At 71.8% G+C, this 113607-nt stretch carries 106 protein-coding genes and 2 pseudogenes (1 of these 108 only partly in view); 64 read left to right on the forward strand and 44 right to left on the reverse strand.

Annotation, left to right across the window (positions count from 1 at the left end; genetic code table 11):
- Positions 1-255, reverse strand: a 255-nt coding sequence (locus A3CQ_RS62055; protein WP_211216573.1) for a hypothetical protein, incomplete at its 3' end; no start/stop codon positions are given.
- 68 nt (positions 256-323) lie between these two features.
- Between A3CQ_RS62055 and A3CQ_RS0113175 the strand changes: the two genes are divergently transcribed.
- Entirely contained in the window at positions 324-3170 is a 2847-nt protein-coding gene (locus tag A3CQ_RS0113175; RefSeq protein ID WP_026205650.1) for a GH92 family glycosyl hydrolase, read from the forward strand.
- Between the two features lie 107 nt (positions 3171-3277).
- Here the strand turns inward: A3CQ_RS0113175 and A3CQ_RS0113180 are convergent, their stop codons facing one another.
- Positions 3278-3889: a CBS domain-containing protein gene (locus A3CQ_RS0113180; protein WP_020511406.1), complete on the reverse strand. Its 612-nt coding sequence runs from the start codon at positions 3887-3889 to the stop codon at positions 3278-3280.
- A 214-nt stretch (positions 3890-4103) separates the two neighbouring features.
- On the opposite strand from A3CQ_RS0113180, the gene A3CQ_RS0113185 reads away from it, so the two are divergent.
- Both A3CQ_RS0113185 and A3CQ_RS0113190 read left to right on the forward strand, forming a co-directional pair.
- Positions 4104-4670 carry a DoxX family membrane protein gene (locus A3CQ_RS0113185; protein WP_020511407.1) on the forward strand — a complete coding sequence of 189 codons (567 nt, stop codon included), beginning with the start codon at positions 4104-4106 and terminating at the stop codon, positions 4668-4670.
- 121 nt (positions 4671-4791) lie between these two features.
- Positions 4792-5082: a 2TM domain-containing protein gene (locus A3CQ_RS0113190; RefSeq protein ID WP_026205651.1), complete on the forward strand. Its 291-nt coding sequence runs from the start codon at positions 4792-4794 to the stop codon at positions 5080-5082.
- 54 nt (positions 5083-5136) lie between these two features.
- Here A3CQ_RS0113190 and A3CQ_RS0113195 read toward each other — a convergent pair whose 3' ends face one another.
- The 5 genes from A3CQ_RS0113195 to A3CQ_RS0113215 all read right to left on the reverse strand — a co-directional run bounded on the left by A3CQ_RS0113195 (position 5137) and on the right by A3CQ_RS0113215 (position 11658).
- Positions 5137-6009 carry a universal stress protein gene (locus A3CQ_RS0113195; protein ID WP_020511409.1) on the reverse strand — a complete coding sequence of 291 codons (873 nt, stop codon included), beginning with the start codon at positions 6007-6009 and terminating at the stop codon, positions 5137-5139.
- Between the two features lie 93 nt (positions 6010-6102).
- Positions 6103-7698, reverse strand: a complete 1596-nt coding sequence (locus tag A3CQ_RS0113200) for a GMC oxidoreductase (RefSeq protein ID WP_020511410.1) — start codon at positions 7696-7698, stop codon at positions 6103-6105.
- 1 nt (position 7699) lies between these two features.
- The gene (gene kstD / locus A3CQ_RS0113205; protein ID WP_020511411.1) at positions 7700-9454 is read right to left on the reverse strand and encodes a 3-oxosteroid 1-dehydrogenase; all 1755 of its coding nucleotides are present in this window, start codon (positions 9452-9454) and stop codon (positions 7700-7702) included.
- A gap of 64 nt (positions 9455-9518) precedes the next feature.
- Positions 9519-10562, reverse strand: coding sequence for an LLM class F420-dependent oxidoreductase (locus A3CQ_RS0113210; protein ID WP_020511412.1), 1044 nt, complete (start codon positions 10560-10562; stop codon positions 9519-9521).
- A gap of 1 nt (position 10563) precedes the next feature.
- A complete protein-coding gene (locus tag A3CQ_RS0113215) occupies positions 10564-11658 on the reverse strand; it encodes a Zn-dependent alcohol dehydrogenase (protein WP_020511413.1) in 1095 nt (364 codons plus the stop codon).
- 89 nt (positions 11659-11747) lie between these two features.
- Between A3CQ_RS0113215 and A3CQ_RS0113220 the strand changes: the two genes are divergently transcribed.
- Genes A3CQ_RS0113220 through A3CQ_RS0113235 form a run of 4 tightly spaced genes read left to right on the forward strand, consistent with a single transcriptional unit; the run spans position 11748 to position 14530 of the window.
- Entirely contained in the window at positions 11748-12359 is a 612-nt protein-coding gene (locus A3CQ_RS0113220) for a TetR/AcrR family transcriptional regulator (RefSeq protein WP_020511414.1), read from the forward strand.
- Positions 12360-12394: 35 nt separating this feature from the next.
- On the forward strand, positions 12395-13150 hold the full coding sequence (locus A3CQ_RS0113225) for a glucose 1-dehydrogenase (protein WP_020511415.1): 756 nt from the start codon (positions 12395-12397) through the stop codon (positions 13148-13150).
- A gap of 7 nt (positions 13151-13157) precedes the next feature.
- On the forward strand, positions 13158-14054 hold the full coding sequence (locus tag A3CQ_RS0113230; RefSeq protein WP_020511416.1) for an SDR family NAD(P)-dependent oxidoreductase: 897 nt from the start codon (positions 13158-13160) through the stop codon (positions 14052-14054).
- Positions 14051-14530: a pyridoxamine 5'-phosphate oxidase family protein gene (locus tag A3CQ_RS0113235; protein WP_020511417.1), complete on the forward strand. Its 480-nt coding sequence runs from the start codon at positions 14051-14053 to the stop codon at positions 14528-14530. The genes A3CQ_RS0113230 and A3CQ_RS0113235 overlap by 4 nt, the downstream gene beginning before the upstream one ends.
- A gap of 273 nt (positions 14531-14803) precedes the next feature.
- Here the strand turns inward: A3CQ_RS0113235 and A3CQ_RS0113240 are convergent, their stop codons facing one another.
- Positions 14804-15538 carry an SDR family oxidoreductase gene (locus A3CQ_RS0113240; RefSeq protein ID WP_020511418.1) on the reverse strand — a complete coding sequence of 245 codons (735 nt, stop codon included), beginning with the start codon at positions 15536-15538 and terminating at the stop codon, positions 14804-14806.
- 46 nt (positions 15539-15584) lie between these two features.
- Between A3CQ_RS0113240 and A3CQ_RS0113245 the strand changes: the two genes are divergently transcribed.
- Genes A3CQ_RS0113245 through A3CQ_RS62065 form a run of 4 tightly spaced genes read left to right on the forward strand, consistent with a single transcriptional unit; the run spans position 15585 to position 18893 of the window.
- Positions 15585-16322, forward strand: a complete 738-nt coding sequence (locus A3CQ_RS0113245) for an enoyl-CoA hydratase family protein (protein ID WP_020511419.1) — start codon at positions 15585-15587, stop codon at positions 16320-16322.
- Entirely contained in the window at positions 16319-17161 is an 843-nt protein-coding gene (locus tag A3CQ_RS0113250; RefSeq protein ID WP_020511420.1) for a CoA transferase subunit A, read from the forward strand. Before A3CQ_RS0113245 ends, A3CQ_RS0113250 begins: the two co-directional genes overlap by 4 nt.
- The gene (locus A3CQ_RS62060; protein WP_020511421.1) at positions 17158-17847 is read left to right on the forward strand and encodes a CoA-transferase subunit beta; all 690 of its coding nucleotides are present in this window, start codon (positions 17158-17160) and stop codon (positions 17845-17847) included. The genes A3CQ_RS0113250 and A3CQ_RS62060 overlap by 4 nt, the downstream gene beginning before the upstream one ends.
- Entirely contained in the window at positions 17844-18893 is a 1050-nt protein-coding gene (locus tag A3CQ_RS62065; protein ID WP_020511422.1) for an NAD(P)H-dependent flavin oxidoreductase, read from the forward strand. The genes A3CQ_RS62060 and A3CQ_RS62065 overlap by 4 nt, the downstream gene beginning before the upstream one ends.
- Here A3CQ_RS62065 and A3CQ_RS0113265 read toward each other — a convergent pair.
- On the reverse strand, positions 18877-20010 hold the full coding sequence (locus tag A3CQ_RS0113265; protein WP_020511423.1) for an acetyl-CoA C-acetyltransferase: 1134 nt from the start codon (positions 20008-20010) through the stop codon (positions 18877-18879). The genes A3CQ_RS62065 and A3CQ_RS0113265 overlap by 17 nt on opposite strands.
- A gap of 67 nt (positions 20011-20077) precedes the next feature.
- Between A3CQ_RS0113265 and A3CQ_RS0113270 the strand changes: the two genes are divergently transcribed.
- From A3CQ_RS0113270 to A3CQ_RS0113290, 5 genes are all read left to right on the forward strand, one after another.
- Entirely contained in the window at positions 20078-21238 is a 1161-nt protein-coding gene (locus A3CQ_RS0113270) for an acyl-CoA dehydrogenase family protein (RefSeq protein WP_026205654.1), read from the forward strand.
- Positions 21239-21246: 8 nt separating this feature from the next.
- Positions 21247-22245: an acyl-CoA dehydrogenase family protein gene (locus tag A3CQ_RS0113275; protein ID WP_020511425.1), complete on the forward strand. Its 999-nt coding sequence runs from the start codon at positions 21247-21249 to the stop codon at positions 22243-22245.
- Positions 22242-23114, forward strand: a complete 873-nt coding sequence (locus tag A3CQ_RS0113280; RefSeq protein WP_020511426.1) for a TIGR03619 family F420-dependent LLM class oxidoreductase — start codon at positions 22242-22244, stop codon at positions 23112-23114. The genes A3CQ_RS0113275 and A3CQ_RS0113280 overlap by 4 nt, the downstream gene beginning before the upstream one ends.
- Positions 23115-23189: 75 nt before the next feature.
- Positions 23190-24095: a hypothetical protein gene (locus A3CQ_RS0113285; protein WP_020511427.1), complete on the forward strand. Its 906-nt coding sequence runs from the start codon at positions 23190-23192 to the stop codon at positions 24093-24095.
- Positions 24096-24154: 59 nt separating this feature from the next.
- On the forward strand, positions 24155-25174 hold the full coding sequence (locus tag A3CQ_RS0113290; RefSeq protein ID WP_020511428.1) for a synaptic vesicle VAT-1 family membrane protein: 1020 nt from the start codon (positions 24155-24157) through the stop codon (positions 25172-25174).
- Here A3CQ_RS0113290 and A3CQ_RS52660 read toward each other — a convergent pair.
- Positions 25158-26375 (reverse strand): ROK family transcriptional regulator, encoded by a 1218-nt coding sequence (locus A3CQ_RS52660; RefSeq protein WP_020511429.1) that lies wholly within the window; start codon positions 26373-26375, stop codon positions 25158-25160. The genes A3CQ_RS0113290 and A3CQ_RS52660 overlap by 17 nt on opposite strands.
- 147 nt (positions 26376-26522) lie before the next feature.
- Between A3CQ_RS52660 and A3CQ_RS0113300 the strand changes: the two genes are divergently transcribed.
- The 6 genes from A3CQ_RS0113300 to A3CQ_RS0113325 are packed head-to-tail and all read left to right on the forward strand — an operon-like array spanning position 26523 to position 33086.
- Positions 26523-27467 (forward strand): ROK family protein, encoded by a 945-nt coding sequence (locus A3CQ_RS0113300; protein WP_020511430.1) that lies wholly within the window; start codon positions 26523-26525, stop codon positions 27465-27467.
- On the forward strand, positions 27464-29158 hold the full coding sequence (locus A3CQ_RS0113305; protein WP_157295813.1) for an ABC transporter substrate-binding protein: 1695 nt from the start codon (positions 27464-27466) through the stop codon (positions 29156-29158). Before A3CQ_RS0113300 ends, A3CQ_RS0113305 begins: the two co-directional genes overlap by 4 nt.
- 24 nt (positions 29159-29182) lie before the next feature.
- A complete protein-coding gene (locus A3CQ_RS0113310) occupies positions 29183-30172 on the forward strand; it encodes an ABC transporter permease (RefSeq protein ID WP_020511432.1) in 990 nt (329 codons plus the stop codon).
- Between the two features lie 7 nt (positions 30173-30179).
- Positions 30180-31103, forward strand: coding sequence for an ABC transporter permease (locus tag A3CQ_RS0113315; protein WP_026205655.1), 924 nt, complete (start codon positions 30180-30182; stop codon positions 31101-31103).
- The gene (locus A3CQ_RS0113320; protein WP_020511434.1) at positions 31090-32121 is read left to right on the forward strand and encodes an ABC transporter ATP-binding protein; all 1032 of its coding nucleotides are present in this window, start codon (positions 31090-31092) and stop codon (positions 32119-32121) included. The genes A3CQ_RS0113315 and A3CQ_RS0113320 overlap by 14 nt, the downstream gene beginning before the upstream one ends.
- Entirely contained in the window at positions 32118-33086 is a 969-nt protein-coding gene (locus tag A3CQ_RS0113325; protein WP_020511435.1) for an ABC transporter ATP-binding protein, read from the forward strand. The genes A3CQ_RS0113320 and A3CQ_RS0113325 overlap by 4 nt, the downstream gene beginning before the upstream one ends.
- A 26-nt stretch (positions 33087-33112) precedes the next feature.
- Here the strand turns inward: A3CQ_RS0113325 and A3CQ_RS0113330 are convergent, their stop codons facing one another.
- Positions 33113-34201 carry a CU044_5270 family protein gene (locus tag A3CQ_RS0113330; protein WP_026205656.1) on the reverse strand — a complete coding sequence of 363 codons (1089 nt, stop codon included), beginning with the start codon at positions 34199-34201 and terminating at the stop codon, positions 33113-33115.
- Positions 34198-34734: an RNA polymerase sigma factor gene (locus tag A3CQ_RS52665; protein ID WP_020511437.1), complete on the reverse strand. Its 537-nt coding sequence runs from the start codon at positions 34732-34734 to the stop codon at positions 34198-34200. The genes A3CQ_RS0113330 and A3CQ_RS52665 overlap by 4 nt, the downstream gene beginning before the upstream one ends.
- A gap of 88 nt (positions 34735-34822) precedes the next feature.
- Between A3CQ_RS52665 and A3CQ_RS0113340 the strand changes: the two genes are divergently transcribed.
- The 3 genes from A3CQ_RS0113340 (at position 34823) to A3CQ_RS0113350 (ending at position 36029) form a co-directional block, all read left to right on the forward strand.
- Entirely contained in the window at positions 34823-35299 is a 477-nt protein-coding gene (locus tag A3CQ_RS0113340; protein ID WP_020511438.1) for a hypothetical protein, read from the forward strand.
- Between the two features lie 76 nt (positions 35300-35375).
- Positions 35376-35792, forward strand: a complete 417-nt coding sequence (locus A3CQ_RS0113345; protein WP_020511439.1) for a hypothetical protein — start codon at positions 35376-35378, stop codon at positions 35790-35792.
- Between the two features lie 12 nt (positions 35793-35804).
- On the forward strand, positions 35805-36029 hold the full coding sequence (locus tag A3CQ_RS0113350; RefSeq protein WP_020511440.1) for a helix-turn-helix transcriptional regulator: 225 nt from the start codon (positions 35805-35807) through the stop codon (positions 36027-36029).
- A 10-nt stretch (positions 36030-36039) separates the two neighbouring features.
- Here A3CQ_RS0113350 and A3CQ_RS0113355 read toward each other — a convergent pair whose 3' ends face one another.
- The 3 genes from A3CQ_RS0113355 to A3CQ_RS0113365 form a co-directional block, all read right to left on the reverse strand.
- Positions 36040-36615: a dihydrofolate reductase family protein gene (locus A3CQ_RS0113355; RefSeq protein WP_020511441.1), complete on the reverse strand. Its 576-nt coding sequence runs from the start codon at positions 36613-36615 to the stop codon at positions 36040-36042.
- A 178-nt stretch (positions 36616-36793) separates the two neighbouring features.
- Entirely contained in the window at positions 36794-38833 is a 2040-nt protein-coding gene (locus tag A3CQ_RS0113360; protein WP_020511442.1) for an MDR family MFS transporter, read from the reverse strand.
- A 63-nt stretch (positions 38834-38896) separates the two neighbouring features.
- On the reverse strand, positions 38897-39898 hold the full coding sequence (locus tag A3CQ_RS0113365) for an alcohol dehydrogenase catalytic domain-containing protein (RefSeq protein ID WP_026205658.1): 1002 nt from the start codon (positions 39896-39898) through the stop codon (positions 38897-38899).
- 88 nt (positions 39899-39986) lie between these two features.
- Here A3CQ_RS0113365 and A3CQ_RS0113370 point away from each other — a divergent pair, with 88 nt between their 5' ends.
- The 5 genes from A3CQ_RS0113370 to A3CQ_RS58965 all read left to right on the forward strand — a co-directional run bounded on the left by A3CQ_RS0113370 (position 39987) and on the right by A3CQ_RS58965 (position 45177).
- Complete coding sequence (locus A3CQ_RS0113370; protein WP_020511444.1) at positions 39987-41144, forward strand: hypothetical protein; 1158 nt, start codon at positions 39987-39989, stop codon at positions 41142-41144.
- A gap of 3 nt (positions 41145-41147) precedes the next feature.
- Positions 41148-41924 (forward strand): SDR family oxidoreductase, encoded by a 777-nt coding sequence (locus A3CQ_RS0113375; RefSeq protein ID WP_020511445.1) that lies wholly within the window; start codon positions 41148-41150, stop codon positions 41922-41924.
- 20 nt (positions 41925-41944) lie between these two features.
- Positions 41945-43072, forward strand: a complete 1128-nt coding sequence (locus tag A3CQ_RS0113380; protein ID WP_020511446.1) for a sulfotransferase family protein — start codon at positions 41945-41947, stop codon at positions 43070-43072.
- Between the two features lie 23 nt (positions 43073-43095).
- Positions 43096-43740 (forward strand): GNAT family N-acetyltransferase, encoded by a 645-nt coding sequence (locus A3CQ_RS0113385; RefSeq protein WP_026205659.1) that lies wholly within the window; start codon positions 43096-43098, stop codon positions 43738-43740.
- 498 nt (positions 43741-44238) lie between these two features.
- Entirely contained in the window at positions 44239-45177 is a 939-nt protein-coding gene (locus tag A3CQ_RS58965; protein WP_020511449.1) for a phosphotransferase family protein, read from the forward strand.
- A 113-nt stretch (positions 45178-45290) separates the two neighbouring features.
- On the opposite strand, the gene A3CQ_RS0113400 is transcribed toward A3CQ_RS58965, so the two are convergent.
- Positions 45291-46385, reverse strand: coding sequence for an NAD(P)H-dependent flavin oxidoreductase (locus A3CQ_RS0113400; protein WP_020511450.1), 1095 nt, complete (start codon positions 46383-46385; stop codon positions 45291-45293).
- Positions 46375-47988, reverse strand: a complete 1614-nt coding sequence (locus A3CQ_RS0113405) for an acyl-CoA synthetase (protein WP_020511451.1) — start codon at positions 47986-47988, stop codon at positions 46375-46377. Before A3CQ_RS0113405 ends, A3CQ_RS0113400 begins: the two co-directional genes overlap by 11 nt.
- Positions 47989-48043: 55 nt before the next feature.
- Here A3CQ_RS0113405 and A3CQ_RS0113410 point away from each other — a divergent pair, with 55 nt between their 5' ends.
- From A3CQ_RS0113410 to A3CQ_RS0113425, 4 genes are all read left to right on the forward strand, one after another.
- Positions 48044-48847, forward strand: coding sequence for a crotonase/enoyl-CoA hydratase family protein (locus A3CQ_RS0113410; RefSeq protein ID WP_040432362.1), 804 nt, complete (start codon positions 48044-48046; stop codon positions 48845-48847).
- A gap of 103 nt (positions 48848-48950) precedes the next feature.
- Positions 48951-49895, forward strand: coding sequence for a Zn-ribbon domain-containing OB-fold protein (locus tag A3CQ_RS0113415; protein WP_020511453.1), 945 nt, complete (start codon positions 48951-48953; stop codon positions 49893-49895).
- Positions 49895-50953: a thiolase family protein gene (locus A3CQ_RS0113420; RefSeq protein ID WP_020511454.1), complete on the forward strand. Its 1059-nt coding sequence runs from the start codon at positions 49895-49897 to the stop codon at positions 50951-50953. Before A3CQ_RS0113415 ends, A3CQ_RS0113420 begins: the two co-directional genes overlap by 1 nt.
- Complete coding sequence (locus tag A3CQ_RS0113425; RefSeq protein WP_084699049.1) at positions 50950-52104, forward strand: thiolase family protein; 1155 nt, start codon at positions 50950-50952, stop codon at positions 52102-52104. Before A3CQ_RS0113420 ends, A3CQ_RS0113425 begins: the two co-directional genes overlap by 4 nt.
- 1 nt (position 52105) lies before the next feature.
- Here A3CQ_RS0113425 and A3CQ_RS0113430 read toward each other — a convergent pair whose 3' ends face one another.
- Positions 52106-53335: a cytochrome P450 gene (locus tag A3CQ_RS0113430; protein WP_020511456.1), complete on the reverse strand. Its 1230-nt coding sequence runs from the start codon at positions 53333-53335 to the stop codon at positions 52106-52108.
- Between the two features lie 109 nt (positions 53336-53444).
- On the opposite strand from A3CQ_RS0113430, the gene A3CQ_RS0113435 reads away from it, so the two are divergent.
- Complete coding sequence (locus tag A3CQ_RS0113435) at positions 53445-54560, forward strand: steroid 3-ketoacyl-CoA thiolase (protein WP_020511457.1); 1116 nt, start codon at positions 53445-53447, stop codon at positions 54558-54560.
- A 74-nt stretch (positions 54561-54634) separates the two neighbouring features.
- Here A3CQ_RS0113435 and pgfA read toward each other — a convergent pair whose 3' ends face one another.
- The 3 genes from pgfA to A3CQ_RS0113450 all read right to left on the reverse strand — a co-directional run bounded on the left by pgfA (position 54635) and on the right by A3CQ_RS0113450 (position 57960).
- Positions 54635-55690 carry a cell envelope lipid trafficking protein PgfA gene (pgfA, locus tag A3CQ_RS0113440; protein WP_026205661.1) on the reverse strand — a complete coding sequence of 352 codons (1056 nt, stop codon included), beginning with the start codon at positions 55688-55690 and terminating at the stop codon, positions 54635-54637.
- A gap of 51 nt (positions 55691-55741) precedes the next feature.
- Positions 55742-56533 carry an SDR family oxidoreductase gene (locus A3CQ_RS0113445; protein WP_020511459.1) on the reverse strand — a complete coding sequence of 264 codons (792 nt, stop codon included), beginning with the start codon at positions 56531-56533 and terminating at the stop codon, positions 55742-55744.
- Positions 56534-56769: 236 nt separating this feature from the next.
- On the reverse strand, positions 56770-57960 hold the full coding sequence (locus tag A3CQ_RS0113450) for an acyl-CoA dehydrogenase family protein (RefSeq protein WP_370657610.1): 1191 nt from the start codon (positions 57958-57960) through the stop codon (positions 56770-56772).
- 90 nt (positions 57961-58050) lie between these two features.
- Here A3CQ_RS0113450 and A3CQ_RS0113455 point away from each other — a divergent pair, with 90 nt between their 5' ends.
- The 8 genes and pseudogenes from A3CQ_RS0113455 to A3CQ_RS0113495 all read left to right on the forward strand — a co-directional run bounded on the left by A3CQ_RS0113455 (position 58051) and on the right by A3CQ_RS0113495 (position 66742).
- Positions 58051-59559: a FadD3 family acyl-CoA ligase gene (locus A3CQ_RS0113455; protein WP_026205663.1), complete on the forward strand. Its 1509-nt coding sequence runs from the start codon at positions 58051-58053 to the stop codon at positions 59557-59559.
- Complete coding sequence (locus tag A3CQ_RS0113460; protein WP_020511462.1) at positions 59552-60388, forward strand: enoyl-CoA hydratase; 837 nt, start codon at positions 59552-59554, stop codon at positions 60386-60388. The genes A3CQ_RS0113455 and A3CQ_RS0113460 overlap by 8 nt, the downstream gene beginning before the upstream one ends.
- The gene (locus A3CQ_RS0113465) at positions 60385-61494 is read left to right on the forward strand and encodes an acyl-CoA dehydrogenase family protein (protein ID WP_020511463.1); all 1110 of its coding nucleotides are present in this window, start codon (positions 60385-60387) and stop codon (positions 61492-61494) included. Before A3CQ_RS0113460 ends, A3CQ_RS0113465 begins: the two co-directional genes overlap by 4 nt.
- Positions 61491-62471: an acyl-CoA dehydrogenase family protein gene (locus tag A3CQ_RS0113470; RefSeq protein ID WP_020511464.1), complete on the forward strand. Its 981-nt coding sequence runs from the start codon at positions 61491-61493 to the stop codon at positions 62469-62471. Before A3CQ_RS0113465 ends, A3CQ_RS0113470 begins: the two co-directional genes overlap by 4 nt.
- Complete coding sequence (locus A3CQ_RS0113475; protein ID WP_026205664.1) at positions 62468-63472, forward strand: acyl-CoA dehydrogenase family protein; 1005 nt, start codon at positions 62468-62470, stop codon at positions 63470-63472. Before A3CQ_RS0113470 ends, A3CQ_RS0113475 begins: the two co-directional genes overlap by 4 nt.
- A gap of 70 nt (positions 63473-63542) precedes the next feature.
- A pseudogene (locus tag A3CQ_RS62725) lies at positions 63543-64051 on the forward strand (cellulose-binding domain-containing protein); the annotation flags it as partial.
- A gap of 801 nt (positions 64052-64852) precedes the next feature.
- A complete protein-coding gene (gene rox, locus A3CQ_RS0113490) occupies positions 64853-66286 on the forward strand; it encodes a rifampin monooxygenase (protein WP_040432364.1) in 1434 nt (477 codons plus the stop codon).
- Positions 66287-66328: 42 nt separating this feature from the next.
- Positions 66329-66742 carry a VOC family protein gene (locus A3CQ_RS0113495; RefSeq protein WP_020511469.1) on the forward strand — a complete coding sequence of 138 codons (414 nt, stop codon included), beginning with the start codon at positions 66329-66331 and terminating at the stop codon, positions 66740-66742.
- Between the two features lie 15 nt (positions 66743-66757).
- On the opposite strand, the gene A3CQ_RS0113500 is transcribed toward A3CQ_RS0113495, so the two are convergent.
- The 6 genes from A3CQ_RS0113500 to hsaA are packed head-to-tail and all read right to left on the reverse strand — an operon-like array spanning position 66758 to position 71321.
- Positions 66758-67321 (reverse strand): PIN domain-containing protein, encoded by a 564-nt coding sequence (locus A3CQ_RS0113500; protein ID WP_020511470.1) that lies wholly within the window; start codon positions 67319-67321, stop codon positions 66758-66760.
- 12 nt (positions 67322-67333) lie between these two features.
- Positions 67334-67804 carry a helix-turn-helix domain-containing protein gene (locus A3CQ_RS0113505; protein ID WP_026205665.1) on the reverse strand — a complete coding sequence of 157 codons (471 nt, stop codon included), beginning with the start codon at positions 67802-67804 and terminating at the stop codon, positions 67334-67336.
- Positions 67805-67850: 46 nt separating this feature from the next.
- Positions 67851-68411, reverse strand: a complete 561-nt coding sequence (hsaB, locus tag A3CQ_RS0113510; protein ID WP_020511472.1) for a 3-hydroxy-9,10-secoandrosta-1,3,5(10)-triene-9,17-dione monooxygenase reductase subunit — start codon at positions 68409-68411, stop codon at positions 67851-67853.
- A gap of 8 nt (positions 68412-68419) precedes the next feature.
- Positions 68420-69325 carry an iron-dependent extradiol dioxygenase HsaC gene (gene hsaC / locus A3CQ_RS0113515; protein WP_020511473.1) on the reverse strand — a complete coding sequence of 302 codons (906 nt, stop codon included), beginning with the start codon at positions 69323-69325 and terminating at the stop codon, positions 68420-68422.
- Positions 69322-70140, reverse strand: a complete 819-nt coding sequence (hsaD, locus tag A3CQ_RS0113520; RefSeq protein WP_020511474.1) for a 4,5:9,10-diseco-3-hydroxy-5,9,17-trioxoandrosta-1(10),2-diene-4-oate hydrolase — start codon at positions 70138-70140, stop codon at positions 69322-69324. Before hsaD ends, hsaC begins: the two co-directional genes overlap by 4 nt.
- A gap of 8 nt (positions 70141-70148) precedes the next feature.
- Complete coding sequence (gene hsaA, locus A3CQ_RS0113525) at positions 70149-71321, reverse strand: 3-hydroxy-9,10-secoandrosta-1,3,5(10)-triene-9,17-dione monooxygenase oxygenase subunit (protein ID WP_026205668.1); 1173 nt, start codon at positions 71319-71321, stop codon at positions 70149-70151.
- A gap of 111 nt (positions 71322-71432) precedes the next feature.
- Between hsaA and A3CQ_RS0113530 the strand changes: the two genes are divergently transcribed.
- Genes A3CQ_RS0113530 through A3CQ_RS0113540 form a run of 3 tightly spaced genes read left to right on the forward strand, consistent with a single transcriptional unit; the run spans position 71433 to position 73755 of the window.
- Positions 71433-72554: a 3-ketosteroid-9-alpha-monooxygenase, oxygenase component gene (locus A3CQ_RS0113530; RefSeq protein ID WP_020511476.1), complete on the forward strand. Its 1122-nt coding sequence runs from the start codon at positions 71433-71435 to the stop codon at positions 72552-72554.
- Positions 72551-72787 (forward strand): hypothetical protein, encoded by a 237-nt coding sequence (locus tag A3CQ_RS0113535; protein ID WP_020511477.1) that lies wholly within the window; start codon positions 72551-72553, stop codon positions 72785-72787. Before A3CQ_RS0113530 ends, A3CQ_RS0113535 begins: the two co-directional genes overlap by 4 nt.
- Positions 72787-73755, forward strand: a complete 969-nt coding sequence (locus tag A3CQ_RS0113540; RefSeq protein WP_020511478.1) for a ferredoxin--NADP reductase — start codon at positions 72787-72789, stop codon at positions 73753-73755. The genes A3CQ_RS0113535 and A3CQ_RS0113540 overlap by 1 nt, the downstream gene beginning before the upstream one ends.
- On the opposite strand, the gene dmpG is transcribed toward A3CQ_RS0113540, so the two are convergent.
- The 4 genes from dmpG to A3CQ_RS0113560 are packed head-to-tail and all read right to left on the reverse strand — an operon-like array spanning position 73749 to position 77910.
- Positions 73749-74759: a 4-hydroxy-2-oxovalerate aldolase gene (dmpG, locus tag A3CQ_RS0113545; RefSeq protein ID WP_020511479.1), complete on the reverse strand. Its 1011-nt coding sequence runs from the start codon at positions 74757-74759 to the stop codon at positions 73749-73751. The two genes, A3CQ_RS0113540 and dmpG, sit on opposite strands and share 7 nt — an antisense overlap.
- Positions 74749-75603 (reverse strand): acetaldehyde dehydrogenase (acetylating), encoded by an 855-nt coding sequence (locus A3CQ_RS0113550; RefSeq protein WP_020511480.1) that lies wholly within the window; start codon positions 75601-75603, stop codon positions 74749-74751. The genes dmpG and A3CQ_RS0113550 overlap by 11 nt, the downstream gene beginning before the upstream one ends.
- Positions 75600-76388, reverse strand: coding sequence for a 2-keto-4-pentenoate hydratase (locus A3CQ_RS0113555; RefSeq protein WP_020511481.1), 789 nt, complete (start codon positions 76386-76388; stop codon positions 75600-75602). Before A3CQ_RS0113555 ends, A3CQ_RS0113550 begins: the two co-directional genes overlap by 4 nt.
- Positions 76372-77910 carry an FAD-binding protein gene (locus A3CQ_RS0113560; protein WP_020511482.1) on the reverse strand — a complete coding sequence of 513 codons (1539 nt, stop codon included), beginning with the start codon at positions 77908-77910 and terminating at the stop codon, positions 76372-76374. The genes A3CQ_RS0113555 and A3CQ_RS0113560 overlap by 17 nt, the downstream gene beginning before the upstream one ends.
- 50 nt (positions 77911-77960) lie before the next feature.
- On the opposite strand from A3CQ_RS0113560, the gene kstD (A3CQ_RS0113565) reads away from it, so the two are divergent.
- Together kstD (A3CQ_RS0113565) and chsH3 are read left to right on the forward strand one after the other, a co-directional pair.
- A complete protein-coding gene (gene kstD / locus A3CQ_RS0113565; protein ID WP_020511483.1) occupies positions 77961-79592 on the forward strand; it encodes a 3-oxosteroid 1-dehydrogenase in 1632 nt (543 codons plus the stop codon).
- Entirely contained in the window at positions 79592-80422 is an 831-nt protein-coding gene (chsH3, locus tag A3CQ_RS0113570; RefSeq protein WP_020511484.1) for an enoyl-CoA hydratase ChsH3, read from the forward strand. Before kstD (A3CQ_RS0113565) ends, chsH3 begins: the two co-directional genes overlap by 1 nt.
- Here chsH3 and A3CQ_RS0113575 read toward each other — a convergent pair.
- The 5 genes and pseudogenes from A3CQ_RS0113575 to A3CQ_RS0113590 form a co-directional block, all read right to left on the reverse strand.
- On the reverse strand, positions 80409-81536 hold the full coding sequence (locus A3CQ_RS0113575) for a lipid-transfer protein (RefSeq protein WP_020511485.1): 1128 nt from the start codon (positions 81534-81536) through the stop codon (positions 80409-80411). The genes chsH3 and A3CQ_RS0113575 overlap by 14 nt on opposite strands.
- Positions 81533-81904: a hotdog family protein gene (locus A3CQ_RS62730; protein ID WP_281171475.1), complete on the reverse strand. Its 372-nt coding sequence runs from the start codon at positions 81902-81904 to the stop codon at positions 81533-81535. Before A3CQ_RS62730 ends, A3CQ_RS0113575 begins: the two co-directional genes overlap by 4 nt.
- A 27-nt stretch (positions 81905-81931) precedes the next feature.
- Positions 81932-82762 (reverse strand): annotated as a pseudogene (locus A3CQ_RS0113580) (bifunctional MaoC family dehydratase N-terminal/OB-fold nucleic acid binding domain-containing protein); the annotation flags it as partial.
- Between the two features lie 8 nt (positions 82763-82770).
- Positions 82771-83898, reverse strand: coding sequence for an acyl-CoA dehydrogenase family protein (locus A3CQ_RS0113585; protein ID WP_026205670.1), 1128 nt, complete (start codon positions 83896-83898; stop codon positions 82771-82773).
- Positions 83879-84847: an acyl-CoA dehydrogenase family protein gene (locus tag A3CQ_RS0113590; protein WP_020511488.1), complete on the reverse strand. Its 969-nt coding sequence runs from the start codon at positions 84845-84847 to the stop codon at positions 83879-83881. The genes A3CQ_RS0113585 and A3CQ_RS0113590 overlap by 20 nt, the downstream gene beginning before the upstream one ends.
- Positions 84848-84935: 88 nt before the next feature.
- On the opposite strand from A3CQ_RS0113590, the gene kstR reads away from it, so the two are divergent.
- Positions 84936-85556 carry a cholesterol catabolism transcriptional regulator KstR gene (kstR, locus tag A3CQ_RS0113595; RefSeq protein WP_020511489.1) on the forward strand — a complete coding sequence of 207 codons (621 nt, stop codon included), beginning with the start codon at positions 84936-84938 and terminating at the stop codon, positions 85554-85556.
- On the opposite strand, the gene A3CQ_RS0113600 is transcribed toward kstR, so the two are convergent.
- The gene (locus A3CQ_RS0113600; RefSeq protein ID WP_020511490.1) at positions 85553-85984 is read right to left on the reverse strand and encodes a type II toxin-antitoxin system Rv0910 family toxin; all 432 of its coding nucleotides are present in this window, start codon (positions 85982-85984) and stop codon (positions 85553-85555) included. The genes kstR and A3CQ_RS0113600 overlap by 4 nt on opposite strands.
- Positions 85985-86079: 95 nt before the next feature.
- Between A3CQ_RS0113600 and A3CQ_RS0113605 the strand changes: the two genes are divergently transcribed.
- Together A3CQ_RS0113605 and A3CQ_RS0113610 are read left to right on the forward strand one after the other, a co-directional pair.
- Positions 86080-86724: a PaaI family thioesterase gene (locus tag A3CQ_RS0113605; protein ID WP_020511491.1), complete on the forward strand. Its 645-nt coding sequence runs from the start codon at positions 86080-86082 to the stop codon at positions 86722-86724.
- Positions 86725-86809: 85 nt separating this feature from the next.
- The gene (locus tag A3CQ_RS0113610) at positions 86810-88198 is read left to right on the forward strand and encodes an outer membrane protein assembly factor BamB family protein (protein WP_157295817.1); all 1389 of its coding nucleotides are present in this window, start codon (positions 86810-86812) and stop codon (positions 88196-88198) included.
- Positions 88199-88320: 122 nt separating this feature from the next.
- Here A3CQ_RS0113610 and A3CQ_RS0113615 read toward each other — a convergent pair whose 3' ends face one another.
- Positions 88321-89790: a sialidase family protein gene (locus A3CQ_RS0113615; RefSeq protein ID WP_051115238.1), complete on the reverse strand. Its 1470-nt coding sequence runs from the start codon at positions 89788-89790 to the stop codon at positions 88321-88323.
- A gap of 104 nt (positions 89791-89894) precedes the next feature.
- On the reverse strand, positions 89895-91775 hold the full coding sequence (locus A3CQ_RS0113620) for a sialidase/neuraminidase family protein (protein ID WP_026205671.1): 1881 nt from the start codon (positions 91773-91775) through the stop codon (positions 89895-89897).
- A 419-nt stretch (positions 91776-92194) separates the two neighbouring features.
- On the opposite strand from A3CQ_RS0113620, the gene A3CQ_RS60730 reads away from it, so the two are divergent.
- From A3CQ_RS60730 to A3CQ_RS0113645, 5 genes are all read left to right on the forward strand, one after another.
- Entirely contained in the window at positions 92195-92422 is a 228-nt protein-coding gene (locus tag A3CQ_RS60730) for a hypothetical protein (RefSeq protein ID WP_157295818.1), read from the forward strand.
- 214 nt (positions 92423-92636) lie between these two features.
- A complete protein-coding gene (locus tag A3CQ_RS0113630) occupies positions 92637-94544 on the forward strand; it encodes a hypothetical protein (protein WP_026205672.1) in 1908 nt (635 codons plus the stop codon).
- Positions 94545-94627: 83 nt separating this feature from the next.
- The gene (locus tag A3CQ_RS57320) at positions 94628-95152 is read left to right on the forward strand and encodes a carboxypeptidase-like regulatory domain-containing protein (RefSeq protein ID WP_020511497.1); all 525 of its coding nucleotides are present in this window, start codon (positions 94628-94630) and stop codon (positions 95150-95152) included.
- 144 nt (positions 95153-95296) lie between these two features.
- Positions 95297-96187: a glycosyltransferase family 2 protein gene (locus tag A3CQ_RS57325; RefSeq protein WP_020511498.1), complete on the forward strand. Its 891-nt coding sequence runs from the start codon at positions 95297-95299 to the stop codon at positions 96185-96187.
- The gene (locus A3CQ_RS0113645) at positions 96181-96894 is read left to right on the forward strand and encodes a polysaccharide deacetylase family protein (RefSeq protein WP_020511499.1); all 714 of its coding nucleotides are present in this window, start codon (positions 96181-96183) and stop codon (positions 96892-96894) included. The genes A3CQ_RS57325 and A3CQ_RS0113645 overlap by 7 nt, the downstream gene beginning before the upstream one ends.
- Here the strand turns inward: A3CQ_RS0113645 and A3CQ_RS52690 are convergent.
- Positions 96843-98273: a right-handed parallel beta-helix repeat-containing protein gene (locus A3CQ_RS52690; protein WP_084699050.1), complete on the reverse strand. Its 1431-nt coding sequence runs from the start codon at positions 98271-98273 to the stop codon at positions 96843-96845. The two genes, A3CQ_RS0113645 and A3CQ_RS52690, sit on opposite strands and share 52 nt — an antisense overlap.
- A gap of 136 nt (positions 98274-98409) precedes the next feature.
- On the opposite strand from A3CQ_RS52690, the gene A3CQ_RS0113655 reads away from it, so the two are divergent.
- The 3 genes from A3CQ_RS0113655 to A3CQ_RS0113665 are packed head-to-tail and all read left to right on the forward strand — an operon-like array spanning position 98410 to position 102615.
- Positions 98410-101178, forward strand: a complete 2769-nt coding sequence (locus tag A3CQ_RS0113655; protein WP_020511501.1) for an FtsX-like permease family protein — start codon at positions 98410-98412, stop codon at positions 101176-101178.
- Positions 101168-101995 (forward strand): ATP-binding cassette domain-containing protein, encoded by an 828-nt coding sequence (locus A3CQ_RS52695; RefSeq protein WP_020511502.1) that lies wholly within the window; start codon positions 101168-101170, stop codon positions 101993-101995. The genes A3CQ_RS0113655 and A3CQ_RS52695 overlap by 11 nt, the downstream gene beginning before the upstream one ends.
- 2 nt (positions 101996-101997) lie before the next feature.
- Complete coding sequence (locus tag A3CQ_RS0113665; protein ID WP_020511503.1) at positions 101998-102615, forward strand: ATP-binding cassette domain-containing protein; 618 nt, start codon at positions 101998-102000, stop codon at positions 102613-102615.
- Here the strand turns inward: A3CQ_RS0113665 and A3CQ_RS0113670 are convergent.
- Positions 102599-103237: a TMEM175 family protein gene (locus tag A3CQ_RS0113670; RefSeq protein ID WP_020511504.1), complete on the reverse strand. Its 639-nt coding sequence runs from the start codon at positions 103235-103237 to the stop codon at positions 102599-102601. The genes A3CQ_RS0113665 and A3CQ_RS0113670 overlap by 17 nt on opposite strands.
- Before the next feature lie 66 nt (positions 103238-103303).
- Positions 103304-103708: a nuclear transport factor 2 family protein gene (locus A3CQ_RS0113675; RefSeq protein WP_020511505.1), complete on the reverse strand. Its 405-nt coding sequence runs from the start codon at positions 103706-103708 to the stop codon at positions 103304-103306.
- 557 nt (positions 103709-104265) lie between these two features.
- Here A3CQ_RS0113675 and A3CQ_RS0113680 point away from each other — a divergent pair.
- Positions 104266-104619: a hypothetical protein gene (locus tag A3CQ_RS0113680; RefSeq protein ID WP_020511506.1), complete on the forward strand. Its 354-nt coding sequence runs from the start codon at positions 104266-104268 to the stop codon at positions 104617-104619.
- Here the strand turns inward: A3CQ_RS0113680 and A3CQ_RS0113685 are convergent.
- Positions 104594-107698 (reverse strand): AfsR/SARP family transcriptional regulator, encoded by a 3105-nt coding sequence (locus A3CQ_RS0113685; RefSeq protein ID WP_020511507.1) that lies wholly within the window; start codon positions 107696-107698, stop codon positions 104594-104596. The two genes, A3CQ_RS0113680 and A3CQ_RS0113685, sit on opposite strands and share 26 nt — an antisense overlap.
- Positions 107699-107775: 77 nt before the next feature.
- Here A3CQ_RS0113685 and A3CQ_RS52700 point away from each other — a divergent pair, with 77 nt between their 5' ends.
- The 4 genes from A3CQ_RS52700 (at position 107776) to A3CQ_RS0113705 (ending at position 112825) form a co-directional block, all read left to right on the forward strand.
- Positions 107776-108621: a DUF1266 domain-containing protein gene (locus tag A3CQ_RS52700; protein ID WP_051115239.1), complete on the forward strand. Its 846-nt coding sequence runs from the start codon at positions 107776-107778 to the stop codon at positions 108619-108621.
- Positions 108618-109499, forward strand: coding sequence for a DUF1266 domain-containing protein (locus A3CQ_RS0113695; RefSeq protein ID WP_020511508.1), 882 nt, complete (start codon positions 108618-108620; stop codon positions 109497-109499). The genes A3CQ_RS52700 and A3CQ_RS0113695 overlap by 4 nt, the downstream gene beginning before the upstream one ends.
- Positions 109500-109575: 76 nt before the next feature.
- On the forward strand, positions 109576-110970 hold the full coding sequence (locus A3CQ_RS52705; protein WP_020511509.1) for a GlnX family signal transduction membrane protein: 1395 nt from the start codon (positions 109576-109578) through the stop codon (positions 110968-110970).
- A gap of 310 nt (positions 110971-111280) precedes the next feature.
- Complete coding sequence (locus A3CQ_RS0113705; protein ID WP_020511510.1) at positions 111281-112825, forward strand: GGDEF domain-containing protein; 1545 nt, start codon at positions 111281-111283, stop codon at positions 112823-112825.
- On the opposite strand, the gene A3CQ_RS0113710 is transcribed toward A3CQ_RS0113705, so the two are convergent.
- On the reverse strand, positions 112815-113607 hold the 3' portion of the coding sequence (locus A3CQ_RS0113710) for a GH116 family glycosyl hydrolase (RefSeq protein WP_020511511.1). 1559 nt of this gene lie beyond the right edge of the window; the window shows 793 of its 2352 coding nt (coding positions 1560-2352); its start codon lies off the right edge, out of view — the gene reads right to left on this strand; its stop codon occupies positions 112815-112817. The two genes, A3CQ_RS0113705 and A3CQ_RS0113710, sit on opposite strands and share 11 nt — an antisense overlap.

A 113607-nucleotide genomic window follows, 5' to 3' on the forward strand; every position in this document is an offset into this window, starting at 1 on the left:
CCGCCGCCGCACCCCCGGCCGCCGCGCGCTCCGTGGCCCTGCCGCGCGCGCCCCGCATCCCCTGCCGTGCCACCCCGCACCCCGCGCCCGTGCCGCGCCACCCCGCGCCACCCGCGCCCCGCGGCCCGCGCCCCACGGCCCACGGCCCACGGCCCACGGCCCGCGGCCCGCGGCGGTGGCGGTGGCGGTGGCGGTGGCGGTGGCGGTGGCGGTGGCGGTGGCGGTGGCGGTGGCGGTGGCGGTGGAGATTGACACATTGGAGTATGTGGATTTGACTGACATCGTTGTCATTAGTGACATCGTTGTCATGGGAGGAGTCCGCCTTGCTCCGTACTCGTGTCCTCGCCGCCGTCGCTGGGATGGCCGTCACCGTCCCGTTCGGCGTCGCCGCGCAAGCCAACCCGGCCGCCGACGACCCGGCCGCATTCGTCAATCCATTCATCGGTACTACCAATCTCGGTAACACCTATCCCGGCGCTGTCCGCCCGTTCGGGATGCTGGCCTGGAGCCCGCAGACGTCGCGGGGCAGTCAGATCTCGACGCCGGCGCCGGGCGGTTACCAGTACACGGCCACCAAGATTCGCGGCCTGAGCCTGACCCACCTCAGCGGCGTCGGCTGCTCGGGCGCCAACGGCGACATCCCGATCATGCCGTACGTCGGGAATGTCATCACCTCGCCGACCGCCGACACGACCGACGCGGTTTACGCCAGCACGTTCTCGCACACCAACGAGGCCGCCGAGCCGGGCTACTACCGAGTCGGCCTGGACAGCGGGGCCGGCGCGGAGCTGACGGTAACCGACCGGACCGGCATCGGGCGCTTCAGCTTCCCGGCCGACAAGCCCGCCAGCCTCCTCTTCCGCACCTCGCTCTCGGAGACCGGCAGCGCCGACGCGACCGTCCACATCGACCCGGCGACGCAAACCATCACCGGCAGCGTCAGCGCCGGCAACTTCTGCGGCCCGCAGAGCACCGACAACTCGCACGCGTACTACACGCTGCACTTTGTCGCCACGCTCGACCAGCCGTTCGCCGCCACCGGCACCTGGAAGGACGGCACGCTCACCCCGGACAGCACCGACGCCACCGGCGGCAGCGGCTACAGCACGGCCGGTCGCCCGGTGGCCGGCAAGGGCTCCGGCGGTTACGTCACGTTCGCCCCCGGCACCACCGCGGTCACCATGCGCGTCGCCATCGCGTACACGGATCCGGAAGGCGCCGAACGCAACCTTGCGGCCGAATCGCCGGCCTCGGCCACCTTCGAGAAGATCCGGGCGAACGCCCGGGAGGCCTGGAACGCGCGACTCCGCAAGATCCACATCGACGGCGGCACGACCGACCAGCGGACGACCTTCTACACCGCGCTCTACCACTCCTCGCTGGAGCCGACGCTGACCAGCGACGCCGACGGCCGCTACTACGGCGCCGACGACAAGATCCACAAGGTCGTCCGGCCCCAGAAGGCGCAGTACGGCACCTTCTCCGGATGGGACGTCTACCGCGCCCAGGTCCAGCTCCTCGCCATGCTCGACCGGCGGCAGGCCAGTGACTTCGCGCAGTCGCTCTTCAACTACGCCACCCAGCGCAACGGCGAGTGGGATCGCTGGCTGTTGCAGCACGGGAAGACCGCGGTGATGTCCGGCGACCCGTCGGCGGCGACGATCGCGGCCATCTACGCGTTCGGGGCGCGAGACTTCGACGCCCGCGGCGCGCTGAAGTCCCTCGTGCACGCGGCGACCGTCGCGACGGAGAACGACTACAGCGACAAGGGCTGCAACGTCGAGTGCTTCGGCCAGCGCCCGTCGCTCAACGAGTACCTGAAGAACGGCTACGTGCCCGCCGACGACTGCCACTGCTGGGGCGGCGCCGCCGAGACCCTCGAGGACGCGGCCGCCGACTACGGCATCGCCCAGCTGGCTGACGCCCTCGGCGACCGAAAGACCTACAAGACGTTCCTGGCCCGCTCGCACAACTGGCGCAACGTCTACGACCCGGAGGCCAAGGCCGACCCCGGGCTCGACCACAACATCCGCGAGCACATCACCGCGGTCACCGCGAGCGGCGAGAACGCCCCGAACGAGGGCAAGGCCCAAGGCGTCGACGGCGACAAGGGGACCAAATGGCTGACCTTCGCCACCACCGGCTGGCTCGCCGTGCAGTTGGACGCGCCGCTCACCGTGACCCAGTACGCCCTGACCTCCGGCAACGACGAGCCCGAACGCGACCCGGCCGACTGGGAGCTTCAGGGCTCGGCCGACGGCAGCACCTGGACGACCATCGACACGCAGACCGGTCAGACCTTCGACAAGCGCGGCCAAACAAAGGTCTACCAGGTAAATGATTCACAGCCCTACCAGAATTACCGTCTGAACGTCACCAAGAACGGCGGCGCCGACATCGTCCAGCTGGGCGAGCTCGAGCTGGCCGACCCCGCCGTCCCCACCCCGGCCCCGATCGACAGCCCGTACGTCGGCTGGATGCGTGACCGCTACCTGGACGGCACCTGGGCCGAGGGCTTCACCCCCTCCACCGAGACCGGCTTCGTCGAGGGCAGCAGCGCCCGCTACACCTGGATGGTCTACTCCGACGTCACCACGCTCGCGCAGCGGATGGGCGGCAACCAGACCGCGATCGAGCGCCTCGACGCGTTCTTCCGCAACCCCGACGGAACGTTCGACCTCAGCGCCAAGAAGGCCACCCGGATCGACGTCACCAATGAGCCGGACATCCAAACGCCATACCTTTACAACTATTTCGGCGCCGCGTCCAAGACCCAGGAGACGGTCAAGGCCATCCTCGACACCAAGTGGAGCAGTGGCACCGGCGGCATCCCCGGCAACGACGACGCCGGCACGATGAGCGCGTGGTATGTCCTTTCCGCGCTCGGCCTCTACCCCACCGTCCCCACCCGCGCCGAGCTGGCCCTCACCACCCCGCTCTTCCCGCGGGCCGTGATCCGGCTCGCGAGCGGCCGGCAGCTGGTCATCGACGCCCCCGGCACCGAGACCGCGCACTACGTCCAAGGTCTCGAAGTCGACGGCCGGCGAACCACCAAGGCCTGGCTTTCCGCTCACGCCGTCACCTCCGGAGCACATCTGTCGTACGCCCTGACCACCACACCAAACGCAACGTGGGGCAGCGGCCCGCACGACGTGCCACCGCAGAACTGAGGGTCGCCCGGCCTCACTGATCGAGACCTCTCGCGGCCTGCCGAGGAAAGGAGGCACGGCGAGACCGCGAGGGGCGAGGCCCGGATCGCGTGGACGCCCACGACGGACTAGTCCGGATGGGTCGCGGCGATGTCGACGGCGGCCACGCCGGGGACCGTGCGGGCCAGCACGACGACGATGCCCCGCTCGGCATCGTCGTCGAAGCCGCCGGTGACATGGACGACGCCGCCCTCGACGGTGGCCGTCCAGCGATGGCCGCCCGCGTACTGGTCGAGGCGGTGTTGGAGCTCGGCGCTGAGCACGTCGTCGCCGCGGACCATGACGCGCAGCAGGTCCCGGCGGCTGACGATGCCGACGACCCCGCCGTCCTCGACGACCGGCATGCTGCGCACGTCGTGCTCGAGCATCCGCTCGGCCACCTCGGCGACGTCCGCGCCGGGGCGGGTGGTGACCGGGTCCGGGGTCATGACCTCGCCGACCGTCTCGGGCCGGTTCCCCGGGCCGGTATCGGGCAGCCGCCGCACGTGGGCGGCCGGGTCCGCCGGGACCCGATGCCACAACAGGTCGCTCTCGCTCACCATCCCGACCAGCCGGTCGGCGGTGTCGACGACCGGCAGCGCGGTCACCGCCTTCGCGGTGATCAGCTCGGCGGCGCTCTCCACCGTCGCGGTCGGCCGCACGGTGTGCACCGGACTGCTCATGATGTCCTTGGCCCGCATGACGCCACCTCCTGGCCATCCGCCTCGTCAGGTCGGCGAGGCACTCCCTCTCCTGGCTGAGCGTCCCGCCGCAACGGGCCGGGCGGCAGAGGCGAAGGTCCCGGCGTGTCGAGTAGGGACTTTGGGCCCGCCCGGGTCGGGCATTTGGGCACGGGTGCGAGCCGGGCGCGAAGAGCAGGCTGATAGGTGAAGGACATCGATCGAGGAGGACACCATGACCACCATCGGCCGGGACACCGCCGCTCACCTCGAGAAGGTCGAGGCGCCCGGCTCCATGCTCAGCACGGCCGCCGCTCGGGCGCTCGCGGTGCTGCGCATCTCCACCGGGTTCGTGTTCGTGTGGGCGTTCCTGGACAAGCTCTTCGGCTTCGGCTACGCGACGCCGTCGGCCAAGGCCTGGATCCACGGCGGCTCCCCCACCAAGGGCTTCCTCTCCAGCGTCGACGTCGGCCCCGGATGGCTGCAGACCTTCTTCCACAACATCGCCGGCGACCCCTGGGCCAACTGGCTGTTCATGCTCGGCCTGCTCGGCATCGGCCTCGCCCTGATCCTCGGCATCGGCATGCGCATCGCCGCCGGCGCCGGCATCGCGATGATGGCCCTCATGTGGCTGGCCGAGTGGCCGCTCGCAAAGGGCTCGTCCAACCCGCTGGTCGACTACCACGTCACCTACGCCATCGCCGGCGTCGTGGTCGCCCTGACCTACGCCGGACACACCTGGGGACTCGGCAGGTGGTGGGCGTCGCTGCCCTTGGTCCAGAAGAACCGCTGGCTCATCTGACGGTCAGCGTCCCCAGAGCCGCCCGGCCCCCGGCCGGGCGGCCTCTTCGTATGGGCCGTCCGACCCTGCTCGGGCCGGGAACCGAGCGGGACGCTGAGGAAAGACGGAGAGGAGGCCGGTGATGAGCACGGAGTTGAGGGAGCCGGCCGGCGTGGACGAGCTGCGCGCGGCGGCCATCGCCCGGCTGCGCAAGCGCCGCGATCTGGGTGCGCACGTCCTGGCGTACGTACTGGTGAATCTGTTCCTGAACGCGATCTGGTGGGTGACCACGCCGGATGGGTTCTACCGGCCGATCTTCCCCATGCTGGGTTGGGGAATCGGGCTGGTGTTCCACGTCTGGGACGTGTTCGTCGGATCGGCGCCGCCGGAGGACGCGATCCAGGCCGAGATGAACCGGATGCGCCGGAGCTGAACGGGAAAAGGCCGCCGCCCGCGGTTCGCGGGCGGCGGCTTCGTTGCGGGATCGTCAGTGCTTCGTGCGGACGATGTGGACCGGGCAGTCCGCGTGGTGCAGCAGTTGCAGGCCGGTGGAGCCCAGCATGGTTCCGGCGATCACGCCGTGCCCGCGGCTGCCGACGACGACCAGCTGCGCGCGGTGCGAGGCCTCGACCAGTTCCGCGGCGATGCCGTGGTGGGTGAGAACCAGCGAGACCGGCACGCTGGGGTACTTCTCCCGCCAGGGCGCCAGCTGCTCCTCCAGGTGTGTCCTCTCCTCGGCGTCCTCCTCCGGGGCGCCGGCGTCGGCGTCGGGCACCTTGGCCAGCCAGAGCGGGACCGCCGGCAGGTAGGAGCGCACCACCTCGAGCGCGACCCCGCGCCCGGCCGCCGCGTCGAACGCCGTCCGGAGGACCGCGTCCGCGATCGGCGAGTCGTCGACACCGGCGACGACCGGGCCCTCGGTGACGTCGCCCCGGCCGCGCACCACGACCACCGGACCCGGCGCGTGGGTCGCGACCCGCTGGCTCACCGAGCCGAGCAGGAGGCTCGCGAACCCGCCGCGGCCCCGGCTGCCCAGGACCGTCAGGAGGCCGGTCGCGTCCGGCTTGACCAGCCGCGCGGCCGGCTGGCCGACGAGCGTCTCGCCCTCGACCGCCAGCTTCCCGCCCGCCGCCACGCGCGCCTCGTGCACGCCGGCGGTGGTGACGCCCTCCGCCTGCTTGCGGGTCAGCTCGACGTAGCCGTTGCCCTTGCCGTACCGGGCCTCGTTCCAGTCCCACTCGAAGACGTGCGTGACCCGCAACGGCAGGCCGAGGCGCAGTGCCTCACGCGCCGCCCACCGGATCGCCGCCTTGCTCTCGTCGGTGCCGTCGGTGCCGACGACGATGGGTTCGACTCTCATGACCGCTCCTTTCTCAGCTCTCCCTTCAGCGTGCGGCCCGGGGCGGCCGGTGTGGCAGGACACAAGGTCCTTTGAGGACAGGCCGTCCGTCCTTCAGAACGAGTCGATCGTGAGGATCTGTTCGATGTTGCGTTCGGCCAGGGCGGTGATGGTGACGAACGGGTTGACGCCGGTGCTACCGGGGATCAGCGAGCCGTCCATCACGTACAGCCCCGGGTAGCCGGGCAGCCGGCCGTAGTTGTCGGTGGCCTGGTTGAGGATGCAGCCGCCGAGCGGGTGGTAGGTGAAGTCGTCGCCCCAGACCTTGTTCACGCCGAACAGGTCGCTGCGGTAGACCGTCACCTGCTTCTTGTTGATGGTGTCGAAGACGCGCTTGGCGGCGTCGATCGCGGGCTGGTTCCACGCCGTCTGCCAGTTCAGGCCCACTCCCCCGGTCGAGCTGTCGAAGCTGAACGCCGCCCGGTTCGGGTTCTTCGTGATGGCCAGGTAGAGGCTGATCCACAGCTCGGTGCCGGCCGGGAACGGCGCGATCTCGGCGAAGACCGGCCCGGCGCTGTCGGCCCAGTTGTCGATGCCCATGGCCGGCATGCCGGACTCCAGGGCGCCGGTGGTGTTCCAGATGTGGTTGGCCCGGGCGACCATGACGTTGCCGTTGTTGCCCCAGCCCTGGCCCACCGCGTCGGGCAGGTTGGGCAGCTTGCCGAGGGCCCGCATCGCGACCAGCAGCTTGCTGGTGCCGACGCTGCCGGCGGCGAAGAACACCTTGTCGGCGCGGACGGTCTTCGTGGCCACCACCGCGCCGGCCGTGTCGATCTGGTTCATCGTCACCGAGTAGCCGCCCGCCGAGGAGGGCACGACCGCGGTCACCACGTGCTGGGCGGTGATGCTCAGGCGCCCGGTGGCGGCCGCCGCGGCTAGGTACGTCTTGTCGAGCGACCGCTTCCCGTGGTTGTTGCCGTAGATGACCTCGCTGGCCAGCGCCGACCGCGGCACCGTGTTGGCCTGCTCCTGCTTCATGTACGCGAAGTCGTACACATTGTTGAGGAAGGTCGTCGGGTAGCCGGACGCCTTGGCCTGGTCGCGGCCGACCCGCGCGAACCGGTAGCACTCGGCCGTCTCGAACCAGGCCGGGTCGATGGCGTTGACGCCGAGCCCGGTGTTGGCGCGCGGGAAGTACGTGTCGTACATCGAGGCGAGGTCGACCGACGGCAGGATCTGGGCGAAGTAGTCGCGCCTGGGCACCACGGCCATCCCGCCGTTGACCAGCGACCCGCCGCCGACCCCGCGCCCCTGGTAGACGCGGATCCCGGCGAACTTCTCCGAGTCGAGCACCCCGGTGTACCTGCCGATCGACTTGTTGGCGCTGATGCCGAGGAAGTAGCCGATCGGCTGATCGGTGCTGGTCCGCAGCCAGTACGAGCGCTGATCCGGGTTGAGGACGTTGCAGAAGACCTTGCCGTCCGAGCCGGCGGTGTTCCACGCCATCCCCATCTCGACGACGGCGGTGGCGATGCCGGACTGGGTCAGCCGCAGCGCGGTCACGGCCCCGCCGTAACCGCTGCCGATGACGAGCGCGGGAACGTGGTCGCCCGAGGCGAGGGCGGCGCCGGCCGCGGCCGACCGGGCGAGCAGAGCGGCGGCCGGCGCGCCGAGCACGGCGGCCCGCAGGAGGGTACGACGGCGTGCCATCTCAAGCCCCCTCGGCGAGATCGTTGGCGGCGATGAAACCGAACGTCATGGCGGGCCCGATCGTCGAGCCGGCGCCCGCGTAGCTGTGCCCCATCACGGCGGCACTGGAGTTGCCCGCCGCGTACAGCCCGGGAATCACCGTGCCGTCGGAGCGCAGCACCCGGCTGCGGGGGTCGGTCCGCAGCCCGCCCTTGGTGCCGAGGTCGCCCGGCACGATCTTGCAGGCGTAGAACGGCGGCAGCCACAGCGGCGCGAGGCACGAGTTCGGCATCACCGCCGGGTCGGTGTAGTAGTGGTCGTACGCGCTGTCGCCGCGCTTGAAATCGGTGTCCTTGCCGGTGAGGGCGAACCCGTTGAACCGGGCGACGGTCGCCGACAGCGCCGCGGCCGGAACGCCGATCTTCCGGGCCAGGCCGGAGATGCTCAGGTCGATGAAGACCGCGCCGCTGCTGTACCAGGAGGAGGGGAACGGCAGGGCGGGCGAGACGTCGCGGAACAGGTACCGGTTGCGGTAGTTCTGGTCGAAGATCAGCCAAGCCGGGATGTCCGGCGTGATGCCGTTCTTGTCGTACATGACATGCACGACATCGCTGTACGGGGCGGCCTCGTTCACGAACCGCTTGCCCGCGCTGTTGACCATCAGGCTGCCGGGCAGTGTGCGCTCGGCGAGACAGAAGTACGGCTCCTCTGGCAGCGGGATGGCCGGACCCCACCACGAGTCGTCCAGGAAGTCGGTCGCCGCCCCCGCGGCCAGCCCGGCCCGGATGCCGTCGCCGGTGTTCTCCTTGGCACCCACCGTCCAGTCGACGCCGATCGGCTGCCGCTGGTAGGCCAGCCGCATCGCGAGGTTGTGCTCGAAGCCGCCGGCCGCCACCAGGACGCCGCGGGTGGCGGTGACGCCGGTCGCCACGCCGTCGCGGGTGACGACCACGCCGGTGACCCGGCCGCTCGTGTCGATCTGCAGGTCGGTCAGCGGCGTGTTGAGCCAGACCGGCACGCCCGCGCCGGCCAGCCCGGCCCGCAGCGCCCCGGCGAGCGCCTGCCCCATGGTGAGCGGCGTCTTCCCGGCCAGCACGGCGGCGGTGTACCGCGCCACGCACTCGGCCGCGACGGCTGTGCCCTTCGCGTTGACCACCGCCAGGTTCAGCCACTTGTAGTCGGCGCTGAACACCGTCAGGCCCGCGGGCGTCGGCAGATAGGCCGGGTTGAGATGGGCCAGCTCGGCCCCGAGCAGGTTGCCGTCGAACATGTCCGGCTCGATCGAGCGGCCCCGTGCGATCCCGCCGGGCAGCTCGGGGTAGTAGTCGGAATAGCCGTCCATGTAGCGGAAGCGCAGCGGGCTGTTCGCGATGACGAACGAGATCATCGGTGGCCCGTTGTCGAGGAACGCCTTCTGCTTGGCGGTCGGCACGTCGCCGCCGACCACCGCGGCGAGATAGGCGGACGCCTTGGCCGGGGTGTCCGGCACCCCGGCCGCCAGGATGACCTGGTTGTTGGGAATCCAGATGCCGGCGCCCGAGCGGGCCGCCGAGCCGCCGAAGGTGGGCGCCTTCTCCACCACGAGAACGCTCAGCCCGCGCTTGGCCACGCGCAGCGCCGCGGTCATTCCCGCGGCGCCGCACCCGATGACCACCACGTCGTAGCTGGGCTGTGCGGCCCGCGCCGGACCTCCGAGCGCGGACGAACCGGCGACCAGGCCGGTTCCGAGGGCGGCGGCGCCGGCGAGGACCTGGCGCCGTTTCAGGTGAGCGGACATCGCGAAGCTCCTCACGCGTTGGAGCTATAACGCGTTCTACTATCAGCCCGCTCTGTGCCTGATGTCAAAGGGGTGTATCTATGAGAACCTGTTTCAGTTCCGCGACGTCCTTGATCCGTTCTTCCCTGGTGGGAGCCAGTGGCGAGACGAGCACGGTGGTGACCCCCGCGGCGGCGAGCTCGGCGATCCGGTCCCGCAATTCGGGTGTACGCCCGACCAGCGCGGTCGACCGCACGAGACGGCCGGGCACCGCGGCGGCGGCCTCGTCCCGCCGGCCGGCGAGGAACAGCTCCTGGATCGCCGCGGCCTCCTCGGGGTAGCCGTACCGGCGTACGAGATCATTGGAAAAATTGCGGCCCCGGGCGCCCATCCCTCCGATGTAGAGCGCGAGCTGCGCGCGATGCCGGGCGAGCAAGGGCTCGGTCGGCTCGGCCACGGCGAACGGCAACGGCACCATGATGTCCAGCGGCCCGAGCGCCGGGTCGCGGCGGGCGAGGCCCTCAGCCAGCGCCGGGCCGAAGACCCGGGACATCGCCGCCGGGTCGAGGAAGAGCGCCTGCCAGCCCTCGGCGATCTCGGCCGCGAGCGCCACGTTGCGCGGGCCCATGGCGGCCAGCAGGATCGGGATCCGGTCCCGGACGGGCCGGTTGATGAGCTTCAACGGCTTGCCGAAGGCGGTCGGGAGCGGGATCCGATAGTGCTCTCCCTGGTGGACGAGGACCTCCCGGCGCCAGACCCGCCGGCAGATCTCCACCACCTCCCGGGTACGCGCGAGCGGCGCGTCGTGCGCGACGCCGTGGAACCCCTCGATCACCTGTGGCCCCGAGGCGCCCAGGCCGAGCGAGAAGCGCCCGCCGGAGACGTAGTCGAGCCCGGCCGCGGTCATCGCGGTCAGCGTCGGCGTCCGGGTGTAGAGCTGCATGACCCCGGAGGCGAGCTCCATCCGGCTGGTCCGGGCGGCGAGGTACCCGAGCTGGCTGACCGCGTCGAAGCTGTACGCCTCGGGCACGACCACCAGGTCGGCGCCGGCCGCCTCGAACTCCACGACCTCGTCGACGGCCGCCGCGAAGCCCTCCCCGCTGTACCCGAGCTGAATGCCCAGCCGCATGTCAGGCGCCGGCGTCGTGGACGATCACCTGGCGGATCACGTCGCCGCGGCCGAGCGCGGCGAGCGCCTCCTCGACCTGGTCGAGCCGCAGCCGGTGGGTCACCATGCCCTCGAGGTCGAGCCGCCCGGCCCGCCACAGCGCGATCAGCCGGGGGAAGTCGCGCGGCGGGTATGACGATCCGTACAGCGAAGGGATTATCCGTTTGCCCTCGAACAGCAGCTCGAACGGGCTGAACTCGACCTGGTGCTCGGGCCGTCCGGCGCCGACCACCACGACCGTGCCGCCGCGCCGGGCCGCCGTCCACGCCGTACGCAGGGTCTGCGGAACCGCGACGACGTCGAAGGCGTAGTCGAAGCCCTCACCCGCGGTGATCTCGACCGACAGGTCGCTGAGCGCGTCGGGGGTGACCGCGTGGGTGGCGCCGAACCGGCGGGCCACCTCGAGCTTCTCCGGCACCGTGTCGACCGCCACGATGACCGGCGCGCCGGAGAGCCGGGCGCCCTGGATCGCCGAGATGCCGACGCCCCCGCAGCCGATGACCACCGCGGTCTCCCCCGGCCGCAGCTGAGCGGTGTTGATGACCGCGCCGACCCCGGTCATCACGCCGCAGCCGACGAGCGCGGCCACTTCGTACGGCACGTCGGGCTCGATCTTCACGGCGCCGATCCGGGGCACGACCATCTCCTCGGCGAAGGCGCCGCACCCGGCCATCCCGAAGACCGGCAGGTCACCGGCCATGAAGCGGGGCATCGCGTACCCGGTCATCACGTGGGTCATGCACAGGTACGGCTCGCCGCGCCGGCACTCGGAGCAGGTGCCGCAGGAGGGCAGCCAGTTGACGATCACCCGGTCGCCCGGCTCGACGTCGTCCACCCCCTCGCCGACCTCCAGCACGTCGCCGGCCGCCTCGTGGCCGAGCACCGCCGGCACCGGCTGGGGCAGTCCGCCGTCGCGGGCCGACTGGTCGGAGTGGCAGACACCGGCCGTGCGGACCCGGAGCCGGATCTCGCCCGGGCCGGGACCGAGCACGGTCACATCGTCGCGAATCTCGAGCTTCTCGTCGTCACCGATACCGTGGAGAACAGCGGCCCGCACCTCGCCACCCCCTTCAAGAATTAGAACGCGTTCTACGCTAGTGGCCGCCGCCGGACCGAGCAAGCGATTGGCCAAGTACGATCGGCCTGGTGACGACCACGAAGAAGGCCGCGCCGCCGTCGGAGCGCCGCGCCCATCTGATCCGGCTGGCCGCCGACCTGTTCGCCGAGAAGGGTTTCCGGGCCACCACGGTCCGCGAGATCGCGGACGCCGCCGGCATCCTCTCCGGCAGTCTCTACCACCACTTCGACTCCAAGGAGTCGATCGGCGACGAGATCCTGCGCGAGTTCCTCGACGACGTGCTCGGCGGCTATCGCGCTGCCGCCGCCGGCGAGGACGACCCCCGCGTCGTGATCGAGCGGATCGTGCGCTCGAGCACGGCCGCGCTCAGCCGGCACCGGGCCGCCCTCACCATGCTGCAGAACGACTGGGCCTACTTCAGCGCGCAGAAGCGCTTCGCGTACCTGCGGACGGCGATGAAGGAGATCGAGCAGACCTGGGTCGACCAGCTCGAGCGGGGCAAGCAGCTCGGGCAGTTCCGGGCCGACCTCGACGCCCGGCTCATCTACCGGCTGCTGCGCGACATCCTGTGGATACCCACCTCGTGGAAGCAGGCGCGGGGCAAGGGCTGGAGCACCGACGAGATCGTGGACGGGTTGCTGCGGCTGCTTTTCGACGGCATCACCGCGCCGGGACAGTGATACCCTCCCGAGCAAGCGCTTGGTAGGAGGGTCCGATGGGGCGTCTCGACGGCAAAGTGGCACTCATCACCGGCGGCGCGCGCGGCATGGGCAAGTCGCACGCCCGGTACTTCGCCGCCGAGGGCGCCCGGGTGGTCATCGGCGACGTGCTCGACGACAAGGGTCAGGCGGTCGCGGACGGCCTGGAGCACGGCCGCTACGTGCACCACGACGTGACCAGCGAGGCCGACTGGGCCGCCGCGCTGGCCGCCGTGCTCGACGCGTACGGGCAGATCGATGTTTTGATCAACAACGCCGGGATCCTGCGGCACGGGCCGATCGCCACGATGGACCCGGCCGAGTTCCGGCGCGTGATCGACGTGAACCTGGTGGGCTGCTGGCTCGGCGTGCACACGGTGGCGCCGGCGATGGCCGAGGCCGGCGGCGGCTCGATCGTGAACATCTCGTCGATCGAGGGCATCGCGGGCGCGGCCGGCCTGTCCGCCTACAGCGCCAGCAAGTTCGGCATCCGCGGCATCACCCGCTCGGCGGCGCAGGAGCTCGGGCCGCTCGGCATCCGGGTCAACTCGGTGCACCCCGGCGGCGTGCTGACCTCGATGGCACTGTCCGCGGCCGACGTGATGACCGGGGTCGACCCGGCCGCGTTCCTCAAGTCGCTGCCGATCGCCCGGTTCGCCGAGCCGGTGGAGATCTCCCGGCTGGTCGCGTTCCTCGCCTCGGACGAGTCGTCGTACACCACGGGTGCGGAATTCGTCGCCGACGGCGGCCTCCTCGCCGGGCCGGGGTACTGAGATGGCAATGCTCGAGGGCAAGGTCGCGGTGGTCACCGGCGCCGGGCAGGGGCTCGGCGCGGCCGAGGCGGTCGCCCTGGCCGGCGCGGGCGCCCGGGTGGTGCTCAACGACCTGCCCGGGCCGGGTCTCGACGCGGTGGCATCCCGGATCCGGGACGCGGGCGGTGAGGCGGCAGTCTGCCCCGGCGACGTGGCCGAGTGGACGACCGGGGAGGCGCTGCTGCGCGCGTTCGACGGCCTCGACATCCTCGTGAACAACGCCGGCGTGCTGCGCGACCGGATGGTCTTCTCGATGTCCGAACAGGAGTGGGACACGGTGATCCGGGTCCACCTGCGCGGTCATTTCGTGACCACGCGACTGGCCACCGCCCATTGGCGTTCGCAGAGCAAGGCCTCCGGCCGGCCGGTGTACGCCCGGATCGTCAACACCTCGTCGGAGGCGTTCCTGCTCGGCTCGCCCGGTCAGCCCAACTACGCGGCGGCGAAGGCCGGCATCGTCGGGCTCACGGTCTCCACGGCCCGCGGCTGCGCCCGGTACGGCGTGCGGGCCAACGCCATCTGCCCGCGCGCCCGCACCGCGATGACCGGCGAGCTGATGGGCCCGGCCCCCGACGGCCCCGACCCGATGTCCGCCGAGCGGGTGGCGCCGCTGGTCGTCGCCCTGGCCGGACCGGCCGGTGAGCGGATCACCGGCGAGGTCTTCGTGGTGCACAGCGACGTGGTGGCCGTGCTGGCGCCGCCCACGGTCCGGCAGACCTTCCACGCCGGGGGCGACGGCGTTTGGAGGGCGGAGGAACTGGACGCCGCGCTGGCGTGGGCGTTCACCGCCGACCCACCGGCCGCCGGCTTCGTCTGCGAGGACACCCTGCCCCTGGCCTCCTCCACGTTCGGCGAGGATCGATGAAGCAACGCGACACCGTCTCGATGCCGCCGGACGAGGTGGCTACGTTTCTGGCCGCGGGCCGTAAGCTCCAGCTCGCCACCCTCAACCCGGACGGCACCCCGCATCTGGTCAGCATGTTCTACGCGATGCGCGACGGCCGCATCGCGTTCTGGACCTACCGCGCCTCGCAGAAGGCCCGCAACCTCGCCCGCGACCCCCGGCTGACCTGCCTGGTCGAGGACGGCGACGACTACTTCGAGCTGCGCGGCGTCCAGGTGACCGGCGAGGTGACCCGCATCGACGACCTGCCCGGCGTCACCGAGATCGGCCGGCTGGTCGCCACCCGCATGCCGAGCCCCGTCGTCGGCGACCTGCCCGCCGACGAGGTCGCCGCGGCACTCGACGGCTACGTCGCCCACGCGGCGACCAAGCGCACGGCCTACCTTGTCGAGCCGCGCCGCGTGGTCAGCTGGGACCACCGCCGACTCGTGGGTTAGCTCGCGTTCCGTGGCCGATCGTCGCTCCTTTGCGGTCGGCCGGAGTCGGCTGTCTCGCCAAGGTGCCAGCGCCTTTGCTCTGCGTACCTATACGCGCGGCGACCGATTTGCCCCCGTGCTTGCCTCAATCGTCAAGAACCGGCGGATCCGCGCGGACAGTTGCGCGTCCAGGTAAGCAGAGCAAACTGTCGGCACTGGCTCCCGGCGCCGGATCGGCGCCGGCCCACATGAGGAGCCACCGCAGCCGGTCGGGGAAATTGCCGGCAGCGTGGTCTACGCGCGGTTGCGGAGGTCCGGCAGATAGCCCGGCCACTCGCCGCCGCCGTGCACCGCGACCGCCGCCCCGCTCACGTACGAGGCCAGCGGCGAGGCGAGCAGCAGGCAGACGCCGGCGACCTCCTCCGGCGTCGCGGGCCGGCCGAGCGGCACGGTGCGCGCCACCGCCCCGGGATCGAGCCCGGCGCCGCCCACCGGCCCGGGAACCACGCTGTTCACCCGTACAGCCGGGGCCCACTCGGCGGCCAGGCTGGTCGCCAGGTGGTGCAGGCCGGCCTTGGCCGCGCCGTACGCCGCCGAGCCGGGCGACGGGCGCGTGCCGCTGACGCTGCCCACCATGAGGATGAGGCCGCCGCCGGGCTGCGCCTGCATGACCGCGTTGGCCGCCTGCGAGACGTGCAGCGGCGCGATCAGATTGAGCTCCACGACCTTCGTGTGCAGCCGGGGCGAGGCAGTCGCGGCCGGGACCGGCGGCGCGCCGCCCGCGTTGTTCACCACCACATCGAGACGGCCGAACCGGTCGACCGCCGCTTCGACCAGCGCGGCGGCCTGCGCCGGATCACGCACGTCGGCCTCGAAGTACTCGGCCTTGCCCGGGGAGAGAGGCTGGTGGCGGCCGCACACCAGCACCCGGGCGCCCGCGGCGAGGAAGGCGGAGGCGATCGCGGCGCCGATCCCCCGGGTCCCGCCGGTGACGACCACACCGCGGCCCGTGAAGTCGAGGGGGTCCATCGGCCGATGCTAGCCCACCAAGCAAGCGCTAGGTTAGCCTGAGCGCGTGGGCGTACACCTGAAGCGCGGCCCCATCGCCGAAGTGGTGATCGACTTCCCGCCGGTCAACGCGGTGCCGGCGGCCGGCTGGCCGGCCATCGCCGGCGAGGTCACCGCGGCCGGCGCCGATCCCGAGACCCGGGTGGTCGTCCTGGCCGCCGAGGGCCGCGGCTTCTGCGCCGGGGTCGACATCAAGGAGATGCAGCGCGGGCCCGGCCACGAGGTGCTGCTGGCCGTCAACCGGGGCTGCGCCGCCGCCTTCGCCGCCGTCTACGACTGCGCCGTACCGGTGATCGCCGCCGTGAACGGCTTCTGCCTCGGCGGCGGCATCGGCCTGGTGGGCAACGCCGACCTCATCGTGGCCGCCGACGACGCCACGTTCGGACTGCCCGAGGTGGACCGGGGCGCCCTCGGCGCGGCCACCCACCTGGCCCGCCTCGTGCCGCATCACCTGATGCGCGCGATGGTCTACACCTGCCGCACGATCACGGCCGCCGAGCTGCACCGTTTCGGCTCGGTGCACGAGGTGGTGCCCGCGGCCGACCTGCGTGACGCCGCGCGGGCGGTGGCCGCCGAGATCGCCGCGAAGGACCCGGTGGTGATCCGGCGGGCCAAGGAGGCGCTCAACGGCATCGACCCGGTCGACGTGAAGCGGTCGTACCGGTTCGAGCAGGGCTTCACGTACGAGCTCAACCTCAACGGGGCCGGCGACCGCGCCCGGCGCAAGTTCGTGGAGGACCGATGACGGTCATGACCGTCGACGAGGTGGTCGGCGAGCTGCGCGACGGCATGACCGTCGGCGTGGGTGGCTGGGGGTCGCGCCGCAAGCCGATGGCGCTCGTCCGGGCCGTCTGCCGGGCCCGCCTGCGCGATCTGACCGTGGTCTCCTACGGCGGGCCGGACGTCGGGCTGCTGATCGCGGCCGGTTGCCTGCGGCGGCTGGTCACCGGCTTCGTCTCGCTCGACAGCATCGCCCTCGAGCCGCATTTCTGCCGGGCCCGGCAGGAGGGCAGAATCGAGCTGACCGAGTACGACGAGGGAATGCTCTACTGGGGACTCCTCGCCGCCGCGAACAGGTTGCCCTTCCTGCCGATCCGGGCCGGCCTCGGCTCCGACGTCATGCGGGTCAACCCCCAGATCAAGACCATCCGTTCCCCGTACGCGGACAAAAGTGATCTTGTGGCGATGCCGGCCCTCACGCTGGACGCCGCCCTGGTGCACCTGAATCGCGCCGACGCACACGGCAACGGCCGCTATCTGGGGCCGGATCCGTACTTCGACGATCTGTTCTGCCTGGCCGCGCGCCGCCGGTACCTGTCCTGCGAACGGCTCGTCGGCACCGCGGAGCTGATGGATTCCGGCCCGCCACAGGGCCTGCTGCTCAACCGGATGATGGTCGACGGCGTGGTGGAGACGCCGAACGGCGCCCACTTCACGAGCTGCGCCCCCGATTACGACCGGGACGAGGCCTTCCAGCGGGAGTACGCGGCGGCCGCCGCCTCCCCGGACGGCTGGGAGCGGTTCCGATCGGCCTATCTGGACGGTGACGAGCGGAGCTACCAGAAGGCGGTGGCCGCGCGATGAGCCGGGCCGACGTCTGCGTGGTGGCGTGCGCCGAGGCATGGCGCGGCGACGGCGCGGTGCTGGCCTCGCCGACCGGCCTGATCCCGCGCCTGGGCGCCCGGCTGGCCCAGCTCACCTTCGCGCCCGGCCTGCTGCTGACCGACGGCGAGACCACCCTGTTGCGCGACGACGAGGCCGAGGGCTGGTTGCCGTACCGCGCGGTGTTCGGCGTGGTGGCCGCGGGCACCCGGCACGTGATGATGGGCGCGAGCCAGATCGACCGGTTCGGCAACCAGAACATCTCCTGCATCGGCGACTGGTCCCGGCCCTCCCGGCAACTGCTGGGGGTGCGCGGCGCGCCCGGCAACACGGTCAACCACACCACCAGCTACTGGGTGCCCCGGCACGCGCCGCGGGTCTTCGTGCCGCGGGTCGACATGGTCAGCGGCGTCGGCCACGACCGCGGCGCTGTCGAGATCCGGGTCGTGGTGACCAACCTGGCCGTGCTGGATTTCGCCACTCCCGATCGCTCGATGCGGCTGCGCTCGGTGCATCCCGGCGTCTCCGTCGACGAGGTCGTCGCGGCCACCGGATTTCCCCTCGCCGTGCCGGCCGACGTGCCCTCGACCCGGACGCCGACCGCCACGGAACTCGCGCTGATCCAGTCCCGAGACCCGGAAGGCCTGCGGGAGAAGGAGATCCGGTGAGGACCCGGCTCACCGAGCTGCTCGGTTGCCGGCACCCGATCGTGCAGACCGGCATGGGTTACGTGGCCGGCGCCGGGCTGGTGGCGGCCACGTCGGCGGCCGGCGGTTTCGGCATCGTCGCCTCCGCGACGATGACCCTCGACCAGCTTGCGGTCACCCTCCGGGACATTCGCTCACGCACCGAGGCGCCCTTCGGAGTCAACGTACGCGCCGACGCGCCGGACGCCGCCGAACGGGTCGAGCTGCTGATCCGCGAGCGGGTCAAACTCGCCTCGTTCGCGCTCGCGCCGAGCCGCGACCTGATCCGCCGCTGCGCCGACGGCGGCGTGCTGACCATGCCCTCGGTCGGCGCCCGCCGGCACGCCGAGAAGGTCGCCGAGTGGGGCGTGGACGCCGTGCTGGTGCAGGGCGGCGAGGGTGGCGGGCACACCGGCCCGGTGCCGACCACGCTGCTGCTGCCCCAGGTCGTCGACGCGGTCGGCATCCCGGTGGTGGCGGCCGGCGGTTTCTTCGACGGCCGCGGGCTGGTCGCGGCGCTCGCCTACGGCGCGGCCGGCATCGCCATGGGCACCCGGTTCCTGCTCACCTCCGACAGCCCGGTCTCCGCCTCCGTCAAGCAGCAGTACCTGGCCGCCTCGGTCACCGGCACGGTGGTCACCACCCGGATCGACGGCGTGCCGCACCGGGTGCTGCGGACCCCGTTCGTGGACGGGCTGGAACGGTCCGGACGGCTCGCCGCGCTGGCCCGCTCGGCCCGGCATGCGGCCGCCTTCCGCCGGGAGTCCGGGCTGACCTGGACGCAGCTGCTGCGGGCCGGCCGGGCCGCGCGGCACGGCCGGGAGCTGTCCTGGGCGCAGACGCTGATGGCGGCCAACACCCCGGCGCTGCTGCGGACGTCCATGGTGGACGGCCGCCCCGAGGCGGGCGTGATGTCGGCCGGTCAGGTGGCCGGCCTCATCGACGACCTGCCGTCCTGTGCCGCCCTCATCGACCGGATCATGAAGGAGGCCGACGAGCGTCTCGCCGAGCTCACCACCTTTCGATGATGGTGACGTTCGCCTGGCCGCCGCCCTCGCACATGGTGAGCAGGCCGTAGCGGCCGCCGCCGCGCTCCAGCTCGTGCAGCAGGCTCGTGAGCAGACGGGCGCCGGTCGCGCCGAGCGGATGGCCGAGCGCGATCGCCCCGCCGTTCACGTTGACCCGCGCCGGGTCGGCGCCCGTCTCCCGCAGCCAGGCGAGCACGACGCTCGCGAACGCCTCGTTGATCTCGTACCGGTCGATGTCATTGATGGAAAGGCCGGCCTTCTGCAATGCGGACGCCGTCGCCTCGATCGGCGCGGTCAGCATGAGCACCGGGTCTCCCCCACGGGCCGACAGGTGCCGGATGACGGCCCGGGGCCGGAGTCCGTGCGCCCGCACCCCGTGGGCGGAGGCGACGAGCAGGGCCGCCGCGCCGTCCGCGATCTGGCTGGAGGTCGCGGCGGTCGTGACGCCGCCGGGGCGCAGGGTCGCGAGCGCGGCCATCCGCTCGGCGCTGGTGTCGCGGCGCGGGCCCTCGTCGATCGCGCATTCGCCGACGTGAATGGTCTCGGCGTGGAACCGGTTCTCGTCGATCGCGCGGATCGCCCGGCGGTGGCTGGACAGGGCCCACTCCTCGAGGTCGTCGCGGGTCAGGCCCCACTTGGCCGCGATCTCGTCGGCGCTGCGGAACTGCGAGACCTCCTGGTCTCCGTAGCGGGTCGCCCAGCCCTTGCTTCCCCGGTACGGCCCCTCGGGCGCCATGGCGCTGCCGATCGGCACCCGGCTCATGCTCTGCACGCCGCCGGCCACCACGAGGTCGGCCGTGCCGCTCATGACCGCCTGCGCGGCGAAATGCACGGCCTGCTGGCCCGAGCCGCACTGCCGGTCGACGGTCACGCCGGGCACGTGCTCGGGGAGGCCGGCCGCGAGCCAGCTCGTGCGGGCGATGTCGCCGGACTGCGGCCCGATCGTGTCGACGCAGCCGAGGATCACGTCGTCGACGGCGGCCGGATCGACGCCGGCCCGGTCGAGGAGGGCCGAGATGACGTCGCCGGCCAGGTCGGCCGGGTGCACGTGAGCGAGGCCGCCGCCGCGCCGGCCGACGGGAGTGCGGACCGCGCCCACCAGATACGCCGTCTCCACGGTTGACGCCCCTCCGCCGCATGGACTCTACTAGAACCTGTTCTAATCTATGACATCGGGCGGCGACATGCACCTGGGATACACACCGGAGCAGGAGCAGCTGCGCCAGGAGCTGCGGGCGTACTTCGCCGAGCTGATGACACCGTCGCTGCGGGCGGCGCTCACCGACGACGAGGGCGAGTACGGCGACGGCGACGCGTACCGCACGGTGGTGCGGCAGCTGGGCCGCGACGGCTGGCTGGCGCTGGGCTGGCCGGTCGACTACGGCGGCGGCGGGCGGTCCCGGATGGACCAGCTGATCTTCGCCGACGAGGCGGCCATGGCCGGCGTGCCGGTGCCGTTCCTGACCATCTACACGGTCGGGCCGACCATCGCCCGGCACGGCTCCGACCAGCAACGCGCCGATCTGCTGCCCCGGATCGCGGCCGGCGAGGTGCATTTCTCGATCGGCTACTCGGAGCCGGAGGCGGGCACCGATCTCGCGGCGCTGCGCACCCGGGCGGTCCGCGACGGCGACGAGTACGTCGTCAACGGCCAGAAGATGTGGACCAGCCTGATCAAGTACGCGGACTACGTGTGGCTGGCCTGCCGCACCGACCCGGACGCTCCCCGGCACAAGGGCCTGTCGATGCTCGTGGTGCCGACCGACGCGCCCGGCTTCTCGTGGACGCCCGTGCGCACCGTGGCCGGCCCGACCACCAGCGCGACGTACTACAGCGACGTGCGGGTGCCGGTCTCCGCCCGGGTCGGCGCCGAGAACGAGGGCTGGCGGCTCATCACCGACCAGCTCAACCACGAGCGGGTGGCGCTCACCTCGTCCGCTCCCCTGCGCCGGGCGCTGGACGAGGTCACCGCGTGGGCCGTTTCCTCGCGGCGCATCGACCTCGAGTGGGTACGGCTGCATCTGGCCCGGGTGCACGCCAAGACCGAGGTGCTCAAGCTCCTCAACTGGCGGGTCGCGGCCGGCTCGGACGGCGCCCCGGCGGCGGTGCGGGCGTCGGCCGGGAAGGTCTACGGGACCGAGCTCGCGGTCGAGGCGTACCGGCTGCTGATGGATGTTCTCGGGCCGGCCGCGACGGTGCGTGGCGGATCGCCGGGCGCGCTGCTGGCCGGGCGGATCGAGCGGATGCACCGGGCCTCGCTGATCCTCACCTTCGGCGGCGGCACCAACGAGGTGCAGCGCGACATCATCGCGGCCGGCGCGCTCGGCCTGCCGATCCGGCGATAGGAGGCACGATGGACTTCACACTCAGCGGCGAGGCGTGCGATCTGGCCGCGCTGACCCGGGACCTGACTGCCTCCGGCCGTCCGCTGTGGCCGGCGCTGGCCGAGGCCGGAGTGCTCTCCGCGGCGCTGCCCAAGAGCGCCGGCGGCGAGGGGTACGGCGTGCTGGAGCAGTGCGCGATCCTGGTCGAGCTGGGCCGGGCCGCGGCGACCGTGCCGTACCTGCCGTCGATCGTCGCGGCGTCGGCCGTGGCCCGCTTCGGCACCGACTCGCAGGTCGCTTCCTTCACCGCCCCGGCCGCGCGCGGTGAGCTGGTGCTGACCGCCGCGCCCGGCTCCGCCGACGCCCGGCCCGACGGCGACGGCTGGATTCTGGACGGCGAGGTCACGGCGGTCCCGGCCGCCGACCGGGCCGCCCTGATCCTGGTCCCGTCCGGGCCGGACGTGTTCCTCGTACGGGCCGGCGACCCCGGTGTCGCCGTCGAGCCGCAGCGCGTCGAGGGCGGCCCCGGCGCCGGACTGCTCAGATTGGACGGCGCACCCGGCCAGCCGCTGGAAGGGGCCGCCGCCTGGCTCGCCGCGCGCGCCACGCTCGGCGCCTGCGCGGCCCAGCTCGGCGTGGTCGAGCGGGCGCTGGAGATGACCGCCGAGTATGCCCGCTCCCGGGTCCAGTTCGGCAAGCCGATCGGATCGTTCCAGGCCGTGTCGCAGCGGCTCGCCGACGCGTACATCGATGTCGAGGCCCTGCGGCTGACGATGTGGCAGGCGGCCTGGCTGCTCGCCGAGGAACGGCCGGCCGGGGCCGAGGTGGCGACGGCCGGCTTCTGGGCCGCCGAGGCCGGCCATCGGGTGCTGCACACCGCGGTCCACGTGCACGGCGGCGTCGGCATCGACGTCGAGTACCCGCTGCACCGCTACTTCCTCGCCGCCAAGTACCACGAGTTCCTGCTGGGCGGGGCCACCGCCCAGTTGCTCGCGCTCGCTTCGACCTCCCGGGGAGAACCAGGATGAAGTTCAGTCTCGGCATCGCGCTCAGCCCCCTCGACCAGCTCATCGACCTGGCCCGCACGGCCGAGGAGTGCGGCTTCGCCTCGATCGCGCTGCCCGACTCGCTGTTCTACTCCGAGGAGGTGAGCGCGAAGTATCCGTACACTCCCGACGGCAGCCGGTTCTGGACGGCCGAGACGCCGTGGTCGGACCCGCTCGTGACCGCCGCCGCGCTCGGCGCCGCCACCTCGACCATCCGCTTCTACACCCAGGTGCTCAAGCTCGGCCCGCGCAATCCCGTGCTGCTGGCCCGCCAGGTCGGCTCGGTGGCGAACCTGACCGGCAACCGGTTCGGGCTCGGCGTCGGCCTGGGCTGGTCGCCCGAGGAGTCGTTGTGGTGCGGCGCGCCGTTCGCCGACCGGGGCGCCCGCGGCGACGAGGCGATCGAGGTGCTGAAGCTGATCCTCGGGGGCGGCATGGTCGAGTACCACGGCAAGCACTTCGAGTTCGGCAAGCTGCAGATGAGCCCCGCGCCCTCGTCGCCGGTGCCGATCTACGTCGGCGGGCACACCGGCGTGGCGCTGCGCCGTGCCGCCCGCGTCGGCGACGGCTGGTCATCGGCCATGATGCGCTTCGAGGAGCTGCGCAAGGTCATCGACAGGCTGGCCGCGCTGCGGACCGAGTACGGCCGCGCCGACCAGTCCTTCGAGATCCAGGCGGTCTGCATCGACCGTTTCGGCCTGGACGGGTTCAAGCAGCAGGCCGACATCGGCGTGACCGACGCGATCGTGGTGCCCTGGCGCTTCTACGGCGTCGGGTTCGACGGTGACCTGGCCGCGAAGAAGGACGGCATCCGTCGCTTCGCCGACGAGGTGATCGGCAAGGTCGCCTGACCTGTTCCTGATCAGTTCAGGGCCTGGTCCGAGCGCATTCACGGCGGTGAGTGGGAACGCGTGGACGTTGAGCACATGCGTACCAAAATCATCGCCGGGGCTGCCGGCGCCGTCCTGCTCACCTTCGGACTCTCCATCCCGTCGGCGGCCGCGGCCGCCGAACCGCCCGTCTACCAGGCGAAGCTCGTGCGCACCTATGACGCGTTCGATGCCAACCAGGCGGTCGCGGTCGACAAGAAGAACTTCTACGCGGTGGACAACCGCAACGTCACCAAGCACGACCGGGCGAGCGGCGAGCCGCTGCTGCAGTTCGTGTCGGACAGCGCCGGCCCGATCATCCACATGGACAGCGGCGTCGTGGTCGGCGGCAAGCTCTACACGGCCCACTCCAACTACGACGCCTCGCCGATGGCCGGCTCGATCGAGGTGTACGACACCCGGACCATGCGCCACGTCGAGACGCACAGCCTCGGCATCGACCGGGGCTCGCTGACCTGGATCGACCGGCACGACGGCGCGTGGTGGGCCGGGTTCGCCAACTACGACATCGTCCCGGACGGCCAGACCGAGCCGTATGGTCAGACCTACAACACCCAGGTCGTGAAAATGGACGATCATTTCCAGATCGTCGAGGCCTGGACCATTCCCAAGACGATCCTCGACCGGTTCAAGCCGATGAGCAATTCCGGCGGCTCGTGGGGTCCGGACGGCCGGCTCTGGCTGACCGGGCACGACCTCGGTGAGGCGTACGTGATGACGCTGCCCGCGGCCGGCGCCGAGCTCACCTGGGTGGCCACCGTCGAGCTGCCGGGCGTCGAGGGCCAGGGCATCTCCTGGGACCGCTCCGGCGGCCGGCCGGCGCTGTGGACCATCAAGCGGTCCACCAAGCAGGTGCTGGTCTTCGACGTCCCGTTCGCGAGCATCAAGACCCCGCCGAACGGCTCGTCGCACGTGTACGGACCCGGAAACTTCCAGAAGTAGTGCCGTCCGGCGTCACCTCCCCTTGCGGAGGTGACGCCGCCGCACGGCAGGATGGACGGATGCGGGCGATTTGGATCACCAAGGCGGGTGGACCCGAGGTTCTGGCGGTACGCGAGAGCGCGGACCCGACGCCGGGCCCGGGTGAGGTGCGGATCGCGGTCCGGGCCGCCGGGCTGAACTTCGCGGAGGTCATGGCTCGCCAGGGCCTGTATCCGGACGCGCCGAAGCCACCGTCCGTCGTCGGGTACGAGGTCGCCGGGGAAGTCGACGCGCTCGGTCCCGGGGTCACCGGCCTGGCCGAGGGGCAGCGGGTGCTCGCCCTGGTGCGTTTCGGCGGGCACGCCGAGCTGGTATGCGCGCCGGCCGAGCGGGTGCTGCCGATGCCCGACGACCTCAGCTTCGTCGACGGCGCCGCCCTGCCGGTGAACTACCTGACCGCGTACCATATGTTGTTCCGCGTCGCGAACCTGCGCCCGGGGTTCCGGGTGCTGGTGCACATGGCCGCCGGTGGGGTCGGCCTCGCCGCGCTCCAACTGTGCCGCACGGTGCCGGACGTCGTCACGTTCGGCACGGCGTCCGAGGCCAAGCACGGCGTGCTGCGGGAGGAGGGCTGCACTCACCCGATCGACTACCGCACCCAGGACTACGTGGCACGCGTGCGGGAGCTCACCGGCGGCGAAGGGGTCGACCTCGTCCTGGACGCGCTGGGCGGCCGCGACTGGAAACGCGGTCTCGGTCTGCTGCGCCCGGTCGGGCAGCTCGTCGCGTACGGCTTCGCCAACCTCAGCGGCGGTGAGCGGCGCAGCGTACGCCGTCTGATCGGTCAGTTCGCCGGGGTGCCGCTGATGACGCCGTTCTCGATGATGAACCACAACCAGACGGTCAGCGGCGTCAATCTCGGCCACCTGTGGAGCCGGAGCGACCTGCTGCGCGAGGAGCTGACCGCCCTGCTCGACCTGTGGGAGGCCGGAGCCGTCCGGCCGCGGATCGACGGGGTGTACCCGTTCGAGCAGGCGGCGGCCGCGCACCGCCGGATCGGCGAGCGCCGCAACATCGGCAAGGTCATACTGGTTCCCTGATCCCGCCGATCGCGGTGGTGTCGGGGGCCAGCCCGGCGGTCAGCCGCTCCCAGAGCCGGTCCGCCCCGGCGGCCAGGCAACCGTCCACCACCGCGTCGTTGCCCAGCGCGCTCACCCGCATGGCCGGCTCCACCGGCGCCAGCTCGCGAACCCGGGCGGCGACCCGCTCGAGGAAGTCGGCGGCCTGGCCCACGCCACCGCCCAGCACGATCAGGTGCGGGTCGGCGACCGCGATGACGGCGCAGACGGCCCGCGCGATCAGGACCGCCTCGGCCTCGACGACGCCGCGGGCGCGGGCGTCGCCACGCGCGGCCGCCTCGAAGACGGTGCGCGCGGAGAGCGGGCCGTGCATGCCGGCCAGGCGGGCGGCGCGGACGATGCCGCCCGCCGACGCGACGGTCTCCAGACCCCCGCCGAGCCGGCGCACGTCGTCCAGGTCGACGCGATCGTCGTCCATCGGAAGGAAGCCGATCTCACCGGCCGCGCCGTGCGCGCCGCGGTGGAGCTTGCCGTCGATGACCAGCCCCATGCCGATCCCGGTGCCGACCGAGATGAACGCGAAGCTCGTCACGTCCCGGCCGTGCCCGTGCGCCTGCTCGGCGAGAGCGGCGGCGTCGATGTCGTTCTCCAGCACCATCTCGGTGCCGAAGGTGCGGCGCAGTTCGCGCAGCACGGCCGGCTCGCCCCAGCCGGGCAGCCCGGCGGCGAGGGTGAGCGTGTCGTGGGCCGGGTCGTAGATGCCGGGGCTGCCGAGCACGGTCTGGCCCAGGGCGCCGGGGCCGAAGCCGGCCTCGGCGCGCAGGTCGGCGCCGAGCTTGGCCAGCGCGGCCACCCGGCCGTGGCCGGTGCGGGCCCGTGCCCGCAGGGTGGCCCGGGCCCGCACGGCGCCGGCCGAGTCGGCGATCGCCCCGCGCAGGTACTGGCCGCCGACGTCGAGGCCGAGGACGAAGCCGGAGTCGGGGTTCACCTCGTAGAGCACGGCGGCCGGCCCGGGCACCCCGGTCCGCACGCCGGCCGGGCGGACCAGCCCGGCCCGTTCGAGGTTGCCGAGGGCGAGCGACACCGTGTTCTTGGCGAGCCCGGAGATGCGGGCCAGGTCGGCCCGGGACAGCGACCCCGTGGTGCGGATGTGGTCGAGCATCAGCTGCTCGTTCAGCGCGCGGATGAGCCGCGGACGGGCAGCCGAGCCGGAAACCGCCATGCCTCACCTCCGTTACAGACTCTTGACGCGGAACTCGGGCGGCCGCTCTTGTCCCGGTCGAGATCAGTAGTCTACTTTCCTACCTATCAGACGATAGTCAACCTCACTAACAATCATGGCCGAGCGCAACGACGTTGGGGAGGCGGTATGCCACCGGCGGTCGTACTGGGCATCGACTTCGGCGGCACCAAGATCGCTATCGCGGTCGGTGACCTCGACGGCAACCGGCTGGGCGAGATCACCGTCCCGGCCGCCGCCGAGTCGGGCGCCGCGGCCAGCCTGGCCGCGACGATCGTCGCGGGGCGCGGGCTCCTGGACCGGGTGGCGCCCGGCGGCGAGCTGGCCGGCCTCGGCGTGTCCACCTTCGGCATCCCCGGCCCGGACGGGGTGGCGCTGGCACCGGCCATCGACGGCTGGGCCGACGTGTCCCTCGCCCGCGAGCTGGGCGCCGCCTTCGACCGCGTGCCCATCCGGCTGGTCACCGACGTCAAGGCCGCGGCCCAGGTCGAGGCCGAGCGGGGCGCGCTGGCCGGTTGCGACCCGGCGATCTACCTCAATCTGGGCACCGGGCTGGCCGTCGCGATCGTCGCGGGTGGCACGGTGCTGGCCGGGCGGCATGGCGCCTCCGGCGAGATCGGTTACAACCTGCGCGGTCTCGGCGACGTCGGCCGCGGGCTCGACGACCGTACGCCGCTGGAGGCGACGGTCAGCGGCGGCGCGCTGCTCACGGCCGCCGCCCGGGTGGTCCCGGGTATCACCGGGGCCGCGTTCTTCGGCGCGGTGACGGAGGATCCCGCGCTCGCCGCAGTGCTCGACGACTTCCTCACCGAGCTGTCCTTTCACCTCGTGAACCTCGCCGTCGCGGTGGATCCGCAGCGGATCGCCGTGGGCGGCGGGATGGTGCGCGCGTGGGACCTGATCGGCCCGCGACTGCGCGCGGCGCTTGATGCCGCCGTCCCCTATCCACCCGAACTCGTCATTGCCGCTTTCCCCCACGACGCGCCACTGATCGGGGCCCTGGCCCACGGCGTGGCGGCCGCCCGCGGGCGACCCACCGGCGTCGGCATAGTGCAGAAGGGAATACCAGGATGATGCGTAGCAAGAGCCTGATCGTCGTACTGGCGGCGGGGCTCGTTTTGTCCGCGTGCAGCGGGAAGTCCTCCACCTCCACGACCTCCACCGACCAGAACGCGTCCGGCACCGACGGCCCGCACAAGCCGGGCGGCACGGTCACCATCGCGAACACGACCGGGCAGACCTGGCCCTGCCAGTTCAACCCGTTCAACCCGGCCCAGAACCAGCAGGTGCTCGGTCTCCTCTACGAGCCGCTGGTGCACGTCTCCGTGGTCGGCAACTCCAAGGAGACGCCGATGCTCGCCACCGGGTACAAGTGGAGCGACGACCTCAAGTCGATCGTCTTCACCATCCGCGACGGGGTGAAGTGGAGCGACGGGCAGGCGTTCAGCGCCGACGACGTGGCGTACACCTTCAACCTCATGAAGGCCCACCCGGCGCTGGATCTCTTCGCGCTGTGGAGCGGCGCCGGGCTGACCGGCGTCACCGCGTCCGGCAACCAGGTCACGATGACCTTCGACAAGCCGGCGAAGCCGTACTTCTACAACGTCGCCGACCAGGTCGGCATCGTGCCCAAGCACATCTTCTCGGCCGGCGAGGCCGCGGCGCACCCGGACACCTGGACCAACCCGAAGCCGATCGGCACCGGCCCGTACCTGCTGAGCACCTGCGGGCCGAACAACATCGAGTACACCGCGAACCCCACGTTCTGGCAGGCCGGCAAGCCCTGGATCCAGAAGATCGAGTACCCGGCGTACCTGGACAACGCCCCGGCCAACAATGACCTGGCCAGCGGCAAGGCGCAGTGGGGTGGTCAGTTCATCCCGAACATCAAGGCGTTCTACCTGGCCAAGTCGCCGGACAACCACACCTGGTCGCCGCCGCTGCTCAACGTCGGCCTGTTCCCGAACCTCGACCCGTCGCACGCGGCCACCAGCAAGCTCGCCGTGCGCCAGGCGATCGCCGCGGCCCTCGACCGCAACCAGATCGCGCAGATCGGCGAGGGCGGCCAGCAGCCGGCGGCCAACCAGACCGGCGTGGTCACGCCGACCTTCCAGAAGTACTTCGACCAGGCCGCGCTGACCGCCTCCGGCTACGAGAAGCCCGACCCGGCCAAAGCCACGTCGCTGCTGGCCAGCGCCGGATACTCGCCGGCCAACCCGCTGAAGCTCACGGTCATCACGATCACCGGCTACACCGACTGGGACGCCTCGCTCGCCGTGGTCAAGCAGCAGTTGCAGCCGATCGGCATCGACCTGACCGTCGACGACCTGGCCCAGCAGACGTTCCTCAACAAGCTCTACACCGGCGACTTCGACCTGGCCTACTACAGCGAGCAGAACAGCGGCCCGTCGCCCTACTACGAGCTGCGCCAGGTGATGTACTCGAAGAACTCGGCGCCGATCGGCAAGAACGCCAGTTCCAACTTCGAGCGCTACAACAGCCCCGAGGCCGACAAACTGCTCGACGAGTACGCCACCGCGGACGACGCCGGGCAGGTGTCGATCGTGAAGCAGCTCTCCGCGCTGATGCTGAAGGACATACCGATGATCCCGACCACCGGCTCGGTGGACTGGTTCCAGTACAACACCGCGGACATTCTGGGGTGGCCGACGCCGGACAACCCGTACGCGGAGCCGTCGCCGTACAAGGTGCCGGACAACGAACAGGTGATGCTGCACCTGTACTCCAAGGCCGCGCAGAAGTAACCCGGCCGGACAGGAGGGCCGCCCATGAGATACGTGCTCAGACGCCTCGGATTCTTCGTGCTCACCTTGTGGGCGGCGCTCACCGTCAACTTCTTCATCCCGCGGTTCATGCCGGGCAGCCCGTTGCAGGCGTTGCGCGCGCGGACCTTCAACAAGCTCTCCCCGGCCGCGCTGGAGCAAATGCTCACCGCGTTCGGGTACAAGCCGGACGAGAACATCGGCGTCCAGTACCTCGACTACCTCGGCCACATGTTCACCGGGAACTGGGGCGTCTCGATCGGCTCGGCCCTCGGCGAGCCGATCACCAAGATCGTCGGTCAGGCCCTGCCGTGGACGCTGGGCCTGGTCGGGGTCGCGACCGTGCTGGCGTTCCTGGCCGGCTCGGTGATCGGCGTACTGGCCGGCTGGCGTCGAGGCGGGACACTGGACTCCATCCTGCCGTCGGTGTTCGTGGTGACCTCGGCCCTGCCGTACTTCTGGGTCGGTCTGCTCTTGATCCTGGTCTTCTCGGTCTGGACCGGGGGCTGGCTGCCCAGTGACTTCAACTACGACAGCAGCGTGCAGCCCGGGTTCACCCCGGAGTTCATCGGCAGCGTGCTGCGGCACGCGATCCTGCCCGGGCTCACGATCTTCATCACGGCCGTCGGCGGCTGGGTGCTGACCATGCGGAACAACATGATCACCACGTTGGCCGAGGACTACATCCGGATGGGACGGGCCAAGGGCCTGACCAATCGGAAAATCATGTATCAGTACGCGGCACGCAACGCGTTCCTGCCCAACCTGTCCGGCTTCGCGATGTCGCTGGGGTTCGTCATCTCCGGCGCCATCCTCGTCGAGTACGTGTTCAACTACCCCGGGCTCGGGTACCTGCTCTACAACGCCGTGCAGAACACCGACTACCCCCTGATGCAGGTGCTGTTCATGCTGTTCACCGTGGCGGTGCTGGTCTCGGTGCTGCTCTGCGACTTCGCGACCGCGTGGCTCGACCCGCGCTCCCGGGCGAAGGGGTGAGCGGGCAGTGACGGCATTGCTGACCACGACCACCCCGGTCGCGCCGCCCTCCCCCCGCCGGCGCGGCGGCGGGTTCCTGCGTTCCCTGCTGCACAATCGCAAGGCCATGATCGGCCTGATCATCTTCATCGTCTTCACGGTGCTGGCGGTCGTGCCGCAGCTGTTCACCTCGGTGACCGAGCCGAACAAGCTCGCCTTCCCGCCCGCCCTGCCGCCCTCGAGCGAACACTGGCTCGGCACCACCTCGCTCGGGCAGGACATCTGGGCCCAGCTGGTCTACGGCACCCGCCAGTCACTGGTGATCGCCCTGGTGGCCGGCTTCTTCGCGACCGTGCTCTCGGTGCTCGTCGGCGTCTCGGCCGCCTACCTGGGCGGCGTCGCCGACGACGTCCTGTCGATGATCATCAACGTCTTCCTGATCATCCCGACGTTCCCGCTGATCATCATCCTGGCCACGTACGCGGGCAAGGGCACCCTCTCGGTGGTGATCATCGTGCTGATCATCACCGGCTGGTCGTACGGCGCCAACCAGATGCGGGCACAGGCGTTGTCCCTGCGTAACCGCGACTTCCTGGAGTCGGCGCGGGTCCGGGGCGAACGCCGGTCGTACATCATCTTCCGCGAGATGCTGCCCACCATGACGTCGCTGATCGTGGCGAACTTCCTCGGCGCGGCCCTCTACTCCGTGCTGACCGCCGCTGGCCTACAGTTCCTCGGCCTCGGCGACCCCAACTCGATCAGCTGGGGCACGATGCTCTACTGGGCGCAGAACCAGCAGGCCCTGCAGAGCGGCATGCCGCTGTGGTCTCTCGCGCCGGGCTGCTGCGTGGCCCTGCTCGGCGTCTCGTTCGCGCTGCTCAACTACGCCTTCGACGAGTTCAGCAACCCCGCTCTGCGACCCGTTCGGAGGCGTCGTCGTGCCGCTGCTTGACGTTCAGCATCTGCGGGTTGAGTACGCCACCGAGAACCGGCCGGCGGTCGCGGTGGACGATGTCAGCTTCAGCGTCGGCGAGGGCGAGTTCGTCGCCGTCGTCGGCGAGTCGGGCTGCGGCAAGTCGACCCTGCTGTTCGCCCTGGCCCGGCTGCTCAGCCCGCCCGCCGCGATCACCCACGGCAGCGTCGAGTTCCGCGGGCAGAACCTGGTGACGATGACCGAGAAGCAGCTCAACGTGCTGCGCTGGCGGGACTTCTCGGTGGTCATGCAGAGCGCCATGAACGCGCTGAACCCGGTGGCCTCGGTCGGCGCTCAGCTCGCCGACGCCATGGCGGCGCACGGCAAGTACACCAAGACGGAGATCGCCGAGCGGTCGGTCGAGGTGCTGCGCCTGGTCGGCATCGACCCGATCCACCTGAGCAGCCATCCCCACCAGCTCAGCGGAGGCATGCGGCAGCGGGCGATGATCGCCATGGCGCTGTTGTTCACGCCCGACCTGGTGATCATGGACGAGCCGACCTCGGCGCTCGACGTGGTGGCCCAGCGCGCACTGATGGTGCAGATCCGCCAGTTGCAATCCCAGCTCGGCTTCGCGGTCATCTTCGTCACCCACGACATGTCCCTGGTCAGCCACTTCTCCGACCAGCTTCTGGTGATGTACGCCGGCCAGGTCGTCGAGGCCGGTCCGACCCGCGACGTCTTCGACCATCCCGCCCATCCGTACAGCCGCGGGCTGCTCGACGCGTTCCCGTCGATCCGCGGGCCCCGGGTGCCGCTCACCGGCATCCCGGGCAGTCCGCCCGATCTGTCGCGGCTGCCGGCGGGCTGCAGCTTCCAGCCGCGCTGCCCGGTGTCGGTGGACGCGTGCGTGACCACCCGGCCGCCGCTCTACCCGGTCGGGCCGGCCCTCAGCCGATGCCTGCTCAACGCGCCGGACCCCGTCTCGGCCCCGGCCTCGTCCCGGGCCTCTTCGCCGGCCTCGGCCCCGGATTCGTCTTCCGAGGAGGACCGATGACCGAGTTGCTGCGGACGCACGGGCTCACCCGGCACTTCAAGGTCGGCGGGACGTTCTCGGGCAAGCGGCTGCACGCCGTCGACGACGTCGACCTGACCATCGAGGAGCGCGAGATCATCGCGCTGGTCGGCGAGAGCGGCAGCGGCAAGTCGACCATCGCGCGGCTGCTGGCCCGGGTCTACGCGCCCACCGCCGGGGAGATCATCTACCGCGGGCGACCGCTGGCGAAGCTGCGCCGGCGCAAGGACTTACTGTCATACCGCGGCGACGTGCCAATGGTCTTTCAGGACCCGTTCAGCTCGTTGAACCCGGCGTACCGCGTCAGCCACGGCATCATGCGGGGGCTGATCCTGCACCGGCCGGATCTCAATGCGGCCGCCCGGCAGGCGGAGGCCGTGCGGGTCGTCGAGGCCGTCGGGCTGCACCCGGCCGCCGAAATCCTGGAGCGCTACCCGTACCAGCTCTCCGGCGGGCAGCGCCAGCGCGTCGGCTTCGCCCAGGCGCTGGCCTACCGCCCGAAACTGATCATCGCGGACGAGCCGGTGTCCATGCTCGACGTGTCCATCCGCATCGGGCTGCTCAACCTGATGGCGGCGCTGCGCGAGGACGAGGGCGTCTCGATCCTCTACATCACGCACGACATCGCCAGCGCGCGCTACCTGTCCGACCGGATCGCCGTCATGTACGGCGGGCACATCGTCGAGACCGGCCCGACCGAGGACGTGCTGGCCGACCCGAAACACCCGTACACCCAGCTGTTGCTCTCGGCCGTGCCCGATCCCCGCGCTCCGCTCGACCCGGACGCGGTCGTCGATCGCGGCGAGCCGCCACGCGTGGTGGATCCGGCGCCGGGCTGCCGGTTCCGCGCGCGCTGCCCGCTCGCGATCGACCGCTGTGCGGTGGAGACCCCTCTGCTCCGGGAACTCGGGCCGCGGCACAGCGCCGCCTGCCACGTGGCGGTCTGACCACCACGCGGCAGGCGCGTCGCGAGTCAGGAACGGGGCGGCGGCGTCGACGAGTACCGGGAGCTCAGGAACACCGTGGCGTCCGACCTCTGCTCCCACGCCAGCAGCGAACCGGAGTCCGGGTCGATGACCAGGCGGGTGTTCACGGCGCTGCCGTCCGCGTTGCGGTAGGCGTAGCCGATCGCGGCCCCGGCCCGGCCCTTCGCGTCCCGGGCGTGTTCGTCGACCGTGAGCCCGGGCAGGCCGGCCAGCATCCGGTAGGTCGCCGCCGGCACCCCGTCCGGGACCGGCAGGTCGCTCAGCAGCGTCCAGGACTCGCTGAACAGCATTTCCACCCGCCATCTCGCGATCTGGTCCGGCGTCCAGGTGCCGTCGCGGCCCGCCGCGTCATCCAGCTTGATCAGGTACGCCTTGAGCTTGTCCGGGTCGGCCGGCAGCGCTTGGATCTGGGCGTACGTGAGCGAGGTCCCGCCGACGGCGAAGTCGCCGCCGGGCATGACCGAGACGTCGCGCTTGCCCGGGGCAGCCGTGAGCTTCCGGCCGTGGGCCTGCTTGCCGTCCGGCCCGGTCAGCGCCCACTCGGCGGGCGATCCCGCGGCCCGCCAGGCGGCCTTGTCGGCGTCGGTGGCCGGGGCGGCGCCGAGCCAGCGGGTCACGAAGGTGACGTCCTCGCCGCGGCGCAGCGGGTGCCACGTCTCCATCTCGCTGCTGCCCTGCACGTGGTAGCCGCCCACGTCGTACACATGATGAAGCTCGACCTTGGTCACCCAGAAGTCGCCGGTCCCGGGGGTGGTGGTGGTCTTCTCGGCGGCGGCCAGCAGGAGGCCGCGGGCGGTGGCCGGCGGGGCCGCCGTCGCGATCGACGACGTGGGCGGTGACTCCCCCGGCGGGTTCGATGCCGATCCGACCGCGACGACCACGGCGACCACGGCGGCGGCCGTCGGCACCAGCCCGGCCGCGAGGAGGCGGCGACTCCGGCGGCGGGCCGGCGGCGTCGGCATGGGCATCGGCATCGGCTGGTAGGGAAAGCTCGGAATCGGCCGGGACGGTGCTTCGTCGAGCACGCTCGGGCGCGCCTCGGCGATCAGCCGCATCGCCTCACGATGGCGGTTCATCTGCGGATCTCCTCTGCGGGGGAAGCGGGACGGGAAGGGACGACGGCGGCCGACTGTTCGGTCAGGGCCTTCTCGAAGCGTCTTCGCGCGCGGTGCAGCCGCACCAGGAAGGTGGCCGTGCTGCAGCCCACCACCTGCGCGGCCTCCGAGGTCGAAAGGCCATGCCATCCGACCAATGTGAGTAGCTCGCGGTCGGTGGCGCCGAGCGCGTCGAGGGCCGCGAGGGTCACCGCCCGCTCGGCCACCGCCTCGGCGACGTCGCCCTCGGCCTCGGGCGGCGCCTGCGACAGCAGCCGCAGCTGGTTGGCCGCGTCCCGATGTCGCTCGTGCACGACGTTGCGGGCCACGCCGAGCAGCCACGGCAGCGGCTCGGCGGGCATGGCGTCGAGCCGCCGCCATGCCACCAGGAAGGTGTCGCTGACGATGTCGTCCGCGACGTCCCGCCCGGCCCGGCTGACCGCGTACGCGTAAACCTGGCGATGATGCCGGCCGAAGACCTCCGCGAACCGGTCCCGTGCCGCTGGGGATGTCACTCGCGCTGCTCCTTGTGAGAAGGGTGAGCCGTCGCGAGTAATGACGGCAGGGGCTCGATTCTTACCGCTGGGGTGGTCCAATTCACGGATGGAGGCTCGTGTACTTCCCCCGTCCGACCTCACCGCCATCCTCGACGTGCTGGTCAGCGTCGGCGCCCAGGTCGCGGCCGACGAGCTCGACCCGGCGCTGGCCGACCGTCTCGGCCGGCGGCTGAGGAAGCACGGTCTGCTCGGGGAGGTCTCCCCCGGCGAGCTCAACGCCGTCATCGCCGACCTGTGCCGGCGGGTGCACTGGGCCATGGGCGACGGGTCTTCTTATCCGGCCGCGGCGGCGCGCGTCACCGTCTATCGGATGCGGTTCGGGGATGTGCGGTCCGCGCGGGAGGTCGTGGCCTGGGTCGAGCAATCCGGGGGCGGCGCTTCCCTCAGCGGTGGGTCCGACTCCTGGGAGGTCGCCGCGACATATCCGGATCTGTGGCCCAGCGCCGAGTTCGAGCAGCGGGTCGCCTCGCTGACCCAGGTTGCGTCGGAGCACGGCGGCTCGTACACCGGAGCCGGCGACTGAGCGAGGGTTGTCAGGCTTCCTTTCCATGATGTCAGGGACGCTTGACTAAATGGAAGGGCCAGCTTACGTTCGACGCATGGCAAAGCAGGCACAGGAGGACCAGGTGACACGCGCGGCCCGCCGCGCCGTCCTCATCGACGGCATACCCGTGTCCACCCTGGGGATCATCGCCCTGGCGCTCGGCAGCAACCCCGACCAGACCGCCACCCAGAAGGCCTGGTGGATCGCGACCACCACTGTGTTCACCCTCGCCGTGGCCTGGGTGCTGGTGCGAGCCTTCCGGCGGGCCGATGAATACCTGCGCCGGGTCCAGCTGGAGAGCATGGCCATCGCGTTCGCCGCCGTCCTGGTGGCGCTGCAGGTGGCCACCCTGCTCGACGCCTCCGGCATCGTCGAGCTCCATCAGCTGGCGCAGCTGATCCTCCTCGGCGGCGTGGCGCTCTGGCTCCTGATCGCCGACCTGCGCACCCGCTTCCACCGCTTCCATCGCTGAGGGAAAGCACCCGTGGAGAACCGACTACGCGAGCTGCGCGCGGCCCGCCGGTGGAGCCAGGCCGACCTGGCCGACCGGTGCCAGGTCTCCCGGCAGGCCATCAACGCCATCGAAACCGGGCGCTACGACCCGAGCCTGCCCCTGGCCTTCACCATCGCCTACGTCTTCGGCCTGACCATCGAACAAATCTTCCGCCCCGACCGGCCGGAGACGACGGGAAACCCGGCCCGGCAATGAGCGGCGCCGATCAACCGTGCCGGGTCGGCCGATAGGTCAGCACCTGCGTGTGGCCGTCGAAGGTCCGGGCCTCGAGCAGCTCGAGGTCGAAGTCGTCCGCACCGTCGAAGATCCGGTCCACGCCGGTCGCTCCGGAGATCACCGGGAAGACCGTCAGTTCGATGGTGTCGATCAGGCCGGCATTCAGCAGCGCCCGGTTGAGCGTCAGGCTGCCGTGGGAGCGCAGCGGCACGTCGGATTCGGCCTTGAGGCGCGTGACCACCTCGACCGGATCGCCGGACTCGATGGTCGTGCCCGGCCATTCCAGCGGCTCGGTCAGCCGGCTCGAGATCACCGTGACCGGAGAGTCGAACATGCGCGTGATCCATCCGTCGAACAGGCTGCGGTCGAAGCCGGCGTCAAGGAACGGCGCGTTCGACGAGTAGGTCTTGGCCCCGAGCACCATGCGCAGCGGGTCGCGGTAGGCGGCAGCGCGATGCGCGAGGAACTCGGGGCCCTGCTTGCCCCAGTAGCCGCCCCAGTCGCCCTGGTGGTTGGCGAAGCCGTCGAGCGTGGAGAAGATGTCGAAGGTGTACGTGGCAGTCACGGTGTCTCCTTGCGGGAGTTGGGCGCGCCGCGCCTGGTGGCGGCGTCACCCCTGCTACGAACACCACCGCCCCGATCCGACACGCCTCCCGGATCTCTTTCAAAACTCTTCCGGGCCGATCCGGTCCGAGTGCGTGGCCGGTCGGTTAGCGGCTCGACGCCGGTCGCGTGGCTGGCGGTCAGGCTCGCGGCGAGCCGGCCACGGCCATCGGCGGGCCCTCCGGAGCAGCGGGCAGTGGCTGTGGGTCGTCGTCGACGAGGCGGCGGGCCAGGGCGGTGAGGGCGGCGCGCAGTTGGGCGTCGTCGTCGGCGCCCCAGTCGGCCAGTTCGGCGGCCAGCCAGGCTCGCACGGCGGCGACCAGCCGTTCCAGCTCGGTCCGGCCGAGCGGGGTGACGGTGAGCCTGTCCTCGGTGCCGGCCAGGTAGCCGGCGGCGATGGCGGCGGTGAAGGCCGGCCACAGCACGGCGCCGGGCACGCGGACGCGGTGGGCGATCGCGCGCAGGCTGGTGTCGCGGTCCAGCCGCTCGCGCACGTGGACCTGGCCGACGCACCAGCCGTTGGCGGTGTCGAGCTCGCTGCCGGAGGCCTCGCGCAGCGCGGCGAGCCGCTCCGGCCGCTGGCTGCGGATGAGGCGGGCGATGGCGGTCTGCAGTTGCACGGAGCTGTCCGCGGAGTCCGGCATGCCGAACCCGCCGCCGACGTCGCCGGCCCCGGCGCGAGAGGAGTCGCGCAGCGGCACTTGCTTCAGGAAGAGGGCGAGCACGAACGCGGCGAGCGCGACCGGAACCGCGGCCAGGAACACGACGTGCAGCGCCTCGGCGTACGCGTCGACGATCGGCGCGATCTGCTCCGGGGGATGGGAGTGCAGCAGCTTCGGCGTCGCGACCGCGGCCGGGGTCAGCCCGCCGGTCTCCGCGAAGGCCGCGGCCAGCCGGGTGCCGAGCGCGTTCGAGTAGATCGTGCCGAAGATCGCGACGCCGAATGAGCTGCCCAGCGTGCGGAAGAAGGTCACGGCGGAGGTCGCGACGCCGAGGTCTCGGAAGTCCGCGGTGTTCTGCACGATGATGGTCAGAACCTGCATGCAGAGGCCGATGCCGGCCCCGAGCACGAGCATGTCCAGCGACGTGATCAGGGTCCCGGTGCCGGCGTCGAGTCGCGACAGCAGGTACAGCCCGAGCGCCATGACCAGCGTGCCGACAATCGGAAAGACCTTATAACGGCCAGTGCGACTGACCACGACGCCGGAGCCGATCGAGGTGACAAGCAAACCCATGACCAAAGGCAGCGTGCGTACGCCGGAGTCGGTGGCCGACACGCCCTTGACGTACTGCAGGTAGGTGGGCAGGAACGTCATCGCGCCCAGCATCGCGAACCCGACGATGAACGCCAGGATGACGCTGATCGTGAAGACGGACCGGCGGAACAGGCGCAGCGGCAGGATCGGGTCCTCGGCGCGCGACTCGGCCAGCACGAACAGCGCAAGCGCCACCACCGACCCGGCGAACAGGCCGATGATCGTGCCCGATCCCCACGGGTACTGGGTGCCGCCCCAGCTCAGGGCCAGGGTCAGGCCCGCTGTGCCGAGCGACACCAGCAGGATGCCGAGGTAGTCGATGCGTACCCGGCCCTCGGCGCGGCGGCGCGGCAGCGTCGCGCTCGCCAGCGCGATCACGGCCAGACCGAGCGGCAGGTTGATGTAGAACGCCCAGCGCCAGGACAGGTGGTCGGTGAACAGACCGCCGGCCAGCGGCCCGAGGACCGTGGTCACACCGAACACCGCGCCGAGCGCGCCCTGGTACTTGCCGCGCTCGCGCAGCGGAATGACGTCGGCGATCAGCGCGGTCGCGGTCACCGCGAGGCCGCCGGCACCCACGCCCTGAACGGCCCGCCAGGCGATCAACCAGGTCATACTTCCGGCAAACCCGCAGGCCGCGGACGCGCCGACGAACAGGCCGGCCGAGATCTGGAAGACGAGCTTGCGGCTGAACAGGTCGCCGAACTTGCCGGCGAGCACAGTCGCCACGGTGTCGGCGAGCAGATACGACGACACCACCCAGGACAGGTGGCTCGCGCCGCCCAGGTCGCCGACGATCGTCGGCAGCGCCGTGGAGACGATCGTCTGGTCCAGCGCCGACAACAGGATGCCGAGCAACACCGTGACGAAGACCAGGTTCATCTGCCGCCGGCCGATCGCCGGGGCCGGGGTCGCCACCGTCATCCCGCCATCATTGCTACGGTCCGGCCGGGGACGCCTCATCCGCAACAGATCAAATGATCGGACCTATTGCAGCAGTACGACGGCGCGTCCGGTGAGCGTTCCGGAGGCGAGCCGGTCGTACGCCTCCTCGGTCTTCTCGAAGGCGAACTCCTCCACCTGGTTGCGGATCAGACCCGCCCCGGCCAGGGCGATAACCTCCTGCGCGTCGGCGATGGCCGAGCCCTGGAAGGTGTAGACCTCGCCGTCGCGGGGCAGCGTGCCGAACCAGGGCCGATCGAGCCGCCCGCCCGCCGACCCGATGAGGCCGTAGGCGCCGCCCGGCCGGACCGCGGCGATCCCGGCCGCGATGGTCTCGTCGGTGCCGACGAAGTCGAGCACGGCGTCGGCGCCGATCCGGCGGAGGCGATCCACGCCGGGCAGCGTCTCGTGGGCGCCGGCCTCTTCCGCGTACGCGCGCCGGGCCGGGTCGGGGTCGACGGCGAGCACCCGGGCGGCGGTCAGCACCCGCAGGAACTGCACCGCGAACGCGCCGAGCCCGCCCGCGCCGACCACGACCGCGGTGCCACCGGGGACCACGCGGGGCACTGCCCGGCGGACCGCGTGATAGGCCGTGGCGCCCGCGTCGGTGAGCGGCCCGGCGTGCCGCGGGTCGAGACCGCCCAGCGGCAGCACGCCCCGCCGGTCGGCGAGCACGAACTCGGCCAGGCCGCCGTCCCGCCCGTAGCCGCGGCCGGTCAGCCCGTGCGGGCAGCCGCTCTCCAGGCCGCGCACGCAGAACCAGCACCTGCCGCAGGAGGCGGTGGCGGCCAGCGCCACCGCGGTGCCCTCGGCCAGATCGGCGGCGGGCGCGGCGACCCAGCCCGCGGTCTCGTGGCCGAGCGTGAACGGCATCCGCCACCCGAGCCGCTCGCCCACCGCCCGCGGCATCTGGCGCATCGTGAGGTCGGACCGGCACAGCCCGCAGCCGGCGACGCGAACCAGCACCTGCCCGGGCCCGGGCACCGGCTCGGGCACCTCGGCGTGCGAAGGGACTGAACCCCAGTCGGTCATACGGAAAGCCCGCATCGCTCTAGAGTGGAACACGTTCTATCTGCGGTCAAGGCGCGTCCGACCGTTCGTTGACCACAAGTTAGAACGCGTTCTAGCATGAACCGTGCTTACTCAGCCGTTCGCCGACGCCATCGCGGAAGCCGAGCGCGTCGTCGCCGAGGCCCCCCACATCCGCGGCGAGCAGGACCTGATCGAGGGCCACGACTACCTGGCCGGCGGCATCCGGGCATCGATCCAGATGGCCTGGGCCTACGAACGCGACTTTCCCTACTTCGTGCGCTCCACCGGGCCGTACACGAAAATGGGTCTCGATAATCCGGACACGCTTTACTTCCACGCGTGGCTGCGCGACGACGCCGAGTATGTGGTGACCGGGCGCCGCGGGACGACCGCCGACCTGAGCTTCCAGATCCTCGACGGCTCCTACTCCCCGGTCAACGTGCCGGGCAGCCTCGCCGCGTTCGACGACCGCGAGATCGACATCGATGCGGACGGCGGCTTCGAGATCCGGTTCGGGACGGGCCTGTCCGGGCGCAACGCGTTCCCGCTCGCCCCGGGCTCGGCCATGCTCGTGGTGCGCGAGGTCTTCAGCGACTGGGCCACCGAGCGACCCGGCACGCTGCGCATCCACCGCGCCGATCGGGCGGGTGCCGCGCCGCCGCCGCTCACGATGGACATCCTCGCCCGGCGGTACGCGGTGGCCGGCAAGATGCTCGTCGGCCGGATCCGCACGTTTCTGGCGTTCGCCGAAAGGTTCTACCTGAATCTGCCGGTGAACACGCTGACACCGCCCCGGCTCACCCCCGGCGGGCTGGCCACTCAGTACTCCTCGGCCGGCCACTACGAGCTCGCCGACGACCAGGCGATGGTGGTCACCGTCCCGGTCTCCGACGCGCCCTACCAGGGCCTTCAGCTCGGCAGCATGTGGTACGTCTCGCTGGATTACATGAACCATCAGACCAGCCTCACCGTGCCGCAGGCCCGGATCGACCCCGACGGCATGATCCGGTACGTGATCAGCGAGCGCGATCCGGGCGTGGCGAACTGGATCGAGCGCACCGGCCACGACCGCGGCTACGTGCAACTGCGGTGGCAGCGGCTGTCCCGCCCGCTGACCGATGCGGACGGCCCGCGGGTCGAGGTGGTCGCCGTCGACGACCTGCCCAAGCAGCTGCCGTACCACGAAAGGATCGACCATTCGCAGTGGAGCGAGCGGATCGCCGCCCGGCAGGCCGGCACCGCGGCCCGGATGCTGGGCTGAGTCGTGCTGCTCGCCGAGAAGGTCGTGCTGGTCGCCGGGGTCGGCCCCGGGCTGGGCCAGGCCGTCGCCGTGCGCGCCGCCCAGTCCGGCGCCGACGTGGTGCTCGCCGCCCGCACCGAGCCGTACCTGTCCGAGGTGGCCGGGAAGGTGGAGGCGGCCGGGCGGCGAGCGCTGGTGGTGCCGACCGACCTCACCGACGACGACGCGAGCGCGGCCCTGGTGCGGCGCGCGGTCGACGAGTTCGGCCGGGTCGACGCGCTGGTGAACAACGCGTTCGCGATGCCGCCCATGCGCAGCCTCGGCAAGGTCGAGTTCGACGACCTGCGGGAGAACTTCGAGGTCAACGTGCTCGCGGCGCTGCGCCTGACCCGGCTGCTGACCCCGGCGCTGATCGAGTCCGGCGGCGCGGTCGTCATGGTGAACTCGGCGGTGCTGCGGCACTCGCGGCGCCCGTTCGGGCCGTACAAGCTGGCCAAGGCCGGGCTGCTCGCGGTCGCGCAGAACCTGGCCGGCGAGCTCGGCCCGAAGGGCGTACGGGTCAACTCGGTCGCGCCCGGCTGGATCTGGGCCGACAGCCTGCGCTGGTGGTTCGACCATCAGGCCGAACAGCGCGGGGTACCGGCCCAGCAGATCTACGACGAGGTGGCGGCCACCACCGACCTGCGCCGGCTGCCCGAGCCGGACGAGGTCGCCGACGCCGTGCTGTTCCTCGTCTCCGATCTGGCCCGCGGCATCACCGGGCAGTGCCTCGACGTCAACTGCGGCGAGTTCCACCACTGAGCGACCGAGGGCGGACCAATATGCAGACCGTTCGCACGGACGTCGGCACCGTCGAGGACCTGCACGCCTCCGCGACCCGGCTGACCGGACTCGACGACTTCGGCGACGATTCCTACCGCGACGGGATGGTCGCGCTGCTCTCCGCGTACGGGAAAGAGGCAAGCCTGACCCCGGCGGGCAGCAAGATGACCCGCGGGCTGTTGCGCGCGGCGCTGGTGTCGAGGCTCCTGAGCGAAGCGGCGTGGAAACAGTTCCCGGAGCACACCGGCGTGCCGATAACTCGCCCGGTCTTCCTGACCGGCCTGCCGCGCACCGGCACCACCGCGCTGCACCGGCTGCTGACCCGCGATCCCGCGCACCAGGGCCTCGAGCTGTGGCTCACCGAGGTGCCGCAGCCGCGCCCGCCCCGCGACACGTGGGAGTCGAACCCGATTTTCGCGGCGCTGCAGGCCGGATACGAGCAGCACCACGAGTCCGACCCGGAGTTCATGGGCATGCACTACACCGGGGCCGACCAGGTCGAGGAGTGCTGGCGGCTGCTGGTGCAGTCGATGACCTCGGTGTCCTTCGAGTGCCTGGCCCACATCCCGAGCTACTCGCGGTGGCTGAGCGGGCAGGACTGGACTTCCGCCTACCGGCGCCACCGGCGCAACCTGCAGCTGATTGGTTTGACCAATCGGGATCGCCGCTGGGTGCTGAAGAACCCGAGCCACCTGTTCGCGCTGGACGCGCTGCTCGCCGCGTACCCCGACGCGGTCATCATCCAGACCCATCGCGCGCCGCGGGTGGCGATCGCCTCGGTGTGCAGCCTCAACGCGCGCGCCTCGGACGGCTGGTCGGAGCTGTTCCGCGGCAAAGTGCTGGGCCGGGCGCAGCTGGAGCTGTGGTCGCGGGGCCTGCGGCGCTTCGCTTCCGACCGTTCGCGGCACGACCCCTCGCGTTTCATCGACGTCGACTACGACGCTTTCGTAACGGATCCGATCGGCACGATGGCCTACATATATGACCGTCTGGACACGCCGCTGACGCCGGGGGCACGGGCCGCCATGACCTCGCTGCAGGCCGAGCCCCGCCGCCCGGCGCACCGCTACGACCTCGCCGATTTCGGCCTGACCGCCGCCGACGTGGACGCCGCCTTCGCCGGGTGATGCGGCGGGGGTACGGTGCCCCGGTGCCGTCCAGTTACCCCCTTCTGAACCTGGCCGTTCGTACGCCGCGGCTGACGCTCGCCGCCGCCACCGACGAGCTGCTGGAGCGGCTGGTGCCGGTGGTCCGGGCCGGCGTGGTCCCGGCCGGCGAGCCGCTGCCGTTCGACGATCCGATGTCGCTCTACGACGACAGCCCGGCCCGGGAATGGCGCTGGATGCGCGCCGTCTGGGCCGGCCGGGCGCGGGTCAGCGCCGAGTTCTGGCGCCTCTACTTCGTGATCTGCGACGACGGCGAGCCGGTCGGCATGCAGGACCTGATCGCCCGCGACTTCGCCGCGATCGGCACCGTGACCTCGTTCTCGTGGCTGGCGCCCGCCGCCCGAGGCCGCGGGCTGGGCAAGGAAGCGCGGGCGGCGATCCTCCACCTGGCCTTCGAGGGCTTCGGCGCCCGCGAGGCCGGCAGCGACGCCTTCACCGACAACCACGCCTCGAACCGGGTGTCCGAGGCCCTCGGCTACTCCCGCAACGGCACGGACTGGGCCACCCGCCGCAGCGAGCCGGCCGAGCTGCAGCGCTGGCGGCTGACCCGAGCCGACTGGGAGAGGCGCCGACGCGCCGACATCACGCTGTCCGGCGTCGCGGAATGCAGGCCAGTGCTGGGCCTGTGACGCGGTGCCCACTCTGGCCTCCGGCGTCCCCGCGGCGGCGACCCTCGTCCGTCCAGTTCCGGCGCCGGCACGGGCGCTGCTCACGGCCGCGGTTCAGCCTGGGCGACATCAAGCCCTTCGTCGCCTGCCTGCACGCCACCGGGGTCGGGTGCTTGCGGAAGAGTTAGGCGGGATGACGGTCAAACGGTCGGACCACACCAGCGTCGAGGATCGCGCAGCCGCTGTCGCGCTCTTCGCCGAACTGGGCCCGCCTCCGCTGGACGTGATCGCCCAGGCCCACGCGCACGGCCTGCTGGTGGCCGCGCCGGCCGGGCGGGGCCATGGAACTCCGTGCTGGCCGCACGGCCGCCTAGGGCCTGTCCTGCCCGATCACGCGAGGCTGCGGCGTGGCCCAGGTGGCGCCTGACCCTCGCCTCGCTACCACGTGATCGGCAGGACAGGCCCTAACCGACCTAGGTCCGTCGGCGAATGGTCGGATGGATCGTTCATGCTGACCGGATGGCGTTGACCTGGCTGAGCGAGCCGACGGTGGAGGCGTTGCGGGCTGGGCTGCGGACGGTCTCGCCGGATCTGGCTGACGGCACGATCGTGCCACGAGGGCTGGAGCCGAGCGACGATCCGCAGTGGTGCGCGGCCAGCGCCGTCGTCGACGGCCGGTTCGTGGTGAAGTTTGCCTGGGCTGAGCCGCCCGCGCTGCGGATCTGCCATCAAGTCCGGCTGATGGCGGCACTGCGGGCGGCCGCACCACGGTTGCCGCTGCCGATCGTCGTGGCGGTGTCGCGCGATCCAGCGATGCTGATCACGCGACGAGTGGCCGCCGTGCCGTTCTTCGACATACGGCATATGGTCGCGCCCGCTGACAGGCAGACCATTGCGAGTGATCTGGCCACGGTCCTGGCAGATCTGCACGACTCTCAGGTGCTGAAGACGGTGTCCGAGGAGATGGGCCCGCTGCCCGAGCCGATGGCGCCGGCCTCGACGGCCACCCTGCGGGCCGGATTCGGACCAATGATCAGACCAGACCAGCGGGACCGGGTGTTGTCCTGGTGCGACTGGACCGACCGGGTGCTCGCGGCGCCGGGCCGGACGGTTCTGGTGCACGGCGACTTCCACGGCGACAACCACCTCTGGGATCGGAAGTCGTTGCGGCTGCGCCTGGTCATCGACTGGGAGACAGCCGGCACCGGCGAACCCGAGTTCGGCCTGCGATGCCTGCCCGGAGATTGCGGCATCGAGTTGTTCACCGCGACGGTGGCCGCGTACGAGCGGATGTCCGGCACCACGTTGGATGTGGACCGGATCATGGCTTGGCACCTGCGCACCGTTCTGGGTGACGCGCTGTGGCGGGCCGAGGCCGGCGTTGCACTACCGGACCATCGGACGCCGGCGCAATGGATAGACGATCTGACCGCCCGATTCACCGCCCTCGGAACCTAGAGCCGCCCGTGATGGGCCTGGCCGCACTAGCAGCCGGCCGGCGCCGATTGACTCCGACACACGAACAACTGCGAACCGCCCTGACCGCCAGCGAGGGCACGGCCCGAACGGGCTCACACGAGCTTGCCCAGCCGGGTCAGGGTCTCGTCGGCCTCGGCGACCAGGTCGGCGAGGACGTCGGCGACCGGGCGCACCTCGTTCATCCGGCCGACGATCTGGCCGACCGGCATTGGTACGACGGTCGGATCGCCTGACTCCATGAGGCGGGTGTGTGCCTCCGAGACCAGCAAGTTCTGCAGCGGCATCGGCAGCGGGGCCGGCGCCTCGGCCTCGGACCAGGCGTCGGTCCAGCGGTTGCGCAGCAGGCGGGCCGGCTTCCCGGAGTAGATGCGGCTGCGGACCGTGTCGCTGGAGCCGGCCTTCAGCAGCGCCTCGCGCAGGGCGGGCGGGGTCTGATACTCGGCCGTGCCGAGCCAGACCGAGCCCATCCAGACCCCGCGCGCGCCGAGCGCGAGCGCCGCGGCGATCTGCCGGCCGCTGCCGATGCCGCCGGCGGCCAACACCGGGACCGATTCCCCCACCGCGTCGACCACCTCCGGCACGAGCACCATGCTGGCGATCTCGCCGGTGTGGCCGCCGGCCTCGTAGCCCTGCGCCACTACCAGATCGACCCCGCTGGTCACGTGGCTGCGGGCATGGTCGGCCCGGCCGGCCAGCGCGGCCACCAGCAGGCCGTGCGCGTGGGCCTGGGCGATAACGTCCGGCGGGGGCGGGCCGAGCGCGTTGGCGATCAGCCGCACCGGATGGTTCAGCGCCACCTCGACGTGCGAGCGGGCCACCGAGTGCAGCCACCCGAGCACCCCCTCGCGGCGGGACGCGTCGACGCCGAGCGGGGGCACGCCGAGGCGCAGCAGCGTGCGCTCGACGAAGTCGCGGTGCCCGGCCGGAATCAGCTTGTCCAGGTCGGTCGGCGCGCCCTCGGTGGGCGAGTGGCTGGGCATCACCACATCCACGCCGTACGGCCGGCCGCCGGTGTTCGCGTCGAGCCAGGTGAGCACCTCCTCCAGCTCGTCCGCCTCGTTGAAGCGCACGCAGCCGAGCACCCCGAAACCGCCGGCCCGGCTGAGCGCCGCGACCACGTGCTCGGAGGGGCTGAAGCCGACGATCGGGTGCTCGATGCCGAGCCGCTCGCACAGCTCAGTCCGCATGGTTGACCTCCTGGGAACGGGACGCTGCCGGATGCGAGGTGGCATGCTGGTGTGCCCAGCGGTAGTCGGCCTTGCCGCTGATGGTGCGTGATATCTCGTCGACCAGCCAGATCGCGCGGGGCACCTTGTAACCCGCGATCTGTTCCCGCAGGTGCTCCTCGACCGCGACGAGGTCGAGCGAGGCACCCGGGCGCGGCTGGATCAGCGCCGCCACCCGTTGTCCGAGCCTTTCGTCGGGTACGCCGATGACCAGCGCGTCGAAGACGTCGGGGTGGGTCTTGAGCGCGCCCTCGACCTCCTCGGGGAAGACCTTCTCGCCGCCGGTGTTCACGCACGTGCTGCCCCGGCCGAGCAGGGTGATGGTGCCGTCCTCCTCGAGCCGGGCCAGGTCGCCGGGCAGCGCGTAGCGCACGCCGTCCACCTCGGTCAGCAGCTCGGCGGTTTTGACCGGGTCCTTGTAGTAGCCGAGCGGAAGGTAGCCGCTCTTGGCCAGCCGCCCCACAACCCCGGGCGCCACCGGGTGGCCGTCGTCGCCGAGCACCACCGTGGTCGGGCCGGGCATGACGCGCGGGTCCTCGACGGCGCCGCCGGGCACGTCCGCGACCACGCCCAGGCCGGTGAAGCCGGTCTCGGAGGCGCCGATCGCGTCGGTCACCAGAATATTCGGCAGCAGTTCGAGGTATTGCCGTTTGACCACCGGGGAGAACAGCGCACCGCTGGAGGAGACCGCACCGACCGAGGAGCCGTCATAACCTCCCTTCGCGTACGCCTCGATGATGGGGCGGGCCATGGCATCGCCGATCAGGACGACGACGTTGACCCGGCGCCGGTCGATGGTGCGCCAGACCTCGTCCGGGTCGAAGTGCGGCAGCATGACCACCGTGTCGCCGGCGAACAGCGCCATGAGCGCGGCCCACTGCGCGTTGCCGTGGATCAGCGGGGCGAGGCAGAGCCGCACCATCCCGTCCGTGCCCAGGCCGCGCCGCGACTGCTGCCACTCGTCCTCGAGCGGGACGCCGGTCATGAAGTCGACGCCGCCGCCGAGCGTCCGCCACACGTCCTCGTGCCGCCAGAGCACGCCCTTCGGGTAACCGGTCGTGCCGCCGGTGTAGAGCAGGTAGATGTCGTCCGGGGAACGCTCGCCGAAATCCCGGACCGGGTCCCCGGCGGCCAGCGCGTCCGCATAGGAGTAGCCGCCGATGACTTCGGAGGAGCCGTCCGGGAGGGCGACCGCGGTCCGCAGATCGGGGGCCACGGCCGCGACCCGGGGCCCGAAGCGGCGGTCGTGGATCAGGGCCGCCAGTTCGGCGTCCGCGAAGAGAAATTGCAACTCGTTCTCGACGTAGCGGTAGTTGATGTTGACGACCGCGGCCCGCAGCTTGTAGACGGCGATCATCGCCACCACGGCCTCGATCGAGTTGCCGGCGTAGAGCCCGACATGGTCGCCCGGGCGCACCCCGTGATCTTGCAGGAAGTGCGCGAGGCGATTGGCGCGCTCCTCGAGCTCGGCATAGCCGATCGTCTGCTCGCCGAAGCACACCGCGGTCCGGTCGCCGAAGGCATCGACCGCGTGCTCGAACAGGTCTGCGATATTTGCCGCCATCCACAGAAAGTAGAACCTGTTATTGTTCGTGACAAGCCCCGGGGAGGCCGCGGGCATGCCCCCAGGAGGCACCGTGGAGCCGGAGCCGCACGCCCTCGTCGAGCAACGCGGGCCGATCCTCATCGTCACGATGAACCGGCCGCAGGTCCGCAACGCGCTCTCCGCCGAGATGATGGCCATCATGCGCGACGCGTGGGACCGGGTCGACGCCGATCCGGAGATCCGGGTCTGCGTGCTCACCGGCGCGGGCGGCGCGTTCTGCGCGGGCGCCGACCTGCGGGCGATGACCCAATCGCATCCGGGCGACAGCTTCAACGGCGCCGACCTGTCCCGCATCGACGCGTTGCTCAAGGGCCGCCGGCTGACCAAGCCGCTGGTGGCCGCCGTCGAGGGCCCCGCGGTCGCCGGCGGAACCGAAATTCTTCAGGCCACGGACGTACGCGTCGCCGCGGAGAGCGCCCGCTTCGCGGTGTCGGAGGCGCGCTGGGGCCTGTTCCCGCTCGGCGGGTCGGCGGTGCGGCTGGTGCGCCAGATCCCGTACACGATCGCGGCCGAGATGCTGCTGACCGGCCGTCAGCTGAGCGCCGCCGAGGCCCGGGACGCCGGCCTCATCGGCCACGTCGTGCCGGACGGCCAGGCGCTCGCCAAGGCCCTCGAGCTGGCCGGCCTGATCGCCGCGAACGGTCCGGTGGCCATACAGGCAATCCTTCGTACGATCAGGGAAACCGAAGGTATGGCCGAGGACGAGGCTTTCGCCGTGGAGTCCCGGATCGGCACGGCGGTGTTCCGCAGCGACGACGCGAAGGAAGGCCCGCGAGCGTTCATCGAGAAGCGCGCACCCCAGTTCCACGGTCACTGAAGGCTCGCGGGCCGATCGGCTCCCTATAACGCGTTTCAGTTGGCTAGATGGCACAGGGTCGGGCTCTTGATTCGCCAACTTAGAACGTGTTTCACTGGCGGGCGTGTACACCGCGCTCTCCGCCCCGCTGGTGATCGGCTTCGACTACACCCGCTCGCTCGGCCCGGTCCTGGGCCGGTTCATGACCGGCCTGCGCGACCGCCGGGTGCTGGGCAGCCGGACCGCGGACGGCCGCATCCACGTGCCCCCGCTGGAGTACGACCCCGCCACCCACGCCCCGGTGACCGAGCTCGTCGACGTCCAGCCCACCGGCACCGTGGCCGGCTGGACGTGGACCGACCGGCCGCTCGACGGGCAGCCGCTCGACCGGCCGTTCGGCTGGGCGCTGATCCGGCTCGACGGCGCCGACACCGCCCTGCTGCACGCCGTCGACGCGGGCTCCCGCGACCGGATGCGTACGGGCATGCGCGTCCGGATCCGCTGGGCCGCCGAGAGAACCGGGAACATCCGCGACATCGAGTGTTTCGAACCGGGCGTGGGGCAGGCCCCGGAACAGGAGATCGGCGGGGATCCGGTCACGATCATGACGGCGCCGATCCGGCTCGCCTACACGCACACCACCTCCGACGAGGAGAGCCGCTATCTGCGGGCGCTGGCCGAGGGCCGGCTGCTGGGGCAGCGCTGCCCGGTCTGCCGCAAGGTCTACGTCCCACCGCGGGTCTGCCCGGCCGACGGCGTCCCGACCGAGGAGGAGGTGACGGTCCGCGATCACGGCACGGTCACCACGTTCTGCGTGGTCAACGTCCCCTTCGCCGGGCAGCGCCTCGAACCCCCGTACGTCGTGGCCCAGATCTTGCTTGATGGCGCCGACATCCCGATCCCCCACCTCATCCTCGGCCTGCCCGCCGACCAGGTGCGGATGGGCATGCGGGTGGCCGCGGTCTGGCGCGATCGCGAGACCTGGACCTACACGCCCGAGAACATCGCCCACTTCCGGCCGCTCGACGAGCCGGACGCGCCCTACGAGTCCTACGAGGACCACCTGTGATGGATCAGACCGTCGCCGTCGTCGGCTTCGCCCAGGCCCCGAACCGGCCCTCGGCCGGCACCACCAGCGGGGTCGAGACCCTCGTACCGGTCTTCCGGCAGGCCCTGGAGGCAGCCGGCCTCGACCGGCGTGAGGTCGGGTTCTGGTGCTCCGGCTCGTCCGACTACCTGGCCGGCCGGGCGTTCTCGTTCGTCAACGCCGTCGACGCGATCGGGGCGTTCCCGCCGATCTGCGAGTCGCACGTGGAGATGGACGCCGCGTGGGCGTTCTACGAGGCGTACGTGAAGATCCTGGCCGGCGAGGCGGAGACCGCGCTGGTGTACGGCTTCGGCAAGTCCTCGGCCGGGCAGTTGCGCCGGGTGCTGGCGCTGCAGCTCGACCCGTACGTGACCGCGCCGCTGTGGCCGGACTCGGTGAGCATCGCCGCGCTGCAGGCCCGCTTCGCCCTCGACGCGGGCCTCGTCACCGAGCGCGCCATGGCCGAGGTGGCCGCGCGCAGCCGGGCCGACGCCGCCACCAATCCGTACGCCCAGGTGTCCGGCGCGGCGGAGATCGACGAACTGCTCGCCGAGCCGTACATCGCCGACCCGCTGCGACGGCACGACTGCGCGCCCGTCTCGGACGGCGCCGCCGCGCTGGTGCTGGCGGCCGGCGACCGCGCCCGCGAGCTGCGCGAGCGACCGGCCTGGATCACCGGCGTGGCCCACCGGATCGACCCGCAGGCGCTGGGCGAGCGCGACCTCACCACGGTCCCGTCGGCGACCGCCGCGGCCGAGGCGGCGGGCCTGCCCGACGACCTCGACCTGATCGAGCTGCACGCCCCGTTCACCCACCAGGAGCTGTTGCTGCGGACGGCGCTCGGGCTGGGCGAGCGGGTCCGGATCAGCCCGTCCGGCGGCGCCCTGACCGGCAACCCGATGTTCTCGGCCGGCCTGGCCCGCATCGGCGCCGCGGCCGAGCGGGTGATGTCCGGCGAGGTGCGGAAGGCGGCCGGGCACGCCACGAGCGGACCGGCCCTGCAACAGAACCTCATCTGCGTACTGGAGGCGGAGTCGTGAGAAGGGCGGCCGTGCTGGGCACCGGGCAGACGCACCACCGGACGCGCCGCACCGACGTGTCGATGGCCGGGCTGTGCCGGGAGGCGATCGACCGGGCTCTGGCCGACGCGGGCGTGGACTGGCCGGAGATCGACGCGGTGGTGCTGGGCAAGGCGCCCGACCTGTTCGAGGGCGTGATGATGCCCGAGCTGTTCCTCGCCGACGCGCTGGGCGCGAGCGGCCGGCCACTGCTGCGGGTGCACACGGCCGGCTCGGTCGGCGGCGCGACCGCGAACGTGGCGACCACGCTGATCCGGGCCGGCGTACACCGGCGGGTGCTCGCGGTGGCGTTCGAGAAGCAGTCGGAGTCCAACGCCATGTGGGCGCTGTCGATCCAGCCGCCGTTCACCGCGCCGATCGGGGCGGGCGCCGGCGGCTACTTCGCGCCGCACATCCGGTCGTACATCCGGCGCTCGCACGCCCCCGGGCACATCGGCTCGCTGGTGGCGGTCAAGGACCGCCGCAACGGGGCGCTCAACCCCTACGCCCATCTACGGCAGCCCGGCATCACCCTCGAGTCGGTGCAGGCCTCACCGATGCTCTGGGACCCCATCCGGTACGACGAGACGTGCCCCTCGTCCGACGGCGCGTGCGCGGTCGTGATCGGCGACGAGAGCGCGGCCGAGGCGAGCGAGCGGCCGGTGGCGTGGATCCGCGCGACCGCCATGCGTACGGAACCGACGTTTTTTGCCGGAAAGGACCACGTGAACCCGAGGGCCGGCGCCGAGGCCGCCCAGGCGCTGTGGAAGGCGGCCGGCATCACCGACCCGCTCGAGGAGGTCGACGCCGCCGAGATCTATGTGCCGTTCTCGTGGTTCGAGCCGATGTGGCTGGAGAACCTGGGCTTCACCGAGGCCGGGCACGGCTGGAAGCTCACCGAGTCGGGCGAGACCCGGATCGGCGGAAAGCTTCCGGTCAACCCGTCCGGCGGCGTGCTCTGCTCCAACCCGATCGGCGCGTCCGGCATGCTGCGGTTCGCCGAGGCGGCCATGCAGGTGATGGGCCGGGCCGGCGATCACCAGGTGCCCGGCGCGCGGGTGGCGCTCGGGCACGCGTACGGCGGGGGATCGCAGTTTTTCTCGATGTGGGTTGTCGCGGCCGAACCCCGATAGCTCAGCGGTACCGCACCGGCAGATGCTTGATGCTGTTGAGCCAGCCGGAGCGGAGACGCTCGGGCGGGCCGGCCAGGCTGATCTCCGGCATGAGGTCGGCGATCGCGTTGAAGATCAGGTCGATCTCCAGCCGGGCCAGGTTGGCGCCGAGGCAGAAGTGCGCGCCGCTGCCGCCGAACCCGAGGTGCGGGTTGGGGCTGCGGGTGATGTCGAACCGCTCCGGGTGGTCGAAGACCTCCTCGTCGAAGTTCGCCGAGCCGTAGAAGATGGCGACGCGCTGGCCCTTGCGGATCTGCTGGCCGCCGAGCTCGGTGTCGCGGGTCGCGGTGCGCTGGAAGACGTTCACCGGGGTGCCCCAGCGGACGATCTCGTCGACCGCGGTGCGCGGGCGGTTCGCCTTGAACGCCGCCCACTGGTCGGGGTGCTCGAGCATGGCCAGCATCCCGTGCGAGATGGCGTTGCGGGTGGTCTCGTTGCCGGCCACGGCCAGCACGAGCACGAAGAACCCGAACTCGTCGGAGGACAGGTGCTCCCCGCCGATCTCGGCCTGCACGAGCGTGCTCACGATGTCGTCGCGGGGGCAGGCCTGCCGCTCCTCGGCCATCTTCATGGCGTAGCCGAGCAGCTCCATGGCGGGCTGGAGCGGGTCGTCGGCGGCCTTGTACTCCGGGTCGTCGGCGCCGACCATCGCGTTCGACCATTCGAAGATGTCGCGGCGGTCCTCCTGCGGCACGCCGAGCAGCTCGGCGATGGCCTGCAGGGGCAGCTCGCAGGCGATCTGGGTGACGAAGTCGCCGCCGTCGCCGCCGGCCTCGTTGAGGATCCGCTCGGCGCGGGCGGTCAGCGCCGCGCGCAGGCTGTTGATCGCCCGCGGGGTGAAGCCTCGGGACACGATCGAGCGCTGCTGGGTGTGCTGCGGCGGGTCCATGTTGAGCAGCACGTACCGCTGCATCTCGATGCGCTCTCGCGGCATGTCGGGCTGGAAGCGGACGATCGCCGTGTTCTCCCAGCTGGAGTACGTCTCGCTGTCGCGGGACACGGCCATCACGTCGGCGTGCCGGGTGACCGCCCAGTACCCGTCGTCGTCGAAGCCGGCGCTCCCGCGCTCCTGGGGGATCCACCAGACCGGGGCGTTGCGCCGCATCTCGGCGAACTCCGCGTGCGGGATGCCGTGAACAAGGATCTCCGGGTCGGTGAAGTCAAAACCGGTGGGGATACGGGGCTCGGCCACGGCTCCTCCTACACAGAAACAGGTTCTACCGATTCAAGCACGCACACGCCTCCAGCGGTATGCCCTCCATGCTTTGATATAAGAACACGTTCTATGAATGGAGAGTGCCGTGGGCGTTCCGGTGATCGTCGACGCGGTCCGCACGCCGATCGGCCGCCGCGGTGGCCACCTGTCCGGCCTGCACCCCGCCGAGCTGCTCGGCGCGGCCCAGCGCGGGCTGCTCGACCGGTCCGGCGTGGACCCGGCCGTCGTCGAGCAGGCCATCGGCGGCTGCGTGACGCAGGGCGGCGAACAGTCCAACAACATCACCCGCACCGCGTGGCTGCACGCCGGTCTCCCGTACGCGACCGGCTGCGTGACCATCGACGCGCAGTGCGGCTCAGCCCAGCACGCCGCCCACCTCGTGGCCGGGCTGATCGCGGCCGACGCGATCGAGGCCGGCGTCGCCTGCGGGGTGGAGTCGATGAGCCGGGTGCCGTTGCGGGCCAACCTCGGCGAGGCGGGGCTCCCCCGCCCATTGTCCTGGGACATCGACCTGCCCAATCAGTATGTGGCGGCCGAGCGGATCGCCGACCGGCGCGGCCTGACCCGCGAGGACCTCGACCGGTTCGGGGTGCGCTCGCAGGCCAACGCGGCGCGTGCCTGGCGGGAGGGCCGCTTCGACCGGGAGGTCGTCCCGGTCGCCGGCGTGGACCGGGACCAGGGCCTGCGGGAGACCACGATGGAGGGTCTGGCCGGGCTGAAGCCGGTCCTGCCCGACGGGCGGCACACGGCCGGGACGTCGTCACAGATCTCGGACGGCGCCGCGGCGGTCCTGCTCATGGACGCCGACCGGGCGCGGGCGCTCGGTCTGCGCCCGCGCGCCCGCATTCTGGCCCAGTGCCTGATCGGCGCCGAGCCGTACTACCACCTGGACGGGCCGATCGCGGCCACCGACCGGGTGCTGGCCCGCACCGGGATGAAGATCGAAGACATCGACGTGGTCGAGGTGAACGAGGCGTTCGCGAGCGTGGTGCTCTCCTGGCTCTCGGTGCATCAGGCCGACCCGGACCGGGTGAATGTCAACGGCGGGGCGATCGCCCTTGGGCATCCGGTCGGCAGCACCGGGGCGCGGCTGCTGACCACGGCGTTGCATGAGCTGGAGCGCACGGGCGGGCGCACCGCGCTGGTCACCATGTGTGCCGGCGGCGCGATGTCCACCGCCGGCATCATCGAGCGTCTCTGAGGCCCGGGCCGGGCGGCGAGGCCCAACTGCTCGGCTCAGCCACGCAGCTCAGCCCCGCAGCTCAGCCCTGCGGCTCAGCCCCGCTGCTCGGCCTCCGGCACGGCCGTCGGAACGGTCGCGGGTGCGGGGGTGGCCGTCGGCGGCGCCGTCCGGCGGTGCAGCATCAGCAGGCCGGCCACGATCCCCACCAGCCCGACCACGAGCAGGCCGATCGGCAGGTAGCGGCCCAGCAGCAGGATCTGGTCGCGGCCGTCCTTGGCCTCGTCGGTGACGGCCTTGGCGGTGGCCGGGTCGTACTGGAAGGTGGCGTCGAGCAGGACCACCGGCGCCCCGGTGTCGGGCGCGAGCTCACGGTGCTGCCGCTCCTGATAGGCCACGATCGCGCCGGTCATCGGCTCGACCCAGAGCGTGCGAGAGGCCTCGTAGGTCATCGTGCCGCCGCGCGCGCCGGGCGCCAGGAAGGCGAGTATGCCGGCCAGCGTCGGCGCGTCCACCGGCAGCGGCGTCTTTGGTACTACCTGCTCGAAGCGGTAAGTGTCCAAACCGCTGACCTTTTCCTCGCCCTTGTACGCGATCGGCAGCGCCGAGCGCAGGGTGCCATCCCAGTACTGATAGGTCTTCTTCCCGGTGTCGAACGGGAAGAGATAGAACTGCCCCGTGAAGTTGATGTTGCCCGGGGTGCAACCGGTGTCCTTCGTCGGATCGAGCTGCGCCTCGTGATAGCACTGACCGCTCCACGGCACCGCCGCGCCGGACTTCTGGTCGAGCGCGATCTTGCTGTCGTTCTGGCTGATACCCGCCTTGGTCTCGACCCAGGCGGTGGTCTGGGTGGTACCCCAGATCAGTGTCTTGCCGGCGAGGTCGCCGGTGAGACTGTCGGCAGTCTTGGGATCGGGCGTGACCACGGTCGTGGACGCCAACGTGCCGTGCTGCACGCTCACCTGCACGCCGGTCGCCGAGATCTGCGTGGCCACAAAGGTCGCGTTGGGCGCCACGACCACCACGTCCGGTGGCTTCATATCGGTTGGAACCTGTTTCTGCATAGGCACGATGACCCATGCGAGAACTCCGGCTGAGATGACACAGAGAACGCCCACACCAACGAGAATCGAACCTGTAACCCGTCGCATGACCCACCTCCTGTGAGGTAGAACACGTTACAGTCTTGGATGGATCGGCGTCTAGGCGCGCTGGCTGCTCACCGAGATGACCTCGCCGGTCAGGTAGGAGGCGTAGTCGCTGGCCAGGAACGCCACCACCGTCGCGACCTCCCACGGGCGCGCCGCCCGGCCGAACGCCTCATGCCGGGCCAGATCGGCCAGTTCCCGTTCGCTGATCACCTTGGTCAGGAACGGGTGTTCGGCGAGGCTGGGCGCCACCGCGTTGACCCGGATGCCGTGGGCCGCCACGTCAAGCGCCGCGCAGCGGGTGAACGCCATGACGCCCGCCTTCGCCGCCGCGTAGTGCGCCTGCCCGGCCTGGGCGCGCCAGCCCAGCACGGAGGCGTTGTTGACCACGGCACCGCCGCCGCCCTGCGCGATCATCTGGCCGAGCGCCGCCCGCGTGCAGCGGAACGTCCCGGTCAGCGTGACGTCGAGGACCCGCGCCCACTCGTCGTCGCCCATCTCGGTGACCGGCCGGTTGCCGCCGAGCCCGGCGTTGTTGATCATGACGTCGAGCCGGCCGAACTCGCCCGCGGCGCCCGCCACCAGCGCACGCACGGCGCTCTCGTCGGTGACATCACAAACAAACGAACAGACCCTTTTCCCGTACGCCTCCGTGAGCCGTTCACGAGCCTCGGCCAGACGTCGCTCGTGGCTGTCGCTGAGCACCACCCGAGCGCCCTCGACCAGGCAGCGCTCGGCAATGGCCGATCCGATGCCGGTGCCCGCCGCCGCGGTGACCACCACGACCTTGCCGTCGAGCAGTCCATGCCCGTCCGGCGGCCGCAGACGCGGCGGCTCCGACTCCAACTCCGGCCGCCGCTGCGGCGACGACGGCTGCGGGTGCGGCGGCGACGGCGACGGGTACGGCTGCGGCGACGACGGCGGGTGCGACGGCGACGACTGCGGCGATCGGTGCGACGGCGACGGTGGCGGCGACGACTGCGGCGGCGACGGCGGCGACGGCGGCTGTGGTTGTGAGTGCGGCGACGACGGCGACGGTGGCGGCGGCAACGACGGCTGCGGGTGCGGGTGCGGAAGAGCCGTCACCGGCGGTCCTGGCGGGGCAGGCCAAGGACTCGCTCGGCGAGGATGCCGCGCTGGATCTCGTTGGAGCCGCCGTAGATCGTGTCGGCCCGGCTGAACAGGAACAGCCGCCGCCACCGCTCGACCTCCTGGTCGCCGGGCGGGGCCGCCACGCCGAGCGGGCCGAGCACCGTCATCGCGAGCTCGCCGAGCCCCTGCCGCCAGCGCGACCAGAGCAGTTTGATGACCGACGCGGTGCCGGCCGTGGGCGGTGCGTCCAGCACGCGCAGGGTGTGCGCCCGCAGCACGGTCAGGTCGATCCAGGCGCGGGTCAGCCGCTCGCGCACGGCCGGATCAGTCACCGCGCCCGTGCGCCGGGCCAGCGCCACCAGGTCGTCGAGGTCGCGCTGGAAGCCGACCTGCTGGCCGACCGTGGCCGCGCCGCGCTCGAAGCCGAGCGTCGCCATCGCGACCCGCCAGCCCTGCCCGGGCTCGCCCACCACGAGGTCGCGCGCCGTGCGGGCGTCGTCGAAGAACACCTCGTTGAACTCGCTGTCGCCGGTGAGCTGCCGGATCGGGCGGACCGTGACGCCGGGCTGGCGCATCGGCACGAGCAGATAGGACAGACCATTGTGGCGGGAACCGCCTTCGGGGATGGGCGCCGTGCGGGCCAGCACGAAGCACCAGTCGGCCACGTGCGCCAGCGACGTCCACACCTTCTGGCCGGTGAGCACCCACTGGTCGCCGTCGAGGCGGGCCCGGGTGGTGACGGCGGCGAGGTCGGAGCCGGCGCCGGGCTCGGAATAGCCCTGGCACCACAGCTCGGTGGCCGAGGCGATGCCGGGCAGGAAGCGTTGCCGCTGCACCTCGGTGCCGAGCGCCATGAGGGTGGGCCCGACCATGGTGATGCCGATGTGGTCGACGCGGCCGGGGGTGCCGGATCTCGCGTACTCCTCGTGGAAGATGACCTGCCGGGCCAGCGACGCGCCCCGCCCGCCGTGCTCGACCGGCCAGGCCAGCGTGGACCAGCCGGCCGCGGCCAGCCGGCGCGCGAAATCCCAGCGCTGCTCGAAGGCCTCGTTCTCCCGGCCGGCGCCGCCGGCACCGCGCAGGTCGTCGGTCACGTTCGTGGCGAGCCAGTCCCGGATCTCGCGCCGGAACTCCCGGTCATCGTCCACTGGCGTCGCCTCCCGCCTCGCGCGTAGGCTCACCCTACCAAGCACTTGCTTGGCTGCCCATCCCCCTCGTCCGCGCAGGGAGGCTCGGTGACCTCGCCCAACCCGGTGACTCCGCCCGGCTCGGTGATCGCCACCATCCCGGCGGCACTGGCGAGCGCGGCCCGCGAGTTCGGCTCGGCACCGGCGCTTGAAGGGCTGGGCTGGGATCGATTGTTCGCTGAGGTTCGCCGTGTGGCCCGCGCCCTCATCGCCGGCGGCATCGACCCGGGCGACCGCCTGGCGCTCTGGGCGCCGAATTCGGCGCCGTGGGTGCTGACCGCGCTCGGCGCGAGCTACGCGGGCGCCACCCTCGTCCCGGTCAACACCCGCTTCACCGGCGTCGAGGCGCTCGACGTCATCCACCGAGGCGGCGCCCGCGGCCTGGTGGTCACCGGCCCGTTCCTCGGCACCGACCGGCTCGCCGCGTTGCGCGCCGCCGCCGAGGAGGAGGGCATCCCCCTCCCCCGCCTGGTGGTCACGATCCCCGAGGGGTGGGACGACTTCCTGGCCGGCGGCGAGGCCGTTCCCGACGGCGAGGCCGACGCCCGGGCCGCGGCCGTCCGGCCCGACGACGTCGCCGACATCCTGTTCACCTCGGGCACGACCGGGCGCAGCAAGGGCGTGATGAGCGCGCACCGGCAGTCCCTTGCCGTCGCCGCGGCCTGGGCCGGGACAGCCGGCCTGACCCCCGACGACCGCTATCTGGTGGTGAACCCGTTCTTCAACAGCTTCGGCCTCAAGGCGGGCATCCTGGCCTGCCTGGTCAGCGGGGCCGCGATCGTGCCGCAGGCGGTGTTCGACGTGCCGCGCACGATGGCGCTGATCCGCGAGGAGCGCATCACCGTGCTGCCCGGCCCGCCCACCCTCTACAGCAGCCTGATGGACCATCCTGACGCGCGGCTCGATGGTCTGACCAGCCTGCGCCTCGCGGTGACCGGGGCGGCGACCGTGCCACCCGCGCTGGTCGAGCGGATGCGCAAGGAGCTGGGCGCCGAGGTGCTGACGGCGTACGGGCTGACCGAGGCCGTCGTGGCCACGATGTGCCGGCCCGGCGACGACGCCCGGACCGTGGCCGAGACCTGCGGGCGGGCGGCGGCGGGCTTCGAGGTGCGCATCGGGGAGCCCGGCGGCGAGGTGCTGCTGCGTGGGCCGAACACGATGCTCGGCTACCTCGACGACCCCGCGGCCACGGCCGCGGCGATCGACGCCGAGGGGTGGCTGCACACCGGCGACATCGGGCGGCTCGATGAGAACGGCTACCTGACCATCACCGATCGGCTCAAGGACATGTACATCTGCGGCGGCTTCAACGTCTACCCGGCCGAGGTGGAGCGCGCCCTGGCCCGGCTGCCCGGCGTGGCCGAGTCGGCGGTGATCGGCGTGACCGACCCGCGGCTCGGCGAGGTCGGCCGGGCGTACGTGGTGCGCCGCCCGGACCACCCGCTGACCGAGGCCGAGGTCGTCGAGTTCTGCCGGGGCCGGCTGGCCGGTTACAAGGTGCCCCGCTCGGTCGAGTTCCGGGACGGCCTGCCGCACAACGCCTCGGGAAAAGTCCTGAAATACCTGCTCCGCGCGGAGGCGGTCGATGGGTGACGAGGTGCGCTACGAGCGCCGGGGCGCGCTCGCCATGGTGACGATGAACCGGCCGCGCTACCGCAACGCGCAGAACTCGGCGATGACCTACGCCCTCGACGCGGCCTTCACCCGGGCCGTGGACGACGACGAGGTCAGGGTGATCGTGCTGGCCGCGGCGGGCGACCACTTCTCGGCCGGGCACGACATCGGCACCCCGGAACGCGACGCGGACACCGAGTTCCCCCGGCGCGCGACGATGTGGTGGGACCACACCGGCAAGGAGGGCGCCGACCGCCGTTACGCCCGGGAGATCGAGGTCTACCTGGGCATGTGCCGGCGGTGGCGGGAGATCCCGAAACCGGCCATCGCCATGGTGCAGGGCGCGTGCATCGCCGGTGGGCTGATGCTGGCCTGGGTGTGCGACCTCATCGTCGCCTCCGAGGACGCGTTCTTCGCCGATCCGGTGCTGCGCATGGGCATCCCCGGGGTCGAGTACTTCGCCCATCCGTGGGCGCTCGGCCCCCGCATGGCGCGCGAGGTCCTGTTCACGGGAGACCGGTTCGGCGCGCGCCGGGCGTACGAAATCGGAATGGTCAATCGTGTGGTGCCCCGCGACGAGCTGGAGTCCACAGTGGTTGGCCTGGCCGAGCGGATGGCCGCGATGCCGGCGTTCGGCCTCGCGCTGGCGAAACGCGCGATAAATCAATGCGAGGACCTGATGGGCATGCGGGCGGGGATGGACGCGGTCTTCGGCCTGCACCACGTCGCCCACGCGCACAACGCCGAGGTCACCGGCAACTCGCTCGCCGGCCTCGACCCGGCCGCCATGAAGAAGGCCTCCTCGTGAACCTCGACCTCGACTCGGACGCGCTGGCGTTCCGCGCCGAGGTGCGCGAGTGGCTCGCCGCGAACGTTCCGCCTACGCGATTGCCCAATGTGGACACGCCTGACGGCGATGCCGCGCATCGTGCGTGGGAGCGCAGGCTGGCAAGCGCCGGCCTGTCGGTGGTTTCCTGGCCCCACGCGTACGGGGGGAGAGCCGTCCCGCCCCTGCACGCGCTGCTGTTCGAGGAGGAGTACCACGCCGCCCGCGGCCCGGTCCGGATCGGCCAGAACGGCCTGTTCCTGCTGGCCCCGACGCTGCTCGCGCACGGCACCGCCGAGCAGTGCGAACGGATCCTCCCGCCGATGGCCCGCGCCGACGAGGTGTGGGCGCAGGCCTGGTCGGAGCCCGAGGCCGGCAGCGACCTCGCCGCGATCCGCTCCCGTGGCCGGCGCGTCGACGGCGGCTGGCTGCTGTCGGGGCAGAAGACGTGGAGCTCCCGGGCGGCAATCGCCGACCGCGCGTTCGGCCTGTTCCGCACCGACCCCGAGGCGGAACGGCACAGCGGTCTGACCTATCTGATGTTCGATCTGCGGGCGCCCGGCGTGACCGTGCGGCCGATCCGGCAGCTCGGCGGCGATCCGGGCTTCGCCGAGATCTTCCTGGACGACGTATTTGTCCCCGACGACGACGTGATCGGTTCGCCCGACGACGGCTGGGGCGTGGCGATGAGCACCGCCGGCCACGAGCGCGGGCTGACCCTGCGCGGCCCGGGCCGGTTCCTCGCGGCGGCCGAGCGGCTGGTCGCGCTGTGGCAGGAGCACGGCGACCCCAGTCTGCGCGACCGCGTCGCCGACGCGTGGATCGGCGCCCGGGCGTACCGGATGCATGCCTTCGCCGAGCTGGACGCGCCGCCGACGGCGAGCGGCGCCAGCCTGGGCAAACTGTTCTGGTCCGAGCTCGACGTCGCGCTGCACGAGACCGCGCTCGACCTGCTCGGCCCGCGCGCCGAGACCGACGGCGAATGGACCGACGGTTATCTGTTCGCATTGGCCGGACCGATCTACGCCGGCACCAATGAGATCCAGCGCGGCATCGTCGCCCACCGGCTGCTGGGCCTGCCCCGATGAGGCTCGTCCGCTCGAGCGAGCAGATCGCGTTCGCGGCCGCCCTGCACGACCTGCTCGCCTCCGCCGACGTGCCCTCGGCCTCCGCGTGCTGGGCGGACGGCGACCACGCCCCCGGCCGCCGCGTCTGGTCGCTGCTGGCCGAGGCGGGCGTCACCGCTCTCGCCGTGCCAGTTCGCTGGGGCGGACTCGGCGCCGAGCCGGCCGACCTCGTCATCGCGGCCGAGGAGCTGGGCCACCACGCGCTGCCCGGCCCGGTCGCCGAGTCGCTCGCGGCCGTACCCGCCCTGCTGGCAACCCTCGGCGACCACCACCTCCGCGACCATTGGCTGCCACAGCTGGCCGCCGGGCAGATCCTGGCCACGCTCGCCGCACCGCCGTGGCTGCCGTACGCGGCCAACGCCGACGCCGCCGCCCTGGTGCTGATCACCGACCGGGACACCGTCGGCGTGGCCCGCACCGGCCGCGACCATCCGTCGATGGATCGCACCCGGCGGCTGTTCGAGGTGACCGCGCACGGCCCGCCCGCGATCTGCCCGGCGGCCGGGCGCGCCCTCGACCTGGGCGCGCTGGTCTGCGCCGCCCAGCTGCTCGGCGCGGGCCGCGCGCTGCTCGAGCTCGCGGTGGCGCACGCCCGTACCCGCACGCAGTTCGGCGGCCCGATCGGCCGGTTCCAGGCGGTCCAGCAGCGGCTCGCCGACGTCGCGGTCGGCCTCGAGTTCGCCCGGCCGCTGCTCTACGCGGCCGCGGTCACGCTCGCCGCCCGGGATGTCTCGGCCGCGAAGGTGGCGTGCGCCGACGCCGCCCAGCGGGCCGCCCGCGCCTCGCTGCAGGTGCACGGCGCGATCGGGTACGCGGAGGAGCACGGGCTGGGGCGCTTCCTGACCAAGGTGCGGGTGCTGGCCCTGTCGTGGGGGACGCCCTCGCAGCACCGGGCGCGGGTGATGGCCGAGCTGACCAAGGAGGACTCGTGGAGCTGACCGAGGAACACCGGGCGCTGCGCGACGCGGTGCGCGGCCTGCTGGCCGGACACCCGGCCCGGGTGGCCGTCGAGCAGCCGGGCGGCTACGACGCCGGGCTCTGGCAGCGGCTGTGCAAGGAGATCGGCGTCGCGGGGCTCGCGGTCCCCTCCGCGTACGGCGGGGCCGACGCGACGCTGCTCGAGTCGTGCGTCGTGCTCGGCGAGTGGGGGCGACAGCTCACCCCCGGCCCGATGCTGGGCTGCGGTGTGCTCGCCACCCAGGCGTTGCTGCGCGCCGGCGATTCCGTACGACTGCCCGATGTTTGCTCGGGTGACCTGATCGCCGCGGTCGCCTGGCCGTTCGCGGCCACCGGGGGACGGCTCACCGGCGAGGCCCACCAGGTCCTCGACGCCGGTTCCGCCGAGGTTCTGCTGGCGGCGGCGGGGCCGACTCTCTACGAGGTGCCGGTCGACGCGCCCGGGGTCGCGGTAGAGCCGGCCGACGTTCTCGACCCGACCCGGCGGCTCGCCACGGTCCGGTTCTCCGACGTGCCCGGCCGGCCGATCGGGTCAGTTGAAATACCGTGGCTACGCGACCTGGCCTGCGTCGCGTTGAGCGCCGAGCAGGTCGGCGCGGCGTCCCGGGCGTTCGAGCTCACCCACGAGTACGTCCAGCAGCGGGTCCAGTTCGGCCGGCCGATCGGGTCGTTCCAGGTCCTCCAGCACCGGCTGGCCGAGGCGTACCTGCGCCTGGAGGCCGCGACCACCGCGTCCTGGAACGCGGCCGAGGCTTTCGTGGCCGGCTCGGCGGAGGCACCGACGCTGGCCGCGATGGCCAAGGTGTACTGCTCGGAGGCGCTGCGGGCGATCGCCGCCGAAATGGTCCAGATGCACGGTGGTATAGCCATTACCTGGGAGCACGACGCCCACCTCTACCTGCGCCGGGCCTACGCCGACTCGCAACTTTTCGGCGCCCCCGAAACTCATCTCGACCGCCTCGCGGCAACCTGGCTGGGCTGACCCCTTTACGAAAACGTTTTCGGCAGGCACGGTGATAGACGAATGTCGATCCCATGTCTGGAGGAAACCTATGCGCTCTCGACGAACCTACGGTCTGCTGGCTGTCGCCGCGTTGGCCGCCGCCACAGCCACCGCAGTCACCACGCCGGAGGCCGGAGCCGCCGCGGCCGGCTGCCGGGTGTCGTACACGATCAGCTCGCAGTGGCAGGGCGGATTCGGCGCCAACGTGGCCGTCACCAACCTCGGCGACCCGGTCACCGCGTGGACCTTACGATGGTCGTTCGGCGCGGGGCAGGCGGTCACCCAGGCGTGGAACGCCACCGTGACCCAGAGCGGCGCCGCGGCGACCGCCGTCAACGTCTCGTACAACGCTCGCTCGGCACCGGTGGCAGCGCCTCGTTCGGCTTCAACGGCTCCTGGACCGGCAGCAACCCGGTGCCGTCCGCGTTCACGTTGAACGGCGTTGCCTGCACCGGCACGGTGACCCCGACGACGCCCGCGACTCCCACGACGCCGGCGACTCCCACCAGCCGGCCGACGACGAGCCCGACGCCGACACCCACCGGCTCGGCCGCGCTCAAGACGGTCCGCGTCTTCTGGCTCAAGCCCACCGACGTCGCGTACGACCAGCGCTACCCGGACGGCATCGCGGCCGTCATGCGCGAGGCCCAACGGTATTACAAGCAGGAGCTGGGCAAGACCTTCACGCTCAACAACACGGTCGTCGAGGTGGTCAACGGCGAGCACGACCGGAACTGGTACATCACCAACAACTGCACCGGCAGTGACCACTACTGGTGCGTGGTCTTCAACATGCAGCAGGAACTGTTGCGCCGCTTCGGCATCAGCAACCCCGACAGCCGCTGGCTGTGCGTCGGCGAGATCAGCGCGGAGGAGGTCAACCAGTCCGGCGGCGGCGCCAGCCCCGGCTGGGTCCTGCTGAGCGGCCACGACGCCGACGGTGCGGCCGGCATCAACGGCGCGATGAACCGGTGGTACGGCGGCATGGTGCACGAGCTGGGCCACGGATTCGGGCTCCCGGACTCCACCTCGACCGACGGCACACCGATGTCCGCGTCGTTCTACAGCTACCCCAACACCCACTTCAGCCAGGCTCAGAAGAACGCCATCATGGCCGGCCCGTACGGGAGCTTCCTGTCCTGACACCCACCGGCCGGTCACGGTGCCCGGACCGTGGCCGGCTCGGAATGGACTGGACGAGGTGATACGCGGCCTTGTAGCTTGCAGCTGACGTGACACCGCCCGAGGAGGTGAGACCCATGAACGCTGTATCGATGTGGGTGCTCCCCCTCCCGTCACGGCCGGGCGATTGACGTAGGTGTCGCCGGGAGCGCCCCGCCCTCCCGAAAGGCATTACCTATGTCCCTCAAGTTTGATGTGATCATTGCCGGGTGCGGTCCGGCCGGCGCGATGCTGGCCGCCGAACTGCGGCTGCACGATGTGCGGGTCCTCGTCCTCGAGAAAGAAACCGACCCCACATCGGTCGTACGCATAGTTGGTCTGCATATTCGCAGCCTCGAACTGATGGCCATGCGCGGGCTGCTGGACCGCGTTCTCGAACGCGGAAGGCGGCGTCCGGCCGGCGCGTACTTCGCCGCCATCGACAAGCCCGCGCCCACCGGCCTGGATTCCGCGTACGCCTATCTGCTGGGCATTCCGCAGCCGGTCATCGTCCACCTGCTCGAAGAACGCGCGATCGAGCTGGGTGCGGAGGTCCGGCGCGGTTGCGCGGTGGTCGATCTCTTCCAGGATGACGATGGTGTGACCGTCAAACTGTCCGACGGCGAACAGCTGCGTGCGCGCTATCTCGTCGGCTGTGACGGCGCGCGCAGCACCGTGCGCAAGCTGCTCGGCGTCGGCTTCCCGGGCGAGCCCTCGCGGACCGAGACGCTGATGGGCGAGCTGGAGGCGGGCGTGCCGCGCGAGGAGATCGCCGCCAAGGTGACCGAGATCCGCGAGACCGACAAGCGATTCATGTTCGGGCCGGCCGGCCCCGGGGTCTATCGCGTCATCGTCCCCGCCGCCGGAGTCGGCGATCGCGCGGAACCTCCCACCCTCGACGATTTCCGGCACCAGCTGCGCGCCCTCGCCGGAACCGACTTCGGCGTACATTCCCCGCGCTGGCTGTCCCGCTTCGGCGACGCCACCCGGCTGGCCGACCGCTATCGCGTTGGTCGGGTGCTGCTGGCCGGCGACGCGGCCCACATCCACCCACCCATCGGCGGTCAGGGCCTCAACCTGGGCGTCCAGGACGCCTTCAACCTCGGCTGGAAACTGGCCGCACAGATCCGCGGCTGGGCGCCGGACACACTGCTGGACACGTACCAGGCCGAACGTCACCCGGTCGCCGCGGAGGTGCTCGACCTCACCCGCGCCCAGACGGAGCTGCTGTCCCCCGGCCCCGGCCCGCGGGCCGTACGCCGGCTGCTCACCGACCTGATGAACTTCGACGACGTGAACCGCTACCTGCTCGAGAAGATCACCGCCATCGGCATCCGCTACGACCTCGGCGAGGGCCCCGACCTGCTGGGCCGCCGCCTGCCCGACACAGACGTGAAGCAAGGCCGCCTGTACGACCTCCTGCATCGCGGCCGCGGCCTGCTGCTCGACCGCACCGACCTCCTGACCCCCGGCGCCTGGTCGGACCGCGTCGACCACCTCGCCGATCCCACCGCGGCACTGGACGTCCCGTGCGTCCTGCTGCGCCCCGACGGCCACGTCGCCTGGATCGGCACCGACCAGCAGGATCTGGACGCCCACCTCGCCCGCTGGTTCGGGAGGCCCGCAGGCTGATCGGCCAACCGCGCGAGGGCGTCGCGAGTACGCTCGGCGACCATGGCGCTCCGGATCGACCTGACCTTCGACACGCGCGACGCCGAGTCCCTAGCGGCGTTCTGGAAGCTGGCGCTCGGCTACGAGGACGAGCCCCCGCCCGCCCCGTTCAAGACGCGCGACGAGTGGGTGGCGTCGTTCGGCGAGGACCCGGACGACGAGGGCGGCGCCGCCTGGCTGCACGACCCGGACGGCGCCGGCCCGCGGCTCGTCCTGCTGGACGTGCCCGAGCCCAAGGTGGCGAAGAACCGCCTGCACATCGACGTCCGCGTCGGCAAGGGCCCGGACGCCTGGCCCCGCATCCTGGCCAAGGTCGACGAGCTGGTGGCGGCCGGCGGCCGCGTCCTGGCCACCTTCGACAACCACCACATCGTGATGGCCGACCCCGAAGGCAACGAATTCTGCGTCGCGGCCTAGCGCCGCGGCGCAGATCTACCAGGCCGGCGGTTCGAGATGGCGTCGAACCTCGGCAGCGAATCTGGGCACGCCGGTACGTTCGAGAAGAACCAGGATGTCCGGCACCGTGTTCGGCACTCGGCGGTAGGAAGCCGCCTGGTGGCGGAGCACGTCCACGGTCACACCCGGGTAGAGATCGAGTTGATCGAGCAGGAATTCGTCCGGGTGGATCGGCGCGATGTCGTATGGCTTGAGGGCCGGCTCGGGGAAGTCGTGGAGATTGAAGGTGACGACAACCTCGGCGTTGGCCCGCACCGCCGCGGCGAGGACATGCCGGTCCTTGGGATGGTTGGTCATTCCGTCGATCAGCGACTCATAGCCGGTGACCAGCGCGTCGGGGAAGGACCGGGTCATCTGGGCGAGGCGGCGGTCGACGCGCTCGGGCGGAATCCCCCGGTCGATGAGGTTGCGTCGCAGCTCGGTGAAGACGTCGGCCGACCACAACGGCCGGTACGCCGAGGCCTCGGCCAGCCGCAGCAACGTGTCACACAGGTGGGCCGGGTACAGCACACAGGTATCGAGGAACGCGGGAAAGGTCATCACCGCTGCCCGTCACCTGGTGGGCCGGGGGTCGGCCGTAGCGTCGTACAAGCCGTCGTCCTCCGCGTCGGTGGCCATCTGGTCGAGGGCGCTGCGGCGTTCGGCACGCGTGCGTTCGGAATAGTCGAGGATGTCGCGCAGCAGGACGCGGCGGTGCCGCCCCCGCAAGGTGTGCGGGATCTCGCCGTCGGAGAGCAGCCGGACCAGCGTGGGCCGGGAGATGTTGAGCAGGTCGGCCGCTTCCTGGGTGGTCAGCATCGTGTTGTGCGGAGCGATGGAGATGGCCATGCCCTGCGAGAGAGCGTTGACGACGTCGCGGAGCACGCCGTAGAGCTCTTCCGGGATGTCGATCTGCGATCCGTCGGGGCCGACCAGCTTCGCGCGCGCCGGCGCCTCGACCCCGACCAGGCCGCGCGCGAAGCGAACGAGGTCGGCAGGGTCCTCCGGGGGGAGAAGGGTCCGTTCACGCAACGTACTGGACATGACCCCAGCATACCCGTATTCGAAAAATTCGAAAGCGGCTACTGGGTCAGATCCAGTCGGTGTGGCGGGGCCAGGCGAGCAGGGTGTCGACGACCTCGGGGGTCGCGCCGGGCGGGACGGGGGCGGTGGAGCGGTAGCGGCCCTTGAAGAACAAGAGGGGGCCGTCGCCGCGGCATTCGCCGAGGGTCAGCACTCGGCCGACCACGATCGCGTGGTCGCCGCCGGGGTGTACGGCCTCGACCTGACACTCGGCCCAGGTCAGGGCGCCGTCGAGGATGGGGGCGCCGGCGGGGGACGGGGTCCAGGACACGTCCGCGAAGCGGTTGGGGGCTCGGGTGCCGAAGGCTCGGGAGAGGTCGTGATGGCCCTCTGCCAGGACATTGACGCAGAAGATGGCCGTGCGCTGGATGCGGCGCCAGGTCTCGGAGCCCGTTTGGGGGCAGAAGAGCACCAGCGGCGGGTCCAGCGAGAGCGGGGCGAAGGCCTGGCAGGCGAAGCCGGCCGGGCCTTCCTCGTCCGTGGTGGTGACGATGGTGACGCCGGTGCAGAAGTGGCCGAACACCCGGCGGAACTCGCGGGAGTCGACGGTAGCCGGGACGACGGTCACCCCGGGCCTCAGTGTCCGCCGCCGGCCGCGAAGCGGTGGCCCCACACGCTGTGGGCGGTGGTGTGCCGGGCGACCCAGGTGTGGTCGTCGACGGTCAGGCCGCCGGTGCCGTACTCGATGTCGAAGCCGCTGGGGGTGCGCACGTAGAAGGAGATCATGTGGTCGTTGGCGTGGCGGCCGAGGGTGGAGATCATCGGGGCCTTGTGCCTGGCGCAGCGGTCGATGGCGCGGCCCACGTCGTCGATCGTCTCGGTCTCGGTCATCAGGTGGACGAGGCCACTGGGGGCGGGTATCGGGGCCAGGGCGACGCTGTGGTGGCGCGGGCCGCAGCCGAGGAAACGCATCCACAGTGGATGCTCGCTGGGCGGCAGGCCGATCGTCTCGGGGATCAGGCGCATCGAGTCGCGCAGCCGGAAGCCGAGCACGTCGACCCAGAAGCGCAGGGCGGCCGCGTCGTCGAAGGCCGGCAGCACCACGTGCCCCATGCCCTGCTCGCCCGTGACAAACCTGGTCCCGTACGCGCTGAGGGCCGGCCTTGTGTCGAGAGAGGCGCCGCAGAAGAACTCGAGCCGGTTGCCCGAGGGGTCGTCGACGCTGATCATCTGGGCCACACGGCGGTCAGCGAGCTCGTCGGGTGCGGCGGGCTTGGCCGCCACTCCGGCCTCCTCCAGCGCCGAGAGAAGACGAGCAAAAGCCGTCGGGTCGGCCAGTTCCCAGCCGCTGGCGGCGAGCCGGTCGCGGTCGCCGGGCACCACGACGATGCGTGCCGGCAGGTCGTCCATGCGCAGGTAGGCGGCCGACGGGTCGGGGCCGCGGCCCTCGGTCATGCCGAGCACCTTGACGCCGAACTCCCGCCAGGCGGGGACATCGGTGGCCTCGACCCGCAGGTAGCCGAGGGATCGGATGAGACTCACGGCGTTGCCCCTTCCAGGAAGTCGAACGCGAGGCGGTTGAACTCGTCGAACTTCTCGAGGTGCGCCCAGTGCCCGCAGCCGCCGAAGACGTGCAGGCGGCAGCGGCGGATGAGCTTGAGCGCGACCAGCGCGCCGTCCAGCGGGTTGACCCGGTCCTCGCGGCCCCACACCAGCAGCACCTCGTTGCGCAAGCGGTGGGCATCTCGCCAGAGCATTCCTTCCTCGTACGTCGAAGGGTCGGTGAAGGAAGCGCCCATGTCGCGCAGGGCGAGCATCGCGGCCGGGGTCGAGGCGGCGGCGAAGCGCTCGTCGATCAGCTCGTCGGTGATCAGCGAGCGGTCGAAGACGAGCGTGCGCAGGAAGGCGGCCATCTTCTCCCGGCTCGGCCCGGGCGGGGCGCCGAACGCGCCGAGCCGCTTGACCCCCTCGGTCGGGTCGGCGGCGAACACGTTGAGGCTCAGCCCGCCGGGGCCCATGAGCAGCAGCTTGCCGGCCCGCGACGGGTGGCGCAGGGCGAAGCGGACCGCCGTGCCGCCGCCGAGCGAGTTCCCGATCAGGTCGACGGAAGGGATGCCGAGCTCGTCGAGCAGGGCGGCCAGCGCGTCGGCGGCGTGCGTGAAGTACTGCCCCTCGATCGGGTCGCTGGTGGAGCCGCCGTACCCGGGCTGGTCGACGGCGATGGTGTCGAATCGCTTGGCGAAGACCGGGATCGTGCGCCCGAAGTTGCTCAGGGCCGACGCGCCCGGCCCACCGCCATGCAGCAAAACCACCGGGGTCGCACCGACCGGCCCGGCACGGTGGAAGTTCAGAGTCATGGAGGGCCTCAGATCATCGCGTCGGCGACGGACAGGCCGAACTCGCCCCGCCCGTACATGGACAGGGCCCGCTCGGGGTCGTTGATGGCGTGCACCCGGCCGGCGTGCGCATCCCGCCAGTAGCGCTGGATCGGGTGGGTCGTGTAGATCGACCGGCCGCCCGAGTTCTCGAAGAGGCGGTCGACGGCCTGGATCGCCAGCTCGGTGCCGCGGACCTGGTCGCGCCGCACCCGCAGGCGCAGCCGCATCGGCAGTTTCTGGCCGGCTCCAACCAGCGTCATCAGCTCGTTCAGGTCGGCGGCGAGCGCGGTCCACGCGGCGTCCACGTCGGCCGCGGCCCGGGCCACGCGCACCTGCGAATACGGGTCTTCCGCCGCGCGCACCCCGGCGTAGGCGGCCCGCACGCGCTCGCGCATGTAGGAGACGTGCGCGTCGTACGCGCCGGTGGCCATGCCGATGATCGGCGTGGTGATCGAGTACGGGAAGATCGAGCCGTACGGGATCCGGTACAGCGGCGCGGGATTCAGCTCCTGGCCGGGACCGTAGCAGCGGGCCGTGTCGGCGAAGCTGAGCGACCGGTACGCCGGCACGAACGCGTCGGCGACCACGATGTCGTTGCTGCCGGTGCCGCGCAGCCCGATGGTGTGCCAGACGTCCTCGATCGTGTAGTCGGCCGCGGGCAGCAGGAACGTGCGGAAGTCGGCCGGAGCGCCGTCCTCGCCGGGCGGCACGATGCCGCCGAGCAGCACCCAGGTGGCGTGGTCGCAGCCGGAGGAGAAGCTCCACCGGCCGCTCACCCGGTACCCGCCCTCGACCGCCTGGATCTTGCCGGTCGGCGCGTACGACGAGGACATCAGCGTGCCCGGGTCCTCGCCCCAGACGTCCTGCTGGGCCTGGTCGGGGAAGAGCGCCATCTGCCAGTTGTGCACCCCGATCACCGAGGCGACCCAGCCGGTCGACCCGCAGGCCGAGGCGATGTCGCGCACGCAGCCGAGGAACGTCATCGGGTCGGCCTCGAACCCGCCGAACCGGGCCGGCTGCAGCAGCCGGAAGAAACCGGTCGCGGCGAGCGACTTGACGGTCTCGTCGGAGAGCCGCCGGCGGTCCTCGGTCTCCTGCGCCCTGTCCCGCAGAACAGGTAACAGTTCCTGCACGCCCGGCGCTACCGCTGCGACCTCCATGAGATCCCCTCCGGCTCGGTACACGATTGCTGGCTTGGCTGGCGAACTGAACGGTCCCTATACTAGAACACGTTCTACCTGAGGGGCTACCGCCGAACCTGGGAGCGACACATGAGCGACGGCGCGGAGGCACGCACGATCGACACCGGGGCTCTGCCGACCAGGTTCGCCCGGGGCTGGCACTGCCTGGGGCTCGCCGATTCGTTCCGGGACGGCTCGCCGCACGCCGTCGAGGCGTTCGGCACCAAGCTCGTGGTCTTCGCCGACTCGGCGGGCGCGCTGCACGTGCTCGACGGCTACTGCCGGCACATGGGCGGCGACCTGACGATGGGCACGATCAAGGGCGACGAGGTGGCCTGCCCGTTCCACGACTGGCGCTGGCGCGGCGACGGCCGGTGCGCGACGGTGCCCTACGCACATCGCGTCCCGCCCCGCGCCCGCACCCGCTCGTGGCGGGTCATGGAGGAAAACAGGCAGTTGTTCGTATGGAATGACCCGCAGGGCGCTCCCCCGCCGGACGGCATCACGATCCCCCGGATCGACGGCGCGTTCTCCGACGAGTGGAGCGCCTGGACCTGGGACTCGATCCGCATCGACGGCGCGAACTGCCGCGAGGTCATCGACAACGTGGTCGACATGGCGCATTTCTTCTACATCCACTTCGCCTTCCCGACGTTCTTCAAGAACGTGCTGGAGGGCCACGTGGCGTCGCAGTTCCTCGAGACCCGGCCCCGGCCGGACGTGCCGATCACGGCCCGTCAGTCGGGCGACGCCACGCTGCGCTCGGAGGCCGCGTACTACGGCCCGTCGTACATGATCGATTATTTGTTCAACAACTACCGGGGCATCGAGGTCGAGTCCGTCCTGATCAACTGCCACTACCCGGTCTCGGCCAACTCGTTCGTGCTCCAGTGGGGCGTGATCGTGAAGCGGCTGCCCGGCCTGACCACGGAGCAGGCGGAGCGGGCGGCGCTGAAGTTCGCGAAGAGCATCGGGATCGGCTTCGAGCAGGACGTGGAGATCTGGAAGCACAAGAGCCGCATCGACAACCCGCTGCTGTGCGCCGAGGACGGCCCGGTCTACCAGTTACGCCGCTGGTACGAGCAGTTCTACGTGGACGCCGAGGACATCACCGACGACATGGTGGCCCGGTACGAGTTCGAGGTCGACACCACCCGGGCGGTCGAGACCTGGACGGCGGAGGTCGAGGCCAACCTGAAGAAGTCGGCATGACGCTCACCGAGCGGCAGGAGTACCTCGAGGGCGGCTTCACCGAGCTGTCCTGCGCCCGCTGCGACGCCCTGGTCCGGGTGCGGAAATCGAGCCTCCAGCAGACCAGCGTGCAATGGACCACCCAGGCCGCCGGCCGTTGCCCCCGGAAGCTCAACGCGCTGGTCCCGACCTGCCCCGACCTGCGCGACAGCATCGAGCGCGCGGTGAAGCTCGGCACGCTGGGGGTGGCCTGATGTTCCACCGGCTGCGCGTCGCCGAGGTCATCGCCGAGACGCCGGACGCGCACTCGCTGGTGCTGACCGTGCCGCCGGGGCTGACCGAGGAGTTCACGTACCGCCCGGGGCAGTACCTCACGGTCAAGGTGGGCGACGTCGCCCGGTGCTACTCGCTCTCCAGCTCGCCGCACACCGACACCGACCTGAAGATCACGGTGAAGCGGGTCCGCGACGGCCACGCGTCCAACTGGATCTGCGACCACGTGCGGCCCGGCGCCACGCTCGACCTCCTGCCGCCGGCCGGCGAGTTCACCCCCGCGTCGCTCGACGACGACCTGCTGCTGCTGGCCGGCGGCAGCGGCATCACGCCGGTCATGGGCATCATCAAGTCGGTGCTCGCGCACGGCCGCGGCCGCCTCGCCCTCGTCTACGCGAACCGGGACGAGCACTCGGTCATCTTCGCCGCCGAGCTCGCCGCGCTCCAGCGCGCACATCCCGGCCGCCTCACCGTGACGCATTGGCTGGACAGCGAGCGGGGCGCTCCGGACGAGGCCGGCTTGGCGACGATCCTTTCCCAAGACACGGACAAGGAGGCGTACGTCTGCGGACCCGAGCCCTTTGTCGTGATGAGCCGGAAGGCTTTGCGGAAGGCCGGAGTCCCGGAGGAAAGGGTGCGCGTGGAGCGCTTCGAAATTGATCAGGTAGAAACACGGAACGCGACGGCTGTGGTCGAGATAGATGGTCAGACCCATCGCCTGCCGTGGCCGGCCGGGCAGCGCCTGCTCGACGTGATCATCGCGGCCGGGCTGAACCCGCCGTTCTCCTGCCGGCAGGGCCACTGCGGCTCGTGCGCGCTGCGGCTGCTCAGCGGCGAGGTCGACCTGGTGCACAACGAGGTGCTCGAGCAGGAGGACTTCGACGAGGGCTACATCCTCGCCTGCCAGGCCGTCGCCCGCAGCGAGACGGTGTCGGTCACGTATTACTGACCGGACGACAGCTCCACCGCGATGTCGATCAGCTGGTCCTCCTGGCCGCCGACGAGCCGCCGCTCCCCCGCCCGCACGAGAATCTCGGCGCCGGAAACGTCATACCGTTTGGCCAGCGTGAAGGCATGGCCGAGGAAGCTGGAGTAGACCCCGGCGTACCCCATGATCAGCGCCATCCGGTCGAGCTTGCACTCATCGGGCATGGCCGGCCGCACCACGTCCTCGGCGGCGTCCACGATGGCGAAGAAGTCGATGCCGGTGCTGATGCCGAGCTTGTCGCAGACGCCGACGAAGGCCTCCACCGGTGTGTTGCCCGCGCCGGCCCCGAAGCGCCGGGTGCTTCCGTCGATCTGCTTGGCGCCGGCCCGCACCGCCAGCACCGAGTTGGCCACGCCCAGGCCCAGGTTCTCGTGCCCGTGGAAGCCCACCTGCGCGTCGGCGCCGAGCTCGGCCACCAGCGCGGCCACCCGGTCGCCGACCTGGTCGAGCACGAGTGCCCCGGCCGAGTCGACCACGTAGACGCATTGGCAGCCGGCGTCGGCCATGATGCGGGCCTGGGCGGCGAGCGCCTCGGGCGGCTGCGAGTGGGCCATCATCAGGAAGCCGACGGTCTCCAGCCCGAGCTTGCGGGCCAGCCCGAAATGCTGCTCGGTGATGTCGGCCTCGGTGCAGTGGCTGGCTATCCGGCAGACCGTCGCACCATTGCCGGCCGCCGCCCGGATGTCATCGAACAGGCCGATCCCCGGCAGCATCAGGAATGCGATCTTGGCATTGGTCGCCGTGCGCACGGCGGCCGTGATGAGTTCCTGCTCGGGTGTGCGGCTGAGGCCGTAGGTGAACGACGACCCGCCCAGGCCGTCGCCGTGGGTCACCTCGATGACCGGCACGCCGGCCGCGTCGAGGGCCGCGACGACCGAGGCCACCTCGTCGACGGTGAACTGGTGGCGCTTGGCGTGCGAGCCGTCGCGCAGCGAGGAGTCGGTGATCCGGATGTCAGCGGGCAACGGACTCACCCACCCGGGTCGCGGCCGCGGTCATGATGTCCAGATTTCCCGCGTACGGGGGTAGGAAGTCCCCGGCCCCGCTGATCTCCAGGAAGATCGCGACCCGGCCCTCGTCGAACTGCGGTTCGTTGAGCAGCCGATAGCCCGGGACGTACCGGGCCACCTCGCCGACCATCTGATGAATGGATTCGGCGATGGTATGAGGGTCAGCGTCCGGGCCGATCGCGCAGAACACCGTGTCGCGCATGATCAGCGGCGGGTCGGCCGGGTTGAGCACCACGATCGCCTTGCCCCGCCCGGCCCCGCCGACCAGCTCGAGCGCCCGCCCGGTGGTGCGGGTGAACTCGTCGATGTTGGCCCGGGTGCCCGGCCCGGCCGAGCGCGAGGAGACGGTCGCGACGATCTCGGCGTAGCTGACCGGCGTGCGGCGGGAGACCGCGTACACCATGGGGATCGTCGCCTGCCCGCCACAGGTGATCAGGTTGAGGTTGGCCGCCCCGAGGTGCTCGTGCAGGTTGACCTCGGGCACCACGAGCGGCCCGACGGCGGCCGGGGTGAGGTCGATGGCCCGGATGCCGGCCTCGGCGTAAAGCGGTGCGGCGGCCGAATGCACGGCCGCCGAGGTGGCCTCGAAGACGAGATCGGGCAGCGGGTGCTGGGCCAGCAGCCAGTCGGCCCCCTTGGACGAGACGGCCAGTCCGAGGGCGGCCGCGCGGCGCAACCCGGGACTGTGCGGGTCGATGCCGACCATCCATTGTGGCTCGATCAGCTCCGAGCGCATCAGCTTGTACAGCAGGTCCGTCCCGATGTTCCCGGACCCGACGATGGCCGCGGTTGTCGTCATGCCGAAGCCACCGCAAAGGACAGCCGGACCTCGCCGAGGCCCGTGAAGACGGCCCGGAACTCGTCGCCCGGGCGCGCGTCGACCGCCCGGCAGCAGGCGCCGGGCATGATGAGGTGGCCCGCGCGTAGCCGCACCCCGAAACCGGCGACCGTGCGGGCCAGCCAGGCCACCGCGGTGACCGGGTTGCCGAGGACGGCATCCGAGCGACCCCGAGCCGCGAGCGCGTCGTTCTTGTAGAGGACCGCGTCGATGCCAGCCGGATCCAGCTCGTCCGGTGGTACCCGCCCCACGCCGACGACGAAGCCGGCCGACGAGGCGTTGTCGGCGATCGTGTCGGCGATGCTGATCTTCCAGTCCTCGATGCGACTGTCGATCAGCTCGATCGAAGGCGCGAGCGCCTCGGTGCCGGCCAGCACGTCCTCTTCCGTGCACTCGGCCCCGGGCAGGTCGGCGCCGAGCAGGAAGGCCACCTCGATCTCGACCCGCGGGTAGCAGTAGCGCGCGGCGTCGACCGGTTCGCTCTCGTACAGCCGCATGTCGGCCATCAGATGGCCGTAGTCGGGCTCGTCGACGCCCATCATCTCCTGCATCGCCCGCGACGACAGACCGACCTTGTGGCCGACGACCACGCCGCCGCGGCGGCGCACATTCAAGAGCTGGATCGCGTACGCCTCGGCGGTCGTCAGATCGGGACGCTCCTGCACGAGCGGCGGGATCGGCGCCCGGTCGCGCTCGGCGCCGCGCAGCCGGTCGGCGAGGCCGCGGCAGTCATCCTCGGTGAGCATGCAGACCTCCCCGGTCCGAGCCGTGCTGGCCTTCATTGGCAGCGCTGCGGCCCGCCCGGCGCCCCGAGAAGACGCAATCGGCCAGGGACAGTCCGCTCACGTAGCTGCGGGAGCAGATCCCGACGGCGGTGCGGCCGGCCGCGTACAGCCCGGGCACGCCCAGCGCCTGGCCGGTCTCCTCGTCGACCCGCAGGCCGCCGAGGGTGAGCATCGGCGCCGGCACGGCGGTTCGCTTCCGGACCGAGACATCGATCAGGGAGTACGGCGGAACGCCCTCGTACCCGGTGAGCCCGTCGGGGTCGACGCCGGCCCGGCGGGCGACCGCCTCCAGCGTGGGCCCGGTGGCACGGCCGGCATGGAGCAACCACCACGCCTGCCACCGCTGGAACCACAGTGTCTGCTCGCGCACCTGGCGACGGCACTCCTTCAGCGTCGGCCCGTCGAGCAGCAGCCAGGCCCGCCCGCCCGGCGATCGCAGGACGGCCTCGCCGATCGCCGCGCCGTACCGGGTCTCGTCGCAGACATGCCGGCCGTCGCGGTCGACCAGCCGGCCGCCGAGCATGCCCGACGGCGGGGTGAGGAACCGCCAGATGCTGACCCGGTCGAGGTGCGCGGCCTCGCCGCCGGCCGCGAGGCCCAGCCGGATGCCCGAACCGTCGTCGCCGGGCGTGCCCAGCCGCAGGCCGCCGCGGTAGTCGGGGGCGTGCTCGCGCATCATCGCGCGGTTGAAGACGAACCCACCGGCGGCCAGCACCACGCCCCGGCCGGCCCCGATCCGCACCGGGCGGCCGTAGCGGCGCTCCAGCCAGGCGACCGGCCGGTGCAGCGCCCGGCCCAGGGACGGCAGGTAGACGCCCGGTTTGACCGACCAGCGGTGCAGGACCCGGTGGGCCCAGGACGCCGGCCCGGCGCGCAGCGTGCGGCACTCGACACCGATCACGCGGCCCGTCTCGGGCGAGGTGATCAGTCGCTCGACCCGGGTCCGCGGCCGGAAGCGGATGCCGCGCTCGCGGGCGGCCGCCGCGAGCCGGGCATGCAGGACCCGGCCGGAGGTGCCGCGGGCGTACACCCGGTGGCCGCGCGGGGCGGGCGGGGCGAGGTGGGCGAAGGCCTGCTCGCTGCCCGAGTAGTACAGGTAGTGCCGGTTGGTGGGGTAGGACGTCTTGTACGGGCAGAGCCGGGAATCGAAGGGCACCCCGAGGTCGGCCAGCCAGTCGACCATGTCGGCGCTCTGCTCGCAGAACCGGAGCAACGTGGCGGCCGAAACGGCGTCGCCGACCTCCTCGCGCAGGTAGTCGAGCATCGCCTGCGGCGTGTCGGTCACGCCGGCCTCGCGCTGCTGGGCGGTGCCGCCACCGGCGTAGACCACGCCACCCGAGATCGCGGTCGCCCCGCCGCCGCCGAAGCGGTCGAGCACCAGCACCCGGGCGCCCGCGTCGGCGGCCTCGATCGCGGCGCACGCCCCGGCCGCGCCGAAGCCGACCACGACGACGTCGGCGGTCTCGTCCCAGTGCTCGGTCACAGGGCCTCCGTAGGGGTGCGGCGCGACGGCGAAAATTATAACCTGTTCTAGTGTCGATGACCGAGGACGAGTTCGACGTTGTCGTGGCCGGCAGCGGCGGGGCGGGCATGGTCGCCGCCCTCGCCGCCGCGCACCACGGGCTGAGCGCGATCGTGCTGGAAAAGGCCGATGTGTACGGCGGGTCGACCGCCCGCTCCGGCGGTGGGCTGTGGCTGCCCGGCAACGAGGTGCTGCGCCGGGACGGCGTCGCCGACCGCCCCGCCGACGCGCGGACATATCTGCAACACGTTGCCGGAGTGGAGGGCGCCGACCGGCAGCGGGCGTTCCTCGATGCCGGGCCGGCCGTGCTGGAGTTCATCCGGGCGCACACCCCGCTCGAGTTCGCCTGGGTGCCCGGCTATCCCGACTACTACCCCGAGGCGCCCGGCGGCCGTCCGGGCGGGCGCAGCATCGAGCCGCGACCGCTGGACGCGCGGCGGCTCGGCCCCGACCTGGCCACGCTGGCCCCGCCGTACAAGGCGGCGCCCGACGGCGTCGCGGTCACCCAGGTCGACTACCGGTGGCTCTCGCTCGGCACGCGGCACCCCCGGGCGGTGCTCACCGCCGCGCGGCTCGCGGGCCGGGGGCTGACCGCTCGGCTCCTCCACCGGCGGATGCTCACCATGGGCCAGGCGCTCGCCGGCGGGTTGCGGGCCGGCCTGCGCGCCGCGGGCGTGCCGGTGCTGCTCGGGCGGCCGATGAAGGAGCTGACGGTCGAGGACGGCCGGGTCACCGGGGTGCGGGCGGGCGATCAGTTGTTCCGGGCCCGGCGCGGTGTGCTGCTGGCCAGCGGCGGCTTCGAGCACAACGAGGCGATGCGCCGGAAATACCAGGACATCGGCACGGAGTGGACGGTCGGCGCGTCCGGCAACACCGGCGACGGCATCGAGGCGGGCGCGGCGCTCGGGGCGGCGCTCGACCTCATGGACGAGGCGTGGTGGGGGCCGTCGATCCCGCTCACCGGCGGGCCGTACTTCTGCCTCGCCGAGCGCAACCAGCCCGGCTGCCTGATGGTCGACAGCTCCGGCCGGCGATTCGTCAACGAGGCCGCACCCTACGTGGACGCCGTGCACGCCATGCTCGACCCGGCCGTGTCCCTCCCGGCCTGGCTGGTGGCCGACCAGACCTACCGCGACCGCTATCTGTTCGCCGGGCGCGGCCCGCGCGCGCCCCTTCCCCGCCGCTGGCTCGCGGCCGGGGTCGCGCACAAGGCCGCCACGCTGGATGAGTTGGCCGCCGGGATCGACGTGCCGGCCGGCGCGCTGGGCGAGACCGTGCGGCGGTTCAACGAGTTCGCGGCGAGCGGCCGGGACGACGACTTCCACCGCGGCGACTCGGCCTACGACCGCTACTACGGCGATCCGCGGCAGCGGCCCAATCCATGCCTCGGCCCGGTCGCCCGGCCGCCGTTCTACGCGTTCCGGATGGTCCCCGGCGACCTGGGCACCAAGGGCGGCCTGCGCACCGACGAGCGGGCCCGGGTGCTGCGCCCCGACGGCACGGCGATCCCCGGGCTGTACGCGGCCGGCAACGTCAGCGCCGCGGTGATGGGCCGCAGCTACGCCGGCGCGGGCGCGACCCTCGGCCCGGCCCTGGCCTTCGCCTACCTGGCGGCGCTCGACCTCGCCGGAAAGGAGGACTGATGCCCATCGACCCCGACGTCGCCGTCGGCGCCGAACTGCCCGGCCGTGACCTCAGCTGGGACAGCACCGACGTATTGCTGTACCACCTGGCCGTCGGCGCCGGGGCGGACGAGTTGTCCTATGTGTACGAGGGCGAGCTGCGCGGCGTGCTGCCCACTTTCGCCACGGTCGCCACCACCCTGCGGGACACCGGGATGCCGTCGGTGAGCATGCCGGGCATCGACGTCGACCTGGCCCGCGTCGTGCACGGCCGCCAGGAGATCGAGCTGCACCGGCCGATCCCGGTGAAGGGCCGATGCGTGGCGCGCTCGCGGATCGCCGCCGTCCACGACAAGGGCAGCGCCGCGGTCGTCGTCACCGAGACCACGACCGAGCTGTTCACCAGCCGGATCAGCATCTTCGTGAAGGGCGAGGGCGGCTTCGGCGGCGATCGCGGGCCGTCCACCCGGGTGCCGGTGCCCGAGCGCGAGCCGGACGCCGAGGTGCTCTCCCCGGTCGATCCGCGGCAGGCGCTCTGGTACCGGCTGTGCGGCGATCGCAACCCGCTGCACGTCGACCCGGCGTTCGCGGCCCGGGCCGGCTTTCCCCGCCCGATCCTGCACGGGCTCTGCACGTACGGCATGGTGGCGAAGGCGGCGATCGACGCCGGACTCGACGGGGACCTCGACCGGGTCGCCGGTTATCGGGCCCGGTTCGCCGGTGTGGTCTTCCCGGGCGAGACGCTGCGCACCCGGATCTGGCGGGAGGACGACCGGCTCGTGCTGCTCGCCACGGTCGCCGACCGCGACGACGCCCCGGCGCTCTCCGACGCGGTGATCACGCTGCGCTGAGGATCAGGCCGCTCGTCGGCACGCCCGTGCCCGCCGTGACCAGCACCGGCCCGTCGCCCGGCACCTGGTTCGCCGCCGTGCCCCGCACCTGCCGCACCGCCTCGGCGATGCCGTTCATGCCGTGGATGTAGGCCTCGCCGAGCTGCCCGCCGTTCGGGTTGATCGGCAACCTCTCCTCGGCGATCAGATGCCGCGCCTCGCCCCGCCCGCAAAAACCCAATTCCTCCAACTGCATCAGCACGTACGGCGTGAAGTGGTCGTAGAGGACGGCGGTGCGCACGTCGGCCGGGCCGAACCCGGACTGCCGCCACAGCTGGCGCGCCACGGCGCCCATCTCCGGCAGTGCGGCCACCTCGTCGCGGTAGTAGCTGGTCATCACGAACTGGTCGGAACCGCTGCCCTGCGCGGCCGCACACACCACGGCCGGCGGCCGGCGCAGGTCGCGCGCCCGCTCCGCGGAGGTCACCACCAGGGCCACCGCGCCGTCGCTCTCCTGACAGCAGTCGAGCAACCGCAGCGGCTCGGCGATCCAGCGCGACGCCCGGTGGTCGTCGAGGGTGATCGGGCGGCCGTGGAACCAGGCGGCCGGGTTGGTCGCCGCGTACCGCCGGGCCGCCACCGTCACCCGGCCGAAGTCGTCGGTGGTGGCGCCGAAGTCGTGCAGGTACCGCTGGGCCACCATCGCCACCATCGCGGCCGGCGTCGCCAGGCCCATCGGGTAGTGCCAGCTCGCGTCGATCCCGGGCGCCATGGTCGCCTGCCCGAACCGGCGGCCCGATCGCTCGTTGAGCGCGCGGTAGCAGACCACGGTCTCGGCGATCCCGCCCGCCACGGCGAGCACCGCCTGCTGCACGACCGCGCACGCGGCGCCCCCGCCGTACCCGATCCGGCTGAGGAAGGTCAGCTCGCCGGCGCCGATCTCGCGGGCCACGGCGATCTCCGCGTTGTCGTCCATCGTGAACGTGACCAGGCCGTCGACGTCCCGTGGCTGCAGGCCGGCGTCGTCGAGCGCGGCGCGCACCGCCTCGACCGCGAGCCGCAGCTCGCTGCGCCCGGAGTCCTTGGAGAACTCGGTGGCGCCGATGCCCGCGATCGCCGCGGCCCGGGCGATCACGGCGCCAGCCTTACCGTGCCGGAGACGTGCTCGGCGGTCCGGGTCCGTCCGGTCACCGCCACCTCGCCGCCGCGGGCTGACCCGCTGAAGGTCAGCGTGTCATACGGATGGCAGGGCGCGCCGAGCCGGATCTCGACGCCACGCACGGTCGCCTCCGGGCCGGCCCAGTCGGTGACGTACCGCTGGACCAGGCCGGTCGTGGTGAGGATGTTGAGGAAGATGTCCTTGCCGCCGCGGCGCACGGCCGCGTCCCGGTCGTGGTGCACGTCCTGGAAGTCCCGGGTGGCGAGCGCCGTGCTGATCACCACGGTCGGGGTCACGGCGAGCTCCCACGGCGGGAGCACGACGAGCTCGGCCGGGCGCCACACCGGCAGGCCGTCGGCAAAATCGGCCCGCACCTCGGCGCCGATGCGCACCTCGCCGGGACGTACGCCGCGCAGCTCCCCCACCATCCGTACCCCCTCGTCCAGGTCGACCAGCGCGACCACCACCGGCGACCGGCGGCCGGGCAGCGGCGGATGGTGGTGCACGACGAAACTGTGGATACGCCCGGCGCCGGACGCGACCGCGTACTCGGGCTTGAGCGCACCGCAGCGCGGACAGGCCGGTCCCGGCGGGTGGCGCAGGTTGCCGCACTCCCCGCAGCGCTGGATGCGCAGCTCGCCGGCCTCGACGCCGGCCCAGAAGAACGCCGTGTCCGGGCCGATCACCGGCCGGATCGGCTCGCTCTTGGGCGTCGCCGGAGTGGCCGACGGCCGGTACTTGAGCACCCGGAACCGCATCTCGGCCACCGGCTCACCGTCGACCGACCAGGTGCTCTCGGTGGTGACGAACCAGCCCTCGCCGAGCGCGGTCCGCTTCGGCCCGGCGACGGCGGTGAGCCGGCTGCTGACCGCGACCGTCTCGCCCTCGCGCAGGTAGCGGTGGTACGTCTGCCCGCAGTCGGTCGCCACCACCGAGCCGTAGCCGGCGTCGTCGAGCACGGCCGACATGGCCCGCAGCGGGTCGAGCTCGTCCTCCTGGTCGGGGCGCAGGCCGCGCATCGTCCACACCTGCACCATCGCGGGCGGGGCCACGCCGTCCCGCTCGTAGACCGGGTTGCGGTCGCCGATCGCCGCCAGCCAGTCGCGGATCGCCGGGCGGTTCACCGGGTCCCGGGCCGGCCGGGCCGGGGAGGCGCCGGCCGCGGCGATCCGCTCGGCGGCCTCCTCGATCGTCTCGCTCATTCCCGCCCCTACCTCGGCACCCGGGGCAGGCCGAGGCCCGCCGACGCGATGATCTCCCGCTGGATCTCGTTGACCCCGCCGCCGAAGGTCAGCACGAGATTGCGCTTGGCCTGCACGTCCAGCCAGGTCAGCAGCTCGGCCGTCGCCGGTTCGCCGGGGTCGCCGTGCCGCCAGACGACCTCCTCGAGCTCCTGGGCGTGCCGCAGCAGCCGCTCCGAGGAGAAGACCTTGGTGGCGCTCGCGTCGGCCGCGTTCGGCTCGGCCCCGGCCACCTGCCAGTTGAGCAGCTCGTTGACCCGCAGGCAGGCGGTGGCCCGGTCGAGGACGCGCCGGACGTCGGGCGTGTCGGGGGCCCAGTCGCGTACGCGATCGATGAGGGCGCCCAGCCGGCCGGCCGGACCGAGCATGACCCGCTCGTGGTTGAGCTGGGTGGTCAGCAGCCGCCAGCCCCCGTTCTCGGCGCCCACCCGGCGGGTGACCGGCACCCGCACGTCGCTGAGGTAGACCGAGTTGACGTGGTGCGCGCCGTCGCACGTGATGATCGGCGTCCACGAGTAGCCGGGGTCTGACGTATCCACGATGAGAATGGACAAACCCTTGTGCCGGGGCGCGTCGGGGTCGGTGCGGCAGGCGAGCCAGAGGTAGTCGGCGTCGTGCGCGCCCGTGGTGAACATCTTCTGGCCGTTCACCACGTACTCGTCGCCCTCGCGGACCGCCCGGGTGCGCAGCGCGGCGAGGTCGGTGCCCGCCTCCGGCTCGGTGTAGCCGATCGCGAAATGCAGTTCCCCGGCCAGGATCGGCGGCAGGAAGAACTCCTGCTGCTCGGGCGAGCCGTGCGCGAGCAGGGTCGGCGCCACGGTCTGCAGGGTGACCGCGGGCAGCGGGACGTCGGCGCGGGCCGCCTCGTTCACGAAGATCTGCTGCTCGACCGGGCCGAGCCCGCCGCCACCGAACCGCTCCGGGAAGGCGAGGCCCAGCCATCCGTCGCGGCCGAGCCGCCGGACCAGATCTCGGTAGACCTCACCGTGCCGCTCGCGCAGGAGCGTCGCTCGCTCTTCCGGCGACAAGACGTTCCGGAGGTACGCCTGGAGGCGTACGCGCAAGGAATGTTGCTCCTCAGTCAGGTCGATGAACACCGCTGGCTCCCAGCCGGTCCAGGTGGCGGACCAGATCGCGGACGAGTTCGGTGTGCCGGTGCAGCGGGTAGGCGGCGTCCAGGCCGAGCCCGCCGTGCAGGTGGTGGCAGGTGCGCAGGGCGGGCAGCGCCTCGCTCCCCAGCCAGTACGCGGCGATCCGCAGGTCCTCCGGGTCGAGGCCCCAGCTCGCGGCCAGGGACACCAGGTGCATCGTGCGGGAGGCCACGTAGACGTCGGCGATCTGCTGGGCGACGGCCTGGAAGGTGGCCAGCGGCCGGCCGAACTGATGCCGGTCGCGCACGTGGTCGGCGGTCATCCGGAGAGCCCCGGCCAGGGCGCCGTCGCCGAGCGCACAGGCCCCGGCGACGGCGTACGGGCGAAGGTCGGCGTTGTGGTGGAGGGGATCGGCGGCGACATCCTCGAGACGCACCGTGAACTCGTCCGTCCCGGCCGACGTCGGGGTTCTCGTCAACGTCACGCCCGGCGCCGAGGGGTCGACGAGCGCGACGCCTCTTGTCGTCGGGACAAGGACGCGGTAGGCCCGGTCGGCGTCGGGCACCCCGGCAGCCACGCCGGTGACCCGCCAGTCGCCGGTAGCGGTCAGCGTGCCCAGGGCAGCGGTCAGGACCCGGCCCTCCAGCACCGCCGGCAGCAGGTCGCGCTGCTGCCCGGGGGTGCCCCACCGAGCCACCGGCAGCACGCCGAGCGACAGCGTGGACCACGCGGGGACGTGGGCGGCGCGCCGGCCGATCTCGGTGAGCAGCAGGCCGGTCTCGGTCGCGCCGAGCCCGGCGCCGCCCAGTTCCTCGGGCACCGCGAGGCCGAGCAGCCCCGCCTGACCGAGGGACTTCCACTGACGTTCCGGCGTGTCGGCGTTGTCGCTCAGCACCTCGGCCGCGAGACGGACGATCGCCTCCTGGGCGTCGTCGAGTGCGAAGTCCGGACCCATTCCGCTATTAGAACACGTTCCAGTAAAGCCGACGCAACATCGCGTTGCTAGGCTGATGAGAGGACCCAGGCCGCCGCGAGAGGTAACGATGGCAGCACCGAGAACGAATACCAGTACTGGCGCCGCGCGCAGCACCCTCGACGGCGATCAGGGCTCCGCCGCCCAGCGCGACCGGCGCCGCCGCATCCTCGAGGCGACACTGCAGCTGGCGTCCAAGGGCGGCTACGAGGCGGTGCAGATGCGCACCGTCGCGGAACGCGCCGAGGTCGCCCTCGGCACGCTGTACCGCTATTTCCCGTCGAAGATCCACCTGCTGGTGTCGGCGCTGGCGCTGGAGCTGGAGAACATCCAGGAGAAGCTGGAGCGCAAGCCGATCCCCGGCGACACCCCGCACGAGCGCATGCAGTTCGTGCTGGCCCGGGTGACCCGCGCGATGCAGCGCGAGCCGCTGCTGGCCGAGGCCATGACCCGGGCCTTCATGTTCGCCGACCCGTCCGCGAGCGCCGAGGTGAACGCGGTCGCCCGCCTCATGGAAGACATGTTCACGAGAGCCATGCACGACGGCGAGCCGACCGCCGACGACCGGGCCATCGCCCGGGTCATCGGCGACGTGTGGCTGTCCAACCTGGTGGCCTGGGTGACCCGCCGCGCCTCGGCGAACGACGTCGCCAACCACCTCGAGCTGGCCAGCCGGCTCCTGTTGCGTTAGTCGACCAGGGCGACCAGCTTCTCGAGGGACTGCTTGCCCGCGGCGCCGGCCTGCTTCTCCAGCATGCCGGCCATCGGGCCCTTGAGCGCCGGGCCGACGAACTCCATTTCGTAGGTGATGTGCGAGCCTTCGCCGCTCGGCTCGATCAGGAAGACGTTCTTCGACTTGACGCCCATCGGGCCGTCGCCGGACTGCTCGAGCCGGCCCGGCGCCGTCGCCGCCGTGACCCGCCAGGCCATCTCGGCCGGCATGCCCATCAGCTTCACCCGCTGCTTGTAGGTGTCGCCCTCGCCGAGCGTCTCGGGGACGTCGCCGGTGAATCCCTCGTGCATCGTGTTCCATTCCTGGACCCGCGACGGGGTCGCCACGACGTCCCACACCCGCTGCGGATCTGCCTTGGCATCGGCCTCGACGGTCACCTTGGTCATCGCGTCCCTCCTCCGTTAGAGCAACTAGAACAGGTTATAGCAGTGTGACTTGATTCACTAGCTCTGCCCAGCTCCGGACCGGCTCCGGACCAGCGATGCTGGTGCTTGTGGAAGACACCAAGGCCCCGCGGCGGGCGGCCATCACCGAGCTGGGCGACGCGTTGCGGGTGCTGGTCGAGCACGCCACCACCACCGAGGCGTCCACCGACGACCTGCTGCGCGCGGCCGCCGAGATCCGCGAGGTGACCGCCCTGCTCGGCGAGCGGGTCCGCGGCCGCTCCACCCTGCCCAGCGCCGACGACCTGCTCGGCGGCGTCCGCATGTACAACCCGGTCACCGGCGGCGGCAGCGCGCTCGCCCCGCCGCTGCGCATCGAGGTGGTGGCCGGAACGGCGATCGGCCGCTGCACGCTCGGGCTCGCCTTCGAGGGGCCGCCGACGTTCGCGCACGGCGGCGTCAGCGCGATGCTGCTCGACCAGATCCTCGGCCACGCCGTCGTCGCCTCCGGGAACCCGGGAATGACCGTCCGGCTCGACACCAGCTACCGGGCGCCGGTTCCGCTGCTGACCCCGCTGCGGCTCACCGCCGAGGTGCGGGAGGTCGACGGCCGGCGGGTCACCGCGACCGGGTCGATCGCGACCGAGGCCGAGCCGGGCACGGTCCTCGTCACGGCGGTCGGCACCTTCGTCGGCCTGCGCGCCGAGCAGTCCCGGCGCCTGTTCGGGCACGTCGTCGGCTGACCCCTTTCAGCTTCGTTCCAGGCGGATTTCAGTGCGGGCCGGACACTGACGCACGTCAAAGACGGACGAAGTTTCGGGGGGAGCTTTGCGAACACACAGCCTGCGGACAGTCGGATCTGTCCTGGCCGGATTCGCCCTGGTGCTGGCCGGCGTGAGCGCGCCGGCCGCCGCGGCGGACCCGGTCAACTCCTGGCCGCAGTACGGCCAGAACGCCCTGCACACCGGCACGAACCCGGGCGAACACGCCTTCAACACGGGCAACATCGCGAACGTGAAGGTGGTGTCCCGAGCGCACTTCGGGGACAACACCACCAACCACGGCGGGCCGGTCATCTCCGACGGCAAGATGTACGTCACCAACTTCGACGGCGACCTGTCCGTCTTCGCCACCGCCGGGTGCGGCGCCGACCCGTGCGAGCCGCTCTGGCGGGCGCACATCGACGACGGCACCATCGACTCCACCCCGGCGGTCGCCGGCGGCCTGGTGTTCGTGGCGTCCACCAACATCCACCAGCTGTTCGCGTTCCCGGCCGGCGGCTGCGGCGCGGCGCTCTGCAAGCCGGTCTGGACCGGCCGGATGCTCGACGGCGCCACCGGCTCGGTCACCATCGCGGGTGGGATCGCCTACGTCGGCGACTTCACCGGCCACCTGTACGCCTTCCGCGCCGCCGGGTGCGGCAAGGCGACCTGCTCGCCGCTGTGGATCGGCGCCGGGTTGACCAACGAGAGCCTGGGCACGCCCGCGGTCGGCAACGGCTTCGTGTACGTGACCTCGTTCCAGTCGACGCCCGACCTGTTCACCGGGCGGGTGCTCGCCTTCTCGATCGCCGGGTGCGGCGCGTCGACGGCGACCTGCAAGCCGTCGTGGACCGCCGACATCGGCGGACCGGGTCAGGCGGTCGCGGTCGCCGGGAACACCGTCTTCACCGGCTCGTCGACGCTGTTCGGCGACGGCGTGAACACCGAGTTCCACCTGATGGCGTTCGCCGGCGGCGGATGCGGTCACGCGGTCTGCAAGCCGATCCGGACGTACTTCACCGGCGGCTTCGGCGTCGAGGGCGGTCTCGCGATCGCCGGCAACGTGCTGCTGGCCAGCGACAACGACACGATCGACCCGCGGTTCATCGGCGGCGTCTTCGCGTACTCGGTGAACGGCTGCGGCAAGGCGCAGTGCCGGCCGAACTGGATGGGGCTCAGCTTCGCCACCGCGCCGGCCTCGCCGCCGGTCGTGGTCGACGACGTGGTGCTCCTGGGCAAGGGCCCGGCCTCCGGCTTCCCGGTCGACTCAGGCTTCTTCACCTACAACCTGCGCGGCTGCGGCGCCACCGTCTGCGAGCCGATCTCGCTGGTGCAGCTGGGCGAGCAGGAGGGTTACCTCGGCAGTCCGCTCGCGGTGGCCGATCACAAGATCTTCATGGAGTCCAACGACAACTCCGACGGCCACAGCTACGTCTACACGGCCGCCCTGACCTGAGCCGCCCCACCGCTGCTCAGCATCTCGAAAGCAGGCCCGAGCGACGGCCCAGCGCTGTGCTGGTGACAGCGCTGGGCCGCCGCTCGGGCAATGAAGCTCCCACCGGCGCGAGTCAAGCGGGCTTACCGTGCGGTGATCTGAACTGTTCGGTGCTGAGTGGTGGGTGCCGCGGGCACCGCGGCGGTGTTCGTCCCGCCGGTGATGGCCATGCCGCCGGCCGGCACCGACATGCCGAGGTGCAGCGTGCTTCCGGTCGGCGCGGTGGCGACCGCGAGGACCGGGTAGGCGTTGCCGCCGTTGAGCACCGAGGTGGAGATGTAGTCGCCGAACATGCGGCCCTGCGATGTGTTCGGTATCCAGGAGAGGTTCATCGGTCCGGCCAGGGCGGTGGCGCTGCTCCATGAGCTGCCGCCGTTGGTGGAGGAGATGAAGCCGACATCGAGCACGCAGGTCGCCGCGGTGCAGGACGCGGCCGGGTAGTAGTAATAGGTCAGCCCGATGCGCGCGGAGGTGCCGGACGTGGACCGGTCGACGCCGATGCCGGGCACGAAGTGGTCGACGGTGCTGCTGGTGGCGTCGATCGGCACCCGGGTCGGCGCGGCCCAGGTCGTCTCGCTGGTCGACTTGGCGACCACGATGTCGTTGCTCGGGCAGCCACTGCGGAATCGGCAGTCCGACCAGCTGACGTAGACGGTCCCGGCGGCGTCGGCCTCCGCGCTGGGCAGCGTTTCCTCGCGCAGGTTGCCGGCCGGATCGTGATGACTGATGGTGCTGACCTGGACGGTGGAGTTCCAGGACGTGCCGCCGTTGGTGCTGCGGAACGAGCGGATCGTGTCGGACAGCGACAGGTACGGCACGAGGACGTGGCCGTTGGGCAGGACGACCGGCTGCCCGCCGAGGCCGGTGTGGCTGCCGCCCGGTGCGAGTGCCGCACCCCAGGTGGCGCCGCCATTGGTGGAGGTCTTCATCCGGATCGAGTCGCCGGAGCTGGTGATGTCGTACTCCGTGTAGCAGTTGCCGAAGAACGCGCTGGTCGCCGTGTTGTCGCAGACGATCCAGTTCTTGTCGTTCGCGCCGGTGGCCGTGGTCACCGGGTTGGTCCAGGTCAGGCCGCCATTGGTGGACCGGCTGGTGAGCACGTTCACGGTGGAGCCGCTGATGCCGAGGCTGGAGATCAGCCAGACGTTGTGGCGGGCGTCGAAGGCGACCGCGGCGTCGCTGGCCTGCCCGAACGTGCCGCCGCCATTGGTAGTGATGCCCGGCAGGTAGCCGCGGGTCCAGGTCGAGCCGCCGTCGCCGGATCGGGCCCAGCCGATGTTCGAGGCGCCGCCGCCGGAGACTCGGCCAACCTGGAAGGCCGAGACGATGGTGCTGCCGAACGCGTACGTGTCCGGTTCCACCTCGCTCTGGTGCTGCGCCTGCGCGTCGGTGTACGGGTCGGTGCTGACCTGGGTGAGGGCGACGTTGGCCGTGGCGGGTGCGGCGGTCATCAGCAGGACCGCCGCGACGGCCGGAACGGCCACGGCCGTCAACCGGGCGATGCGGGTGTGCGACACGGCGTACGTACGCGGGAAAGAGGGTCGTGGATGCATGGGTGACACCGCCTCTTCGGATTCGCGCCGGCGACAAGGGGTGTTGCCGCCTGTGCTGGGCGCGGCGCGGCCCTCGAAGGAGAACCGCGCCGGCAAAAATGGTGCTATCTGATCGGTACGCCGACGGCGTAGATGTCCTGGTCGTTGGCGACCGAGGCGTTGGCCGCGCCGCCCTGGCACACGGCCGGTGGCGTGCTGGTGGTTCCGGTACCCGGGCACAGGAACAGGTCGACCGGCCGGGTGTCCGACCAGACGGGGTATGCGGTGCGGTTGGTGACCGCGACGGCCGCGTAGTCGCCGTAGAACGTGCCGTTGAACTGCGTCGGCGGCGGCATGCTGGACGACGTGGCGCGGTCGTGCCGGAACGTGGACGCGTTCCGGGACTGCGACACGGTGATGTCCGAGAACCCCGTGTTGTTGTCCGAGCCGTACTGGCGGTCGTAGTAGCTGACCGCCAGAGCGCCGTTGGGCGTGTAGGCGGCGCCTTGGAAGTACTGGTCGCTGCGTGTCTGGCCGTTGGCTGTGGTGACCACCGGCGCGGAGCGGGGCTCGGTGTTCGCGAAGCTGCCCCCGCCGTTGGTCGACACGGACAGCAGGATGTCGTTGTTGCAGGTGGTCTTGACGCCGGTGAACAGGTTGGTCCCGGCCGCCGCGAAGCCGGCCGGCGTGCACCCGGTCGTCTCGTTGGAGTTGCGGTTGATGTACGAGCCGTAGGTCACCGCGATCCGGTTCGGATGGGTGGGATCGACCGCGCCGACCGGGTAGTTGGTCGCCCGGAAGATCGAGTTGGCCGACGGGCCCTTCTCCGGGATGCACGCGCGACCGGGGTCGGCGCCGTTCTGGTAGGTCGCGCAGTCGGGCAGGTCGTTGTAGTAGCCGACCCGGACCGGCGGTGCGAAGGTGGCGCCGCCGTCGGTGGACTTGGAGAGCAGCATCTGGTTGCGGTTCTCCGGCGCGACCACCGCGTTGTTGAAGTTGGCGTACGTCACGTAGAGGGTGCCGTCGGGCGCGGTGAACGGCTGGGAGAACTGGTTCTCGTTGCAGGTGCCCTGCGGCGTCGGCAACCCGAACGTGTTGTCGCACAGCGCGCTGTTCGAGCTGACCAGGACCGGGGCGCTGAAGCTCTCGCCGTAGTCGGCGGAGTAGGCCTCGTAGATGTAGCCGGTGCCGTCGGCGGCGAACGTCGTCCAGGTCACGTAGACCCGATCACGGAATTGGCTGGTCCGGCTGTTGTCGACGGTCAGCAGCTGCTTGTCCAGCAGGAAGTCGCCGGCCCCGGCCACATCGTTGTGCTCGACCACCGGGCGGCCCGGGAAATTGAACGACGCGCCATTGGTGCCGGTGGACCGGAACACGTAGAACGCGCTGGACTGGTCGGGGTTGGCCGAGGCGACGAGCCCACGCATGAACACCTGGCAGGACAGGTACGCGTTGCCACGGCTGTCCCAGGCGACCGAGGTGTCGCCACCGGCCTGCCAGTACTGCCGGGCGCCGCCGAACGCGGTGCCCCGGGTGAAGCCGTTCGGCGTGGTGGAATCGGCCCACGTCCGGCCGGCGTCCTGCGAGTACGACACGCCGCAGGTGCCGTCGCCACGCCGGTAGTCGTTGTAGCTGGAGATCACGTTGTTCGAGTTGTTCGGGTCGACGGCCACCCAGGTCTCGTTCTGCGCCTGCGCCCGGCCCTGCAGGTCGGGATCGACGATGTTCAGGCAGTTCTGGTTGACCTTGACGTTGTTGCCGAAGCGGTCGGTGCAGGTCGCGGTGGTGGACTTGAACTGGCCGCCCGGCGCCGCCTGACGCGCGGCCGCCTGGACGCCGCCCAGCTCGGAGGTCAGGAGTCCGGAGGCGAGCCGCTTCTGGATGCTGTTGAGCTGCGCGTAGCCGAATGGCGCCGCGGCCGCGGTGGAGCCGGTCACCACATTCAGCGAGATCGCGACCAGAGAACCGGCCGCCAGGAAAATGATGGTACGTCGCAATCGCGTCATGAAATGAGCCCCCTTGCTCGAAGATCGCGATTTTCCGTCGACATCAAGCGAACGCTAGGCCTCATTGGACATTGATCAAAATCGACCTTTTGGTCAAGGGCGGACAGAATCGTTCGTCAATCTGCCCCTTATTTCGACAAGTTTCTAAGTCGGATCGGAAGCCGGGCGGAACTTGTACGCCCCCGCTGCGTCAAATGGATATGATCGAACGGCGGCATTCACGATCACGGGGCCGGTATGCGACGTACTTTATGATCGTTTTTCTTGTGGGACTTCAGGCGTGCGCCAGTGCCGCGCGGACGACCGAGCCGCCCCGGACCGTCTCCAGCAGGGAGGCCACGGTCATGCCGCACCTTCGACAGGTCGGCCCCGGGAGTCAGAACGGCGAGGTCGTACTCCGCGTCGGTGACCGCCTCCAGGTGACCGCGCCCGACCGGCCCGGCGGCTGGCGGGTGACCGAGTACCCGGCTGACATCCTCCGGCTCGACGGCAGCGCCGCGGCGGCGCCCAGCCACACCTTCGATGCCGCCGCGATTGGCCGAGGCCGAATCTCGCTGGCGCCGGCCGTGCCATCCCCTTCGATGGCCGACGCCTTTACCATGCAGATCATGGTGATGCGCGACAACGTCCAGCCACCACGATCATAAACGCCTATGCGTGGGCGCGCGCTTCGGGCACTTGCCTTTCGATGCTGAGGTTCCGGGCGGAATACGGCTTAGCGCATTTGTGGTGATCAAAGCGACGGCTTTTCCATCCGGCCTTCCCAAGCGCCCGCGACGCGCCGAGACTTGCCATCGACCGATCACCCTGCGTGATTCCCTATCGCACGCGGGTGGATGCCTTCATCGATGAAGGAGATCCATGTTCAGGACACGTTCCTTGGTCGCAGGCGCCGCGTTCGCCATCATCCTGGCTTCACTCGGCGTCCCCTCGAGCGCGTCGGCGGCCCCGGCCGGCCCGCGCCTCGTGCACAAGGTCGGTACCGGCTCGTACAAGGTGACCGGCACCGGCACCGGGCTGCCCGCCTCGCTCGCCACCGAAGTGCGCCAGGACGAGGGGCCGGACGCCGGGTTCGCCGCGACCGCCTCGGCGCCGACCGGCGCGCACCGCAGCCTGGCCCCGTCGCGCCGCGCGCCGAGCACGCTGAAGGACGCGGCGAGCGCGGCCGGCACAGTGCACACCAACCCGCGACTGCTGCACAGCTTCGACGGGATCAACCACCGCGACCAGCGCACCGCCAACAACGGCAACCAGTTCAGCCTGGAACCACCGGACCAGGGCCTGTGCGTCGGCAACGGCCACGTCGTCGAGGCCGTCAACGATGCCTTCCGGGTGTACAACCCGGACGGCAGCGGGCAGACCGGCGTCGTCGACCTCAACACGTTCTTCGGGTACCCACCGACGATCGACCGGACGACCGGCGTCTTCGGACCCGAGCTCACCGATCCGAGCTGCCTGTACGACCCCACGACGCGCCGCTTCTTCCTGGTCGTGCTCACTCTCGAGTCGACCGAGGACGGCGAGCTGACCGGCGACAACCACCTCGACATCGCGGTGACCGCGGACCCGACCGGCACCTGGGACATCTACCGCCTCGACGTGACCGACGACGGCACCAACGGCACCCCGGTGCACCCGCACTGCCCGTGCATCGGCGACTACCCGCACATCGGCGTCGACGCGAACGGGTTCTACCTCACGACCAACGAGTACTCGTTCTTCGGCACCGAGTACAACAGCGCGCAGGTGTACGCGTTCAGCAAGCGGGCGCTCGCTCGCGGCGACGCCGACGTGCTGGTCACCCAGCTCGACACGACCGCGGCCGACCAGGGCCGCAACGGCTTCACCATCTGGCCGGCACAGTCGCCGTCGACCAGGGACTACGAGCAGGGCCAGAACGGCACGGCGTACTTCCTGTCGTCCAACGCGGCCGAGGAGGCCACCGGCACCCAGGACTACGTCTCGACCAGCATCGTGACCTGGTCGCTGACCAACACGAGATCGCTGGACACGAACCGGCCGGACGTGCGACTGCAGGACACCCGGGTCGGCGTGCGCCGGTACTCCCTGCCGCCGCTCTCCAACCAGAAGCCGGGGTCCATCCCGCTGGCCGAGTGCCTCAACGACGACCCGTGTGCCACGTTCCTGCTCGGCGCGCCCGACCCGGCCAAACCCGAGGTCGAGTCGCCGCTGGACAGCAACGACACCCGCATGCAGCAGGTGACCTACACGGGCGGCAAGCTGTACGGCGCGCTGGACACGGCGGTCACCGTCGGCGGCGCCACCAAGGCGGGCATCGGCTGGTACATCGTCCGGCCGGAGCTCTCGCACGGCGCCCTCCGGGCCGGCCTGGTCACGCAGGGCCAGCTCGGCCTCGCCGGGAACAACCTGACGTATCCCGCGATCGGCGTCAACGCCGACGGCCACGGCGTCATGTCGTTCACCCTGGTCGGCGACGGGTACTACCCGTCCGCGGCGTACTCGGCGTTCGACGGGCGCACCGGGGCCGGCGCGATCTACCTGGCCAAGGCCGGCGTCGGGCCGCAGGACGGCTTCAGCGGCTACAAGGCGTTCGGCGACCCGCCGCGGCCACGCTGGGGCGACTACGGCGCCACCGCGGTCGACGGGGCGAACATCTGGATCGCCGCCGAATACATCGCGCAAACCTGCACCCTGGCCGAGTACGAGGCCGCCCCGTTCGGCAGTTGCGGCGGCACCCGCACCGCGCTGGCCAACTGGGCCACCAGGATCAGCCTGATCCGGCCGTGAACCGCTGAGTGCCGGGCCGCCCCGCGAACCGGGGCGGCCCGGACCAGCCGGAACCGGCCATCCGACCGGACCGTCCAACCGGAATGCCATGCGCACCGTCTCGTCCGCTGACCGCGGTCCTCGCCGCGGTCCTCGCCGTGGCGCCGGCCGCTTGCGGGTCCGGCGCGCCGCCGGCGAGCCCGCCCACCCGCACCATCTCGCGGCAGCCGCAACCGGCCGCCTCCACCCCCTCGACGGCCGCTCCCGCGCCGACCTCCTCGGCGCCGTCCAGCACGCCGGCGACGACCGCCCCACCACCCGCCGGCACCGGACTGCGGGGCCGGACCGTCGTCGTGAACTGCCCGGCGGACCGCGCCGACCCGCCCTGCCCCGGCACGCCGGTGCGGGCCCGCGTGGTGGTCCTGAACCAGACCGGCCGGACCACCCTCGCCACGGTCGACTCCGACGCCGACGGCTGGTTCACGGTCGCTCTACCGGCGGGCAGCTACGCGATCCGGGCAACCCCGGTCGGCGCCGGCAACAGCCGACGCCCGACGATCCGCCAGGTCAGGGTCCCCGCCGGGCGCTACACGACGATCACCATCCGGCTCAACACGGGCCCGCGCTAGGCGCACGGCACGAGATGCCGCCATCCGACGCGGCGACCGTTTCCTGACCGTGGATGGCCGGCAACGCCCCTGGCACGAATCTCGGGGTTGAATCGGGGTGATCATGGATGGCCCCGGCCACCCCCGGGTTCCAGGCTGAGGAGCATGACATACCGGTTCAGCGTCGTCATCCCCTGCTTCAACGAGGAGGCCTACATCGCCGAGGCGATCCGGTCCCTTCAGCGGCAGGAGTTCGACGGGGCGTACGAAATAGTGGTGGTCGACAACAACTGCACGGACCAGACCGCCGAGATTGCACGCGGCCTCGGCGCCAGGGTTGTCACCGAGGCCGCGCCGGGCGTGTGCAACGCCCGGCAGGCCGGCACCCGGGCGAGCTCCGGCGAGATCGTCATCTCGGCCGACGCCGACACGACGTACCCGCCGGATTGGCTTGCGAAGATCGACCGCGGTTTCCGCTCTGGGGACGACGTGGTCGCGGTGGTCGGGCCCTGCCGGTACGTGGACGGGCCGGCGTGGGGACCGGTCTTCGCCCGGGCGCTGTTCGGCGGGGTCGGGCTGGTCTACCGGGCGACGGGCCGCACGCTCTACGTCTCGGCCACGAACATCGCGTTCCGCCGGGACCAGTGGGAGGGCTACGACGTCCGGCTCACCCAGGGCGGGGACGAGCTCGACCTGCTCCGCAAGCTGCGGGCCCGGGGCCGGGTCGTCTATGACGGCGGGAACCCGACGCTCACCTCGGGGCGGCGGTTCAGCCGCGGGTTCTTCTACAACGTGTTCGTCTCTCTTTTCCTTTTCTACTTCGCCGCGTACGCGCTGAATCGGATGTTCGGGCGACGCGTCATCGGATCGGCGCCCGCCTACCGGGACAGCACGGTAAGACGGCCCTCACACCGGTTGCGGCTCGCGGCGGCGGGGCTGGTCGCCGGGGTGTCGCTGCTGGCGTTCCAGCAACCCTGGGCGTACCTAGCCGGCAAGGCGGACACCGCGGTGAGCTACATGCACCTGCGCTCGTTCTCGGGTGACGTCCGGTGGTAGTCCTCGGCATCGTCGTGGCGCTGGTGCTGCTCGCGTACGTGTTCTTCATGGCGCCGTTCTCACAGGTCTTCGGGCGCTATCCGTATCGGGGCGGGCGCGACCCGGCCGATCGGGTGGTGGCACTCACCTTCGACGACGGGCCCAACGAGCCGTACACCTCGGAGATTGTCGATTTTCTGGAGAGTCGCGGGATCCGGGGCACGTTCTTCCAGGTGGGGCGGTGTGTGGAGCGGTATCCGCAGACCACCGCCCGGATCGTGGCGGCCGGGCACGTGGTCGGCAATCACTCGCTGACCCATCGGTTCAGCACGTATCTGAGGCCGGGCGCCTTCCGGCGCGAGGTCGACCAGACCCAGGAGCTTCTGCGCGAGCACCTCGGCCGTACGCCGGCGCTGGTGCGCACGCCGTGGCTGTGGCGCCAGCCCCTGCTGCTGCGGATGCTCCGGCGGCGGAACCTGGAGCCGGTCGCCGGAGTCTTCTGCCATCCGCTGGAGGTGTTCCACCGCGACGGCGCCGCGATGGCCCGCCGGGCGCTCAAGCAGACGCGGCCCGGCAGCATCCTGATCTTCCACGACGGCTTCGACGGCCGCGTCGGCGATCGCGCGCAGACCGTGAAGGCCGTCGAGCTCACCGTCGACGGCCTCCTCGAACGGGGCTACCGCTTCGTCACCGTCGACGAACTGCTCGGCGTCCCGGCGTACCGGTAAATGCTCTTCTTGTCCTGGCCGCTCGCGGCCTGATAGGCCTTCAGACCTTGCTGCTCCTCGCCGTTCCAGTAGTAAAGCTCCTGGCCGGCGGGGACGGGGCCGCCGTAGACGTTGTGGTTGAGCACGACGCGGGCGTTCTTGTCGGGGCTGCCGGCCGGCTCGTCGCGGTAGAGCAGGACGGGCTGGTCGTTCGTCGCGATGACCGTGTTGTGGGTGATCGTCGTGTCGTGGACGTAGTACTGCAGCAGCATCTCCGGCGACCCGTCATCCAGAGTGTTGTTGCCCCGCAGCACGTTTCCCGTGACCGTGATGTCGAACGCCTCGCCACGATCCTGGTCATAACCACCAATGGCCAGACCGGTATACCGACTGTTGGTCACCGTGTTATTCGTGACCGTGACGGCATTGGTCCGCCCTTCGCGCCATTCCGAGGCGACCTCGATGCCGATGTCGGAGGCGTCCACCACGTTCCCGGTGATGGTGATCTCGCCGCCGCCGTCGACGTAGATACCGTCGGCGCAGTTGCACCAGGAGCCGTCCTCCCAGTACGCCGGGTTGCCCTCGCTGATGATGCGGGAGACCCGGTTGCCCGCGATGAGGCCGTGGCGCGCCCGGTTGACGTCGGTGAACCGGGCCGGCCCGGAGATGGTGCCCTCGAACCCGATCGCGTCGATGCCGATGTTGTTGTTGTCGTGGATGACGTTGCGGGTCACCGACCAGCCGTCGACGTTGCCGTTGAGCACCAGAGTCTCGCTCGCACCGAGCACCAGATGGTCGAGCTCGTTGCCGTCGATGCGGACGTCCGAGATCGGCGTCGTGGCGCTGGTGCCGTAGACGGCGATGCCGTGCGCGTTCATGTCGAAGCTGCCCAGCGTGCCGTTGTCGTTGCCGAGGTGATGGATGTGGTTGCCGGTGAGCCGGATGCCGTGGCCGGAGCCGGTCACGTAGATGCCGATCGGCACGCCGTCGAGCGAGCGCGTGCGGTAGCCGGTCACCGTGAGCCCGTCGACAGTGATGTCCGAGCTGTCGCGGATCTCGACCATGCCGCTCCGGTCGTCGGGCACGGTGAGGCCCTTGCCGTCGAGCACGGCGCCGGCCGCCGCCAGCACCGCGACATGGGCGCGTTCCTTGATGACAATTCGCTGCCGGGCGTACGTCCCGCCGGCGAGGTGCACGGTCCCGCCGTCGCGACCGAGACGGTCCACGGCGAGCTGGGGCGTGCGGAGGGGATGCCGTGCCGTGCCGGCCGCGGAGTCGGATCCCTTCGGTGACACATAGAGCGTCGTCCCGCCGTGCGCCTGGGCCGCGGAGGCCGGGAGCCCGAGGACGACGGTTGCGGCGGTGACCATGACTGCCGTCGCGCGTCTGGTGGTCCACATGGGCCGTACTATCGCGCAACGCTCTCACCAGCGCAAACGTTCAATTCGGAGTGCGCGTTTCGGCTCCGGCCGGGGGGCTGTGGGAGCGCGCCCGCGTGTTGTAGCGTTCATGAGCCGGGCGAAGGGGGGCGCTGACGTGAGTGATCGCCTCACGGCCGCCGCCGCCCTCGGCGGTCTGCGCCAGCGCGCCTGGTCGCTGCTGATCGTGCTGGCGTTCCTGGTGCCGGCCGCGGCCGGGGCGGCGGCGCCGATGTTCGCCGAGGCCTCCGACAACGCGACCTTCCAGCTGCGCCGCGGACAGATCCCGGCGACCGCGCGGCAGGACGACGCCGCGGTGGTGCGGCTCTCGGCGGCGGTCGGCTCGAAGAGCGCCGACCAGCAGGCCGTCGTCGACGACGTGCGGACGATCCCGAACCTCACCGAGCCCGACCTGACCGGCGGCTCGATCGGCCTGGAGCTGGCGGCGCCGCGGTTCTGGGAGCTCACCGTCGCCGACGGCGCCCGGACGGACCGGGGTCGCTTCTTCGCCGTCGGCGATCCGGCCGCCGAACTGGTGCCCGTCGGCCCGCCTTCCGGTCGGGCCGGGCTGTGGATCCCGCGGCCGATGGCCGCGAACCTCGGCGCGAAGCCCGGCGATCCGATCACGCTCACCGTCGTCATCGGCACGCAGGGCGAGCGGTATCGGACCACGAGTGCGGTGGCCGGCATCTACGAGGTCGACGAGGGCGGCCGGCTGCCCGCCGACGTGCCGGGCAGCCATCGCTGGGTGCTGCGGCACGGCGATACGCCCGGCGACACCGAGTACCAGACGCTTCCGGCGTACCTCCTGGTCGGGGATGTCGCGACGGTGGAGCCGCTGGCCCGGGCCGTGCACGACCAGATCTTCTGGTCGGTGGAGGCGGCGCTGGCGCCGGGCACGACGATGGCCGAGGCGGCCCGGACCGCCGCCGCCGTGGAGGAGCTGCGGCGCGAGTACGCGACCCGGACACCGCCCGAGGGTGAGCGGGACAGCCCGCTGGCGTTCCGCTTCGCCAGCGGCATCGGGCGCATCGTCGCCGCCGCGCGGACGACGACCGACACCGTGCGCCATCGCACCCGGCCGGTGGAGTGGGCGGCGATCGCGGTGGGGCTCGCCTCGGTGCTGGCCGTTGCCCTGTTGTCGGCGCGGCGCCGCGACCGGGAGCTCTCGCACGCGGTGGCCGCCGGCATGTCCTCGGCGCGGATCGGCGGGCTGTGGCTGCTCGAGCACGTGCTGCCGGCCGCGCTCGGCGCGGCGCTGGGCTGGCTGGTCGCGTGGCAGCTGGTGGACCGGCTGGGTCCGCCCGGCGCCATCGAGGATTCCCTTCTTCCGGCGGCCCGGGCCGCCGGTCTGGCCGCGCTGGGCGGTCTGCTCACCGTGGGTGCGGTGGGCGCGGCCGCGGCATTTCGGCGCGTACGGCCCGTACCGCCGGCAACCGCAAGACGGCAGCTCCCGTGGGCCGCGATGCTGGTGGTCGCCGCCCTCGTCGCGGCGGGCGGGCTGGCCGGCGCCGGTGGACCCTCGGGCGGGGTCGACCTGCTCGTGCCGTTGCTGGTGCTGGCGGCCATCGGGGTGGTGGCCGGCGGGCTGCCGGGCCGGCTCGCCGGGCGCCGCCGCACGTCGCTGCCGCCCTCGCCGGGGCGCGCCGTCGTCTGGCTGGCCCGGCGGCGGCTGGGCTCCGGCGGCGCCGAGCGACGGCTCGCGGTCGTCGTGGTGACCGCCGGCCTCGGCATGCTCCTGTTCGCACTGTCGGCTGTGGACTCGACGGCCGGCACCGCCGAGGACCGGATCGCCGTGGCGGCGGGCGCCGAGGCCGTGGCGCCGCTTGAGGGCTCGTACGTGCTGGACCCGGGCGCGGTGTCGCCGCCGCGCCTCGGGCCGCACGAGTTGCCGCCGACCGGGCCGGTCCCCGGGGTCCGGGTGCCGCCGCTGCCGGCCGGCGACACGGTGGTCTGGCACACCGACGTGCTCAGTCCCGTCGATGCCGAGCAGAAGGACCTGCTGATCATCGACCCGGCCCGGTTCGCCGGGGTCGCGCTGTGGGGGCAGGGCGCCGACCTGGCCGCGGCCCGGGACGCGGTGGCCAAGCTCGCCGCCGATCCGGGGACGTCCGAGGGTTCCGTACGCGTCATCGCCGTTGCCGATCCTGCCTCCGCGAGCCTCGACGCGTTCCCGATGAAGGTCGGCTTCGACACCCAGAACTTCACGGTGGTCGCCCGCGCGGAGGCGTTCCCCGGCATGCGGGGTCGTCCGATGTACGTGGCCGCCGCCGATCAGGTGCTCGGCAACCTCGGGATCGACGACCCGCGCCTGAAGCCGCTCACCGCGATGCCGCCCGGGGCCCAGGTCGCGCAGGCCACGCTGTGGAGCTCCGGCGGCCCGGCCGCGATCCAGACGGTGGCCGCCGCGCACGGCGTCAAGCCGGAGCGGGTCGATACCGCCGCCCAGTTGCGGTCGGACGCCGCGTACGTGGGGACGGCCCGGGCCCGCGGCTACCAGGTCGCGATCGCCGGCTACCTCGCGCTGCTGGCGGTCCTGACGCTCTGCCTCTACGCCCAGCGCACGGCCGTCCTGCGGCGGCCGGCCGACCTCATGCTGGCCCGGGTCGGGCTCGGCCGCTCGCGGGTGCGCCGGGCGCGGGCGCTCGAGTTCGTGCTGCTCGCGGTGGTCGCGTTCGCCGCCGCGGTGGCCGGGGTGGCCGCGCTCGCCCCGCTCGGCGGGCGGCTGCTCGACGACCAGCCCGGGCTGCGGCCGCGGTTCGCGTTCCAGCTCTCCCCCGCCGCCGTCGCGATCACGGCCGGGGCCGCCGTCGTGGCCATCGTGCTCGCGGTGGCGCTGACCGCGTCCGGCTCGGCCGCCGAGGAGGTGTCCTACCGTGACGACTGACAGCGCGCCGCTGCTGGAGGGGCGCGACCTGCTCCAGCTCTACGCCGCTCCGACCGGGCCCACCCAGGCCCTGCGCGGGGTCGACATCGCCGTGCGCGGTGGCCGGATCAGCGCGGTCACCGGGCCCTCCGGCAGCGGGAAGTCGACGCTTCTCGCCGTACTGGCGATGCGGGAACGCCCCGCCGGGGGTGAGCTGAGGCACCGCGGCCGATTGGTCGCCGGCCTGTCCCGGCGTCAGCTGCAGAGCCTGCGCCGCCGGGAGATCGGATGGGTCGCGCAGCGGCCGACGCACAGCCTGTTCCCGCAGCTGGACGCCCTCGGCCAGATCCTGGAGATGGCCCGCCTGCGCGGCGTGCCCTGCGACGACAATGCCGCCCGCGCGTCGCTCGCCGAGGTGGATCTCGAGGAGGTGGCGCGGGCCAAGCCGGCCGTGCTGTCGGGTGGCGAGCAGCAGCGCCTAGCGGTGGCCGCGGCCGCGGTCGGCGCACCCGCGCTGCTGGTGGCCGACGAGCCGACGGCCGAGCTCGACGACGACTCGGCGGCGCTGGTGCTGCGGTTGCTGCGCGACCGGGCCTCGCAGGGCAGCGCCGTCGTCGTCGCCACCCACGACGCCCGCGCGATCGCCGCGGCCGACACGGTCTACCGGTTCCGGCACGGGGTGCTCTCCGGCTCGCAGGACGCCGGGCGCGACCACACCACAACCATCGACGGGCAGGGCCGGCTGCAACTGCCGCCGGAGGCGTTGCCGCTCTTCCCCGACCGGCGCGTGGTGGTCACGGTCGTGGACGGGCACGTCGAGCTGCGGCGGGCGGAGTAGCGATGGCCCTGGTGGAGGTGCGCTCGGTCAGCCACGCCCGCGGGGTGCTGCGGGAGGTGAGCCTGTCGCTGCCGCCGGCCCGGCTGGCCGTTCTGGCCGGGCGGTCCGGTTCCGGGAAGTCGACACTGTGCCACCTGATCGCCGGCGTCATGCGTCCCTCGTCCGGCGAGGTGCTGGTGGCGGAGCGGCCGCCCTTCCCAGCGCCGGACTGGGCCACCGTGTCTCTGCTGCCGCAGCGGCTGGCGCTCGAGCCGGAGCTGTCGGTGGCCGAGAACGTGCTGCTCCCGGCCGGTCTGCGCGGCCGGGACTCGGCGGAGGGCCTCCTCGACCGGCTCGGGCTCGCGACCATCGCCGCCCGCCCGGCCCGGGACACGTCACTGGGCGAGCAGCAGCGGACCGCGCTGGCCCGGGCGCTGGTCCTGTCGCCGGCCGTGGCCGTCCTCGACGAGCCGACCGCCCATCAGGACGACGAGCACGTGCACCTGGTGCTCGACGCCCTGCGCGCGGCGGTCGGCGCCGGGACGCTCGCTGTCGTGGCCACCCACGACCAGCGGGTCATCGACGTCGCCGACACCGTCGTGCGGCTGGCCTCCGGACGCGTCCTCACGGAGCCGGCCTAGCCGCCTCCTCCTGCTCCTGCTCGTGTCGCCGGACCACCCGGTCGATGCGGCGGTCCGGGACGATCCACAGGACCACCACCGCGGTGTAGCAGGTCATCGCGATCGCGGCGCCGACGTGCCCGTCCCGGTCGATCAGCAGCGCGCAGAGCACGCCCGCGAGGTTGACGACCGCGGAGACCTTGCCCTTGACGTCCGCGCCGACCGCCTCCCGCAGCAGCGACTCCTCACCCTCCTGCCGAATGATCACCGTCTGCAGGATGACGTACGCCAGGCCGGCCGCGAGCAGGTTCACCCCGTACACGACGACCGGCGTCGGCGCGAAACTCGATTCCTCCACCCAGGCCGTGGTGAACGGGAACAGCGAGATGCAGAACAGCAGCCCGAGGTTCGCCCACAGCACCCCGCCCCGGACGCGCCGCACCAGGTGGAACATGTGGTGGTGGTTGTTCCAGTAGATCCCGACGTAGAGGAAGCTCAGCAGGTAGGTGAGCAGCCCGACCCCGCTCGTGTGCACCAGGTCGGCCAGGTCATGCCCCTCCGGCGGCTTCAACTCCAACACCATGATCGTGATGATGATGGCCAGCACGCCATCGCTGAACGCCTCCAGCCGGCTGGTCCGCACTCCGCCCGCCCCCTCTCGAACTCGCCCTCGTGCAGCAAGACCGGCCAGCCCGCGATTTCGTGACAGTCAGGCCCGCTCGATGCTCCGCCCCGGCATCGCCTCGGCCAGCGCGGCCCGCCATTCGGGCGATCCGAACGCCTCCCCGAAGTACTGCGTCTCATGCACCACCATGCCACCGGCGAACTCCATGATGCTGACCGAGTAGCTGGGCACCCCGTCATAAGTGATCACGCACTCGCTCACCCAAAGCCCCCCGCCCCCGGAGATCCGCAATACGGTGAAGTGCCGCTCGGCCGGATGCCCACCCCGCTGCGCCGCGATCGTGGCCCGCCCCCGGAACCGCTCCCCCGACTGCGGGTAGTCGAGGATCGCCTCCGGGTCGTAGATGGCGTGCTCAGCCTCGGTATCCCCCCGCTCCGAGGCCCGCCAGTGCTCCTCGATCGCCGCCCTGGTCTCCGCGTCCATCGCCATACCCCCTCCGAAGCCGCCCGCTGCCACAGTGCCACGCTGTACGGCACTTTGCTCTGCGCACCTATACGCCCCGCGGCGGCTGGACTTGCCACGGCCCGGGACCTGCCTGGTCGCGGTGCGTGGCGGCTCGGTCGCGGTCAGCGGGCGGCTGGGCTGAGCGTGCCATGGCCCGAGCGCTGCCTGGTCGCGCCCGGTGCGGCCCGTCGCGGTCGGCGGCTGGCCGGGCAGAGCGTGCCACGGCCCGGGCATCTGCCTGGTCGCGCCCGGTGCGGCCCGCCGCGGTCGGCGGCTGGCCGGGCTGGGCGCGCCATGGCCCGGGCTTTGCAGGTCCATGCCGGGCAGTGCGCGTATAGGTGCGCAGAGCAGAGCGTCCACGTGCGCAGAGCAGCGCGTATCGGTGCGCAGAGCAGCGCGTATCGGTGCGCAGAGCGGCGCGTATCGGTGCGCAGAGCGGCGCGTATCGGTGCGCAGAGCGGCGCGTACAGGTGCGCAGAGCGGCGCGTATAGGTGCGCAGAGCAAAGTGGGTGGGGTGGTGGGGTGGACCTAGGCTGGCGCGATGATCGGGAAGGGGTCGCGGCCGTCGGCGCTCGGTGGGTTTTGGGCGCTCCTGGTGGGTGGGGTCGCGATCGGCGGGTTGTTGCTGTTCTTGCGGCCGGTCACGCAGCGGGCGGAATGTCCGAACTATGGCGGGAACGGGAATGCCAGCGCATTCGCGAACTCCGCATGGGATCTCTATCTGCCGCTCGTGTTGCTCGTGTGGGTCGTGCTGATCGGGGTCGAACAAGCGCTGCCGGTCACGTGGCGGGGGCGCGGCGGGGGCGAGATCGCGGCGCGGGCGGTGGGAGCGGTTGTGGTGGCGGTGGTGGGGTCGTGCTGCCTGTTTCTCAGCCTGGGGACGGTGTGCCGGTGAGGTCGGGCTCGGGGACCTCCAGGTCGGCGTAGATCGCCAGGGCCTGGTCTCGGTGGGCGCGGGCCGCGGCCGGGTCGGGCACGGTGCGGGACAGGCCGTCGTGTGCTCGGGCCTCTTCGATGCGGTCGCCGGTGTCGCGGGCCAGGGCCAGGGCGGTCGTGTGGCGGGCGCGCGCGTCGGCGGGGCGGGACAGGGCGTGCAACGTTTCACCTAGGCCGTTGAGTGCCTGGATCTCCAGGCCCCGGTCGCCGGTCTCGCGGGCTATCTCGAGCGCCGCGTTCAGGTCGTCGAGGCTCTCGGTGTGCTTGCCGAGCAGGCGGCGGATGACGCCTCGGTCGCTGAGGGTGGCGGCCTCCTCGGCGCGCTCGCCGGTGCGGCGCTGGATGGCCAGGGCCTCGTCGCAGTGGTCGATCGCCTCGCGGTGGCGGCCCAGGCTGCTCAGCACGTTGCCGAGGCTATTCAGGGCGTGTGCCTCCCAGCCGGGGTCGCCGGTCTCGCGGTGGACGACCAGCGCGCGGGTCAGGTTCTCCAGGGCCTCGTCGTGGCGGCCCAGGCGCCAGAGGGCGTTGCCGGCGTTGCACAGAGCATCGGCCTCGCCCTGCTGGTCGCCGTACGCGCGGTAAATGTCGCCGGCCTGCTCGCACAGGGCCAGCACCTCGCGATAGCGGCCCTGTCGCTCCTGGATGACGCCGATGTTGTTGAGCACGGTCGCCTCGGCCACCCGGTCGCCGCGGTCGCGGTGGATTCGTGCGGCCCGGCCGTAGCTCTCGATGGCGTCGTCGTAGCGGCCGAGGCTGAACCGGGTCGCGCCGAGCGTCTCGAGGACTCCGGGGTCGGAGCCGAGGATCGGCAACGCCTGCCGCAGCAGGGCGTCGGCCTCGTCGTAACGGCCGAGCCGCCAGCAAACCTTCGCGAGGTTGTGCAGTGCCTCGCCCTCGCCGGCGCGATCGCCGGCTTCCCGTGCCGCATTCAAAGCATGGTTGTGTACGGCGGAAGCGTCCACATGATGAGTTCCGCTGTCCAGATAGAGGCGCAGCGTCGCGGCGAGCCCGGTCGCGTGCGCGTGCCGTCCGCTCGTGGCGGCGAGGCCGACCGCGGCGACCAGGTTCACGCGCTCGGCGTCCAGCCACTCGCGCGCGTCGGCGGCGTCGGCGAACGGCGGCATCGCGGTGGGTGGGGCGGCCGGGCTCGGGCGCTGGTGCCGGGTGCGCGGGAAGAGCGTGTCGGCCGCCTGGGTCGCGGTGTGCAGGTACTGGTCGAGCATCCGGCCGAGGGCGTCGTGGCGCGCGGCGGGCTCCTCGGTCGCCAGGGCGGCGGCGTGCGCGTGGTGGCGGAGCAGGTCGTGGAAGCGGTAGCGGCCGGGCGCCGGCTCCTGCACCAGGTGCGCGTCGAGCAGCTCGTCGAGCAGGCGATCGGCGCGGTCGACCGGCAGGTGCGCCACGGCGGCGGCCAGGTGCGCGCCGAAGTCGCCGGGAGCGAGGCCGAGCAGCCGGAACAGCCGCTGCTGCTCATCGGTGAGCTGGGTGTACGAGAGGGCGAAGGAGGCCGCCACGCTGCGGTCGCCGACGGCCAGCTCGGTCAGCACCCGCCGCCGGTCGCGCAGCCGCTCGGCCAGATGACGCACCGTCCATGCTGGACGCGCCCGCAGCCGGGCCGCGGCGATCCGGATCGCCAGGGGCAGTCGGTCGCAGAGGCCGACCACCTCGGCCACGTCCTCGGCGCTGACCGGCGCCCGGCCGGGACCGAGGATCCGGTGGAACAGCGCGGCGGCATCGCCGGGCCGCAGCATGTCGAGGGAGACGACGTCGGTGCTGTCCAGGTCGGCGAGGCGACGCCGGCTGGTGACCAGCGTCAGGCAGCCGGCCGTGCCCGGCAGCAGCGGGCGTACCTGGGCGGCATTGGCGGCGTTGTCGAGGACCAGCAGCACCCGGCGGCCGGCCAGTTCGGCGCGCCACCGGGCGGCCCGTTCGTCGAGGTCGGCCGGGATCTCGTCGCCGGTCACGCCGACGGCCCGCAGCAGCAGGTCGAGGGCGGCGGCCGAGTCGACCGGCGGGCGGCCCTCGCTGTGCGCGTGCAGATCGAGGAAGAGCCGGCCGTCCGGGTAGCGGCCGGCCAGCCGGTGGGCGGTGTGCACGGCGAGGGCGGACTTGCCGACACCCGCCATGCCGTCGACCGCGAGCACCACCGCGGCGGTCGGCGGGGCCGAGTCCGGCCCGGCGAGCAGGCGTCGCAGCTCCGGCTCCCGCCCGGTGAAGTCGGCGACGTCGGCGGGCAGGTCGTCGCGCGCGGTCCAGCCACCGGCGGCGGGAGTCTCGGCCGGGGGCGGGCCGGCGAGAGTGGGGTCGGCGGTCAGGATCCGCTGGTGCATGCGAGCCAGGCCGGCGCCCGGTTCCACGCCCAGCTCCTCGACGAGCAGGGCGCGCGCGGTCGCGTACGCGTGAAGGGCCTCGGCCTGTCGATCGGCCCGGTAGAGGGCCAGCATGAGCAGGGCCCACAACCGCTCCTGGAGCGGGAACTCCTTCACCAGCCGGGACAGCTCGGCGATCGCCTCCGCGGGCCGGCCGGCGTCGAGGTCGACCGTGACGCGCAGCTCGAGGGCGGTCAGGCGCCGCTCGGTGAGCCGCTGCCGGGCCGCGTCGATCGCCTCGCCGGCCAGTCCACCCAGCGGCTCCCCCTGCCACAGCGCGAGAGCGCCGGCCACCTCACTCGCGGCCGCGGCCCGGTCGCCGCGCTCGTGGGACTGCTGGGCGGCGGCCAGCTGCCGGTCGAAGGCGGTGACGTCCAGCCGGGCGGGGTCGAACCGCAGGAGGTAGCCGGCATCGGTCGAGACCAGTTCGGTACGGAGGTCCAGCACCTGGCGGAGACGGCTCACGTACGTCTGGACGAGGTGGGTGACGCTCGCCGGCGGCTCGGCTCCCCAGACGGTGGCGACGATGCGGTCGACCGGGACGGGCCGGCCGGCCTCCAGCAGCAGCACCGCGAGCACGGTCTGCTGCTTGACCCCGCCCAGCGCGACCTCGGTGTCGCCCCGCCATGCCCGCAACGGTCCCAGCAGCTCGAAGCGCAGCGATTCGACCACCCGGGCACCTTAGTGAATCACCTGCGGGTATAGCGAATTGCGAGCGAGGCTCGCGCGGCTGCCCCTAGCTTGCGCGCGTGCAGATCCCTACCTTCGTCTACATCCTGGCGCCGCTCGTGGTCGTCGCCTTCGTCGTGCAGATCGTGCTGCGGGTGCGCTCGGCCGCGCGCAGCGCCCGCGGCATGGCCCGCTCGTTCCGCAACGTCGTCGCGGTCGACCAGAGCCGGCCCACCACCGGCGAGCTGGCCACCGCGCTCGCGGTCGGCGCGCACATGTCGCTCAACCACGGCGTGTCCTGGAACGCGCTCAAGGACGACGCGAACAGCGCCCAGAAGATCTACAACAACCTGAAGAACCAGTGGGACATCACCAGCGCGGGCAAGCTTCGCGACACCCTCGAGGACCTGCTGGATGACGAGACCGGTGACCCGGTGGCCGACTTCGTGCTCAACGTGCGCCAGGAGCTCGGCGGCACGCCCGGCGCCGAGGCGTGGAAGCGGGCCGTCGCCGACCGGGCCCGCGCGCAGGGCGTCGCCGAGACCACGCTCGACGAGATGACCGCGACCGTCGACCGGGTGCTGTCCTATGAGGAGCGGTTCCGGGCTGACGGCCTGCTGCCGCCCGGCGGCATCGTCGTCAGCCTCCTCGCCTACGACTGGGGCCGGGCCGTGAACATGGCCCGCTGGGGCTACAAGGCGCGCTACATCAAAGAACAACAGGCCATCGAGTACGTCCTCAGGGCCGGCAAGCAGGCGTACGGCCGCTACGCCTCGTGGGGCGACCTGTCCGCCGGCTACGCGCTCGGCCGGGTCCTGCGGTTCGACAACGACGAGTTCGACACCTGGTACGCCACCGTCCTGGAGCCGCACCAGACGCTGTTCACCGACCCGGCGAGCCCCTGGCTGACGCTGGCCTGGCCGTGAACCCTCGTCTTCCGGTCCTGCTGGCCGCCGTCGGGCTGATCCTGCTCGCGGCGGCCCTGCGGGAGGCGTACCGCCGCCGGCGTCGGCGGCCGTCGCCACCGTCCGAGGTCGCGCGGTACGCCGGCGAGGCGCCACAGCCGGTCACCGACTACACCACCGCGCTCGCGGTCGGGGCGCTGGCCGCGCTGCGGGCCGGTGAGGTCCTCGACATCGTCGGCTGCCGCCGCCCCCGCGGCGCGATCAAGCTGGAGCTGCGCCTGCGGGCCGAGCCGTACCGGACGTCGGTGCTGGGCGAGGAGGACGTGTCCACCGCGATCGGCCGGTGCGTCAACGACCTGCTCGGCCCGGCGGCCGAGACCGTCGGCGACCAGCTGGCCGGGATCGAGGAGGTGATCCGGCACCGCCGCCGGGGCGGCCCGGAACTCTGGCCGCACGCCATCGACGAGTGGGCGTCCCGGTCCCGGCTGCCGGAACCGGCGGTGGCGGCCCTGCACGACACGGCCGAGCGCATCGCCGCCGCCGAGGAGGAACTGCGCGGCGCCGGCCTCCTCGGCGGGGACGAGTACGTGCCCACGCTCCTGGCCGTCCACTGGGGACAGGGGGTCCACCTGGCCCGAGGCGCCGTCGCTACTGGGTGGCTGGACCGGACGCGGGGTCTCAACTACCTGCGCCGCACCGGGGAACTGGCCCGGCGCTGGTACCCGTCGTCCCGCACGCTGCTCGCGGCCCAGCTCCTGCCCGCCTACCTCAGCGGCGACCCCGAGGCCATCCGCTGGGCGAGAACCGCCGCGCCGGCGCTGCTGACCGATCCGCGCAGCCCGCTGTTCGGCTCGAAGGGCGACGGCGCCCTCCTCGGCGACCGGCAGCGTTCCCCGTAACTCCGGCGGTCGGCTTCGACCCACTTCAATTCTCGGCGGCACCGAGCGGTGGAGACGACCGGACGGAAGCAAAAGCATGACGCTGCCCAGCACCCTCGATCGGCCGATCGGCGGGGGCCGCGCCCGGCGGCGCCCGGCCCGCGAACCGGAGAACACCCCCTTGCGGCTGCGGCGCCTGACCACGGCGGCCGCCGCCCTGACCGTCGTGCTCGGCGTGCTGCTGACCGTCCAGCTGGTCCGCGCCGACCACGCCACGTCGCGTCTCGCCGTCGGGGAGGCGCCGGTGGTGGAGGCCGCGAGCGACCTCTACTTCGCGCTCAACGACATGGATGCTCAGCTCGCCAACGCCCTGCTGGTCGGCGACGCCACCGATCTCGGGATCACCCGGGTGCAGGCCCAGGCGATCTTCGACCGCCGCCGGCAGCAGGCGTACGCCGATCTCGAAGAGCTGGCCGCGTCCGGCGTCCGGATCCGCGACCTGCTCGACGGCCTGGGCCGGTACGAGGCGCTGGCCGCCCAGGCCGAGCTGCTCAAGCGGCCCGAGGCGTACCGGCTCGCCACCACCCTGCTGCGCCGGACGTTGCTGGGACAGGCACAGGACATCGTGGACGGTCAGCGCGGGAAGCTGACCGACGGCTACCGCGCCGAGAGCCGCGCCGCCACGCTGACCCGGACGGCTGTCGCCGGTGTTGCGGTCGTTCTGATCGCTGTGCTCGTGGCGCTGCAGATCTTCCTGGGCCGCCGGTTCCGCCGGACCGTGAATCCGGGCGCGGCCGCCGCCACGGCCGTGCTGGTCGGTCTCGCCGCCGGCAGCCTGGTCCTGCTCGACCTGCACGCGAACCGGCTGCACACCCAGAAGCAGGACGCCTTCGACTCGATCGTCGCTCTCACCCGGGCCCGGGCGATCAGCTACGACGCCAACGCCGACGAGAGCCGCTACCTGCTCGACCCCGCACACGCCGCCGAGTACGAGACCGGCTTCCTCGGCAAGACCCAGCAGATCCTTCAGCTGCCGGGCGCGACCCTGGCGACGTACGACCAGCGGCTGGACACGGCGTGGGCGTCCTACCGGCACGACCACGGTCAGGTCGGCTGGGGCGGCGCGATGGGCACCGAGTTCGGCAACATCACGTTCGCCGGCGAGCGCGCGGCGGCCGAACGGACGGTCCAGCTGTTCGAGGCCTACCAGGAGGACGACCGGCGGATCCGGCAGCTTGCCTCGTCCGGGCAACGCGACGCGGCGGTCCGGCTCTGCACCAGCTACGCCCCGGGCGGCTCCAACTACGCCTTCGACCGCTACGACGCCGCCCTCGCCGCCGTGATCGCGGTCAACACGCACGCCTTCGACTCCGTCGTCCACGCCGACCGGCGCGACCTGGGCCGCTCGGTATGGGTTCCGGGCGTGGCCACGCTGATCGCCCTGGCCCTCCTGCTGGCCGGCGTCCGCCCGCGCCTCGCCGAATACCACTAGGCGCGGGGCGGCGGGAGGCTTGGGGGTTCCGCGACACGCCGCGCCGATACGGACTGCGCGGGAGGGGGGATCGCGCCCGGTGAATCACCGGGCCGCCGGGCGGCGTGTCGCAGCTCCATCTCCAGTGGACCTCGGCCTTGATCGACCGGCAAGGGGCGTTGACGGCTCTGGTACGACGATCGCACCATCTGCACCTGCCGCATCAGGAGACGGCTTGATGCACGCTTTCCACGGACCGGGTGGTTCGCGGCAGTTCACTCGGTAGGGTTACGCACATGGCTGGGCCAGGTGCGGCGGGGGGAGCTGGGCGGTGCCCGCCGGCGACGGTCTGACCGCCGAGCACGCCGAGGCGATCGGGCAGGCGTACGAGCTGATCGAGTCCGCCCAGGGTGAGTTGTACCCCGACGAGGTCGAGGAAGCTGCCGGCCGGATCGGTCAGCCGGAGTGGTGGGACGTGCAGGTGCTGCTGCATTTCGCCCGCTCACTCGCGGTGATCCACTCCGGCCGGGACGACTCGGCGCACGTGCGGACGATGCTCGACGTGGCCGTCGCGCTCGACGACCCGGCTCTGCTCGCGCTGGCGCTGGCGGTCAGCGCGGGCCGCCGGGTCAGCGCCCAGCGCCCGCTCGACCTCAGCGAGTCGGCGGCGAGCCCATTGGTCCAGGCGGCGGTGCTGCTGGACGACGACGGCGGCCCGGTGGTGCACCGGGTCGCGGCGCTGATCGAGGTCGCCCTCGTGGCGCACGCGCTCGGCCTCTGGGAGATCGCGCTCGAGCAGTACGAGCGCACTCACGAGGCGCTCGACGGGGACCACGACCCGCGGTGGCGGGCCACGGCCCGCCGGCAGCGCACCGTCCTGTACGTCAACCGGGTCGAGCTGCTGCTCGACTGGGTCTGCGCCGAGGCGATGATCGGCGACTGGGCCGGGGCCGCCGCGCGGGCCGCGGCGACGCTGCCGGGCAGCCGGGACGCGGTCGCTCCCGACTGGCCGCCGAGCTGGGTCCGGCAGTTCGACGGTCATCTGTTTCTCCTCGCGGCGATCGCGGGCCGCGAGTTCGAGGGTGGGCCGCCCGATCCGGCCGTCGAGGCGCTCGGCGCGGCGATCCGGGCCGCCCGCGCGGACGACAGCGGGCGCGCGGCCATCCTCGCGCGCGGGCTCGCCGACCGTTTCGGTCTTTCCGTGCCGCAGCACACGTGGCTGCTCACCCTGCAGCTCGCGTCGCGCGAGCCGGGCGCGGCGGCGGCCGCGCGCTTCGCGGACGAGCTGGTGCGGCTGCGCTGGAACGACCGGCAGGTACGGATGAGCAGCATGCGCGACGCCATCGCGGTCGAGCGCGGCCGCCGCGAGCACGACCAGCTGCGCCGGGAGATCATCACCGATCACCTCACCGGCCTGGCCAACCGCCGCGGCTACCACGCGTACCTGACCGCCCTGCTCGAGACCGGGCCGGCGACCGGCGTCGGCGACTACGCCGCCATGATGATCGACGTCGACAAGTTCAAGCAGGTAAACGACCAGTTCGGCCACGACGTCGGCGATCTGGTGCTGGCCCGGATCGCCGGCATTCTCAGCGCCAACGTCCGGCCGATCGACCTCGCCGCGCGGCTGGGCGGCGACGAGTTCGTCGTCATCCTGGCCGAGGTGCAGCCCGGCGTCTCGCAGGGCCGCGCCCAGGCGATCCTGGAGGCGGTCCGCGACCACCCCTGGCACGACGTGGCCGCGGGCCTGTCCGTCTCGATCAGCGTGGGGCTGCACCACGGCGGCCGCGAGGAGCTGCCGACGCTGCTCGGCGACGCCGACCGGCACCTGTACCGGGCCAAGAACGAGGGCCGCAGCCGGGTCGCTACGGGCTGACGGTCAGCGTTCCCCACGACGTGCCGGCCACATAGGGGAAGCGGCCGGGACGCTTGCCGTTGGCCCAAGAGGTCAGCAGCGACCAGCCGGCCATGGCGCGGACGTAGTGGTCGCCGCATTCGACCTCGTTGAACGGGTTGCGGCGGGTGCCGTCGTAGCGGGCGCGGACGCCGCGGACGATCGCGAGGCCCTCCTCGTCGAGGCCCTCGTAGAAGCAGTGCGCGGCGACCTGGTACTCGACGCCGGTCCACACCTCGTCGCAGTAGCGCAGCGGGACCGCGGGCCGCCCGCCGTGCGGCCAGGTGCACACGACCAGGCCGGTCTCGTCGCCGTCGGCGAACTCGCGATAGCCGTGCGGCGCGAACCCCGTACGCAAGTTGTATCTGACGATGGACCGGAGGGCGGTGGTGATCCGATCGGCCGGAAGAAGGTGTCCCAGGCCGAGTTCGTGCGCCCACCACTGGCCGAGCAGTTGGTCGGAGAGGCATCCCTTGCCGAAGTCGAACGCCTCGCCCGTGTTCGGCTGCGCGTAGTACTCGCCGTTCCAGAGCAGTTCGTCGTACGCGATGGAGGCTTTTTTGAAGGTCGCGGCGAAGGTGTCGGGCTCCTTCAGCCGCGCCGACATCTCCGACATCGCCCGGAGGGCGGCCAGCCACAGCGCCCCGACGAACATGTTGGGCCCATGCAGCGAGATGTCGTAGGTGACGGGCTGGTCGCCGCGAATAATGCCGCTCTCATCCGACTTCTCGGAAACATGGGCCATCACCGCCAGCAGCGACGGC

Origin of the sequence: Paractinoplanes globisporus DSM 43857 (genome assembly GCF_000379645.1) — a bacterium.
GTDB classification, from domain to species: domain Bacteria; phylum Actinomycetota; class Actinomycetes; order Mycobacteriales; family Micromonosporaceae; genus Actinoplanes; species Actinoplanes globisporus.

Excerpts from the sequence above, each read along its gene's own strand:
- A3CQ_RS0113180 (WP_020511406.1), bottom strand. The coding sequence starts at position 3,889 with ATGCGGGCCAAGGACATCATGAGCAGTCCGGTGCACACCGTGCGGCCG.
- A3CQ_RS0113185 (WP_020511407.1), top strand. The coding sequence starts at position 4,104 with ATGACCACCATCGGCCGGGACACCGCCGCTCACCTCGAGAAGGTCGAG.
- A3CQ_RS0113190 (WP_026205651.1), top strand. The coding sequence starts at position 4,792 with ATGAGCACGGAGTTGAGGGAGCCGGCCGGCGTGGACGAGCTGCGCGCG.
- A3CQ_RS0113195 (WP_020511409.1), bottom strand. The coding sequence starts at position 6,009 with ATGAGAGTCGAACCCATCGTCGTCGGCACCGACGGCACCGACGAGAGC.
- A3CQ_RS0113200 (WP_020511410.1), bottom strand. The coding sequence starts at position 7,698 with ATGGCACGCCGTCGTACCCTCCTGCGGGCCGCCGTGCTCGGCGCGCCG.
- kstD (WP_020511411.1), bottom strand. The coding sequence starts at position 9,454 with ATGTCCGCTCACCTGAAACGGCGCCAGGTCCTCGCCGGCGCCGCCGCC.
- A3CQ_RS0113210 (WP_020511412.1), bottom strand. The coding sequence starts at position 10,562 with ATGCGGCTGGGCATTCAGCTCGGGTACAGCGGGGAGGGCTTCGCGGCG.
- A3CQ_RS0113225 (WP_020511415.1), top strand. The coding sequence starts at position 12,395 with ATGGGGCGTCTCGACGGCAAAGTGGCACTCATCACCGGCGGCGCGCGC.
- A3CQ_RS0113230 (WP_020511416.1), top strand. The coding sequence starts at position 13,158 with ATGCTCGAGGGCAAGGTCGCGGTGGTCACCGGCGCCGGGCAGGGGCTC.
- A3CQ_RS0113235 (WP_020511417.1), top strand. The coding sequence starts at position 14,051 with ATGAAGCAACGCGACACCGTCTCGATGCCGCCGGACGAGGTGGCTACG.
- A3CQ_RS0113240 (WP_020511418.1), bottom strand. The coding sequence starts at position 15,538 with ATGGACCCCCTCGACTTCACGGGCCGCGGTGTGGTCGTCACCGGCGGG.
- A3CQ_RS0113250 (WP_020511420.1), top strand. The coding sequence starts at position 16,319 with ATGACGGTCATGACCGTCGACGAGGTGGTCGGCGAGCTGCGCGACGGC.
- A3CQ_RS62060 (WP_020511421.1), top strand. The coding sequence starts at position 17,158 with ATGAGCCGGGCCGACGTCTGCGTGGTGGCGTGCGCCGAGGCATGGCGC.
- A3CQ_RS0113270 (WP_026205654.1), top strand. The coding sequence starts at position 20,078 with ATGCACCTGGGATACACACCGGAGCAGGAGCAGCTGCGCCAGGAGCTG.
- A3CQ_RS0113275 (WP_020511425.1), top strand. The coding sequence starts at position 21,247 with ATGGACTTCACACTCAGCGGCGAGGCGTGCGATCTGGCCGCGCTGACC.
- A3CQ_RS0113280 (WP_020511426.1), top strand. The coding sequence starts at position 22,242 with ATGAAGTTCAGTCTCGGCATCGCGCTCAGCCCCCTCGACCAGCTCATC.
- A3CQ_RS0113285 (WP_020511427.1), top strand. The coding sequence starts at position 23,190 with ATGCGTACCAAAATCATCGCCGGGGCTGCCGGCGCCGTCCTGCTCACC.
- A3CQ_RS0113290 (WP_020511428.1), top strand. The coding sequence starts at position 24,155 with ATGCGGGCGATTTGGATCACCAAGGCGGGTGGACCCGAGGTTCTGGCG.
- A3CQ_RS52660 (WP_020511429.1), bottom strand. The coding sequence starts at position 26,375 with ATGGCGGTTTCCGGCTCGGCTGCCCGTCCGCGGCTCATCCGCGCGCTG.
- A3CQ_RS0113300 (WP_020511430.1), top strand. The coding sequence starts at position 26,523 with ATGCCACCGGCGGTCGTACTGGGCATCGACTTCGGCGGCACCAAGATC.
- A3CQ_RS0113305 (WP_157295813.1), top strand. The coding sequence starts at position 27,464 with ATGATGCGTAGCAAGAGCCTGATCGTCGTACTGGCGGCGGGGCTCGTT.
- A3CQ_RS0113310 (WP_020511432.1), top strand. The coding sequence starts at position 29,183 with ATGAGATACGTGCTCAGACGCCTCGGATTCTTCGTGCTCACCTTGTGG.
- A3CQ_RS0113325 (WP_020511435.1), top strand. The coding sequence starts at position 32,118 with ATGACCGAGTTGCTGCGGACGCACGGGCTCACCCGGCACTTCAAGGTC.
- A3CQ_RS0113330 (WP_026205656.1), bottom strand. The coding sequence starts at position 34,201 with ATGAACCGCCATCGTGAGGCGATGCGGCTGATCGCCGAGGCGCGCCCG.
- A3CQ_RS0113340 (WP_020511438.1), top strand. The coding sequence starts at position 34,823 with ATGGAGGCTCGTGTACTTCCCCCGTCCGACCTCACCGCCATCCTCGAC.
- A3CQ_RS0113345 (WP_020511439.1), top strand. The coding sequence starts at position 35,376 with ATGGCAAAGCAGGCACAGGAGGACCAGGTGACACGCGCGGCCCGCCGC.
- A3CQ_RS0113360 (WP_020511442.1), bottom strand. The coding sequence starts at position 38,833 with ATGACGGTGGCGACCCCGGCCCCGGCGATCGGCCGGCGGCAGATGAAC.
- A3CQ_RS0113365 (WP_026205658.1), bottom strand. The coding sequence starts at position 39,898 with ATGCGGGCTTTCCGTATGACCGACTGGGGTTCAGTCCCTTCGCACGCC.
- A3CQ_RS0113380 (WP_020511446.1), top strand. The coding sequence starts at position 41,945 with ATGCAGACCGTTCGCACGGACGTCGGCACCGTCGAGGACCTGCACGCC.
- A3CQ_RS58965 (WP_020511449.1), top strand. The coding sequence starts at position 44,239 with ATGGCGTTGACCTGGCTGAGCGAGCCGACGGTGGAGGCGTTGCGGGCT.
- A3CQ_RS0113400 (WP_020511450.1), bottom strand. The coding sequence starts at position 46,385 with ATGCGGACTGAGCTGTGCGAGCGGCTCGGCATCGAGCACCCGATCGTC.
- A3CQ_RS0113405 (WP_020511451.1), bottom strand. The coding sequence starts at position 47,988 with ATGGCGGCAAATATCGCAGACCTGTTCGAGCACGCGGTCGATGCCTTC.
- A3CQ_RS0113410 (WP_040432362.1), top strand. The coding sequence starts at position 48,044 with ATGCCCCCAGGAGGCACCGTGGAGCCGGAGCCGCACGCCCTCGTCGAG.
- A3CQ_RS0113420 (WP_020511454.1), top strand. The coding sequence starts at position 49,895 with ATGGATCAGACCGTCGCCGTCGTCGGCTTCGCCCAGGCCCCGAACCGG.
- pgfA (WP_026205661.1), bottom strand. The coding sequence starts at position 55,690 with ATGCGACGGGTTACAGGTTCGATTCTCGTTGGTGTGGGCGTTCTCTGT.
- A3CQ_RS0113460 (WP_020511462.1), top strand. The coding sequence starts at position 59,552 with ATGGGTGACGAGGTGCGCTACGAGCGCCGGGGCGCGCTCGCCATGGTG.
- A3CQ_RS0113470 (WP_020511464.1), top strand. The coding sequence starts at position 61,491 with ATGAGGCTCGTCCGCTCGAGCGAGCAGATCGCGTTCGCGGCCGCCCTG.
- rox (WP_040432364.1), top strand. The coding sequence starts at position 64,853 with ATGTCCCTCAAGTTTGATGTGATCATTGCCGGGTGCGGTCCGGCCGGC.
- A3CQ_RS0113495 (WP_020511469.1), top strand. The coding sequence starts at position 66,329 with ATGGCGCTCCGGATCGACCTGACCTTCGACACGCGCGACGCCGAGTCC.
- A3CQ_RS0113500 (WP_020511470.1), bottom strand. The coding sequence starts at position 67,321 with ATGACCTTTCCCGCGTTCCTCGATACCTGTGTGCTGTACCCGGCCCAC.
- A3CQ_RS0113505 (WP_026205665.1), bottom strand. The coding sequence starts at position 67,804 with ATGTCCAGTACGTTGCGTGAACGGACCCTTCTCCCCCCGGAGGACCCT.
- hsaD (WP_020511474.1), bottom strand. The coding sequence starts at position 70,140 with ATGACTCTGAACTTCCACCGTGCCGGGCCGGTCGGTGCGACCCCGGTG.
- hsaA (WP_026205668.1), bottom strand. The coding sequence starts at position 71,321 with ATGGAGGTCGCAGCGGTAGCGCCGGGCGTGCAGGAACTGTTACCTGTT.
- A3CQ_RS0113530 (WP_020511476.1), top strand. The coding sequence starts at position 71,433 with ATGAGCGACGGCGCGGAGGCACGCACGATCGACACCGGGGCTCTGCCG.
- A3CQ_RS0113535 (WP_020511477.1), top strand. The coding sequence starts at position 72,551 with ATGACGCTCACCGAGCGGCAGGAGTACCTCGAGGGCGGCTTCACCGAG.
- A3CQ_RS0113540 (WP_020511478.1), top strand. The coding sequence starts at position 72,787 with ATGTTCCACCGGCTGCGCGTCGCCGAGGTCATCGCCGAGACGCCGGAC.
- A3CQ_RS0113550 (WP_020511480.1), bottom strand. The coding sequence starts at position 75,603 with ATGACGACAACCGCGGCCATCGTCGGGTCCGGGAACATCGGGACGGAC.
- A3CQ_RS0113555 (WP_020511481.1), bottom strand. The coding sequence starts at position 76,388 with ATGCTCACCGAGGATGACTGCCGCGGCCTCGCCGACCGGCTGCGCGGC.
- chsH3 (WP_020511484.1), top strand. The coding sequence starts at position 79,592 with ATGCCCATCGACCCCGACGTCGCCGTCGGCGCCGAACTGCCCGGCCGT.
- A3CQ_RS0113590 (WP_020511488.1), bottom strand. The coding sequence starts at position 84,847 with ATGGGTCCGGACTTCGCACTCGACGACGCCCAGGAGGCGATCGTCCGT.
- kstR (WP_020511489.1), top strand. The coding sequence starts at position 84,936 with ATGGCAGCACCGAGAACGAATACCAGTACTGGCGCCGCGCGCAGCACC.
- A3CQ_RS0113600 (WP_020511490.1), bottom strand. The coding sequence starts at position 85,984 with ATGACCAAGGTGACCGTCGAGGCCGATGCCAAGGCAGATCCGCAGCGG.
- A3CQ_RS0113605 (WP_020511491.1), top strand. The coding sequence starts at position 86,080 with ATGCTGGTGCTTGTGGAAGACACCAAGGCCCCGCGGCGGGCGGCCATC.
- A3CQ_RS0113615 (WP_051115238.1), bottom strand. The coding sequence starts at position 89,790 with ATGCATCCACGACCCTCTTTCCCGCGTACGTACGCCGTGTCGCACACC.
- A3CQ_RS0113620 (WP_026205671.1), bottom strand. The coding sequence starts at position 91,775 with ATGACGCGATTGCGACGTACCATCATTTTCCTGGCGGCCGGTTCTCTG.
- A3CQ_RS0113630 (WP_026205672.1), top strand. The coding sequence starts at position 92,637 with ATGTTCAGGACACGTTCCTTGGTCGCAGGCGCCGCGTTCGCCATCATC.
- A3CQ_RS57320 (WP_020511497.1), top strand. The coding sequence starts at position 94,628 with ATGCCATGCGCACCGTCTCGTCCGCTGACCGCGGTCCTCGCCGCGGTC.
- A3CQ_RS57325 (WP_020511498.1), top strand. The coding sequence starts at position 95,297 with ATGACATACCGGTTCAGCGTCGTCATCCCCTGCTTCAACGAGGAGGCC.
- A3CQ_RS52690 (WP_084699050.1), bottom strand. The coding sequence starts at position 98,273 with ATGTGGACCACCAGACGCGCGACGGCAGTCATGGTCACCGCCGCAACC.
- A3CQ_RS0113665 (WP_020511503.1), top strand. The coding sequence starts at position 101,998 with ATGGCCCTGGTGGAGGTGCGCTCGGTCAGCCACGCCCGCGGGGTGCTG.
- A3CQ_RS0113675 (WP_020511505.1), bottom strand. The coding sequence starts at position 103,708 with ATGGCGATGGACGCGGAGACCAGGGCGGCGATCGAGGAGCACTGGCGG.
- A3CQ_RS0113680 (WP_020511506.1), top strand. The coding sequence starts at position 104,266 with ATGATCGGGAAGGGGTCGCGGCCGTCGGCGCTCGGTGGGTTTTGGGCG.
- A3CQ_RS52705 (WP_020511509.1), top strand. The coding sequence starts at position 109,576 with ATGACGCTGCCCAGCACCCTCGATCGGCCGATCGGCGGGGGCCGCGCC.